Origin of the sequence: Variovorax sp. H27-G14, assembly GCF_046156345.1 — a bacterium.
Lineage (GTDB): Bacteria > Pseudomonadota > Gammaproteobacteria > Burkholderiales > Burkholderiaceae_C > Variovorax.
On the sequence record NZ_JAYLVN010000001.1, the window covers coordinates 896,148 to 1,009,471 of the forward strand.

Below are 113,324 nucleotides of genomic sequence, written 5' to 3' on the forward strand. Positions count from 1 at the left end.
GGGCGGCGCGCAGGTGCTGGGGCGCGACGACATCGGCGCGCTTGCACCGGGCATGTCGGCGGACATCGTGGCCTTCGACCTGCGTGGCGTGGCGCATGCCGGCGCGTGGCACGACCCGGTGGCGGCGCTGGTGTTCTGCACGCCGGGCACGGTGTCGCTGAGCGTGATCGACGGCGCGGTGCGCATCCGCGACGGGCGCTTCACCGGGCTGGAACTCGCGCCGCTGCTGGCGCGGCACCGCGACCTGGCGCGTGCGCTGTACGACAGCGCGCGGCACCCGCACGCGGCGTGACGCGGCGGGGGCTCAGCCGGGCCTCAGCCGGGCTTGAACGGCGCCTCAGCGGCGCATGGTGTCCAGCTGCGTGACCGGCGCGCTGTCGTTGCCCCACGAGCCGCGCACATAGGTCAGCACGGCCGCCACGTCGGCGGCGTCCAGCACCTGGCCGAACGGCGGCATGCCGTAGGGGCGCGGATTGCCGGCCGTCGTCGGCAGGAAGCCGCCATGCGACACCACCTGAACCAGGTTGGTGGGCCGCGCCATGTTGACGGCACGGTTGCCCGCCAGCGGCGGATACGCGCCGGCCGCGCCCTGCCCCTGGTCGCCGTGGCAGTAGGCGCAGCGCTGGTCGTAGATCTTCGCGCCGCGCGCCATGGTGCCGGCGTCGCGGCGGATGGGGGCCTTGGCCGCGGGCGTAGCGTCGGCGGCGTCTGCGCGTGTCTTGGGCAAGTCCTTCAGATAGCTCGCCATTGCGCCCAGGTCGGCGTCGCTCAGGTACTGCGTGCTGCGAAACACCACGTCGGCCATCGGGCCCATGACGGAGCCGTGCGGCGCCAAGCCCGTCTTCAGCAGCGCCACCACGTCGGCCTGGGGCCAGTCGGCCACGCCGGCTTCGTGCGGGTCGGTGAGCGAGGGCGCGTACCAGTTCTCCACCGCGATCAGGCCACCGGAGAGGCCGAGCCTGGTGTCGGTCGCGCCCAGCGAATTGCGCGGGCCGTGGCAGGCGATGCAATGCCCCAGCCCGTTGACCAGGTAGGCACCGCGGTTCCACTCGGCGGGCTTGCCGGCGCTGGCCAAGAAGGGCTCGGGCTTGAACGACAGCGCGCGCCACACGGCCAGCGCCGGTTGCGTGTCGTACGGAAAGCGCAGCCGGTGCGCCTTGTTGGCCTCGGTGATGGCCGGCACGCTGCGCAGGTAGGCGTAGATGGCGTCGGAGTCGTCGCGCGTCACCTGGGTGAAGTTGGGGTACGGGAACGCGGGGTACAGCAGGCGGCCGTCTTTGCCGCGGCCGTTGTGCATGGCGCGCCAGAAGTGCGCGCTGCTCCAGCTGCCGATGCCGGTGCCGTCGTCGGGCGTGAGGTTGCTCGAATAGATGGTGCCGAAGGGCGTGTCGATAGGCAGGCCGCCCGCATAGGGCCGGCCGCCGCGCGTGGTGTGGCAGCCCGCGCAGTTGCCGGCCAGCGCGAGGTAGCGCCCGCGCTCGACCTGCTGCGGCGTGGACTGGAACGCTTGCGCCTGCGCGGGCAGCGGGTCTTCGCCGCGCAGGTTCAGCGCCACGACGGTGCCGGCGGCCACGGCCAGCAGCACGAACAGGGTCAGCAGGGTCCAGAGCAGGTGTCGCAGTTTCATGAGCGCGGCCCTGTCACTTCTTCACTTCGGTGGTGCCGCCGCAGGCGATGGGCATGGGCGCGGGCAGCGATGCGGCAGGCTTGGCATTGGCCGGCACCGGCTGCGTGGCCAGCCAGCCGGCCACGGCGTTCACGTCGGAGGTCCACATGCGCCGGCCGACTTCGGCCATGCAATCGGGCGCCTGCGCATGTCGCTCGTTGGTGAGCCAGGCACCCAGCTGCGAGGCCAGGTACAGGCGCGGCAGGCCCAGCAGCCCCGGCGTGGCCGGCTGCACGCCGGTGAGCGCCGCGCCGTGGCATTGAACGCACGCGGGCAGCCGGCGCTCCGGGTCGCCCTGCAGCGCCAGCATGCGGCCGCGTGCGAGCACCTCGGGCGTGGCGTCGCTGGTGGGCGAGACCGGCGGGTACGGCAGGTCGAGCCCGGCGAAGTAGTCGGCAATTTCGTGCAGGTAGGCGTCGGACATGTGCTGAACCATGTACGCCATGTCGGTGTTGAAGCGGCGCCCGTCGCGAAAGCTCACGAGCTGGTTGAACAGGTAGCCGGCCGGCTTGCCCGCCAGCCGCGGAAAGTAGCCCGCGTTGCTGGTCGCGCCCTCGCGGCCGTGGCAGGCAATGCAGGCGGCCACGCGCTGTTCGATGGTGTCGGGCACGGTGGCCGGCGTGGCCGCGCCGGCCAGGGCCTGCCACGCGAGCAGCAGCCCGAGCGCAAGAAACCGCAGCCCGCGCTTCATGCGCCGGCGGCGTAATGCGCCAGGGCCATCAGCCCGGCGATCAGCAGCAGCACCAAAACCAGCGCCACGCCAATCAGCGGCAGGATGCCGACCTGCGCGGTGCGCTGGTCGGCGTCGGCACGGCGTCCGCCCAGCCCGATGAAACTCCAGAGAACGGCGCGCACCGCGCGCATGAGATTCGACATGGGCTCGAGTGTGGACCGAAGCGCATCAAAAAAACAGATGCAGATTCGCTCCAATTGACCAGCGCAGATAAAGTGCTGCCGAATGACGAACAACCCCCATCAGGCGACATGAAGCGATATGAAGCGATATGAATCGCTCGCCGCCGACATCGAGGCCTCGATCCGCAACGGCACGCTGAAAACCGGCGACCGCTTGCCCTCCGTGCGCCACACCGGCCAGAGCCGCGGGGTCAGCGCGTCCACCGTGTTCCAGGCGTACTACCTGCTGGAGGCCCGCGGCCTGGTGCGTGCGCGCGACCGCTCGGGCTACTACGTCGCCGGCGGCGGCCTGCGCGACGCGCCACCCGAATCCAACCTCACCTCGCGCCCCGCCAGCAGCCCGCTGTCGCTCGACGTGAGCGACCAGGTGTTCGACATCCTCGAAGCCAGCATGTCGCGCAAGGTGGTGCCTTTCGGCTCGGCCTTTCCGAGCCCGCTGCTGTTTCCGCTGGCGCGGCTGGGGCAGTTCATGGCGGCCAGCGCCAAGGCGCTCGACCCGTGGAGCACGGTGGACGACCTCACGCCCGGCAGCGCCGCGCTGCGCCGCCAGATCGCGCTGCGCTACCTGGCCGAAGGCATGCCGGTGCCGGCCGACGAAATCGTGGTGACCAACGGCGCGCTGGAGGCGCTCAACCTCTGCCTGGCGGCGGTCACGCGGCCGGGCGACGCGGTGATCGTCGAATCGCCCACCTTCTATGCGGCGCTGCAGTCGCTGGAGCGCATGGGGCTGCGCGCCATCGAGGTGCCCACGCACCCGGGCGAAGGCATCGACCTGGCCGCACTGGAGCTGGCCATTGCGGCGCACAGGCCCACCGCCTGCTGGCTCATGACCACCTTTCAGAACCCGCTGGGCAGCCTGATGCCCGACGCGAAGAAGAAGGCGCTGGTCGAACTGCTGGCGCGGCACGAACTGCCATTGATCGAAGACGACGTGTACGCGGAGCTCTACTTCGGCGAACGCCGCCCCGCGCCGGCCAAGGCCTTCGACACGCAAGGGCTGGTGCTGCACTGCTCGTCTTTTTCGAAGTGCCTGGCGCCGGGCTACCGCATCGGCTGGGCGTCGGCCGGGCGCTTCGCGCGGCAGGTCGCACGGCAAAAGCTCACGACCACGCTCAGCACCTCGGCGCCCGCGCAGCAGGCGCTCGCGGGCTACCTGGAACGGGGCGGCCTCGACAAGCACCTGCGCAAGCTGCGCCAGACACTGGCCCTGCAGCAGGCCACCTTCGCGCAGGCCGTGGGCCATTACTTTCCGCCGGGCACGCGCGCCACGCGGCCGCTGGGCGGGTACTTCATGTGGGTCGAACTGCCGGCGCGGGCCAACGCGCTGGCGCTTCACCGCAAGGCGCTGGAGCTTGGCATCAGCGTGGCGCCGGGGCCTATTTTTTCAGCGACGCGCGCCTTCGCCAACTGCCTGCGGCTGAACTACGGCCACCCCTGGGACACGGTCAGCGAGCAGGCGATGCAGACACTCGGCCGACTGGTCGCCGAAGCGTCCTGAACAGCAGAAACGCCGCGATGCTCACGTTCACCAGGTTGAACGCAATGCCGTTCAAGAACGCCGCGTGGTAACTACCCGTGAGGTCGAACACCTTGCCAGACATCCACCCGCCCAGCGCCATGCCGAACAGCGTGAACATCAGCACCGTGCCCACGCGCGCACCGGCTTCCTTCGGCGGAAAATGCTCGCGAATGATGATGGCGTAGGAGGGCACGATGCCGCCCTGGAACAGCCCGAACAGCGCTGAAATGACATACAGCGGCACCAGCCCGTCGAACGGCAGAAACAGCAGCAGCGCCACGCACTGCAGCAGCCCGCCCAGCATCAGTGTGCGCAGCCCGCCGATGCGGTCGCAGATGGCGCCCGACACCAGCCGGCTCACGATGCCGAAGCCCAGCATCAGCGACAGCATCATCGCGCCCTGTGCAGGGCCGTAGCCCAGGTCGCCGCAGTACGCCACGATGTGCACCTGCGGCATGGCCATGGCCACGCAGCAGGCCACGCCGGCCACGCACAGCAGGCCTTGCGCGGTGCCCATGCTGAGACCGAAGGGCCGCGTCATGTCGCGCGCAACACCAGTGCTCGATGCGCTGGCGGCGGGTGCCTCGGCCAGCGCGGGCGGCCGTGCGCGAAAGCACAGCGCCAGCAGCGCCATCGTCACGCCGCAGAAGATGCCCATGCCGATGTAGGTCTGGCGCCAGCCCACCGTTTCGACGAAGTGCTGCGCAATGGGCGGCCACACCGCGCCCGCCAGGTAGTTGCCGCTGGCGCACACCGCCACCGCAATGCCGCGCCGCTTGACGAACCACAGCGAGGTGTCGGCCACCAGCGGCGCAAAGGCCACCGAACTGCCGAGCAGGCCGACCAGCAAGGCCTGCGCGACGGTGAACGACACGATGCCGCCCGACAGCCCCGTGGCCACATACCCCAGGCCCAGAAAGACCGAGCCCATGAGCAGCGGCCACATCACGCCGACCCGGTCGGCCAGCTTGCCCATGAGCACCCCGCCAAAGCCGAAGCCCAGCATCAGCATCGTGTAGGGCAGCGAGGCATCGGCGCGCGCCAGGCCAAACTCGGCCTGCACCGCGGGCAGCATCACCGACACCACGTACATGCCGCTGCTGCCGACCGTCATGATCAGCAGCGTGAGGCCCAGGCGCACCATGGCGTAGCGCGAATCCGCCTGGTGGGCGGTTGTCTCTTTGTTGTTCATTGTTTGGCTCCGCGGCGAGGATACCCCGCGAGCCGCAGCGGCGCGCCCTTCAGCGGCCTCCGGCAGCGTTCAGCCGCCGGTGGCCGCGGGCCGTTCACCCGCCTGCAACCGCCGCTCGATGTCGTCCAGCACCCGCGCCAGATCGGCCACGCTGTCGATCACGTAGTGCGCGCCCGCGGCCTCCAGCGCGGCGGTTGCGCTGGCACGGCGCTCCTGCTGCTGCGCTTCGCCAAGCGCCTGCCACTCAGTCAGCGTGAGCCCGTTGGCGTTGCCGCTGATCGCCAGGCCCACGGCCCAGGTGCCGGCGTTCAGCCCCTCCTGCAGGCCCACGCCGGTGTCGTCGACCTTCACCACGGTGTGCGGCGGCCACACGCCGAGGTCGGCGAAGCAGCGGTACATCATGAGCGGCGACGGGCGGCCTTCGGCCAGGTCGCCGCCGCACACCAGGTTGTCGGGCGCATAGCCACCGGCCGCGGCAATGGGCACCACCACTTCCATGATCGGGCGGTTGTAGCCGGTGGTCGAGCCGATCTTCAGGCCGCGCGCGCGTGCCGCATTCACGGCCTCCAGCGCACCGGGAATGAACGCGGCATGGTCGCGCGCGCTGGCCGCGTTCATGGGCGTGAACACTTCGTAGAGCATGTCGACGTCGGCATCGGTGAAGGCATGGCCTTGTTTGGCCTCCCATTGCGCGGCAATGCGCGCCAGCGTGCCCAGCGCCTTGATGTGGTCCCACTTGGCCATGCCCATGGGGCCGCGCGCCTCGGCGATGGTGATGTCCACGCCGAACTGTTCGAACAGCTTCACGAACGCACCCATGGGCGCGCAGGAGCCGAAATCAAGGATAGTGCCGGCCCAGTCGAACACGACGGCCTGGAGTTGCGAATGCGAGTCGGGATGGGGGTGGGCGTTCATGGATGAAAGGATAGAAAGAATCGGTTGAAAGGCCAACGCGGCGCGCGCTCATCAGGCATCACGCATCACCAGGCATCACCACGCATCACCACGCCTCGAACACGTCGTGCGCAATGCCGAAGCCGGTGCTCGCGCCGCTGCCGCTGGTGACCAGCACCACGCGCGTGGCGTCGTCGGGCGCGTCGATCACGCAGGGCGTGGTCTTCGACGACGGGTACACGCCGGTCCAGCGCTCGGTGATTCGCGCGGTCTCCAGGTTCAGCGTGCTGCGCAGGTGCCGCAGGATGAGCTGGTCGACCGCTTCCATCGCAAAGGGCTCGGGCGCGTCGGCGTAGTGGTGCGAGTCACCCACCACCAGCGAGCCGTCGGCGCTCTGCACCACGATGAGGTGAATGCCGTGGTCGAGCGAGGCGGCCTCTTCCTGCTGCAGGCGTGCGCGCAGCGCGGCGGCCTGGGGCAAGGTGCTGTAGCCCTCGTAGCGCACCAGGCTCAGGTCCATCATCACCGAGCCCGGCAAGTGGAAGCCGGCCTCGGGCTGCACGCGCAGCATCTGCAGGCGGCACAGCGTGAGCGCGTGCGCGGCAATGCGCTCGGCGAACAAGCCGTGCAGGTCGGTGTTCGTGCACACCACCACGCGCTCGGCATGCAGCGTGCCGCGCGCGGTGCGCACGCGCGGCGTCTGCACGTCGAGCACGGCCTCGCTGAAGCGAAAGCTCACGCCGTGCGCTTCGGCCAGCCAGCGCGTGAGCAGGCCGATGGCGGTGCGCGACTCCACGCGCAGCTCGTGCGGGCTGAACAGCACGGACTGCGCATCGGCCAGGCTCAGCGCCGGCGCCCTGGCCTGCGCGTCGGCCGCGTCCAGCAGCTCGCAGGCTTCGCCCATCGGCGTGCGCATGAAGGCCTCCAGCACGTCGTGCGCCTCGGGGCGGTAGGCCGCGAGCCAGAGGTTGCGGTGCACCACGTCGATACCCGCATAAGGCGCAATCTGCTGCCACACCTCGCGCGCATGCATGGCGCGGCGCCAGGTGTCGCCGGGCGCCTGGCCGGTGACGGTGATGAAGCCGAAGTTGCGAATCGACGCGCCCACGCAGGCCGCGTCGCGCTCGACCACGCACACCTTCAGCCCGCGTTGCGCGGCGGTGTACGCATGGGCCAGGCCGACGATGCCGGCGCCGACCACGATCAGGTCGAAATGGTCGGGGTGGTGGGCTTGTGCGGTGCCGGGCATTCAGCGGTGCCTCCAGGTTTGGGTGCGCTCGAGCGCCCAGTGCCCCGCCAGCGCGAACACGCCCCGGCCGGCCGCGGCCGTGAGCATGATCAGCGAGGCCATGGCGGCGGCGGGCGCCACGTCGCCGGCGTCGTCCATGTTCAGCACGGCAACGGCGGCCAGCGAGGTCTGTGGCGAATACAGAAACACGACGGCCGACACGGTGGTCATCGCGTTGACGAAAAAGTACCCGCCCACGTTGAGCACCGTGGGCAGCGCCACCGGCAGGTGCACCAGCCACAGCGTGCGCCAGAACGGCACCCCCATCGACTCCGACACCAACTCGTACTCGCGGTCGAGCTGGCGCAGCGCGGTGAGCGAGGTGAGGTGCGCCACCGAGAAGAAGTGCGCCACGGTGCACACCACCAGAATGGTCATGCTGCCGTAGATGGCACGCAGCGGGTTCGCGGGCGAGATGAAGAAGAAGATGTAGCCCACGCCCAGCACCAGCCCCGGCACCGCCAGCGGCAGGTTGGCCAGCAGGTTGAGCAGCTCGCGCAACAGGCCGAAGTGGCGCGGCTTCTCGACCAGGTAGGCCGACACAAAGGTGGCGAGCGCGCCCGCCACCGCCGCGCACACAGCCAGCCGAAGCGAGTTGACGTAGCTGCCCCAGCCGCCGCCGTCCATGTTGCTGAAGTCGTAGTTCTTGAGCGACGGCGTGAGCTGGTAGGGCCAGTAGGTGGCCAGCGATGCGAACACGGCCATGCCGATCATCACCAGAATGGCCAGCGCCGTGAGCGCGCAGAACGCGAGCAGCGCGCGGTCGCGCACGCGCACCGGCTCAGGCTGATAAGGCGTGGCGCGCGCGGAGAGCGCCGCGGCCTGTTTGCTGCGCACGCGGCGCTCGACCAGAAACGACAGCACCGCCGGAATGAGCAGCACCAGGCCGACCACGGCGCCCATCTGAAAGTTCTGCTGCCCCACCACCTGCTTGTAGATGTCGGTGGCCAGCACGCCGGTCTGGCCGCCCACCACCTTGGGCACGCCGAAGTCGGTGATGACCAGCACGAACACGACCATGGCGGCCACGACGAGGCCGTAGCGCGAGGCGGGCAGTGTCACGGTGCGAAAGATGCGCCAGCGCGAGGCGCCCAGCGTTTGCGCGGCCTCGTAGAGCCGGCCGTCGGAGGTGGCCATGGCGGTGGTGAGAATCAGCAGCGCATGCGGCAGCGTCCAGAACACCGAGCCGAGCACGATGCCCAGCGGCCCGTAGATCGATACGTCGCCGAGCAGGCCTTTGAACAGGCCCTGGTTGCCGAAGAGGTACACGAGGCTGATGGCGGGCAGCAGCGAAGGCGCGAGCAGCGGCACGAGCGCGACGGCGCGCAGCAGGCCTTTCGCAGGCATGCAGGAGAGCGTGAGGCCGTACGCATACACGTAGGCGATGGCGGTGCAGATCACGGCGCTGAGGGCGGCCAGGCCCAGGCTGTTGAAGGCCGACTGCACGAGCGCGGGGTTGTCTAAATAGCGCGCGAAGTTCGCGAGGCCCACGAAGGCCCCTGCGCGGTCGAAGAAGCTCTGGCCGACCAATGCACCGACGGGCAACGCGACGATCACTACCAGCAGCAGCACCATCGTCACGACGGCGGCAGCTGTCAGCCAGCGCTCGCGGTCGAAGGCGCTGCTGCTTTTCGTCGTCAGCGGGATGACGGCGGTGGCTTCTTGGGGGCTGCTCATGGGGCGGACTTCTTCAGGGCGCGTGCACAGGCCACCGGGTACTCCCCTCCGCGAATGTCCCCCGGCCTGCGGCCTCCTCCTTTATTTCGCTGCGGGGAGCACCCGGTGCCCTGTTCACGTGGACACGCTGTCGGTGATCGCACGATCAACGACCGCTCCGCATAACGCTCACGCCGATGGTGGGCTTCTTTTCGCGAAATAAAGGAGGAGGCCGAAGGCCGGGGGACATTCGAGAAAAGAAGCACGCCGTCGGCGTGGGCGCGCCCTGAACGACGCGCACACGAAAAAGCACTCATCTCAATGCGCCAACACAGACAGCGCATTCAACGGCAACTGGATATGCACCATGCTGCTGGGCACCAGCGGCTCCCCGCCACCGCCACGCGCATCGGCCGGCAACTCGGCCTCGATCTCGATCCCCAGCGGCTCGCAGGCCAGCCGCGCAGACGTGCGGTTGCCGAAGAACTCGGTGTCCAGCAGACGCGCCGCAAAACTGTTGGCACCCAGCTCGGTGCCGAAGCGCTTCACCACCACGTGCTCGGGACGAATCCCCACAGTGGCTTGCGAGCCGACGCTCAAGTTGCCCGGCGCGCAGAACAGCTCGCTGTCGCGCACACGAACCTTGCCGTCGGCCAACACCGTGGCGGGCAACATGTTCATGCGGCCGACAAAGCCGGCCACAAAACGCGTGCGCGGCTGGCGGTACAGCTCGTCGGGCGTGCCGGCCTGCTCGATGCGGCCGTTGTGCATCAACACCACACGGTCGGCCATCGACAGCGCTTCTTCCTGGTCGTGCGTGACCATGATCGTGACGATGCCCAGGCGCTTCTGCAGCGCGCGAATCTCGCTGCGCAAACTGGCGCGCACCTGCGCGTCGAGCGCGGAGAGCGGCTCGTCGAGCAGCAGCAGGCGCGGGTTGGGGGCCAATGCACGCGCCAGGGCCACGCGCTGCTGCTGGCCGCCCGAGAGCTGCACCGGATACTTGTCGGCATGCGCGGTGAGGCCGACCAGGTCGAGCATCTCGCGCGAACGCTTGGCCATCTCGCGGGCCAATGCGCCCGTGGGATGCAGGCCGTAGGCAATGTTCTGCGCGGCCGTGAGGTTGGGGAACAGCGCATACGACTGAAACACCACGCCAAAGCCGCGCGCCGCGGGCGGCAGGCCCGCGATGTCCTGGCCGCCCAGCAAGATCTGGCCGCTGTCGGCACGCTCGATGCCGCACACGATGCGCAGCAGCGTGGTCTTGCCGCAGCCCGACGGGCCGAGCAGGCACACGAACTCGCCGGGCTCGATGTCCAGGTCGATGCCGTCGAGCACGCGGGTGGCGCCAAAGGACTTGCCGATGCCGCGAAGGGAGAGAAAGCTGCTGCTGCTCGTCATGGCCGGTTACCGCTTTGATTCGAACAACAGATCAGAGCGGCTTCTTCTCGGACTTCGACTCGTAGCGCTTGGACCACTCCGTCAGGATGCGCTCGCGGTTCGCGGCAGCCCAGGTGAAGTCGTTCTTGGCCAGCAGCTTCTCGACGTCGCCCGGCACGAACTCCAGCTTTTCCTGGATGCCCGGCAGCGCGAGCACCGCGAAGTTCTTCGCGTAGAGCTCGTTGGCCTGCCTGGTCACGGCCCAGTCGGCCAGCGCCTTGGCGGCTTCCTGCTTCTTGCTGGTCTTCATGATGCCGGTGGCTTCCATGTCCCAGCCCAGGCCTTCCTTGGGCAGCACGATGTCGATGGGCGCGCCGTCGCGCTTGGTCTTGTTGGCGCGGTATTCGAAGGACATGCCCAGCGCGAACTCACCCGCGCCAGCCTGGCGGCAGGGCTTGCTGCCCGACTGGCTGTAGATGCCGATGTTCTGGTGCAGCGCGTCCATGTACTTCCACGCGTTGTCTTCGCCCATCATCTGGATCCAGCCCGACACCATCAGGTAGCCCGTGCCCGAGGCGGCCGGGTTGGGCATGGTGATCTGGCCCTTGTAGACGGGGTTGGTCAGGTCGGCCCAGCTGGTGGGCTTGGGCAGGTTCTTCTTGGTCGCTTCGGTGGTGTTGAAGCAGATGGCCGACGACCACACGTCCATGCCGACCCACTTGGGCGGGTTGGCCGGGTCGCGCATGGTGGGCTTGATGGCGTCCAGCCCCTTGGGCGCGTAGGGCTGGAGCATGCCTTCCTTGTCGAGCAGCATGAGCGACGTGGCGGCCAGGCCCCACACCACGTCGGCCTGCGGGTTGGCCTTTTCGGCCAGCAGCTTGGCGGTGACGATGCCGGTGGAGTCGCGCACGAACTTCAGCTCCACGCTGGGGTTTTCTTTCTCGAAGGCGGCCTTGTAGGCCTGCACCTGGTCGGCCTCGAGCGCGGTGTAGACCAGCAGCTCGGTGCGGCCCTGGGCCGATGCGGCAAAGGCCAGCGAGAACAGGGCGGCCGGCACGAAGGCCCAGCGGAGTTGACGGTGCAGCATGGTGAGGTTTCCTCGGGAGAAAAAGGGAGAAACGGGGAGAAAAGAAAGGGCGCGATGCCGGCAAACGCACAGGCAAGCAAAAGTACACAAGCGCTGCGCGGCAACGAATGCGGGCGATGCTGGCAGTGGCATGTGACAGGCATTTGTCAGATGCCTCAAAAAACCCCAAATCCCCAAAACGGCGGCAAAGCTCGGAGGGGTGGCGGCTGTTTCGTCATGCGCATGTCACTGCGTCACGGCAAGCTGCGTGGGTTATTGCCCCGCGCTTTTCGCTTTCGCTGCGTTCCACTTCATGACCCTCGACCTCCCCGAAATCGCCCGCCTGTTCGCGGAACGCGGCGGGCTTGCGTACGCGGGCGAACCGGTGTCGCAAAGCGAACATGCGCTGCAGTGCGCGTGGCTCGCGGAACAGGCCGGCGCCAGTGACGCACTGGTCACCGCCGCGCTGCTGCACGACCTGGGCCACCTGCTGATTGCCGAGCACCAGACGCTGTCGCAGTCGCCCACCGAGCTGGGCATCGACGACCGCCACCAGTACATCGCCCTGCCCTTGCTGCGCGGCGCGTTCGACGCCGCCGTGCGCGAGCCGATTCGCCTGCATGTCGACGCCAAGCGCTACCTGTGCGCCACGCAGCCCGACTACGTGGCGAAGCTCTCGCCGGATTCGGTGCGCAGCCTCGCGCTGCAGGGCGGCGTGATGAACGACGACGCGGCGCTGCGCTTTGCCGCGCTCGCATGGGCGGCAGACGCGGTGCGCCTGCGGCTGTGGGACGAAGCAGCGAAGGTCGAAGGCCTGCGGACGCCACCGCTGGCGCATTTCCTTGCGACCGCGGCCCGGGTCATGCTGCGCTGAGCTGCATCTTTTTCGGTATCAGGCTGCATTTCAGGCAGATTTAATAAGCCTTTAAGAAACCTTTGTTTACTATGTTTTCCTCACGATGACCGGCGCGCGAGCGCCTGCGAGGAAAACCGAATGTCTTCATCCGTCACAGCGCGCGCAGGCTCTTTCGTTCAAGTGCTGCGCCGCGTCTTCAAGCTCGCGGCGCCCTACTTTCAGTCGGAAGAAAAATGGCGCGCCCGCGCCATGCTGCTGACCATCGTTGCGCTCAACCTGTTCTATGTGTACGTGGCCGTGCTGGGCAACGAGTGGTACGGGCGCTTCTACGACGCGCTGCAGACCAAGAACCAGGCCGTGTTCTGGCGCGAGGTGGGCGTGTTCGGCTGGATCGCCTTTGCCAACATCGCGGTGCAGGTGCTCAAGTTCTATGTGACGCAGCTGCTGCAGTTGCGCTGGCGCTCCTGGATGACGCGCAGCTACCTGTCGCGCTGGATGGCCGACCGCACCTTCTATCACCTGGAGCTGGCGCGTTACGGTGGCCAGGCCGGCAAGGCAGGCAACGAAGGCCAGACCCCCGACAACCCCGATCAGCGTCTGCAGGAAGACATGCAGATCTTCACCAGCGCCACCATGACGCTGTCGATGGGCCTGCTGAACGCGGTGGTCACGCTCATGAGCTTCATCGGCCTGCTGTGGGGGCTGTCGGGCAATTTCTCTTTCACCTTCAGCGGCACCACGTACCAGATCGTCGGCGCGATGGTGTGGGTGGCGCTGGTGTACTCCGTCATCGGCACGGTCATCACGCATTTCATCGGCCGCCCGCTGATCAAGCTGAACTTCACCCAGCAGCGCTACGAGGCCGACTTTCGCCACCACCTGGTGCGCGTGCGCGAGTACAGCGAGGCCATTGCGCTGGACAAGGGCGAGAAGGTGGAGCGCGAGCAGCTCGACCTGCGCTTTGGCGACGTGCTGCGCAACTACCTGCAGCTGATCAAGCAGCAGAAGAACCTGGTCACCTTCACCTCGTTCTTCGGGCAGGCGGCGGTGATCTTTCCGTTTCTGGTGGCGGGGCAGCAGTACTTTGGCGGGGCCTTTCAGCTCGGGCATCTGATGCAGATTGGCTCGGCCTTCGGCAAGGTGCAGGAGTCGCTCAGCTGGTTCGTCGACAACTACGACAGCGTGGCCGTGTGGCGCGCCACCACCGACCGCCTGACCAGCTTCGACGACGGCATGCGCGCGCATGCGCAGCGCGACCACGGCCTGCAGCGCACGCCCGCGGACGTGCTGCGCACCGACGACCTCGCGGTGGCGCTGCCCAACGGCACGCCGCTGCTGGCGGGCGCCGCACTGGCGGTGAAGGCGGGCGACAGCGTGCTGCTGCAGGGCCCCTCGGGCAGCGGCAAGTCGACGCTGTTCCGCTCGTTCGCGGGCATCTGGCCGTTCTCCAAGGGCACGCTGGACGTGCCCGACAACGTGGCCTTCATGCCGCAGCGCCCCTACGTGCCCGACGGCAAGCTGCGCGACGCGCTGACCTACCCCAACCCGGCCACCAACTTCAGCGATGACCAGCTGCGCCAGGCCCTGGCCGACGCCCTGCTGCCCGACCTGGTCGCGCGGCTGGACGACAGCGACGCCTGGAGCCAGAAGCTCTCGGGCGGCGAGCAGCAGCGCCTGGCCATTGCACGGGTGCTGTTGAAAAAGCCGGCGTGGCTCTTTGCCGACGAGATCACCAGCGCGCTGGACGCGCAGGCCGAAGGCGTGCTCTACAAGCGCCTGGCGGCCACGGTGCAGGCGGCGGGCGGCGCGATGGTGTCGATCGCGCACCGCGCGGCGGTGGGCGACTTTCACAACCAGCGCTGGACGATGGTGCCGCAGGAAGAGGGAGCGAACGGCGGTGCGCGCTACCGCCTGAACACCTCGGCGGTTCAGCCCGCCGCGGTGTAGCCGATTTAGCCGATGTAACGCTCCCAGCCCTTCTTGCGCAGCTCGCAGGCGGGGCACTCGCCACAGCCGTAGCCCCAGGCCTGGCGGTGCTCGCGGTCGCCCAGGTAGCAGGTGTGGGTTTCTTCCACGATCAGCTCGACCAGCGGCTCGCCGCCCAGGCGGTGGGCCATCTGCCAGGTCTCGGCCTTGTCGATCCACATCAGCGGCGTTTCGATGACCAGGCGGCGCTCCAGCCCGAGCGACAGCGCCAGCTGCATCGCCTTCATGGTGTCGTCGCGGCAGTCGGGGTAGCCCGAGAAGTCGGTCTCGCACACGCCGGTCACGATCACCTGCAGCCCGCGCCGGTAGGCCAGCGCGCCGGCCAGCGTGAGAAACAGCAGGTTGCGCCCCGGCACGAAGGTGTTGGGCAGGCCGTCGGCCTGCATGGCGAAGGCGACTTCTTCCGTGAGCGACGAGCCGCCCAGCTGCGCCAACGCGGCCAGCGTGAGCACATGGTCTTCGCCCAGGCGCGGCGCCCAGTCGGGGAAGCGCTCCCGCATCTTCGCGAGGATGGGGCCGCGCACGTCGAGCTCCACGCGGTGGCGCTGGCCGTAGTCGAAGCCCAGGGTTTCGACGCGCTGGTATTTGGAGAGCGCATCGGCGAGGCAGGTGGTCGAGTCCTGGCCGCCGGAGAACAGAACGAGGGCGGTGGTGTGCAGGGGCATATCCGTCAGCGGCAGCGCCGCTGTAGTCCAAAAGCGCAATTTTCGCAGGCCCTGCCAAGCGCGCGGATACGATCCCGCGCATGAGTACCAAACACCTGGCCGCATGGGCCGTCACCTTCATCGTGCTGCTGGTCATCGACATGCTCTGGCTGGGCGTGGTTGCCAAGAACCTGTACAAGAACGCCATGGGCGACCTGATGTCGCCCAACCCGCGGCTGGCCTTTGCGGCGGTGTTCTACCTGATCTACCCGATCGGCCTGCTGGTCTTTGCGATCGTGCCGGGCGTGGCGGCGCAGGGCGTGCTGCGGGCCGCGCTGATGGGCGGGCTGTTCGGCATGTTCTGCTATGCCACCTACGACCTGACCAACCTGGCCGTGATCCGCAACTGGCCGCTGTCGCTGTCGTTCATCGACATCGCCTGGGGCACGCTGGTGAGCGGCGTGGCGTCGGCGGCGGGCGCGGCCACGCTGCGGTGGCTGGCCGCGCGCTGAGCCGGTTTTCTTCCTCATTTCCATCTAATAAATCTCGCTGAACTTTTTCAGCAGGCGTGACTCGTCACGGCCGAGTCATCTGTAATCTTTAGATTGCACCCCGGATGCGGCGCGCAGCAGGCGCGCCGCTCGAAACAACCATCCGAGGGAGTTGCATGACTCAACGCTACATTGCCCCAGCGCTGCTGGGCGTCTCATTGCTGCTGTCCGCCTGCGGCGGCAGCAACAACAACAGCCCGGTGCTGCCGTTCATTCCGCCAGCGACCACGCCGACACCGCCGGCCGCCCAGGCGCAGAAGAACATCCTGTTCTTCCTGGGCGACGGCATGGGCATCACCACCATGACCGCCGCGCGCATCTACAAGGTCGGCGAAGACGGCGACCTGACGATGGACACGCTGCCCGAAACCGCCTTCGTGCACACGTACTCCAACGACGCCCAGGTGACCGACAGCGCGCCTTCGATGTCGGCCTACATGACCGGCGTGAAGATGAACAACGAGGTCATCTCGATGAGCGCGGACACCAAGGCCGCCGACGCATCGGGCAAGGCCTACCAGACCAACTTCGACAGCACCTGCCCCTCGGGCAACGGCCAGGCGGTGGAAACGCTGCTGGAGCAGAGCAAGGCCAAGGGCTACGCCACCGGCGTGGTGACCACCACGCGCATCACGCACGCCACCCCTGCCGCCACCTACTCGCACGTGTGCCACCGCGACGCGGAGAACACCATTGCAGCGGCGCTGGTGCCGGGCGGCGCGGGCTACAACGCCAAGCTGGGCGACGGCGTGGACGTGTTCTTCGGCGGCGGCACCGACTACTTCAACACCAAGGAAGACGGCGGCAAGCGCAACGACAAGCGCAACCTGATCGCCGAGCTGAAGACCGCCAAGTACAGCTACGCCGCCAACAAGAGCGAGTTCGACAAGCTCCCCGTGGACGGCACCACCAAGATTGCCGGGCTCTTCACCAAGAGCCACATGGCCTACGACCTCGACCGCGACGCCAGCAAGGAGCCGAGCCTGGCCGAGATGACCGGCAAGGCCATCGACGTGCTGGCCGCGCGCAAGAAAGGCTTTTTTCTGATGGTGGAAGGCGGGCGCATCGACCATGCGCTGCACGCCACCAACGCACGCCGCGCGCTGCAGGACACCGGCGCCTTCGACGACGCCATCAAGCTGGCGCTGGAGAAGATGCAGGCCATCGACCCGGGCCTGAAGAACACGCTGGTGGTGGTCACGGCCGACCACGACCACACGCTGCAGCTCAACGGCTATGCCGCGCGCACCGGCAAGACCGAGGCCGGCAAGCCGGGCGTGCTCGGCCTGGTGAAGGACTATGTGGACACCAGCAAGACCAGCAAGGACGTGGACGGCAACCCGTACACCATCATCGGTTTCGGCAACGGCCCGTCGCGCATGGCCACGCGTGGCGCCATCGACAGCACCGCGCTGGAAAGCAAGGACTACAAGCAGGAAGCCGTGGTGCCCATGGACCCCACCAGCGACTCCGAAACCCACGGCGGCGCCGACGTGTTCCTGGGCGCGCAAGGCCTGGGCGCGGACAACTTCTCCGGCGTGATCACCAACACCGACGTGTTCGCACTGATCAAGAAGGCGGTCGGCCTGTGAGGGGCGGCAACACCCCCCGGACGCACACAACCATGAACACGACCATGAACCGCACCCCCCGCTCGATTCGCACCACCCGCCTGGCCGCCGCGCTCGCCTGCGCCGCCGCCGGCCTGCTCTCGGCGGGCGCGCACGCCGCCGGCGAAGCCAAGAACGTCATCTTCTTTCTCGGCGACGGCATGGGCCCGGTCACCGTGACCGCCGCGCGCATCTACAAGGGCGAAAAGCAGCTGGCCGCCAAGCCCGGCTCGCTGGTGAGCCCGGAGCGCGCCAACCTCGTCATGCAGTCGTTGCCCTACGCGGCGCGCGTGAAGACCTTCTCGCTGGACGGCCAGACCACCGACAGCGCGCCCTCCATGGCCGCGTACATGACGGGCGTGAAGATGCGCAACGAGGTGATCTCGATGTCCAGCGACACCACCGCTGTCGACAGCACCGGCAAGCAGTACATCAACGGCGAGAACACCACCTGCCTGCCGACCAACGGCAAGGCCGCCGAGACGCTGCTCGAGCTTGCCAAGGCCAAGGGCCGTGCGGTGGGCGCGGTGTCGACCACGCGCGTGGGCCATGCCACCCCGGCCACCACCTATGCGCACATCTGCAACCGCAACGGCTACAACACCATTGCCGAGCAGAGCGTGCCGGGCCATGCCAACTACAACCCCAAGCTGCTCGACGGCATCGACGTGCTGATGGGTGGCGGCCAGCGCAACTACCTGACGAGCGCCGGCACCAAGCGCACCGACGGCGTCGACCTGGTGGCCGCGATGACGGCCAAGGGCTACACCTACGTGGACAACGGCACCAAGCTCAAGGCCGTGGACACCGCCGCCACGGGCAAGCTGCTGGGCCTGTTCTCGCAGAGCGAAATGGCCTACGAGCTGGACCGCGTGAAGCAGAACCTCGACCAGCCCAGCCTGTCGGACATGACCGAGAAGGCGCTTGGCGTGCTCAGCAAGAACGACAAGGGCTTCTTCCTGATGGTGGAAGGCGGGCGCATCGACCACGCGCTGCACGGCACCAATGCCAAGCGCGCGCTGGAAGACACGCTGGCCTTCGACACGGCCATCCAGACCGCGCTGACCTACATGGAAAAGAAAGACCCGGGCCTGAAGAACACGCTGGTGGTGGTCACGGCCGACCATGACCATGCGATCGCCTTCAACGGCTATCCGAAGATCGGCAACCCGATCTTGGGCCTGGTCAACGGCTACGCCGACGGCAAGCCCTCCAAGGCGATCGACGGCAAGCCGTACACCACGCTGGTGTTCGGCAACGGCGGGCGGCCCAACGCGACAGCGGGCAGCGACGTCAATGCAGAAGACGGCAACAAGAAGTGGATTGCGCCGGCACGCGCGGCCACGCGCGACGACCAGACCGCGATGGACACCACCGACGACAACTTCCTGCAGGAAGTCGGCATCAACCTCGGTTCGCCCGGCGCGGAAACGCACGGTGGCGGCGACGTGATGCTGTTTGCGGGCGGCGCGGGCTCGAAGATCTTCAAGGGCACCATGGAGAACATCAAGGTGTTCAACAAGGTCAAGGAAGCGGCCGGCCTGTGACTGCCTCCCACACCTGCAAGGCGCTTCTGAGCGCCACGGCCCTGGCGGCCTTTTCGCTGGCCGCCAGCGCCGCGGGCGATGCCGCGGCGCCCGACCAGAACCTGCGCATCAGCCACCATGTGCTGTCGATCGGCAAGGACGGCGTGCAGCGCGAGAGCCGCTACGCCGACCTGATGTTCCGCCGCGCCGGCACGGTGTGGATCGAGCGCGAGCTGCCGCCCGTGCTGCGCGCCGACCACGACCATGAGGCCAGCGAAGGCAAGGTGCACATCGGCCACTCGCACGCCGACAACACCGCCGCGCCGCTGTGGCTGCGCCGCGATGCGGCCGGCAAGGTGCAGGTGGGCATGGTGCTGCGCGCGCAGCGCAAGGTGATCGAGGTCGACCAGGCCAACTACGGCAACGTCGGCTACGGCGGCTCGTGGGCCAACGCCTACTGGCTGGTCGACCCGGCCAGCCTGCCGCGCATGAAGGCACTGGGCACGGCCAGCAAGGGCGTGCAGCGCTACGAGCTGCCGCAGGGCGAGAGCACGCTGCGCATCGACTGGGACGTGGCCGGCCGCTACGCCCGCAAGATCGAGCAGCGCAACGCGCACGGCACCTCGCTCAACACCATGACGGCCTCGGCCATCGCGGCGCCCAAGGCGCTGCCCTGGCAGACCGCCGACGCCTACGAGCGCGGCGAGTACTCCGACCTGCTCGACTGAGCCCTGGGCTGCTAGAGGAAGCGCTCGAGCAGCTTGCGCGACGCGCGGTCCAGCACCTTCACATCGGGAATCCTGAACTGCACGCCGTGCGCGCTGGCAATGAGCAGCGCGCCGCCCTCGATGCGGCGAATGTCTTCCTCGGCCTTGAGCACGAACGTGGTGTCACCACGGTCGGTGCTCACGGTCCAGGTGCTGGGCACGCCGAAGCTCGACACGCCATGCAGGCGCAGCAGGGTGGGCGCAAAGTCGCGCACCGCAAGCTCTTCTTCGAGCAGCGCCTTGGTCGACGCAGGCAGTTGCGCCACGTTGTCGACCCAGACCAGCTCGCGCCCCTCGCCGCCCACCAGCGACACACCGTGCGCAGGCGCGCTCAGCGGAAAGGCCCGCACCGGCGTGACGCCCACGTGGCGCTCGCCCTGGGCGTCGGTCAGCACAAGTCGGCCGAAGCTGTCGCGTTGGAGCTCGAAAGATGTGTTGTCGTTGTTCATGCGTCCCCCGCGGGGTGGGCTGCGTGGGTGACTGCGAGTGGTGCCTGTGCCCCGGCGCGCTCGCTGGCCGCGCCTTCGCTCGCATCGTCGTCGCCCTGGCGCAGCTGCGCCTGGTACAGCCGCCAATAAGCGCCCTGCCTGGCCATCAAGGTGTCGTGCGGTCCCACCTCGACCACCTCGCCACGGTCCATCACCACCAGCCGGTCGGCCTTGCGCAGCGTCGACAGGCGGTGCGCAATGGCGATGGTGGTGCGGCCCTGCACCAGGTTGTCCAGCGCCTTCTGAATTTCCTTCTCGGTCTCGGTGTCCACCGCCGAGGTGGCTTCGTCCAGGATCAGGATGCGCGGGTCGATCAGCAGCGCGCGTGCAATGCTGATGCGCTGGCGCTCCCCGCCCGACAGGCCCTGCCCGCGCTCGCCCACCAGCGAGTCGTAGCCGTGCGGCAGCCGCAGGATGAAGTCGTGCGCATGGGCCGCGCGGGCCGCCGCAACCACTTCGTCGCGCGTGGCGTCGGGCTTGCCGTAGGCGATGTTCTGCGCGATGGTGCCGAAGAACAAAAACGGCTCCTGCAGCACCAGCCCCACATGGCGGCGGTAGTCCGCCACGGCAAAGCGGCGAATGTCGGTGCCGTCCACCTTGATGGCGCCGTCGGTCACGTCGTAGAAGCGGCAGATCAGGTTGACCAGCGTGCTCTTGCCCGAGCCGCTGTGGCCCACCAGGCCAATCATTTCGCCGGGCTCGATCACCAGGTCGAGGTTGTGAATGACGGCGCGCGAGCCGTAGCGAAAGCCCAGCCCGCTCATCTCGATGCGCCCTTGCACCCGTTCCACCTTCACCGGGTTTGCCGGCTCGGGCACGTTGCTCACGTGGTCGAGGATGTCGAAGATGCGCTTGGCGCCGGCCGCCGCCTTCTGCGTGACCGAGACGATGCGGCTCATCGAGTCCAGCCGCGTATAGAAGCGCCCGATGTACGCAATGAACGCGGTGAGCACACCCACCGTGATGCTGCCGCGTGCCACCTGCCAGATGCCGAAGGCCCACACCACGAGCAGGCCGATTTCTGTAAGCAGCGACACGGTCGGCGTGAACAGCGACCAGGTGCGGTTGAGCTTGTCGTTCACCTGCAGGTTGTAGGCGTTGGCCACGCGAAAGCGCTCGGCTTCGCGGCGCTCCTGGGCAAAGGCCTTGACCACGCGGATGCCGGGAATGGTGTCGGCCAGCACGTTGGTCACCTCGGACCAGACGCGGTCGATCTTCTCGAAGCCGGTGCGCAGGCGGTCGCGCACCACGTGGATCATCCAGGCGATGAACGGCAGTGGCACCAGCGTGACCACGGCCAGCAGCGGGTTGATGGAGAACAGGATGGCCGCGGTCATCACGATCATCAGCACGTCGTTGGCAAAGTCCAGCGCATGCAACGACAGAAACACGTTGATGCGGTCGGTTTCGGAGCCGATGCGCGACATAAGGTCGCCGGTGCGCTTGCCGCCGAAATAGTCCAGCGGCAGGGTCAGCAAGTGCTCGTAGGTGGTGGTGCGCAGGTCGGCGCCAATGCGCTCGGACACCAGCGCCAGCAGGTAGGTGCGCGCCCAGCCCAGCCCCCAGCCGACAAGCGCCGCAATCAGCAGCCCGCCCAGGTACACGCCCACGCGCATGTTGTCGATCTTCTGGCCGTTCTGAAACGGAATCAGGATGTCGTCCATCAGCGGGATGGTCAGGTACGGCGGCACCAGCGTGGCGGCCGTGGAAATAAGGGTCAGAACAAAGCCGAGGATCAACTGCTTGCGGTACGGGCCGGCAAAACGGCCCAGGCGCAGCAGCACCCAGGTGGACGGCGGGGCCTGCGTGGCGGCGTCGATGGCGCCGTCTTCGCCGTCAGCCGCGTCAAAAATTTGCGGCGTCTCCTTGGCGACACCCTGCGTTCGCTGTCCGAACAATTTGAGCAGCCGCAGCGCAGCGGCCTGCCCGCCCAGCGTGTAGCGCCAGCGGCCCAATTGGCCCGCGGGGCCCGTCAAATCAAGGGTTCCGACGCCGGAATGGTCGGAAAGGCGCAGTTCAAGGGCTGAATCTGTTAGCGCCCACTCACGCCATTCGCCGCCCGAATCGAGCGAAATCAGCCTGTGGTCAGTCAGTGCAACCAGGCCGCGAGAGAAGCGAAGTTGGTCGTCGAGGTCAACCGTCAGTGTTACCAGAACGTTTTCCGCGACTGCGAGACGGTTTTTCAGCAGTGCTGAAGCCGCCTCGGTTTCGCCCTCCCGGGTGCCGACTGGATCGTGATGTTGCATTGTGTTTCTTTGACTCTTGCCCGTCGCGGGCCGCATGGACCGCGTAATGGCGCCCTTCGTCGGGCGCCGATTCTGACCGATCACCATGGGCGCGCTTGAAGGCGCCGTGGTGCTCGGCCAAAGCACATCGAACGTTTGCATGACCCGTTTCGACGACATCCAATTGCTGCGCATCAACTATTTGCGCGGTCCCAACCTCTGGACCTACCGTCCGGTGCTCGAAGTCTGGCTCGACCTGGGCCTGCTGGAAGACTTCCCCTCCAACAAGATCGACGGCTTCACCGACCGCCTGACCGGGCTGCTGCCGGCGCTCATCGAGCACCACTGCGGCGTGGGCGAGCGCGGCGGCTTCATCCAGCGACTGACCGAAGGCACCTGGTCGGGGCATGTGCTGGAGCACGTGGTGATCGAGCTGCTCAACCTGGCCGGCATGCCGACCGGCTTCGGGCAAACCCGCAGCACGTCGGAGCACGGCGTCTACCGCATGGTGTTCCGCGCGCGTGACGAAGAGGTGGCCCGCGTGGCGCTGGCCGAAGGCCACCGCCTGCTGATGGCGGCCATCAACAACGACCCGTTCACCCCCGCCGACGTGCACAAGGCGGTGGACGCGGTCAAGGCCAAGGTGGAAGACTGCTACCTGGGCCCGAGCACCGCGGCCATCGTGGCCGCCGCCACCGACCGCGGCATTCCGCACATGCGGCTGAACAGCGGCAACCTGGTGCAACTGGGCTACGGCGCCAACCAGCAACGCATCTGGACCGCCGAGACCGACTACACCAGCGCCATTGGCGAATCGATTGCCAGCGACAAGGAACTGACCAAGTCCCTGCTGGCCAGCTGCGGCGTGCCCGTGCCCGAAGGCCAGATCGTCGCCAGCGCCGAAGAAGCCTGGGAAGCCGCCGAAGACATCGGCCTGCCGGTGGTGGTGAAGCCCTCGGACGCCAACCACGGCCGCGGGGTGTCGCTCGAACTCACCACGCGCGAAGAAGTGATGGCCGCCTACGCGGTGGCCGAGCCCGAAGGCAGCGACGTGATGGTCGAGCGCTTCATTCGCGGCCACGAACACCGCCTGCTGGTGGTGGGCGGCGAGGTGGTGGCGGCCGCGCGCGGCGAGATCATCACCGTGACCGGCGACGGCGTGGCAACGGTGCGCGAGCTGATCGACAAGCAGCTCAACAGCGACCCGCGCCGCGGCGCCGAAGAAGAATTTCCGCTCGACGTGATCGTGCTCGACACCGACGCCAAGCTGCAGCTCGAACTCAAGCGCCAGGAGCTCGATGCCGCCGCCGTGCCGGCCGCCGGCCGCGTGGTGACGATCCAGCGCAACGGCAACATGGCCAACGACTGCACCGACCAGGTTCACCCCGAAGTGGCGCACGCCGCCGTGCTGGCCGCGCGCGTGGTCGGCCTGGACATCGCGGGCATCGACCTGGTGGCGCAGGACATCTCCAAGCCGCTGGGCCCGCAGCGCGGCGCCATCGTCGAAGTCAACGCCGGCCCCGGCCTGCTGATGCACCTGAAGCCGGCCGTCGGTTCACCCCGCCCGGTGGGCCGCGCCATCTGCGACCACCTGTTCCCCAACGACGCACCCGGGCGCATTCCGGTGATCGGCGTGGCCGGCTCGCGCAACACCGCCGTGCTGGCGCGCCTGGTGGCCTGGCTCATCAACCTGGGCGGGCGCAACACCGGCCTGGCCTGCCGCGACGGCCTGTTCCTGGAGCGCCGCCGCGTCGACGCCCGCGACAGCGCCAACTGGGACGCCGGCCACCGCCTGCTGGTCAACCGGGCCGTGCAGGCCGTGGTGATCGAGAACGGCGCCGAAACCATCCTGCGCGACGGCCTCTCCTACGACCGCTGCCAGGTCGGCATCGTCACCGACCTGGACGGCGCGCAAGCCCTGGCCGACTACGACATCACCGAGAGCGACCAGCTGGTGAAGGTGCTGCGTACGCAGGTCGACGTGGTGCTGTCCGAAGGCACCGCCGTGCTGAACGCCGACGACGCGCGCGTGGCCGGCCTGGCGCCGCTGTGCGACGGCGCGGTCATTCTGTATGCGGCCGACCCGCAGGCCGCCGCGCTCACCGCGCACCAGGCCGCCGGCGGCAAGGCCGTGCTGGTGCGGCAAGACCGCGTGGTGCTGGCCAACGGCAGCAGCGAATCGTTTTTGCCCGGCCTCGGCCGGCTGACCGTGTGGCGCGCCAGCCATGCGGGCGTGAGCCTGGAGAGCCTGCTGGCCGCCGTGGCCGCGGCCTGGGCCCTGGGCATTCCGCTGAACCTGATCGGCGCCGGCGTGGAGGCCTTCGAGGCCGACCTGCAGGCTGCGCTGGCCTCGCTGCAGCTGTCGCAGACCCAGCCTCTCCAAGCTCAATTCATCTGACTGCCGATGCTCGCCCCCAGGCTTCGCGCACTTCGTGTCGCATCTCCCTCCCCCTACCGGGGGGCAACACCATTGGCCGGCAAAGCCGGTTCCACGGTGTTTCTTGAATAGAAACCGCGCCCGCCCATGAAAGTCACCCGCACCCGAGCCCTTCGCGGGCCCAATCTCTGGAGCCGCCACACCGCCATTGAAGCGGTCGTGGCCTGCGAAGGCGATGAAAACGCCATCAGCAAGCTGGCCGGTTTCGAAGCCCGCCTGCGCGCGCGCTTCCCGACCATCGGCGAGCTGCACCCCATGGTGCTGGGCCAGCCCCTGGCACTGGCCCATGTGCTGGAAAACGCCGCCGTGGCGCTGCAGGCCCAGGCCGGCTGCGCCGTCAATTTCGGCCACACCTCGCAGACGCTGGAAGAAGGCGTGTACCAGGTCGTGTTTCAGTACAGCGAAGAGGCCGTGGGCCGCCGCGCCATCGAGCTGGCCGAGCAACTCATTGCCGCCGTGCAGGCCGACACCCCGTTCGACGCCGACGCCGCCATCACCGAGCTGCGCGACCTGGACGAGTCGGAGCGCCTGGGCCCGAGCACCGGCTCCATCGTCGATGCGGCCGTGGCACGCGGCATTCCGTACCGCCGCCTCACGCGCGGCAGCCTGGTGCAGTTTGGCTGGGGCTCCAAGCAACGCCGCATTCAGGCCGCTGAAATCGACAGCACCAGCGGCGTGGCCGAATCCATTGCGCAGGACAAGGAACTGACCAAGCAGCTGCTCAACGCCGCCGGCGTGCCCGTGCCTTTGGGCCGCCCCGTGCGCAGCGCCGAAGACGGCTGGGCCGCGGCCCACGAAATCGGCCTGCCGGTGGTGGTGAAGCCGCAGGACGGCAACCAGGGCAAGGGCGTCACGGTGAACATCACCACGCAAGAGGAGTTGTTCTCGGCTTACGCGTCTGCCGCCGTGTACGGCGAGGTGATGGTCGAAAAGTTTCTGCCCGGCTTCGACTTCCGCCTGCTGGTGGTGGGCGACCGCCTGGTGGCCGCCGCGCGGCGCGACCCGCCGCAGGTCATTGGCGACGGCAGCATGAGCGTGCGCCAGCTGGTGGACACCGTGAACCTCGACCCGCGCCGCGGCGAAGGCCATGCCACCTCGCTCACCAAGATCCGGCTGGACGACATTGCCATCGGCCGGCTCGAGTCGCAAGGCCTCACGCCCGACAGCGTGCCCGCGCGCGGCCAGCGCGTGGTGCTGCGCAACAACGCCAACCTGTCGACCGGCGGCACCGCCACCGACGTGACCGACACCGTGCACCCTGAAGTGGCGGCACGCGCCGTCGATGCGGCGCAGATGGTCGGCCTGCACATCTGCGGCGTGGACATGGTCTGCGAGAACGTGCTGCGCCCGCTGGAAGAACAGCACGGCGGCGTGGTCGAGGTCAACGCCGCGCCCGGCCTGCGCATGCACATCTCGCCCTCGTTCGGCCGCGGCCGCGCCGTGGGCGAGGCGGTGATGGACACCATGTTCGCCCACGGCGACGACGGCCGCATTCCGGTGGTTGCCGTTACCGGCACCAACGGCAAGACCACCACCGCGCGCCTGATCAACCACCTGCTCACCTCCAGCGGCCTGCGCACCGGCATGACCAACACCGACGGCGTGTACGTCGACGGCCGCCAGACCGACAGCGGCGACTGCAGCGGCCCCAAGAGCGCGCGCAACGTGCTGATGCACCCCGACGTGGACGCGGCCGTGTTCGAAGTGGCCCGCGGCGGCGTGCTGCGCGAAGGCCTGGGCTTCGACCGCTGCCAGGTGGCCGTGGTCACCAACATCGGCAGCGGCGACCACCTGGGGCTGAACTACATCACCACCGTGGAAGACCTGGCGGTGCTCAAGCGCGTGATCGTGCGCAACGTGGCCGCCGACGGCTACGCGGTGCTCAACGCCGGCGACCCGAACGTCGCCGCCATGGCCGCGGGCTGCCCCGGCCATGTGATCTTCTTCACCGCCGACCGCATGCACCCGGTCATGGCCACGCACCGCGCGCAAGGCAAGCGCACCGTGTACGTCGACCAGGACACGCTGGTGGCCGCCGAAGGCTCGTGGCGCGAGCGCATCGCGCTGCGCGACGTGCCCATCACGCGCGGCGGCACCATCGGCTTTCAGGTCGACAACGTGATGGCCTCCGTGGCCGCCGCGTGGGCCGTGGGCCTGGACTGGGACACCATCCGCAGCGGCCTTGCGAGCTTCATGAACGACGCGGCCGGCGTGCCGGGCCGCTTCAACGTGATGGACTACCGCGGCGCCACCGTCATTGCCGACTACGGCCACAACACCGACGCCATGCGCGCGCTGGTGTCGGCCGTGGACACGATGCCGGCCAAGAAGCGCTCGGTGGTCATCAGCGGCGCGGGCGACCGCCGCGACTCGGACATCCGCGACCAGACGGCCATCCTCGGCCAGGCATTCGACGACGTGATCCTGTATCAGGACGCGGCGCAACGTGGCCGCGCCGACGGCGAAGTGATGGCGCTGCTGCGCCAGGGGCTGCAGGGCGCGGCCCGCACGCGCCAGATCGACGAGATTCGCGGCGAGTTCGTGGCCATCGACACGGCGCTGGCGCGGCTGCAGCCGGGCGACCTGTCGCTCATCCTGGTCGACCAGGTCGAGGAAGCGCTCGCTCACCTCGCACAGCGCATCGCCGCTGGCTGACGGCCGCGTTGACGGACGTGTCCCACAGCGAGGGGCGCGTCCGGCTCGGCCCGCTGCGTGCGGCTGTCCCACACCGCGCACGCACGGGCCCGCACCACACTGTGGATCCGGTCGCGCACCTGCTGATTCATCAGAAGTACGTGGCCCCACCAGGAGCCCGCATGACAACAACAGTTCGTTCCCTTCTTTCCGCCACCGCCCTCTTCGCGGCCAGTGGCTTCATGGTCTTCGGCGCGCAGACCGCCAGCGCACAGGCACCGGGCTCCGACGCCCGCATGCAGAAAGAACGCGCGGTGTGCGACGGCGTGCAGCAAGACCGCGCCGCGTGCCTGCGTGAAGCCGGCGCCGCAAAGCAGGAGGCCGGCCGCAGCGGCCTGACCACGCCCAGCCCGGCACGCGGCGAGGTCAATTCGCTGGCCCGCTGCAGCGAGCAGCCCGGCGCCGACCAGGCCGACTGCGAAGCCCGCATCAAGGGCGGTGCGCGCACCACCACCGAAGGCAGCGTGATGGGCGGCGGCGTGATCCGCGAAACCGTGACGCCACTGCCGGCCCAGCCCGTGCGTTGAGCCAAGCGAACCGCGCCCGGTTCCACCGCATCCAACATTCGCCAGTTCAGGTTTTTCAGCTCACTCAGCTCACCAGAAGGAGCCTTCCATGACAAACAACACACGCTCGATGATCTTCGCCATGCTCGCCATCAGCGGCATGGCAGCCACCACCATCGCCTCGGCCGCATCGCCGCGGCGCGGTGAGTCCGACAGCACGTACCAGCGCGAGCTGGCCGTGTGCGGCCACAACCAGCAAGAGCGCTCCGCCTGCATCCGCGAAGCCGGTGCCGCACGCCAGGCGGCCGCCCAGGGCGCGCTGACCGGCGCACCCGACTACCGCGCCAACGCCCTCGCACGCTGCGGCCTGCAGCAGCCCGCCGACCGCGCCGACTGCGAAGCCCGCGTGCTCGGTGGCAGCGGCAACACCGCCGCGGCCGTGGAAGGCAGCGTGATGGGCGGCGGCGTGATCCGCGAGTCGGTCACCACCACCATACGGCCCGCCCGCCCGATGCGGCCGATGCCCCCGCGTCCCATGCCCATGGAGCGCGCGCCCGACCCGGCGATGGCGCCCATGCCGGCACCGATGCCGATGCGCTGAGCCCCGGCAATAGCGCCCACCAGCCTGCTCTTCGCGCTGCGCGCCGGGGAGCAGGCCGATGCCCTTCGTTGTCACACGACTGTCATAAAAGGTGTGGGTGTGCTAGCTATAGTTCTCGGTCCCTGCCTACCGAGGAATCCCTTCCCATGAATGCCATCAAGGTCGCTCGCCGATTCATCGAAACGGACCCGGCCAACGAATCGGCCAAGATCCTGGCCCAGCTCGTGTTGGCCCTGGAGTCCGAACGCAGCTTCGAACTGGTCACGCTGTACAGCCTCGACTACAAGAGCTTCGAGCTTGCAATGGACATCCTGAAAGAGTGGCGGCTCGACCGCTACTACGCCAGCAAGTCCAAGCTGTTCGACCTGTCGCTGCAGCTCACCGAACTCGAAAAGAACTGATCCCGTGCTGAGCACGCCCCGTGCTCACACCAGCATCCCGCCCGACACCTCGATGCGCTGGGCATTGACCCAGCGATTGCGCTCGCCCAGCAAGCTGGCGATGGCGCCACCGATGTCGTCCGGCAACCCCGCGCGGCCCAGTGCAGTGAAGCCTGAAACCATGGCGTTCACCTGCGGGTTGTCGCGCACCATGCCCCCGCTGAAGTCGGTCTCGATCGCGCCCGGCGCAACCGTGTTCACCGCAATGCCGCGTGGGCCAAGCTCCTTGGCCAGGTAGCGCGTCAGCGTTTCCACCCCACCCTTCATCGAGGCATAGGCCGAAGCGCCCGCCATGGAGAAGCGCGTCAGCCCCGAGGACAGGTTGACGATGCGCCCGCCGTCGTTGATGAGCGGCAGCAGCTTCTGCGTTAGGAAGTACGTGCCCTTGAAGTGAATGTTGAAGAGCATGTCGAACTGCGCTTCGGTCGTCTCCTCGAAGCTCGCATGCAGGCCCGTGCCGGCGTTGTTCACCAGAAAGTCGAAGCGCTCGCGCTGCCATGTGGCGGCCAGCGCTGCCTTCACCACTTGCGCGAAGGCGGGAAAGGTCTTGCTGTCGCCCACGTCGAGCTGCAACGCCACGGCGCGCTGGCCCTTGGCCTCGATTTCGGCCACCACCGCACGGGCGCTGGCTTCGTTGGACACATAGGTCAGGATCACGTCGACGCCGTCGTCGGCGAGCGCCAGCGCGGCGCTGCGGCCGAGGCCGCGGCTGCCGCCGGTGATGAGCGCGATGCGGGAGGCGGTAGGGTGGGTAGAGCGAGTGGCAGCGGTCATTTCAAAGTCCTTGGAAGTGAATCGGCAAGTCGATTCACGGACTTTAAGAATTACCTGCAGCAAGATAAACCCCGCAGAACCGTGCACACCGTTATCCAAAAAGACAACAATCCAAGGCCATGAATTCCATGAACGCCGACGAATTGCGCATCTTCTCCAGAGTCGCCGAGCTCGCGAGCTTCAGCCGCGCAGCGGACCAGCTGGGCCTGACCCGCGCGCGTGTGTCGGTGGCCGTGCAGCAGCTCGAAGTGCGACTCGGCACGCGGCTGCTGCAGCGCACGACGCGCAGCGTGCGCCTCACAGAAGACGGCCAGCGCTTCCTGGCGCGCTGCAAGGACTATCTGGCCGAAGGCGAGCAACTGGCCGCCATGTTCCGCACGCACGCCAGTGGGCTGACCGGGCGGCTGCGCATCGACCTGCCCAGCGCCGTGGCACGCGACGTCGTCATTCCGCGCCTGCCCGAGTTCCTGGCGCGGCATCCCGCGCTCGAAGTCGGCATCAGCACCACCGACCGCCGTGTGGACCTGGTGCATGAAGGCTTCGACTGCGTGCTGCGCATCGGCGTGCTCGGCGACACCGAACTTGTCGCACGGCCCATCGGCTTCATGCGCATGGCCAATGCCGCCAGCCCCGCCTACCTGCAAGCGCACGGCACGCCGCACACGCTGGCAGATCTGGCGCAGCACCGCATCGTTCACTTCGCGCAGACGCTGGCGTCGAACGACGCGGGCTGGGAATACCTCGACCCCGCCGACGGCCACTACAAGGTGCACCCGGTGCGCGCCACCGTCACGGTGAACGGCACCGACGCCTACCAGGCCGCCGCGCTGGCGGGCCTGGGCTTCATTCAGGCGCCGGCCGTGGGGCTGGAAGCCAACGCGGCCAAAGGGCGGCTGGTGCTGGTGATGCCGGAGTTCAATGCACGCCCCATGCCGGTGTCGCTGCTGTATGCCAACCGCCGACAGCTCGCGCCGCGCGTGCTGGCCATGATGGACTGGCTGACGGAAATTCTCTCGCCCTACTTCGCCGAAGACCGAACCATCAGCGCCCCCAGCGCAGCACCAGCGGATCGAGCCGCTTCGCCGTCTCGATCAGCCCGGCGCGCGTTGCCGGATGCATCGCCGGCAGCGGATGCCGCGGTGCCTCGCAAGCGATCACGCCGCCCTCCTTCATGAGCGACTTGCAGGCCAGCAGGCCCGCTTGCCGGTTCTCGTAGTTGATGAGCGGCAGCCACTGCTGGTACATCGCAAAGGCCTTGTCGCGGTCGCCCGCGCGGTGCGCCTCGATGATCGGGCGAATGCCGTCGGGGTAGCCGCCGCCGGTCATCGAACCGGTGGCGCCGGCGTCCAGGTCGGGCATCAGCGTGATGGCTTCCTCGCCGTCCCACGGGCCTTCGATGGCGTCGCCACCCAGGCGGATCAGCTCGCGCAGCTTGGCCGCCGCGCCGGCCGTCTCTATCTTGAAGTACGCAACGTGCTCGATCTCCGTGGCCATGCGCGCCAGAAACGGCGCCGACAGCACCGTGCCGCTGGCCGGTGCGTCCTGAACCATGATGGGTATGCCCACCGCGTCGGAGAGCCGCGCATAGAACTCATGGATCTGCGGCTCCGGCACGCGGAAGGTGGCGCCGTGGTACGGCGGCATCACCATCAGCATGGCCGCGCCCATGTCCTGCGCGCGGCGGCTGCGCTCGGCGCAGACCTTGGTGCTGTAGTGCGTGGTGGTCACGATCACCGGCACGCGGCCCTTCACGTGTTCGAGGATCTCGCGCGTGAGCACCTCGCGCTCGTCGTCGGACAGCACGAACTGCTCGGAAAAATTCGCCAGGATGCAAAGGCCGTCGGAGCCCGCGTCGATCATGAAGTCGACGCAGCGCTTCTGGCTCTGGATGTCGAGCGCGCCCTGTTCGGTGAAGGTGGTGGGCACCACCGGAAAGATGCCGCGGTATCTGGGGGTCATGTGGTCTTCTTGCGTTGGGTTCTTCAATGCGAATGGCGTGGCACGGCGGAGCCGCGGCAGCCCACCAGAAAGTCGAAGTCGCAGCCTTCGTCGGCCTGCAGCACGTGGTTGACGTACAGCTTCTGGTAGCCGCCGCCGCGCGTGCTCATCGGTTGCGCGTCGGTGGTGGAAAGCGATGCCAGGCGCGCGGCCAGTTCTTCGTCGCTGATGTCCAGGTGCAGCCGGCCCGCGTCGCAGTCGAGCTCGATCCAGTCGCCGTCGCGCACCGCCGCCAGCGGCCCGCCATCCGCTGCTTCGGGCGCGACGTGCAACACCACCGTGCCGTAGGCGGTGCCGCTCATGCGCGCGTCGGAGATGCGCACCATGTCCTTCACGCCCTGGCGCAGCAGCTTGGGTGGCAGGCCCATGTTGCCGACCTCGGCCATGCCGGGGTAGCCCTTGGGGCCGCAGTTCTTCAGCACCATCACGCAGCTGGCATCGATGTCGAGGTCTTCATCGACGATGCGCTCCTTGTAGTGCTCCAGGTTCTCGAACACCACCGCGCGACCGCGGTGCTTCAGCAGCTCCGGCGAGGCGGCCGAAGGCTTGAGCACCGCACCGCGCGGCGACAGGTTGCCGCGCAAAATGCGGATGCCGCCGTCGGCAATCAGCGGGTTGCTCAGCGGACGAATCACCTCGTCGTCCAGGCTCGGTGCTTCGCGCACGTTGTCCCAGAGCGAATGGCCGTTGACCGTGAGCGCATTGGGGTGCGGCAGCAGCCCGTTTTCGCCGAGCCGGCGCAGCACGGCGGGCAGGCCACCGGCGTAATAGAACTCTTCCATCAGGAAGCGGCCCGAGGGCATCAGGTCGACGATGGTGGGCGTGTGGCTGCCGATGCGCGTCCAGTCTTCCAGCTCCAGCTCGACGCCGATGCGCCCGGCAATCGCCTTCAGGTGGATCACCGCGTTGGTGGAGCCGCCGATGGCCGCGTTCACGCGAATGGCGTTCTCGAAGGCCTCGCGCGTGAGGATCTTCGACAGCGTGAGCCCTTCCTTGGCCATCTGCACCGCGCGCATGCCCGACATCTGCGCCAGCACATAGCGCCGCGCATCGACCGCCGGAATGGCCGCGTTGTGCGGCAGCGAGGTGCCCAGCGCCTCGGCCATGCAGGCCATGGTCGAGGCCGTGCCCATGGTGTTGCAGGTGCCCGCCGAACGCGACATGCCGCCTTCCGCCGACAGAAACTGGTGCAGGTTGATCTCGCCTGCCTTCAGCGATTCGTGCAGCTGCCACACGGCCGTGCCCGAGCCGATGTTCTTGCCGTCGAGCTTGCCGTTGAGCATGGGCCCACCCGTGACCACGATGGCCGGAATGTCGCAGCTGGCTGCGCCCATCAACAGCGCCGGCGTGGTCTTGTCGCAGCCCGTGAGCAGCACCACCGCATCGACCGGGTTGCCACGAATGGCTTCTTCTACGTCCATGCTTGCCAGGTTGCGCGTGAGCATGGCGGTGGGCCGCAGGTTCGACTCGCCGTTGGAGAACACCGGAAATTCGACCGGGAAGCCGCCCGCCTCCGAGATGCCGCGCTTCACATGCTCGGCAATCTTGCGAAAGTGCGCGTTGCACGGCGTGAGCTCCGACCAGGTGTTGCAGATGCCGATGATCGGGCGGCCGTCGAACTCGTGGTCTGGAATGCCCTGGTTCTTCATCCAGCTGCGGTACATGAAGCCGTTCTTGTCGGCCGAGCCGAACCATTCGGTGGAGCGCAGCTTCTTCGGGGGGTTCGTGGAGGTGGGGTCCGACATGCGCAGGTGTCCTGAGTGCGAGAGAGAAAAAAGAAAAGAAGGCGTCAGCGCTTCGGCGTGCGCGACGTGAAGAAGCGCTGCAGCAGGCAGAACACGAACAGCAGCGCGCCGACCACGATGCGGGTCCACCACGAGCTGAGCGTGCCGTCGAAGGAAATGAGGGTCTGGATGATCCCGAGCATCAGCACGCCGAACAGCGTGCCCGCCACATAGCCCACGCCGCCGGTGAGCAGCGTGCCGCCGATCACCACCGCCGCAATGGCGTCCAGCTCCAGCCCCACTGCATGCAGGCCGTAGCCAGAGAGCATGTAGAAGGTGAAGATCACGCCCGCCAGCGCCGAGCAGAAACCCGACAGCGTGTACACGCCGATGAGCGTGCGGCGCACCGGCAAGCCCATCAGCATCGCCGAATGCTCGCTGCCGCCAATGGCGTACACCGCGCGGCCAAACGGCGTGCAGTGCGCCACGAACACCGCCGCCAGCAGCACCACCACCGCAATCACCGCGCTGATCGACACCGAGGCCTCGCCCCAGACGGGAATGCGGACCTGCGAAACCTCCGAGTAGAAGGTGTTGGTGATGCTGATCGAGTCGATGCTGATCAGGTAGCACAGCCCGCGCGCCAGGAACATGCCGGCCAGCGTGACGATGAAAGGCTGCAGCCGGTAGCGTTCGATGAGCAGGCCCATGAACGCGCCAAAGGTCGTGCCCATCACCAGCACCAGCGGAATGACGATGGCCGGGCTCCAGCCGTGCTTCTCGACCAGCGAGGCCGACACCATGGTGGTGAGCGCAATGACCGAGCCCACCGACAGGTCGATGCCGCCCGACAGAATCACGAAGGTCATGCCCACGGCCACGACGATGAGGAAGGCGTTGTCGATCAGCAGGTTCAGAAACACCTGGGCCGAGAAGAAGCCGTCGTAGAAAACAGAGCCCAGCGTGGCCACCAGAACGAACAACGAAATCGTCGCCGCCAGCGGCAGGTACTTCGGGTTGAGCCCTTTCTTGCTCCCTCTCCCGCGCGCGGGAGAGGGCTGGGGTGAGGGTCTGGTCTCAATCACCGCACTCATGCCCGTCCCCCGTCATGCACCGGCCGCAGCACCAGCGACCGCACCTCCGCCCTGAACTCCGGCGACTGCATCAGCATCACCGCGAACACCACGCCCGCCTTCACCACGAGGTTGATCTCCGGCGGCACGCCCAGCGAATAGATCGCATAGGTCAGCGTCTGGATGATGAGCGCGCCGATCACGCTGCCCACCAGGCTGAAGCGCCCGCCGGTCAGCGCCGTGCCGCCCAGCGTGACGGCAAGAATCGCGTCGAGCTCGATGAGCTGCCCCGCGTTGTTGCCGTCCGCGCTCTTCACGTTGGAGCTGATCAACAGCCCCGCCACGCCGGCGCATGCCCCGCAGAACGCATAGGCCCCGACGATCAGCCGCCGCGCCTGCACACCGGCCACGCGCGCGGCCGTCGGGTTGATGCCCACGGCCTGAATGAACAGGCCCAGCGCCGTGCGCGTGATGGCCAGGTACAGCAGCACGAACACGGCCGCGACGATGAACAGCGAGAACGGCAGGCCGAGCAGGTAGCCGCTGCCGAGGAAGAAGAAGGGCTTGTAGTAGATGGTGATGATCTGGCCGTCGGCAATGAGCTGCGCAATGCCACGGCCGGCCACCATCAAGATGAGCGTGGCGATGATGGGCTGCATGCCGACCTTGGCCACCAGCAGGCCGTTCCAGAGGCCGCACAGCAGTGCGATGCCGATGGCCGCGGCAATGGCGAGTGGCATGGGGAAGCGGCTGACGTCGTTGGCCACGGAGCCGCCGATCATCCAGGCCGCGAGTGCAGCGGCAATGGCGACCACTGCGCCCACTGAAATGTCGATGCCGCGTGTGGCGATGACCAAGGTCATGCCCAGCGACACCAGCACCAGGGGGGCGGCGCGGTTGAGGATGTCGATCAGGCTGCCGTAGAGGTGGCCGTCGCGCCACTCCAGGTGAAGGAAGCTGGCGTTGAAGGCGGTGTTGACTGCGAGCAGCAGCAACAAGGTGACGATGGGCCAGGCGAGGCGATGGTGCATCGCTGTTGCCAGGGCGGTCTTGTTGTTCGTCATTTGTTTTTCTTACCGTTGCGGTTTGTTCGGTTCGGCTTGTTCGGGGCGCGTGCACAGGCCGCCGGGTACTCCCCTCCGCGAATGTCCCCCGGGGCTTCGCCCCTCCTCCTTTATTTCGCTGCGGGGAGCACCCGACGCCCTGTGCACCTGGGCACGCTGCGGGTGATCGTGCGATCGACCCCGGCTCTGTACAACGCACACGCCGATGGGGTGCCTTGCGCAGCGAAATAAAGGAGGAGCGAAGCGGGGGACATTCGCGGAGCAAGGTACCCCGTCGGCGTGGGCGAGACCTGAACGGCTCCCGCATTCGCAGCCGTGCGAAAGGGAACGCAGTCGTGCCCCCACCCCAGCCCTCCCCCGGGAGGGGAGGGAGACAGACAAGACATCGTGGGAGTTCATGCGGCTGCGATCATTTCGTAGACCTCGTCCTCGGTGGAACCGCCCGGCAGTTCGCCCACCTTCTTTCGGTCTCGCAACACCACGATGCGATGCGCCACGCGCACCACCTCGCTCATCTCCGACGAGATGAAGATCACCGCCATGCCCGCCTTCGCAAGCCGCAGGATCTCTTCCATGATCTCCTGCTTGGCCGCCACGTCGATGCCGCGCGTAGGTTCATCAAGAATCAACAGCCGCGGCTCCGTCGCAAGCCAGCGCGCGATCATCGCCTTCTGCTGGTTGCCACCCGACAGCAACCCGATCGGCGTCTCCACACTCGCCGTCTTGATGCCCAGCGACTTCACGAAACGCTCGGCCATCTCGGTCTGCTCGGCATGCGACAGAAAACGCCTGGCACCCAGACGCGCCTGCAACGCCAACGCAATGTTCTCGCGCACCGACAACTCGGCCACGATGCCGTCGGTCTTGCGCTCTTCGGGGCACAGTGCGATGCCTTCGCGAATGGCGTCGGCGGGGTTCGAGAAACTGACCGAGCGGCCATCGACCTTCAGCACACCCCGGTCCGGCATTTCAAGCCCGAACAGCAAGCGCGCCAGCTCCGTGCGGCCCGCGCCCAGCAAGCCCGCAATGCCGACCACCTCGCCAGCGCGCACACGCAAGTCGGTCGCCTGCAACTGCCCCGCCTGGCCCAACCCTTCGGTCTGCAGCAACGCGGGCGCCGCTTCGTCGAAGGCCGGCAGCGCCGCAGGCCTGGCCGACTGCGCCGCCAGCTCGCGACCCAGCATCGCGGCAATCAGCGCCTGCGGGCCCAGGTCGGCCGCGCGCCATTCACCGATCCAGCTGCCGTTGCGCAGCACCGTGATGCGGTCGGACACCGCGTACATCTGATTCAGGAAGTGGGTGACGAACACAATCGCCAGGCCCTCGCCGCGCAACCGCCGCAGCACCTCGAACAGCTTCTCGACCTCGTCGTCGTCCAGGCTGGATGTCGGCTCGTCGAGGATCAGCACCTTCGACGACACGCCCAGCGCGCGCGCAATGGCCACCATCTGCTGCACCGCCACCGAATAGCTCGACAGCAGACGCGTCACGTCGATGTCCAGGCCAATGCGCGCCAGCAGCTCTTCGGCCCGCCGGTTCACCGCCGCCCAGTCGATGCGCCAACCCTGCGCCACGCCGCAGCGCGGGTAGCGGCCCGCAAACACGTTCTCGGCCACCGACAGGTTGGGGCACAGGTTCACCTCCTGGTAGACCGTGCTGATGCCCAGCTTCTGCGCATCGAGCGGCGACGCCGGGTGAATGGGCTGGCCGTCGAGAAACATCTCGCCGCCGCTGGAGGGCAGCACGCCGGTCAGCACCTTGATGAGCGTCGACTTGCCCGCGCCGTTCTGCCCCATCAGCGCATGGATCTCGCCGGGGTAAAGGTTGAGCTGCACGTCGCGCAGCACCGGGATGCCGCCGAACTGCTTGTGGATGCCACGCAGCGCGAGCACGGGGCTGTTGGCGGTGCCTTCTGTCATGCCGCTGCTACTTGTTCTTGTTGTAAACGTCGATGAACACCGCCGCCAGCAGCACCAGGCCCTTGATGACCTGCTGGTAGTCGATGCCGATGCCCACGATCGACATGCCGTTGTTCATCACGCCCATGATGAAAGCGCCGATGACCGCGCCCATCACCCGGCCCACGCCGCCCGAGGCCGACGCACCGCCGATGAAGCAGGCGGCAATCACGTCCAGCTCGAAGCCCAGGCCCGCCTTGGGCGTGGCCGTGTTCAGCCGCGCGGCGAACACCAGGCCGGCCAGGGCCGCCAGCGCACCCATGTTCACGAAGGTGAGAAAAGCCAGGCGCTGCGTCTTCACGCCCGACAGCCGCGCCGCCTTCTCGTTGCCGCCCAGCGCATAAATGCGCCGCCCGATGGTGGTGCGGTTGGTGACGAAGTCGTACACCACGATCAGCACCGCCATCACGATCAGCACGTTGGGCAGGCCCTTGTAGGTCGAGAGCAGATAGCTGAAGAACAGGATGATGGCCGCGAAGAACAGGTTCTTCACCAGGAAGAAGGCGTACGGCTCCTGCTCCATGCCATGCGCCTTGAGCTTGGCGCGACCGCGCAGCTTGAAGAACACCAGCGCCACGGCGGCCAGCGCGCCGACCACCAGCGAGGTGGTGCGCAGAGTTTCACCGCCGAGCGGATCGGGAATGAAGCCCGAGCTCAGCCGCTGAAAGGCTTCAGGGAACGGCCCCACCGACTGCCCCGCCAGCAGCGCCAGCGTGAGCCCCTTGAACACCAGCATGCCCGCGAGCGTGACGATGAACGACGGTATCTTTCTAAATGCCACGAACCAGCCCTGCGCCGCGCCAATGAGCGCGCCCGCCAGGATGCTCACGATGGCGGTGGGCACGAAGTGCCACTCGTACTCCACCATCAGCACCGCCGCCAGCGCGCCGATGAAGCCGCACACCGAGCCCACCGACAGGTCGATGTGGCCGGCCACGATCACCAGCAGCATGCCCAGCGCCATGATGACCACGTAGCTGTTCTGCAGCAGCAGGTTGGTGAGGTTCAGCGGGCGCAGCAGCGTGCCGTCGGTCAGCACCTGAAACAGCACCATGATCGCGACCAGCGAGATCAGCATGCCGTACTCGCGCAGGTTGTTCTTCAGGAAGCCGGCATGCAGCTTCGGGCCTTCCGCCAAGGGCAGCGCGGGCTTCACCGCGTTGGCTTCAGGCTGCGACATGAACGGTGCTCCCTGCGCTCACGATGGCGTGCATGATGCGTTCCTGCGTGGCCTCGGCCGCCGTGAACTCGGCCACGAAGCGCCCCTCGTTCATCACATAGATGCGGTCGCACATGCCCAGCAACTCGGGCAGTTCGGAAGAGATCATGAGAATGCCTTTGCCCTCGCTCGCGAGCTGGTCGATGATGGTGTAGATCTCGTACTTGGCGCCCACGTCGATACCGCGCGTGGGCTCGTCGAGCATCAGCAGTTCGGGCTGGGTGAAGAGCCACTTGCTCAACACCACCTTCTGCTGGTTGCCGCCCGACAGATTGACCACCAGCTGCTCCACACCCGAGCAACGGATGTTCAGCGCCTTGCGGTAGTCGTTGGCCACCTTGAATTCGCGCCCGGTGTCGATCACCGCGCGCTCGGAAACAGCGTCCAGGTTGGCCAGGCTGATGTTCTTGCGAATGTCTTCTTCCAGCACCAGCCCCAGGCCCTTGCGGTCTTCGGTGACATAAGCAAGGCCGTGGTCGATGGCCTTGCGCACGGTGCTCACGTCCACCGGCTTGCCGTGCATAAGCACCGAGCCGCTGATGCGCTGGCCGTAGGACTTGCCGAACACGCTCATGGCCAGCTCGGTGCGGCCCGCGCCCATGAGGCCGGCAATGCCGACGATCTCGCCCTGGCGCACATGCAGGCTCACGCCTTTGATCTGCTCGCGGTCGGCATGCAGCGCGTGGTGCACGCGCCAGTCGCGCACCTCCAGCACCGTCTGGCCGATTTTCGGCGTGCGCTGCGGGTAGCGGTGTTCCATGTCGCGGCCCACCATGCCGCGAATGATGCGGTCCTCGCTGATGGGCTGGTTGCGGCAGTCGATGCTTTCCACGGTGGCGCCGTCGCGCAGCACCGTCACCGCGTCGGCCACCTTGGCAATTTCATTGAGCTTGTGCGAGATGAGGATCGACGCAATGCCCTGGCGCTTGAGCGCCAGCAGCAGCATGAGCAGCGCGTCGCTGTCCTTCTCGTTCAGGCTCGCGGTGGGCTCGTCCAGAATGAGCAGCTTCACCTGCTTGGCCAGCGCCTTGGCAATTTCCACCAGCTGCTGCTTGCCCACGCCCAGGTCGGTCACCAGCGTGGTGGGCGGCTCGTTCAGGCCCACCTTGGCCAGAAGCTCGCGCGTTTTTGCATAGGCGGCAAACCAGTCGATCACGCCGCCGTGCGCAATCTCGTTGCCCAGAAAGATGTTCTCGGCAATCGACAGCAGCGGCACCAGCGCCAGCTCCTGGTGAATGATGATGATGCCCAGCGCCTCGCTGTCGGCAATGCCCTTGAAGCGGCGCACCTCGCCCTCGAACTGAATGTCCCCGGTGTACGAGTCGCACGGGTACACGCCGCTCAGCACCTTCATCAGCGTCGACTTGCCCGCGCCGTTCTCGCCCACCACGGCATGTATCTCGCCGGCGCGCACGCTGAGGTTGACGTTGCTCAGCGCCTTCACGCCGGGAAAGGTCTTGGTGATGCCGCGCATCGCGAGGATGGCGCCGGCATCGGCGGTGCGGGCATCGCTGCTCACTTGACCTGGCTTTCCTTATAGTAGCCGCTGTCGATGAGCACCACCTTCCAGTTCGAGGCGTCCACGCTCACCGGCTTGAGCAGGTAAGACGGCACCACCTTGATGCCGTTGTTGTAGGTCTTGGTGTCGTTCACCTCGGGTGTCTTGCCCGAGAGCATGGCGTCGGCCATGGCCACCGTCACCTTGGCCAGTTCACGCGTGTCCTTGAACACGGTCGAGGTCTGCTCCTTGCGCAGGATGGACTTCACCGAAGGCACCTCGGCGTCCTGGCCGGAGACGATGGGCATCGGCTGCGAGGCCGAGCCGTAGCCCACGCCCTTGAGCGACGACAGAATGCCGATGGACAGCCCGTCGTACGGCGACAGCACCGCGTCCACCCGGTTCTTGGTGTAGTAGGCCGACAGCAGGTTGTCCATGCGCGCCTGCGCCACCGCGCCGTCCCAGCGCAGCGTGCCGACCTTGTCCATGCCCATCTGCTTGCTGCGCACCACCAGCTTGCCGCTGTCGATGTACGGCTTCAGCACCGAGAGCGCGCCGTTGTAGAAGAAGAAGGCGTTGTTGTCGTCCGGCGAGCCGCCGAACAGCTCGATGTTGAACGGCCCCTTGCCGCCCTTCAGGTCGAGCGCCTTTTCTATCGACTGCGCCTGCAGCACGCCGACCTGAAAGTTGTCGAAGGTGGCGTAGTAGTCGACGTTCTTCGAGCCCTTGATGAGCCGGTCGTACGCGATGACCTTCACGCCCTTGTCGGCGGCCTTTTGCAGCACGTCGGACAGCGTGGTGCCGTCGATGGCCGCGATCACCAGCACCTTGGAGCCCTTGGTCACCATGTTCTCGATCTGCGCGAGCTGGTTGGGAATGTCGTCGTCCGCGTACTGCAGGTCGGTCTTGTAGCCCTTGTCCTTGAAGTACTGAACCATGTTGGCGCCGTCGGCAATCCAGCGCGCCGACGACTTGGTCGGCATGGAGATGGCGATCAGGCCCTTGTCCTGTGCATTGGCCAGCGGCGTGAAGCCCACGATGGCCAGCGCGACGCCCGCGAGCGTTGCCTTGAGGAGGTTGCGTTTCATGGGTGTGCTCTCAGTACTTGCGATTGGGGAATTCCTTGGCGGCAACTTCCATCGGGAAGATGCTCTCCACGGTCACGATGCGCTTGGGCAGCGTCTTGCCGTCCTTGATGTCCTTCACCGCCTGCATCAGCTGCGGCCCGAGCAGCGGGCTGCACTCCACCGACACGTTGAGCTTGCCGGCGATCATGGCTTCGAAGGCGCCCTTCACCCCGTCGATGGAGATGATGGTGATGTCCTTGGCAGGCTTCAGGCCCGCCTCTTCAATGGCCTGGATCGCGCCGATGGCCATGTCGTCGTTGTGCGCGAACAGCACGTTGATCTTCTTGCCGTCGGCCTTCAAAAAGGCTTCCATCACTTCCTTGCCCTTGGCGCGCGTGAAGTCGCCGGTCTGCGAGCGCACGATCTTGAACTTGGGGTCGGCCTTGATGATTTCCTCGAAACCCTTCTTGCGGTCGATGGCCGGCGCGGAGCCCACGGTGCCCTGCAGTTCGACGATGTTGACGTCGCCCTTCTGGTCCTTCATCTTTTCGACCAGCCAGCGGCCCGCCTTGCGGCCTTCCTCGGTGAAGTCGGAGCCCATGAAGGTCACGTAGAGCGTGTCGTCCTTGGTGCTCACCGAGCGGTCGGTCAGCACCACCGGAATCTTGGCGGCCTTGGCCTCGCGCAGCACGGTTTCCCAGCCCGACTCGACCACCGGCGAGAAGGCGATCACGTCGACCTTCTGCGCAATGTAGGAGCGAATGGCCTTGATCTGGTTCTCCTGCTTCTGCTGCGCGTCGGAGAACTTCAGCTCGATGCCCGCGTCCTTGGCGGACGACTTGATCGACTCGGTGTTGGCGGTGCGCCATTCGCTCTCGGCGCCCACCTGGGCAAAGCCCAGCACGAGCTTCTTCTGGGCGAAGACGGACACGGGCAGCATGCTGCCCAAAGCAGCGGCGGCGAGCGCGGTATGGAGGGTGCGGCGATTCATGGTCATGGGATGTCTCCTTCTTGATGTGTTGAGGACTTGCTGGTTGGCTGTCGATGAAACCCCGTCCGGTCAGGCCAGCATGTAGCCGGTCTTGACCGTCGTGTAGAACTCCGCGGCATGGCGCCCTTGTTCGCGCGGCCCGTAGCCCGACCCCTTGCGGCCGCCGAAGGGCACATGAAAGTCCACCCCCGCGGTCGGCAGATTGACCATCGTCATGCCGACCACGGCATGGCGCCTGAAATGCATGGCGTGCTTCAGCGAGTTGGTGCAGATGCCCGCGCACAGGCCGAAGGGCGTGTCGTTGCACAGCGCCAGCGCTTCGTCGTAGTCGTCGGCGCGCAGCACGCAGGCCAGGGGGCCGAAGATTTCTTCGCGCGCAATGCGGTGCGCGGGCTTGGCCAGAAACAGCGCGGGGCTCATGTAGTGGCCGGTGGTGGCGCGCTCCAGCGCCTCGCCGCCCCACACATGCTCCGCGCCCTCGTTGCGCGCAATGCCGACCCAGGCCAGGTTCTGCGCCAGGCGCTCTTCGTCCGCCACCGGGCCAATGTCCACACCGCGCTCCAGCGCATGGCCGATGGTCAGTGCCTTGAGGCGCTGGCGCAGCTTGGCGACGAAGGCGTCGTGCACGGCGGACTCGACGATGAGCCGGCTCGACGCGGTGCAGCGCTGGCCGGCGGAAAAGTAAGCGCCCTGCACCGCGCAATCGACGGCGCGGTCGAGGTCGGCGTCGGCCAGCACCACCAGCGCGTTCTTGCCGCCCGTTTCCAGCTGCACCTTGGCGCGCCGCAGGCCGACCGCCTGCAGCACGCGCTCGCCGTTGGCGGCCGAGCCGGTGAAGCTCAGCGCATCGACCAGCGGGCTGTCGACCAGCGCCTGCCCCACTTCGCGGCCGCTGCCCATCAGCAGGTTGAAGGTGCCGGCCGGCAAGGCGGCGCGGCTGATGATTTCGGCCAGCGCCCAGCCGCAGGCCGGCACCAGCTCGGCGGGCTTGAACACCACGCTGTTGCCATGGGCCAGTGCGGGCGCGATCTTCCAGGCGGGAATGACGAAGGGCGAGTTCCACGGCGTGATGACCCCGACCACGCCCACCGGTTCGCGCGTGACATCGATCTGCACACCCGCGCGCACCGAGGCCAGGTTCTCGCCCCCACCGCTACCGGCACCGCCGCGGATGGCTTCGCCGGCAAAGAACTTGAAGACCTGGCCGGCGCGCGCCACTTCGGCCACGGCCTCGGGCAGCGTCTTGCCCTCTTCACGCGCCAGCAGCAGGCCCAGGTCGTCCTTGCGGGCGAGCAGCTCGGCGCCGATGCGGTCGAGCACGTCGGCACGGCGCTGCGGCGTGCTGTGGCTCCAGTGCGCGAAGGCCTCGGTGGCGGCGCGAATGGCAATGTCGGCCTGGCGGCGGTCGGCCCGTGCGTACTCGGCCACCACTTCGCTGGTGTCCGAGGGGTTGACGCTGACACCGGTGGTCGCGCTGGTTTCCCAGCGGCCGTTGATGTACTGCCGCACGTTCTGATGGATCTCGCCGTGAATCACCGGGCGCGGACCTTGTCTCTGTTGTTATCGAATGTGCAGCAGTCTAGAAACGAAATTGATATCGATCCAATCGTTTTTTACGCAAAATGCATATCGATCGCCGCATTCTGGAAAACCCCATCAGTCCTTCGTTTCCATAGAAATGACCAACTACAACCACTGGTTCATCCGCGCCCGCCTGAAGACCCGGCAACTGCTGTTGCTGGTCGCACTGGCGGAGGAAGGCAACATCCACCGCGCCGCGCAGGTGCTCAACATGACGCAGCCCGCCGCCTCCAAGCTGCTGAAGGACCTGGAGGACGTGCTGGAGGTGCCGCTGTTCGACCGGCTGCCGCGCGGCATGCGCCCCACCTGGTACGGCGAAACCATGATCCGCCACGCCCGCGTGGCCCTGGCCAGCCTGAACCAGGCGCACGACGAGCTCACCGCGCTGAAGGCCGGGCGCTTCGGCCAGGTGAGCGTGGGCGCCATCACCGCGCCGGGGCTCACGCTGATGCCGCCGGCCGTGGCCATGGTCAAGCGCGAGCAGCCTGACCTGCGCGTGTCACTGGAGATCGAGACCAGCCCGGTGCTGATCGAGCGGCTGGAGCAGGGCAAGCTCGACATCCTGGTGGCGCGGCTGTTCGCCGAGCACGACAAGTCGCAGCTGCGCTACGAGGCCCTTACCGAAGAGCCCGTGTGCGCGCTGGTGCGCCCCGGCCATCCGCTGCTGGGCGTGAGCAACCTCACGCTGCGCGACGTGGTGAGCGCAGGCTGGATCGTGCCGCCCTCTGGCAGCGTGCTGCGCCACCGCTTCGAGCTGATGTTCCAGGAGGTGGGCCTGGCCCCGCCGAGCAACACCATCGAAAGCTCCGCGCTGCTGTTCATCACGCGCATGCTGCAGCAGAGCGACATGGTGGCGGTGCTGGCGACCGACGTGGCGCGCTACTACGCGTCGCACGGCATCGTGTCGCTGCTGCCGCTGGACATGCCCTGCCACATGGACGCCTTCGGCATCATCACGCGCACCGACCGGCTGCTGTCGCCCGCGGCCAAGGTGATGATGAAGGCGCTGAAGACCGCGAGCATGAGCGTGTACGGACGCAAGCTCGAGATCGATTGATCAGGTCCAGCCCGCGTCCACCGTGAACTCCTGCGCAGTGCACATCTTCGCGTCGTCCGACGCCAGGAACAGCACCATGCGCGCGATGTCTTCGGGCATCAGCTTGTCGGGCAGACACTGGTTGCGCTGCAGCGACTTCTCGCCCTCCGCATCGAGCCACAGCGCCACCTGCCGTTCGGTCATCACCCAACCCGGCGACACGGTGTTGATGCGGATGCGGTCGCGGCCCAGGTCGACCGCCAGCCCGCGCGTGAGGCCGTTCACCGACGACTTGGCAATGGCGTAGCAGGGGTAGCCCGCGCCCTTGGTCTGCCAGCCGGTGGAGCCCAGGTTGACCACCGAGCCGAAGCCCAGGCGCTTCATGCCCGGCACCACCGACTGAATGGCGAACAGCGCCGGCCGCTCGTTGATGGCCATGCGGTTGTCGTAGTACGCAGGCGTGACCGATTCGAGCGTATGGCGGTCGTCGCTGGCCACGTTGTTCACCAGCACCGCGAAGTCGCCGCACTCGGCGGCTGCGTCGGCCATGGCTTGCTGCAGCGCGGCAATGTCGCGCACGTCGCAGGCGCGCCACCACGGCGCGGCATGGCCGGCGTCGGCAATCTGCTGAACGAGCGCGGCGCTCGCCTCGGCCGCGATGTCGATGAAGGCCACGCGCGCGCCCTGCGCCGCAAACGCCGCCACGATGGCCGCGCCAATGCCGCTGCCGCCCCCGGTGACGAACACCGTGCGGCCCTTGAGGCTGGGATAAACCGAAAGCTGGGGGGAATTCAAGAAAAGTCTCCAGAGTGCACATCTCATGACATTGCAAAACGCATATCAATTGATGCATTAATTTTCAATTTCCGTTATCAATATGCCTTGATACGATCCGCCGCGTCAAGGAGACAACCATGAACGAACAAGAGACAAACACACCTCCCTTGCTGCCGGCACCCACCGTGGCAGGGCCCGCCGAATGCATCTGGCCCGCCGGCGCCAACCTGGGCGAAGGCACGCTGTGGTCGGTGCGCGAACAGGCGCTTTACTGGATCGACATCCTCACGCCGCGCCTGTTCCGACTCGACCCCGCCACCGGTGCGCAACGCAGCTGGGCGTTCGATGAAGAGATCACCGCCATTGCGGAGCGCGCCAACGCACCGGGCCTGTTCATCACCTTGCGGCGCGGCTTCGCGCTGTTCGACACGACGGCGTCCGGCACGTCCGGCACGTCCGGTGACAGTGCCAAACCGCGCTACCTGCACCAGCCCGAAACCGAACGCACCGGCAACCGCTTCAACGACGGCAAGTGCGACAGCCGCGGCCGCTTCTGGGCCGGCAGCATGGACTTCGACTGCAAGGCGCCCACCGGCGCGCTGTACCGCTACGACGCCGACGGCCGCTGCACCCGGCACGACGACGGCTTCGAGGTGACCAACGGGCCGACCTGGTCGCTCGACGGGCGCACCATGTACTTCAACAACACGGTGCTCAACCGCCTGTACGCCTACGACTTCGACATGCACGCCGGCACCGTGTCCAACCGCCGCGTGTGGCACCGTTTCCCCAAGCCCGACGGACTGCCCGACGGCATGACCACCGACGCCGCCGGGCGCCTGTGGATCTGCCACTGGGGCGGCGCCTGCGTCACCTGCCACGACCCGGTGAGCGCCGTGGAGCTGTGCCGCATCGCGCTGCCCGCGAGCCATGTGACCGACTGCGCCTTCGGCGACGCCGACCTGCGCACGCTGTACATCACCACCGCGCGCAACGGCCTCACGCCCGAGCAGCAGGCCGCCGAGCCGCTGGCCGGTGGGCTCTTCAAGGTGCGCATCGACAGCCCGGGCGTGCCGGCGGCGCTGTTCGCGGGCTGAGAAAGACAGTTGCACCGGGCGGTTTTTTCGCCGCTCCGGTGCGTTGCGCGTCAGGGTAAAACCCGATGAGCAATCGTTTGCGCAAACGTTTGCTTTATTGAAATAATCTGCTCCGCCGATGTTCCAGCAGCAGCCCTCCCCCCACTCACCCCCGCCCCGCTTTCCGTCGCCCGACCCGCGCGGCGCCGAGTTCGAAGACGACACCCTGCGCGACCCCGAACCCGGGAGCGCCTTCGCGCCCGCGAACCTGGTGCGCTGCCAGGCGCACGGCGCACCCTCCGCGCACGAGCGCTGGCACTACCACGACGACTACGAGCTGCACCTGATCGTGGCGACCCACGGCAAGGCCTACATCGGCGACGACATCGCCAGCTTTGCGCCGGGCTTTCTGGTGCTCATCGGGCCGCGGGTGCCGCACAACTTCGTGTCGACCGACCTGCCCGCGCAGGGCGTGGCGCTGCGCAGCCTGGCAGTGCAGTTCAAGGAAAGCACGCTGCGCAAGGCCACCGAGCTGTTCCCCGAGCTGCAGGGCGCCATGCGTTTCCTGGAGCGCGCACGGCACGGCATCGAGTTTTTGAACACCGGCGACGACGTGCGCCAGCGCATCCACCGCATGCAGGCGCTGTCGGGCCTGGCGCGCTTCGCGGATTTCGCCGGGCTGCTGAACGATCTGGCGCACTGGCCCGCGTGCCGCCCACTGTGCGCCACCGCCACTGCGCCGAACCGCACCGCGCAGCCGCGCCAGATCGAGAAGGTGCTCGCCCACATCCACGCGCACTGCGCGCAGGAGCTGTCACTGGACAGCGTGAGCACGCTCGCGGGCATGAGCAAGGGCGCGTTCTCGCGCTTCTTCCGGCGCACCACCGGCCACACCTTCACCGAGTTCGTGACGCGCGCGCGCATCGGCGAGGCCTGTCAGCTGCTGCGCGATGGGCGCCAGCAGATCTCCAGCATCTGCTACTTGGTGGGCTTCAACAACATCTCCAACTTCAACCGCCACTTTCGCCGGCTCAAGGGCGTGACGCCCGGCGAGTACCGCAACGACACGGCCTACCGCCGGCCCGTGGCCTGAGCCATTAGGCCCGCCCGCATCAAGGAAGCACGCCGAAGCGGTGCTCCGTCGCCCGCATCAAGAAAGCACGCCGAAGCGGTGCTCCGTCGCGCTGTGAAATCGCTCCCCCGGGCGCAGCACCGTCGACGGAAAGGCCGGCTGGTTGGGCGAATCAGGAAAGTGCTGCGTTTCCAGGCACAGCCCGTCGCCCTGCCGCAGGCTGGCGCCCGCGCTGCCGAACAGGCTGCCATCGAGAAAGTTGCCCGAGTAGAACTGCACGCCCGGCTCGCTGGTGTGCACCTCCATCACGCGGCCCGTGGCCTCGTGCTCCAGCCGCGCCGCCAGCGCGAGACCATCGGCGCTGTGCGTTCGGTCGAGCGCCCAGTTGTGGTCGTAGCCGTGCGCGCGCATCAGCTGCTCATGGCCCTGGCGAATGCGCTCGCCGATGCGCGTGGCCGCCCGAAAGTCGAAGGGCGTGCCGGCCACGTCGGCCAGCCCGGTCGGAATCAGCGTGTCGTCGACCGGGCAGTACCGGCTGGCCGGCAGCGTGAGCCGGTGGTCCATCACCGAGCCGCTGCCCGCCAGGTTGAAGTAGCCGTGGTGGCTCAGGTTGACGACCGTGGGTTTGTCGGTGACGGCGCTGTAGTCGATGCGCCAGGTGTTGGCCTGCGCGGCCAGCGTATAGCGCACCGCGAGCTGCAGCTCGCCGGGGTAGCCCTCTTCGCCGTCGGCGCTGGTGTAGTGCAGCGCAATGGCCACGTCGCTGCCCGACTCGTCGGCCGACAGCGGCACCGCCTCCCAGTAGCGCCTGGCGAAACCGGTGGCGCCGCCGTGCAGCGCGTTGACGCCGTTGTTCAGCCCCAGCTGGTGCGTCACGCCGTCGAGCGTGAAGCGCCCTGCTGCAATGCGGTTGGCATGCCGCCCGACGATGGCGCCAAAGTGCGGATGCGGCTTGAGGTAGTCGGCCAGCGTGGGCAGGCCCAGCACCACGTTCGCGGCCTGCCCGTGGCGGTCGGGCACGCGCAGCGCGGTGACGATGCCCCCGAGGTTGATGACGCTCAGGCTCAGGCCGTGGCCGTTGTCCAGGGTGTGTTCGGTGACGACGCGGCCGTCCGGCATGAGGCCGAACTCGCGCGAGGTGATGGTGCTGGTCATGGCGCTCCTGCGTGTGCTTTTCGTACGGTGGGTTCTGCTTGGACTGCGGGTGTTGCGTGGTGAGCCGGCCTCAAGGCAGCATCGCCTCGCGCGCGCACTGCGACGCGGTGAGCAATGCCACGCGGTCTTTGAGGTCGTGAAATTCGGGCGGCTCGGCCGCGTGGGTGCGCAGCTCGATGCGGTGGCCCGCCTTGGCCACTGCGTCGGCAAAGCGCTGCTGCAGCGCAAAGGGCGTGTTGCGGTCGTCGCGATTGCCGATCAGCACGATGCGCCGCGCCGGGTCGCGCACGATGCCGTTCACATGGTCGAGCGGGTCGTAGAACTGCGTGCTGCCGGTGGTGTCGGTGCGCCCGTCCTGCGAGCGGCCCAGCAGGCGCGCGCGCTCCAGCAGGCCGTAGGCGCCCGAGGTCAGCACCGCGCAGGCCACGCGCGTGCGCCCCAGCGTGAGCAGCGCGGCCCCCGCGGTGGCACCGCCGCTGTGGCCCACGAGGGTCAGGCGCTGCAGCTTGTGGCGCTGCATGAGTGCGTCGAGCGCGGCGTCCAGCGCATGGAACTCGACCAGCTGGCGGCGCTTGCGGTGGTCGCCCGACGAGCCATAAGTGCCGGGCCGCGCCATGAACACCCAGGGCACGCCGGCGCGGTCGCGGCTGCGTTGCGCGTCGAGCATGCGCAGTGCCTCGGTGTTGCCCGGAATGCGCTCGGGCGCCTGGTCCATCACGCCGTCGCGGTCGCCCGAGAACTGCACGATGGCCATGCGCGCGCCCTCGATGTCGCCACTCGCAAAGTAGCGGATGCAGGCCGGCCCTTCCGCCGGTTGCACCCACAGGTAGCCGGGCCGGTCGGGGCAGTTGGCGCGCTCGGCCGGCTGGTTCCAGTGCAGCACCTCGTCGTTGCTGGCGGCGAAGGCACGCGGCACGTCGGGGCCGGTGCGTTGCGCGCACGCTGCCTGCGCCAGGGCCAGCAGCACGATGGCGCTTCGCGCCGCAGGTCGCGCCAGACACCTGCGGGCGACTGCCAGCGCGCGCGATGTGCGCACGTGCCTCGACAAAAAGGCCGCTGCGCTCACAGCTGCTCCAGCAGGCCGGGGATGTGGCCGAAGTCCGACCGGTCGCGGTCGCCCTTCACCAGCACCAGATCGCCGTCGCGCAGAAAGGCGCCCAGGTAGGCGGCCAGCTGCGCGGCGTCGTCGAAGTGCGGGCCGAGCAGGCCGGCCGGCATTTCCTCGCGCAGCCAGCGCATCTCTTCGCCATGCGTCACCAGGTGCGCGATGCCCGACGCCAGCACCGGCGCGGCCAGGCTGCGGTGCATGGCTTCGGCCTCGCTGTCGAGGTTGACGATGCGCCCCAGCACGCCGATCTTGCGCACCACCGGTCCGTGCGGCGCGCGCTGGTAGGTGCGCACGAACTCCATGGCATTGCGCATCGACATGACCTCGGCGTTCCAGCTGTCGTCGATCAGCGTGGCCTGCACGCCGGCCTGGGTGCGCAGCGCGCGCACCTGCATCACCGACGCGGGCAGGCGCACCTGCGGCATGCGCGCGCATGCGGCCTCGCCGTCGAAGCCCATGGCCAGCAGCGCCGCGAAGGCCAATGCCGAGTTGCGCACCAGCCCCGCGCTATCGACCGGAAAAAGGTATTCATGCACGCGCCCCGGCACCGCGATGCGCACGCGGCAACCGCCGCCGGGCTCGGGGCGGGTTTCAAGCACGCGCACGTTGGCGTCGGGCCCGGTGCCCACCACCCAGATGGCGCCCGCGGTGCAGGCCGCGGCCTCCACCACCTGGCGCAGGCAGGCAATGTGGTCGGGCACGACGGCCACGCCGCCCGGCTCCAGCCCTAGAAAGATGCGCGACTTGTAGCCCGCAGTGAGCGCCAGCGTGGACGCCTGGCGGGTCTGCGACAGGCCGATCTCGGTGATGAGCGCCACGTGCGGTCGCGCCATCAGCGAGATGGGGCCGCGGTCCATCCACAGGCCGCTTTGCGCCATTTCGAGGATGCACACGTCGGCGTCGGGCGCCAGGCCGGCCAGCGTGGCGGGTACGCCCACGCGCGAGTTGTAGTTGTCGACGGTGGTGTGCACGCGCGCGCGCTCGGGCAGCAGGTCGCGCAGCATGGCGATGGTGGACGACTTGCCCACCGTGCCGGTGACGCCCACCACCAGGCCCCGGAAGCGCTCGCGCGCGGCGGCGCCCATGGCGAGCATCGCGGCAATGGGGTCGGCCACCTGCAGCAGCGGGAAGGCGGCATCGAGCCCCTCCACCGGGTGCGCGACCACCGCGCCGGCCAATGCCGAATGCAGCGCGGGCAGATCGAGGTGGCGGTCCCAGTTGTCGGTGCGCGGCTTGCTGTAGTTCTCGTGCGCGGCCAGCGTGCGGAAGTCCGACGCGATGAACAGCGCGGGCTTGGGCAGCAGACCCATGTGCGTCGGCCCGCGCACCACGGCGTTGGCGAACCAGCCCGGCGGCGGCGCGACCAGCCACCGACCGCCCGTGGCCTGTTGCAGTTGCGCGGCGGTCCAGACCGGCTCAGGCCCTGCTGCGGCACCGGGGCGGTCGGCCGCGAGCACGGGCGCCGGACGCTGCGGCAGTGGCACGGGCAGCGTCGGCACGCGCAGGCCGCACCACAGCGCGAGCCGGCGTGGCGGCGGCTCGGCCACATCGGCCGCGCTGCTGCGCAGGCGCACTTCGAGCTGCAGCACGTCGCTGGTCATCAGGCCGGCGCGTGGCGGACGCAGGCCGTAGCGGTCGCGGTAGATGCGCCCCGGCTCCCACCGGCTGGTGGGCCACATCCAGTCGCAGGGGTCGTGGTCCATGCTGGCGCCCCAGGCGGGCATGCGGGTGCTGCGCATCGGCAGCGCGCGGAACTGAATGCGCAGGTCGTGCGCCACCGGCGCATCGGCGGTCCAGAACGACTCGACCCACAGCAGCTGGCGCCCCGCGATCTGACGCGGCGCACAGCGCAGGCCCACGAGCCGCAGCGAGCCCAGTTGCAGCGGAGTGATGTGCGCATCGTCTGGCACTGCGTCGACCGTCCACTCGGGCCGGGGCACACGCACGGGACCGACGACAGGGACAGGGCGCGAAGCCGGTGGCGTGACTTCCGCGCGAAGCAGTGCGCGGCCCGCGTGCAGCTCGGGCCGCTCGGGTCGCTCGGGCGGCGACAGCCGCAGCGCGCAGCGCCCGCCCGGCAGCGGCGTCATCTCGGTGCCCAGCGCGCGGCATTGCGCGGCAAAGCGCGCGCTGAGCGCCACGGCCTCATCGCCTTCGCGCTGCCGCGAGAAACCGAAGCCGATGCCGATGGGCGTGAACACCACCTGCTCGACACCGCGCGGCCCCAGCGTGAGCGAGAACACACCGGAGTCGCCCAGGTCGTCGCGCACCGAGTCGAACAGCAGGTCGCCCGCGTCGTGCAGGATAGGCCGGCCGCGGTAGACCTCGATGCCCTGCAGCACATGTGCCGAGGTGCCGAGCACCGCATCGGCGCCCGCATCGACGATGGCGTGGCCCACCGCAATCTCCGCCGCCGAGGGTTCGGTCTCCAGGTTGTCGCCCCAGTGCACGGCCACCAGCACCACGTCGGCCTCGCGGCGCGCGGCCTCGATGCGCGGCGCCAGCGTGGCGTGCCAGGCGGCGGGGTCGTTCAGCGGCAGCCATGCAGCGCCGGGGCGCTCTGCGCTCGCGGCAAAGCGCGGCTGCGTGGCGTCGAGAGAAAACAGCGCCACGCGCACGCCACCGGCGCGGCGCAACGCGGGGCGCAGCGCGGCTTCCAGCGTGCGGCCGGTGCCGGCATGGGCGATGCCCGCGGCGTCGAGCAGGCCCTGCTGCTCCATGAGCGCATCGGGGCCGTAGTCGCCGCTGTGGTTGTTGGCGGTGGCCACCATGCCGATGCCGGCCTCGGTGAGCACCGCGAGCATCTCGGGACGTGCCCGGTAGTAATACGGCGCGGTCTCGTCCTTGTCCACGCCCTGCTCGCCCGCGGTGGCCACCACGCATTCGAGGTTGACGATGCGCAGGTCGGCCTCGCGCAGCGCGGCGATGTCGCACAGCATCTTTTGCGCGCCGCCCAGTTCGTGCAACCGATAGTGCTGGCGGCGCGAGAGGTTGACGTCGCCGCCCCAGGCCACCACGCCGGTGGTGGCGAGCGGGGTGGCCGGGGTGCCCTCGGCGGTGTGCTGTACGTCGTGTGCGTCCTGCTCCTTCAGCATCCGGTGGTACGCCACATAGCCCGACAGGTAGTGCTCCACGTCGTCGATGCGCACCCTGAAGCTGTGGTGCTTGATGAAGAACGAGCCCGCGATGCGCGCCGGGTTGCGAAAGAACATCGCCAGCTCGGGCCAGAAGTGGCCGTTGGCGAGGTAGCGCGCGCGGTACTCCAGCGCGCGGTCGAACTTCTCGCGGTCGAGCCCCGCCAGCAGCGGCTGCAGCGCGGGGTCGGCCTCCATGCGCAGCACCATTTCGCGCGCGGCCATCATCAGCTCCAGCAGCGTGGGAAAGGTGGTGATGCGCTCGAGCACGAAGTCGAGGTAGCCCGCCACATTGCGCAGGCCGAACTCGTAGTAGCGCGTTTCGGGCCGATAGCGCGTGAGCTCGTTCACGCAGTAGCTCAGCCAATGGTCGTGTGCGCGCCAGTGCTCGGCGGCAATGAAGTGCTCGAAGGCTTTTTCGACCACCGCAAGCCAGCGCGCGTCGCGCGTGAGGCCGTACAGCCGCATCAGCCCGAAGGCGGCCTCGCCGTCGTAGTAGATGACGCGGAAATTGTCCTTCACGTCGAGCGCGGGCGCGTTCAGCACATGCACGAAGCTGCCGCTGTGCGCGTCCTGCATGTGGCGGATGCCCAGCGCCAGTTGCTCCATGAGCCGCAGGTGCAGGCGGTCGCCGGTGAGCTCCGTGTACTTCACCAGCGCCAGCAGGCACACGGCGTTGCCGCCCAGCTTGATCTCGCTGCCCACGTCCAGCAGGTAGGCCGCGCGGGTGCCGTCGGGCAGGTTGGCCGGGCGGATGAGGCTGCCCGTCAGCAACGCCAGCGAGCGGTCGATGGCGGCCTTGAGCTTGTCGGCACCGCTATTGCCGCGCGTGATCTCCCAGGCCTCGAGCATCGCGTAGGTCGAGCTGGCGTGGCGCAGCGTGTTGTAGGTGGGAATCGGTCGGTCGAAGCACGGAAACCAGCCGTAGTGGAACTCGCCGTTGGGCTTGACCTGCTCGGCCAAGTAGGCGCTTGCGTCGTCGACCAGCGCATGCACCTGCGGCGCGTGCCAGTCGCTCAGTTCGCGAAAGCCCGCGGCCTGCCCTTCGGCGGTGATCGGCCACGCGCCCTTTGCATCGACGGTATCGACGTACACCGCGCGCGTGGTGAAGCACCACACCGGCGCCGCGTCGTCGGTAGGAAAGTCGATGTCGCGCCCGAAGCGGCGCTGGCAGTGCAGCCGCAGGTTGCCGGTGTTGGGCTCGGCATGGTCGACGTCGCCGTTGTAGAGGATGGCGCTGCCATGCATTTCCTGCGCGAGCAGCGCCACCTCGAAGCCCGCGTCCAGCGCGATGCCCTCGTTGAAATAGTTGCGTTTGGTGCCCGCCAGCCTGGCTTTGAGTTCACCCCACGTCAGGGCCGTGACCCGATCGACCAGCTCGGCACGCAGGCGCTGCGGCGGGCTGGGTGCGCGCTTGGCCTGCACCGCCGCGGCATCGGCGGCGCGACGCCAGGCCGAGGCCATGTCGCTGCCGTGGCCCACGACCACGCGGGCGCGGCTGTCGCTGGCGCCCAGGGCCAGCAGCACGGTGCACCCTGCATCGTCGGTGGCCGCGGGCATGTCGGGCAGCGCGCCGCCCGGGTCCGACAGGGCGTGCCGGGCGCGGTTCAACAGATCGGCGAGAGGGTTCGGGTCGAGGTTCATGCAGCGGCGAATGATGACAGTGCGTACATGGCCGTGTCACCCCACAAACCCAGGGTTCACACGAACTTCGGCAGGAGACCGGACGGGGGTGCGATTTCAGCGTTGATGACTTGCGAAGCGTTGGAGGCTTGGCGTCATGGGCGGCGGGGATCGTAACCCCGCTGCAACGCTGGATGTGGCTTGTGGTTCGGTCAGCTTCGGGTCAGTTTTTGGCTGGTGTTCGTTGCTTGGATGCGGGAGTCATTCAGGGCGCGTGCACAGGCCGCCGGGTACTCCCCTCCGCGAATGTCCCCCGGCCTGCGGCCTCCTCCTTTATTTCGCTGCGGGGAGTACCCGACGCCCTGTGCACCTGGGCACGCTGCAGGTGTTCCGCCGATCAACCCCGGCCCTGAAAACGCTCACGTCGATGGGGTGCCTTGCGCAGCGAAATAAAGGAGGAGGGGCGAAGCCCCGGGGGACATTCGCGGAGCAAGGCACCCCGTCGGCGTGAGCGTCGCCCTGAACGTCGCCCTGAACAGCATCAGCCACACGAACAACAGACGCCCCCTCATACCGCTCCGAGACACAAGGCCACCCCCAAGCCCCCCGGCACATATCGCGCAGACCCCGCAGAATTCGCGCCACCACAGCACCCGCAAGGCCGCACCCCCATGAGAACCCAAAAGCCCCGCCTGTTCGAGCCCCTTCGGCTCGGTGAACTGCAAATAGACAACCGCATCGTGATCGCGCCGATGTGCCAGTACTCCGCCACAGAAGGCACCCCCGGCGACTGGCACCTGATTCACCTCGGCCACCTCGCGATCTCGGGCGCCGGGCTGCTGATCATCGAGGCCACCGCGGTGGAGGCCGAAGGGCGCATCTCGCCCGGCGACCTCGGCCTGTACTCCGACGCCAACGAACAAGGCCTGGCGCGCGTGCTGCACGCCATGCGCGCGCACTCGCCCATCAAGATCGCCATGCAACTGGGACACGCAGGGCGCAAGGCCTCCAGCCGCGCCCCGTGGGACGGCGGCACGCAGATTCGCCCCGACGAGCCCCTGGGCTGGAAAGGCTACGCGCCCTCCGCCGTGCCGCATGCGCCCCACGAAGACCCGCCCATTGCGCTCGACGCCGCCGGCATGGCGCGCGTGCGCGACGCCTTCGTGGCGGCGGCGCGGCGCGCGGCGCGGCTGGGCATCGACGGGCTGGAGATCCATGCGGCGCACGGCTACCTGCTGCACCAGTTTCTGTCGCCCATCGCCAACCACCGCACCGACGCGTACGGCGGCAGCCTGGAGAACCGCATGCGCTTTCCGCTGGAAGTGTTCGACGCGGTGCGCGCCGAGTTTCCCGCCGAGCGGCCGGTGTGGGTGCGCGTGTCGGCCAGCGACTGGGTGCCGGGCGGCTGGGACCTGGACGGCACGGTGGCGTTCTCGCAGGCGCTCAAGGCGCGTGGCTGCGCGGCCATTCACGTGTCCAGCGGCGGCGTGTCGCCGCAACAGGCCATCACGCTGGGCGCGGGCTACCAGGTGCCGTTCGCGGAGCGCGTGAAGGCCGAGGTGGGGCTGCCGACGATTGCGGTGGGCCTCATTACCGAGCCCGCGCACGCCGAAGCCATTCTGGTCAACGGACAGGCCGACGCGGTGTCGCTGGCCCGCGCGATGCTGTACGACCCGCGCTGGCCGTGGCATGCCGCGGCCGCGCTGGGCGCGCAGGTGAACGCGCCGCACCAGTACTGGCGCTCGCAGCCGCGCGAGTTCAAGGACCTGTTCGCGCACGCGCAGTTCGGCGCGCGCTGACGCCGGGCCCGGCGCCCTGCGGCCTTTCAGGTGCTCAACTGCCGGTAGAAGAACGTGGTGGCGCACGGCTCGCCGTCGGGCAGCAGCGCAAAGCCGGGGATGGTGCCCACGCGCGTCCACCCGCTGCGCGCATAGAGCCGCTCGGCTTCGGCGCTGGAGGTGTCGAGCACCAGCAGCGTCTTGCCGTGTTCGCGTGCCACGGTTTCAGCCGCCTGCATCAGCAGCGCGCCGATGCCCCTGCGCCGCGCGCGGCGGTGCACCAGCATCTTGGCGACCTCGGCGCGGTGCGGCTGGTTCTCTGGCTGCGCGAGCACGAGCTGCACGGTGCCGAGAATGCCGTCGGCGTCCTCGGCCACCAGCAATGCACGCTCGCCGCGTTCCACACCTTCGGCCACGTGGCGCCAGAAGGCCTGTGCGCGCTCGGGGCTCAGCGGCCGCATGAAGCTGACCGAAGCGCCGCCTTCGACGCAATCGGCCAGCACGTCGGCCAGCACGTCGGCCAGCGCTTGCAGCTGTGCGTCTGAAACGGATTGAAGAACGTGCACGCGCGGGGCGCCATGGCCCGGGGTGGTGACAGCGGAGGTGGGGGTGAGGGAGGGGGTGGAGGTCGTGGTGCTCATGTTCATCTCGCCGAAAAAGAAAGCCCCGTCGCAATGACGACGGCGTAGCGCGTGGTCTTGCGCGAGGGGTTGTAGTAGCTCATGGGGCGGTCGAGCACCATGGCCAGGCAGTCGCCGGTGGCCAGGCGGTGGTGCTCTTCGCCCAGCGTGATTTCGATGACGCCGTCCAGCACCCACACCTGCTGGTGAACGACGCTCTCGCGCGCAGCGGTTTCATAAGCCACGCGGGCCTTGGGCGGAAACAGCACCTCGACCACCTGAATCGGCGACGAGAAACCGCCGGGCGACACGTTGCGCCGCAGGTAGCCGGAGTGCGGGTCGCGCCACTGAAGCTGGTCGGCCGCGCGCGCCACGGGGTCGGCCACGGGCGCGGGTTCGTCGAACAACGAGGCCAGCGACACGCCCAGGCCGGTGGCCAGCTTTTCGAGCAGCACGGCGGTGGGGCTGCTTTCGCCACGCTCGATGAGCGAGATCATCGAACGGCTCACGCCGCAGTGCGTGGCCAGCGCGTCGAGCGACAGGCCGCGCGCGGCACGCAGCTCGCGCACGCGCTGCGCGATGCGGTCGTTCAGGGAGGGCGGCGCTTCTGTTTCTTTCATATTGGATTGAATATCCAATACAAAGGAAACCAAGTCAAGGCATTCAGACCATCGATGTGCTCTTCAGCGCGAAGTGCCCAGCAACGCGGCGCGCGCCGCCTCCGAAGGAAACACGCAGGCCACGTCGTGCGCGCAGCCCGGCACCAGCACCACCTCGCGGTGCTGTTCGGGTGCGAGCAAGGTGCGGTCGTACTGCGCATAGGCCAGGCCGCGCTGCATGCGGTACGGGCCCTGCGCCATGGCCGCGCACGACTTGTCCAGAATGCCGTAGTACGTGCCCTTGGCGTCGCTGCCGTCGAGCGCACCTTCGAGGTAGCGGATGTCGGCCGCGGCATAGCGCTGGCGCGCCTGCGCGGCACTGCGCCCAAGGTGCCCGGGCAGGCCCTCGGTGCCGTACTTCCAGCGGTTCACGCCGGGGCAGGCGCCTTCGGCCGGTGGCTGCGGGCGCCAGGCGTCGAAGTACAGCCAGGTGCCGGGGTCGGCGACCACGTAGCGCACGGCGAGCGAGGCGGCGCCTGCGTTTTCCTGGTCGGCAAAGCCGATGTAGTGCTGCACCATCTGCGCCCCCGCAGAGAAGCCGGCGATGGTGACGGTGCGCAGGCTGGGCCAGCGCCGCGCAAGCTCGGCCACCAGCGCGTCCATGGCCGCGAACGAGGTGATGCGCGCGCCGTTGCCGGCACGGCCGCCTTCGAGCCAGGAGCCGCAGGTCCAGAGCAGGTCGCCGGGCTGCGCGGGCGGAACGCCTGGCGCGCTGCACTTGGCGGACTGGTCGGCCGCGACCTGGAAAACCGGTGCAACGACCAGCGTGTCGGGCGGCATGTCGGCCCTCGTGTCGGCCCGCATGTCGCCCTGTGGGTCAGCACGCATCTGGGCATTGCTCACGGCCCGCAGCGCGGCGTTGAAGGTCTTCTCTGCATCGCGCGGATGGCCGTGCAGGGCGATGAGGGCCCGGGTCGGCTTTGCCGCGTCATCGGGCGCGAGCGAGGCGTAGTAGTTCAGCGTGCCCTGAGCGCCGGGCGGCTGAAAGGCGCGGTAGCACGCGGGGCCCGCTGCGGCGGTGCAAGCATCCGGCGCGGCAGCGGCCGAGGCCGACCACAGCGCCAGGCCCGCAGCCGCAAGGCATGTCCATCGATTCATGGTGTCGCTCCCTTGGGGTCTCGGTTGCGTTCCCGCTCGTGCGGACGAAACCGGATTCTCCCGCCCGCAGCGGCCTGGTTTTTTATTCTGTGATGAGCCCATTCTTCGAACACAAATTCAGCAACAAGAAGAAGACCATTCAACATCTCACCAGCCCGGGCCTTTTCATGAGCAATTCCAGCGTCGACCCCCTCCCCTCTTGCTTCTCGGACTTCGCTGACGGCGTGGCCCAGCCCTCCGCGTTGCGCGCCGCGGTCACCGCCGCGTACCGGCGCCCCGAGCCCGAGGCGCTGGCGCCGCTGCTCGCGCAGGCCCGCCTGCCGGCCGATCTGGGCCACGAGGCGCAAGCGCTCGCGCACCGCATCGCGCAGCAGCTGCGCAACCGCAAGAACGCGAGCGGGCGCGCCGGCCTGGTGCAGGGCCTGCTGCAGGAGTACGCGCTGTCGTCGCAAGAGGGCGTGGCGCTGATGTGCCTGGCGGAGGCGCTGCTGCGCATTCCCGACGCCGAGACGCGCAACGCGCTCATCCGCGACAAGATCGCGCACGGCCAATGGCAGTCGCACGCGGGGCGCAGCCCGTCGGTGTTCGTCAACGCCGCCACCTGGGGCCTGCTGCTGACCGGCAAGCTGGTCGCCACGCACAGCGAGACGGGGCTGTCGAGCGTGCTCACGCGGCTCATTGGCAAGGGCGGCGAGCCGCTCATTCGCAAGGGCGTGGACATGGCGATGCGCATGATGGGCGAGCAGTTCGTCACCGGCGAGACCATTGCGCAGGCACTGGGCAATGCGCGCGAACTGGAGGCGCAGGGCTTTCGCTATTCGTACGACATGCTCGGCGAAGCGGCGCTCACCAGCGAAGACGCCCGGCGCTACCGCGTGGCGTACGAAGACGCCATTCATGCCATCGGCAAGGCATCGGCCGGGCGCGGCGTGTACGACGGGCCGGGCATTTCCATCAAGCTCTCCGCCCTGCACCCGCGCTACAGCCGCGCCCAGCATGCGCGCGTGATGGCCGAGCTGTACCCGGTGCTGCGCGAGCTCACGCTGCTGGCGCGGCGCTACGACATCGGCCTGAACATCGACGCCGAAGAAGCCGACCGGCTGGAGCTGTCGCTCGACCTGCTGGAGCGCCTGTGCTTCGAGCCGGCGCTGGCGGGCTGGAACGGCATCGGCTTTGTGATTCAGGCGTACCAGAAGCGCTGCCCCTTCGTGATCGACTGCGTGATCGACCTCGCGCGCCGCAGCCGCCACCGTCTGATGGTGCGGCTGGTGAAGGGCGCGTACTGGGACAGCGAAATCAAGCGCGCGCAGGTCGATGGGCTCGACGGCTACCCGGTCTACACGCGCAAGGCCTACACCGACGTGTCTTACCTGGCCTGCGCGCGCCAGCTGCTGGCCGCGCCCGAGCAGGTGTACCCGCAGTTCGCCACGCACAACGCGCACACGCTGGCCGCCATCTACACCGCGGCCGACCCGTCGCGCTACAGCCCGGGGCAGTACGAGTTTCAGTGCCTGCACGGCATGGGCGAGCCGCTGTACGAGCAGGTGGTGGGGCCGCTGGGGCGGCCGTGCCGCATCTACGCGCCGGTGGGCACGCACGAGACGCTGCTGGCCTACCTGGTGCGCCGCCTGCTGGAGAACGGCGCCAACACCTCCTTCGTGAACCGCATCGCGGACCCGACGATTTCGCTCGACGTGCTGGTGGAAGACCCGGTGGCCACGGTGGAACGCATGGGCGCGCAGGAAGGCACGGTGGGCCTGCCGCATCCGGCCATTGCGCTGCCGGCGGCGCTGTACGGCGCGCAACGCGCCAACTCGCGCGGGCTCGACCTGGCCAACGACGACAGCCTGCGTGCGCTGGGCCGTGCCCTGCAAGACAGCGCGCAGACCGACTGGCGCGCCTCCCCGCTGCTGGCCGAGGCCGGCAGCGCCGAAGCGAACCCCTGGGCCGACGTGCGCAACCCGGCGGACCACCGCGACACCGTCGGCCATGTGCAGGAAGCGACGCTGGCCGAGGTCGAATCGGCCATCGCGCAGGCACAAGGCGGTGCCGCCGCCTGGGCCGCCACGCCGCCCGGCGAGCGCGCCGCGATGCTGGAACGCGCGGGCGACCTGCTCGAAGCACGCATGCCCCAACTGCTGGGCCTGCTGGCGCGCGAGGCCGGCAAGACCTACCCCAACGCGATTGCCGAAGTGCGCGAGGCCGTCGACTTTCTGCGCTTCTATGCGGCGCAGGCGCGCAACGATTTCTCGAACGCCACGCACCGCGCGCTGGGCCCGATGGTGTGCATCAGCCCGTGGAATTTTCCGCTCGCCATCTTCACCGGCCAGGTGGCCGCCGCGCTCGCGGCCGGCAACCCGGTGCTGGCCAAGCCCGCAGAACAGACGCCGCTGGTGGCGGCGGAAGCGGTGCGTGTGCTGTGGGAGGCCGGCGTGCCCCGCACGGCGGTGCAGCTGCTGCCCGGCCGTGGTGAAACCGTAGGCGCCGCGCTGGTGGCCGACACGCGCGTGCAGGGCGTGATGTTCACCGGCTCGACCGAGGTGGCGCGCCTGCTGCAGAAAACGCTGTCGCAGCGCCTGGGCGCCCACGGCGCGCCCGTGCCGCTGATTGCGGAGACCGGCGGGCAGAACGCGATGATCGTGGACTCGTCCGCGCTGGTGGAGCAGGTCGTCACCGACGTGATGGCCTCGGCCTTCGACAGCGCGGGCCAGCGCTGCTCCGCCCTGCGCGTGCTGTGCGTGCAGGAGGAAGCGGCCGACCGGCTGGTCGAGATGCTCAAGGGCGCGATGGCCGAGGCCTGCGTCGGCAACCCCGCGCGGCTGGCCGTGGACGTGGGCCCGGTGATCGACACCGAGGCACGCGACGGCATCGAGCGCCACATCGCGGCCATGCAGGCGAAGGGCCGCAAGGTGTTTCGCCAGGGCCGCGAGCATGCGCACGACATGCAGCACGGCACCTACGTGATGCCCACGCTGATCGAGCTCGACAGCATTGCCGAGCTGCAGCGCGAGGTGTTCGGCCCGGTGCTGCACCTGGTGCACTACCGCCGGCGCGACCTGGGCGCGCTCATCGGGCAGATCAACGGCACGGGCTACGGGCTCACGCTGGGCGTGCACACGCGCATCGACGAGACCATTGCGCAGGTGGTGGGGCACGCCAAGGCGGGCAACGTTTACGTGAACCGCAACATCGTGGGCGCGGTGGTGGGCGTGCAGCCGTTCGGCGGCGAAGGGCTGTCGGGCACCGGGCCGAAGGCCGGTGGGCCGCTGTACATGCTGCGCATGCTGGCGACGCGGCCGGACGATGCCGTGGCGCGCGCCATGGGGGACAACGCCGTGGCAGGCGATGTCGATGAAGGCAATGCAGCGGCACCGCGCGCCGCGCTGTCGGCACTGTCGCGCTGGGCCGAGTCCACCGACCGTACCGCGCTGGCCGCGCACTGCGCACGCTTTGCCGCGCAGTCGCGCGCGGGTGCTTCGCGCACGCTGGCCGGCCCCACGGGCGAGCGCAACGTCTACACGCTGGTGCCGCGTGAAGCGGTGCTGTGCCTGGCCGATGCCGAGGCGGACCGCCTGACGCAACTGGCCGCCGTGCTGTCGGTCGGCAGCACCGCCATCTGGCCGGCCGATGCCACGGCGCAGGCCCTTCGCGCGTCGCTGCCGGCCGAGGTGCAGCAGTGCGTGGCCATGGCGAACGACTGGGCGTCTGACACGGTGGTGTTCGACGCCGCGCTGTTCCACGGCGACGTGCAGCGCCTGTCGCGCGTGATGCAGCGCCTTGCGGCGCGGCCGGGCCCCATCGTCGGCGTGCGCGCCTTCGCGCCGGGCGACACCGACATGCCGCTCGAAAGCCTGGTGGTGGAACGCGCGCTGAGCATCAACACGGCCGCGGCCGGGGGCAACGCGAGCCTGATGACGATCGGCTGACGGACGTTGGCTGGCCGGCGGGCCGGTCGGCTCGCGCCTATTTGTCGAACGCCGGATCGATAGGCACGCGGTAGCCATTCACCAGCCGGTTGGTCTCGTTGGCCATGCCGACCACACCCATCAGCTCGGCGAACATGGCCGGCGTCATGCCGGCTTTTTCGGCGCCCGCATGGTGGCTCGCGATGCAGTAGCCGCAGTTGTTGGTGACGCTCACAGCGAGGTAGACCATTTCCTTCACCACCGGGTCGAGCGCGCCCGGTGCCATTACCTCCTTCAGGCTGGCCCAGGTGCGCTTGAGCGTGGCCGGGTCGTTGGCGAGGTACTTCCAGAAGTTGTTGACGTCAGGCACGTTGCGCGAGGTCTTGATGTCGTCGAAGACGGCCTTGACGTCGTCGGAGGCGGTGGCGTATTCGATGGGTTGGGGTTTCATGGGGTCTCCTTGAGGGTGGGCTTGCGGTGGTCTTGGGTGCGGTGCGCCGGCGCATGCGCAACGCGGCGATTTTCCAGCGCCGGGCGGCCCCGCATGTCGCCGTGCGCAACATGCCTCATCTTGAGCCTGAGTATTCTTTGGCAATAAAGTCTGAGACGCCGTAACCGCGCTCACTCAGAGAGCGCAATCGCGCTCCGCGCCGACTTGCCGGCCAATTTGCGGGCAGCGCTGCGCTCGATTTCCTTTAGGAACGCCTGGACGGCAGGGTGATCGCGCTCGCCCTTGCGGTATGCCAACAGAATGCGCCGCTGAATTTCCGGCCGCAGGCGTACTGATTTGACGCCCTTCAGCGGCTTTGTAAGGCGAAGACCGGAGGCAATTGAAATCGAGCAACCGGATGCAACCATGGCCGCCACCATTTCGAAACCCGTGCAATGTGCGTTGATCCGCGGCTCGAACCCAGCTCGTCGGCAAAGACTCGCGATGAATTCACCGAACGAACTGCTGGTTGAATCCAGCGCCCAGGCGGCGTCGCGCAAATCGGAGATTCTCAGCGAGTGTCGGTCAGCCAATGGGTGGGCGGTCGGCAGCAGGATATGCAGTACGTCTTGGGTCAAAGGAAGCAGCTCGTAGGCGTCGTGGCGCACACCCGGGTCGGCGGCCAGGTCGTCGATCACCGCAATGTCGGTACGCCACGCACCCAGTGCCGTCAGGCCTTCCTGTGGCTCCATTTCCTGCAGAACGACTCGCAGATGTGGATGCTGGGATTGCAGCAGATGCACGGTATCGGCGAGAACGGCGACCGCAATCGACGAAAAGGCTGCAACGCGCAGCTCTCCGGCGATGTCGCATCGCAGCCGGGCCAGTTCGGATCTGGCCTCGTCCAATATGCCCAGGATGCGCTCCGTGTGGCGGACAAGCGCGTCTCCGGCAGGCGTCAAGGCAACGCCGCGTCCTCGCCGTTCTGTCAGCGTTGCATCCACGTCGAGTTCAAGTTGAGCGATTTGTTGCGAGACGGCCGATGGCGTCAAGTGCAACGAAGCAGCCGCAGCGGCCATCGTCCCACAACCAGACAGTGCGCGCAGCGTCAACAGCTTGTTGATGTCCATTTTTCGTCGCCTGATCTCGGAAATAAACAGACAGTTTATCTAATTAATACCAACAAAATATATCAGTAGACGTAACGATATGGCATTCCTACCATCGCAACGATTCAGGTGTTGTCCGGAGCCGCCGGCAAACGATCCTTCAAAGAAATTCAAATATGGCACTCAGCGTTTTCGATCTCTTCAAAATTGGAATAGGTCCATCCAGCTCCCACACCGTGGGGCCCATGCGAGCCGCCGCCCTGTTCGTTCGTGGACTGCAGCAGCACGGACAGATGGCATTGATCGCACGCGTAAGCGTTGGTCTGTACGGTTCGTTGGGCGCCACTGGCAAAGGCCACGGCACCGACAAGGCCGTGCTGCTGGGCCTCGCCGGACATGAGCCGGACCAAGTCGACGTGGAACTGATCCCGGCCATTCTCGAGATGATCCGGCGCGTCGGAACCATCAACCTTGCCGGCGTTCACAGCATTGCATTCGACGAAGTGTGCGATGTCGCTTTCTTTCGGCGCGAGTCCTTGCCGTTCCATGCCAACGGGATGACGTTCGCCGCTTATGACTACGGCGGGGCGATGGTGCGTGAGGCAACTTTTTACTCCGTCGGCGGCGGCTTCGTTGTCAGTGACGCCGTCAGCTCGGACGAGGCCATGCAAAAGGTCATTGCGCCCGACAGCACCATCTTGCCTTTCGCGTTCGATCACGCTGACGATTTGCTTGCCTTGACGCAAACCCATGGCATCAGCATTGCCGAACTGATGCTCGCCAACGAGCGCGTTTGGCGAACCGATATGGAGATCGAATCGGGCCTATTGCATATCTGGCGCGTGATGCAAGCTTGCGTGGAGCGTGGGTGCCGTACCGAAGGCGTTTTGCCTGGCGGGTTCAAGGTGACGCGACGCGCAGCGGCCCTCGCACGAAGACTGGGAGAGTTTGATCCAAGGCCGGTCGATGCCATGCGCATGATGGATTGGGTCAACTTGTGGGCATTGGCTGTCAATGAAGAGAACGCCGCGGGCGGACGCGTGGTGACAGCACCGACCAACGGGGCGTCTGGAATCATTCCCGCGGTGCTGCACTACTACACGAAGGCTGTTGCAGGCGCCGACGAGAAAGGTGTCGTCGATTTTTTCCTGACCGCGGGTGCCATCGGCATTCTCTACAAGAAAAACGCGTCGATCAGTGGCGCCGAAGTGGGATGTCAGGGCGAGGTGGGTGTCGCCTGCTCGATGGCCGCAGGCGCGCTGTGCGCAGTACTGGGCGGCACACCTGCCCAAGTCGAGAACGCGGCCGAGATCGGGATGGAGCATCACCTGGGCCTGACCTGTGACCCTGTGGGTGGTCTGGTGCAGATTCCATGCATCGAGAGAAACGCAATCGCTTCAGTCAAAGCCATCAACGCCGCGCGCATGGCGTTGCATGGCGACGGCCAACACCATGTCAGCCTGGACAAAGTGATCAAGACCATGCGCGAAACAGGCGCTGACATGCTCACCAAATACAAGGAAACGTCGCGCGGCGGTCTTGCCGTGAATATCGTCGAGTGCTGACTGCGCACTGCACGCAGTGGAAGCCTTTATGTCGCCCACAGGCTCTCCGACCAGTTCGTACTTCGCCGCATCGCCAGTGCGCCATCCACCTTCCACTGCGCCGTCTTCCGATCGGCGATTTTTCTCGACCTCACCCGAAAGACTGATCACCATGCAAAACAGACGCTTCCTTCTCGCCGCAGCGTTGGCTGCCTTTGCCGCCGTTCCTGCGATCGCGCAGTCCAACTATCCGAACAAACCGATCCGTCTGATCGTGCCGTTCCCGGCTGCGGGGGCCACCGACCTCCTTTCGCGCACGCTGGGCCAGAAGATGAGCGAGAAGCTGGGCACTGTCTTCGTGATCGACAACAAGCCCGGCGCGGGCGGCGCCATCGGCTCGGGTCAAGCAGCCAACGCGGCGCCCGATGGCTACACGATTCTGTTGGCCACCACCAGCACACACTCCATAGGCCCGGCTTTCACCAAATTGCCCTACGACACCGTGCGCGACTTCACACCTATCGCGCACGTGGGCGACGCGACCAGCATCATGCTGGTGCCTGTCAATTCGCCGGCCAAGACTGTGCGCGAGTGGATCGATTACGCAAAGAAGAACCCCGACAAGCTCAACTACGCATCGAGCGGTAGCGGCACCATCGTCCAACTCACGGCCGAGTTGTTCAAGTCGGAGGCCGGCGTGTCGGTCGCGCATATTCCCTACAAGGGCACTGCGCTGGCAATTCCCGACCTCATTAGCGACAAGGTCGATGTCATGTTCGACTCGCTTCCCACCGGCATGCCGCACGTACGCAATGGCCGCCTGCGCGCGCTGGGCGTGACCTCACTCAAGCCCAGCCCGCTCGCACCTGAATTGCCAGCCATTGCCGACACCCTGCCGGGCTTCGAGTCGAACACGTGGTTCGGTTTCTACGGCCCCAAGGGGCTGCCAGCAGACATCGTGGCCAAGCTCAACAAGGCGGCCAACGAAGCGCTCGCCGATCCCGACGTGAAGGCAAAACTTGCACGCCTCGGCATTGAAACCGCGACACCCGGCACGCCAGACCAGTTCGCAAAAATGGTCGCCGTAGATGCCGCCAAGTGGAAGAAGATCGTCGTAGACCGCAAGATTACTAGCGAGTGAAGAGCAAACACCATGCACTTCACTGATCTCTGACGCGGCGAAAGCGAACCCAACGCCTGAGGGCCGTGCCCCGTTCAGCGGGTTGCAATCAGCCTCGGGGGGTTGCATCGCCTGGTTGAATCCGCCGCCGATGGCGGGCCCAGCGGGCATCCGACATTGCGGGTAGCCCGCAAGGCCGGCCCGCTATCCGACTTCGTTGTCTCAGACTTTGTGCGCTGTCTCAGACATCAATGGCAAGGAAGAGCGCCGCAGCGCCAGGCCCCCCTCACTCCACCGTGACGCTCTTGGCCAAATTCCGCGGCTTGTCCACATCGGTGCCGCGCGCGCACGCCGTGTGGTACGCCAGCAGCTGCAACGGCACCACGTGCAGGATGGGCGACAGCGCGCCGTAGTGTTCGGGCATGCGGATCACGTGCAGGCCTTCGCTGCTCTTGATCTGCGTGTCGCCGTCGGCCAGCACGTACAGCACGCCGCCGCGCGCGCGCACTTCCTGCAGGTTGCTCTTGAGCTTTTCCAGCAGCGTGTCGTTGGGGGCCACGGCCACCACGGGCATCTCGCTGGTCACCAGCGCCAGCGGGCCGTGCTTGAGCTCGCCGGCGGCGTAGGCCTCGGCGTGGATGTAGGTCACTTCCTTGAGCTTGAGCGCGCCTTCCAGCGCAATCGGGTAGTGCAGCCCGCGGCCCAGGAACAGCGCGTTGTCCTTGCGCGCGAAGTCCTCCGACCAGCCGATGATCTGCGGCTCCAGCGCCAGCACCGACTGCAGCGCCACGGGCAGGTGGCGCATTTCCTTCAGGTAGCGCGCCTCGTCTTCCGCGCTCAGGCGGCCCTTGGCCTGCGCCACGGCCAGCGTGAGCAAAAACAGGCCGGCCAGCTGCGTGGTGAAGGCCTTGGTCGACGCCACGCCAATCTCCACGCCGGCACGCGTGATGTAGGCCAGCTTGCACTCGCGCACCATGGCGCTGGTGGCCACGTTGCAGATGGTCAGCGTCTGTTCCATGCCCAGCGAGCGCGCATGCTTCAGCGCGGCCAGCGTGTCAGCGGTTTCGCCCGACTGGCTGATGGTGACGACCAGCGTCTTGGGGTCGGGCACGGAGTCGCGGTAGCGGTACTCGCTGGCAATCTCCACCTGCGTGGATATCTTGGCGATGCCTTCGAGCCAGTACTTGGCGGTGCACCCGCTGTAGTAGCTGGTGCCGCACGCGAGGATGAGGATCTTGTCGATGTCCTGGAACACGCGGTGCGCGCTCGCCCCCGTGGCACCGTCCTGGCCGATGCCGTCGAACAGCTCGGGCACGATGCCCTCCACGCCTTCGAGCGTGTCGCCGATGGCGCGCGGCTGCTCGAAGATTTCCTTCTGCATGTAGTGCCGGTACGGGCCCAGCTCGGCCGCGCCGCTGTGGGCGTGCACGGTGCGCACCTGGCGGGTCACGGGCTTGTGGTTCTTGTCGACGATCCAGTACTTGCCCGGCTGCAGGTCGACCACATCGCCTTCTTCGAGGTAGACGATCTGGTCGGTCACGCCGGCCAGGGCCATGGCGTCGCTGGCCAGGAAATTCTCAGCGCCGTCCTTGCCCGCACCCAGGATCAGCGGCGAGCCGGCGCGCGCGCCGACCACGCGCTGCGGCTCGTCGCGGCAGATTACGGCAATGGCGTAGGCACCGTGCAGTTGCAGCACGGTGGCTTTAACGGCTTCGAACAGATCGCCGTCGTACAGGCTGTCGACCAGGTGGGCGATGACCTCGGTGTCGGTCTGGCTCTCGAACACGTAGCCCTTGGCCTCGAGCGCGGCGCGCAGGGGCTCGTGGTTCTCGATGATGCCGTTGTGCACGAGCGCGATGCGCCCGGGGCGTGCGGCTTGCGCGTCGGCGCCCGGGCCGTGGCTGAAGTGAGGGTGCGCGTTGTGCACCACGGGCGCGCCGTGCGTGGCCCAGCGCGTGTGGGCGATGCCGGTGAGGCCTTCGACCTTGTCGTCGCGCACCTGCGTCATGAGGTCCGCCACGCGCGAGGTGGTGCGCGCCCGCGTCAGGCCGCCGGCATGCACCGCCACGCCGCACGAGTCATAGCCGCGGTATTCCAGCCGCTGAAGGCCCTGAACCAGAACCGGAACGATGTTGCGATGGGACGCTGCCCCGACGATGCCGCACATGGTGACTGCCTTTGAATGAAGAAGAGGCTCGATGGTAGGGAGGCGAAGAAGAAATATGTTTTCCAATTTCAATTGATTTCGGACTTTTATTTCTTCATTTCCTTCGTTTGGATTTTTATTCCATAATTTATTCAAATATGGAACCAATATCCCTGGATTCAACAGACCTGCGCCTGCTCGACGCCTTGCAGCGTGATGCCTCGCAGACCAATCAGCGCCTGGCCGCCGACATCGGGATCTCCCCGCCCACGTGCCTGCGCCGTGTGCAGCGTTTGCGCGAGCTTGGGCTGATCGAGCGCCAGGTGGCGTTGCTGTCGGCTGACCGGCTGGCCGAGGTGTTGGGTCACGGGCTGCAGGCGGTGGTGGAAATTTCGCTCGACCGGCAGGACGCCGCTTCGCTCGACGCCTTCGAGGCCCGTGTGATTGCGGACGACGCGGTGCAGCAGTGTTGGCGCGTGTCGCCCGGGCCCGACTTCGTGTTGGTCGTGGCGGCGCGCGACATGCCGGGCTATGGCGCGCTCACGCAGCGGCTGTTCACGGCCGATGCGAATGTGCGCAACGTGAAGGCCTTCTTCAGCCTCAAGCGCGCGAAGTTCGAGCCACGGGTGCCGTTGGATTGAGCTGGCGTTTCTATGGGTTGTGGCGTGTGCTAAGTGCCTTGTTCAGGGCGGCACTCACGCCGACGGGGTGCCTTGCTCCGCGAATGTCCCCCGCTTCGCTCCTCCTTTATTTCGCTGCGCAAGGCACCCCATCGACGTGAGCGTTGTTAAGAGCGGTCGTTGATCGCGCGATCACTCAGAGCGTGCCCCGGTGCACAGGGCGTCGGGTGCTCCCCGCAGCGAAATAAAGGAGGAGGCCGCAGGCCGGGGGACATTCGCGGAGGGGAGCACCCGGCGGCCTGTGCACCCGCCCTGAAAAGGACCGTCAGCCCTTGGGCTTCTTCACAGGCCTCTTCCAATTGGCAAAGCTCACCTGCTTGCCACGCGCCACGGTCAGCGCCCCCGGCTCGGTCGACTTGTTGACGGTCGAGCCCCCGCCGATGGTGCCCCCAGCACCGATCGTGATGGGCGCCACCAGCACACAGTTGCTCCCCACATGCACGTCGTCACCAATCACCGTGCGGTGCTTGTTGGCGCCGTCGTAATTGGCCGTGATGCTGCCCGCGCCGTAATTCACCCGCTCCCCTACCGTGGCGTCGCCCAGATAGGCCAGGTGGTTGGCCTTCGCACCCGCAGCCAGCGTCGAATTTTTCACCTCGACAAAGTTGCCGATGTGCACCTCCGCACCCAACTGCGCACCCGGCCGCAACCGCGCGAACGGCCCCACCAGCGCACCCATGCCCACCGTCACGCCCGCCTTCTCGCCATCGATGTGCGTGAACGGATGAATCACCGCGCCGGCCTCGATGCGTGCGTTGGCAATCACGCAGTTCGCGCCAATGCGCACGCCCTCGCCCAACGACACCGAGCCTTCGAAAATGCAGTTGACATCGATGTCCACGTCCATGCCGCAGTCCAGCGTGCCGCGCAAATCGAAGCGCGCCGGGTCGGCCAGTCGCACGCCCTGCTCCATGAGCGCATGGGCCTGGCGCAACTGCCAGGCACGCTCCAGCGCAGCAAGCTGCGCCGGGCTGTTGATGCCCGCCACCTGCAATGCATCCGTGGTGACATGCGCGACCACGGGCACACCGTCGGCCGCCGCGAACTTCACCACGTCGGTCAGGTAGTACTCGCCCTGCGCGTTCTTGTTGTCCAGCCGCGCCAGCCAGCCCTTGAGCAGGCGCGCGGGCACGGCCATCACGCCGCTGTAAATCTCGCGCACCGCGCGCTGGGCGTCGGTGGCATCCTTGTGCTCGACGATGGCGGTCACGTCGCCACCGGCGCTGGAGCGGGTGACCCGGCCGTAACCGCTCGGATCGTCGAACTCGATGGTCAGCAGCGCCAGACGCTCGCCAGCACTGGCCGCGATGAGCGCACGCAAGGTGTCCTCGCCAATCAGCGGCACGTCGCCCGACAGCACCACCACCGTGGCGTCGTCCGCCAGCAGCGGCGCGGCCTGCTGCACGGCGTGGCCGGTGCCCAGCTGCGGCTCCTGGCGTGCAAAGCGCAGGTTGGCGCCCGGTACGGCACCGGTCATCGCAGCCTCGACCTGCGCCGCGCCATGCCCGGTGACGAACACCACGTCGCGCGCGCCAATGCGCGCGGCAGTGGCGGCCACATGGCCCAGCAATGCGCGGCCGCCCAATCGATGCAACACTTTGGGCAACTTGCTTTTCATGCGCGTGCCCTTGCCGGCGGCCATGATGACGACGTCGATCGGCCCTTGGTTGTCTTGTTGCGGAGTCTGATTCATGCGTTTTTCTTCCCGATTTCGTTGCGCTGCGGTGGCGCGGATTATCGGCGTGCTGCTGATTGCGGCGGGCATCACCGGCATGCTCGGCGCCTGCAGCGCCATCAAGCTGGCCTACAACAACCTGCCCACGGTGAGCTACTGGTGGCTCGACGGTTACCTCGACTTCGACAGCGAGCAGACCCCCAAAGTGCGCGACGAGCTGGCGCAACTGCTGGCCTGGCACCGCCAGAACGAGCTGCCGCGCCTGGCCGTGCTGCTGCAGGACGCGCAGGCGCTGGCACCCGGCGAGGTGACGCCGGCGCAGGTCTGCGCCGTGGCCGACCAGATCCGCGAACGCCTGCTGGCCGTGAGCGAGCGCGCAGAGCCCGCCGGCACCGCGCTGGCGCTGAGCCTCGCCGACGCCCAGCTGCAGCAGCTGGAGCGCAAGTACGCCAGGAACAACGCCGACTACCGCAAGGACTGGCTCGACCGCACCCCCGCGCAGGTGCAAGAGAAGCGCTACGACCAGTTCCTCGACCGCGCGGAAGATTTCTACGGACGGCTGAATGCCGAGCAGCGCGACCTGCTGAAGCAACAGGTCGCGCAGTCGGTGTTCGACCCCGTGCTGGCGGGCGCCGAGCGCCGCAAGCGCCAGCAAGAGGCGCTTGTGCTGTTGCGTGGCTTTGCCGCCACCAGGCCCGCGCCGGCCGAAGCGCGCGCCGCGCTGCACGGCTACATCCAGCGCATCGCCGAGCCGCCGCCCGGGCCGTGGCACGACCAGCAGCAGACCTTGCTGCAGGAGGGTTGCCGCAACACGGCGGCGCTGCACAACGTCACCACCGCGAGCCAGCGCGCGCAGGCGGTGCGCCGGCTGCAGGCCTACCAGGACGACCTGCGGCAGCTGGTGGCAACGCGCTGACGCGGCAGGGCTGCGGCACTGCAGCCCCCGCGCGACCTCAGATCAGGGTCAGATCAGAGGTGTGGGCCGCATCGGGCGCTCGAAGTAGTCGCCCAGCGTTTCGAGCGCATGCGGCTCCAGCACGCGCAGCCAGCCGGTGTCGATCTTGTAGAGCCCCAGGCGCTGCAGGCGCCGCAGCGTCTTGTTGGTGTGCACCAGCGACAGGCCAAGCGCGTCGGCAATGTGCTGCTGGTTGAACGGAAACTCCACCCAGCCGTCGCGCACCATGCCCACCCGCTCCGCGCGGCGGTACAGGTGCATGAGCAGCATGGCCACGCGCTCGCTGGCATTACGCCGACCGGCGGTCACTAGCTGGTCGTCGACCATTTTTTCCTCGCGCGCGGCCAGCCAGGTGATGTCGTAGCCGATCTTGGGCTGCGCATGGAACAGGCCCCAGAGCCGGTCGCGCGAAAAAGCGCACAGGGTGACGTCGGTGACCGCCTCCACGCCGTGCGTCTGGCCGTCGGCAAACTCGTCCTGCAGGCCGATGAAGTCGCCGGGCAGCAGAAAGCTCAGAATTTGCCGCCGGCCGTCGCTCAGCGTCTTGTAGCGAAAGGCCCAGCCGGAATAGAGGGTGAAGAGCTGCGGGCTGGGGCGGTGCTCGTCGATGACCGAACCACCCGCTTCTATGCGCCGCGCGCCCACGCGAAACGACTGAATGGTCTTGAGTTCTTCGTCGGAGGAAGGCAAAAATGCCTCGAGCCGGCGCAGCGCACAGTCGTCGCACGGATTGGCGCCTTGGGGCGGCGCGGCTGCTGCGGGGTAGTCCTCGAATTTCACGGTGCACTATAGGCGCTGGCGCTGTGTCTTTTGACATTTCGCCACGTTCGGGGGGTACCTACACTGCGCATCGCCTTCCTTTTCAAGACGCATGACCGAAGCCAAACTGCCGCTGCCGCCGCTCTACGAAGTTCTTTACTGCAGCACGCTCGCCCCCGACCAGTCCCCGACCACCGTGGGCTCGATCACCTCCCGGGCGCGCACCCGCAACGCGCAGCGCGGCATCACGGGCTTGCTGGTGTTCGACGGCCAGCGCTTCTGCCAGCACCTGGAAGGCCCGCGCGAAGCGGTGGACACGCTGATGCAGCAGATCGGCCACGACCCGCGGCACACCGACATTCGCGTGGTGTACGAGGCGCCCCTGGTGGTGCGCCGTTACACGGGTTTTGGCATGGGCCTGGCCGAAAGCGAGGGGCCGGACCTCATGGCGGGGGTGCATGTGCTCAGCGGCGAGGTGGCACTGCGGCACTTTCTGGCGCTGCTGCCAAGCTTCGACATCAACGGCTGAACGCGCCGGCATACCCGGAAAGAAGCTTCAAAAAGAAAAAGGCGGCCGAGGCCGCCTTTTGCGCTCCGGGAGGCCGAACAATCAGGCGTTGTCCCAGCTGTAGGTGGCGCCGTAGCCGTCCCAGGCCTCCATCACGATGCGCTGGCCTGCGGCCACCGTCATCGATTCGCCGGGTGCCAGCACCAGGTCTTCGCTGGGGTTGGCCAGGGTGGCGTCGGGCGTGACCCATACCCGGCCCTGCTTCACGCGCAACACGCTGGCCGACCGCGCCTTCAGGCTCATCGCTTCGCCGGGCGCAATCTGCCAGGCACCACGGCGAACGGCCGGCGGAATTGCGGCAGCGGTGCGGGTGGTAACGGACAGGGGCGAGAGCGATTCGGTGGTGCAGATGGCGGTGGACATGGTGAAACTCCTAGGGGCTTTGCCGAAGCGCTTGCAAGGGGGCAATGGCGCAGTTCGGGAATGAATGATCGTTTTTCAGGCGCCGGAGGTCCAATGAAAACGAGGTAGGCTACTGATGCGTGTTTCGCATCAATCGACGCGAACCCGGCTTGCGCCCTCAAAGTCATACCCATGCAACATTCGCAAACCCATCTGCGCTCCCGCCCCATCTCCGCCGGCCACCTGCGCGCCTTCGAGGCGGTGGCCCGGCACCTGAACTTTCGCGCCGCGGCCGAGGAAATGGCCCTCACCCAGTCGGCCGTGAGCCGCCAGATCCAGTCGCTCGAAGAAGAAGTGGGCGTGGGGCTTTTCCTGCGCCACACGCGGGCCGTGGAGCTCACCAGCGCCGGCGCGCTGCTGCTGCTGGCGGTGCAGCAGTCGCTGCCGCGCATCGACACGGCGGTGCGGCAGATTCGCCACAGCGCGGGGCGCCAGAGCGTGTCGCTGACCACCTTTGCGTCGTTCGCGTCGATGTGGCTCATTCCGCGGCTGGAGGCGTTTCAGCGCGACAACCCCGAGATCGACATCCGCATCGACGCCAGCGACGTGGCAGTCGACCTGGAAGTGGCCGACGTCGACATTGCCCTGCGCTACGGCCCGCCAGAGTCCATGCCGGCGGGCGCGGCGCGCCTGTTCGGCGAAACGCTGACGCCAGTGGCCAGCCCCTGGCTGCTGAAGAGCAACCCGCCCATCAAGACACCCGCCGACATGGCCCGCTTCACGCTGATCGAGGCCGGCGACGCCCACCGCACCCACCTGGAATGGCTGACCTGGCGGCGCTGGTTCGAGGTGAACGGGCTGGAGCGCGCGCAACCCAAGCGCTGGCTCTACTTCAACTACGCCTACCAGATGGTGCAGGCCGCGCTCACCGGCCAGGGCGTGACGCTGGCGCGCAGCTCGCTGATTGCCGAGAGCCTGGCCAACGGCGACCTGGTCGAGGTGCTGCCGCAGCACCGCCTGGATTCGCCGATGGCCTACTGGATGATTGCCGGCCCGCGCAGCGCGTTGAGGCCTGAGATTCGGGCGTTCTGCGACTGGCTGCAATCGCAGGCCGCCACCACGCGCGCCACCATCGGCGAGGTGCCGGACCCGGACACGGTCGACAACCTGGACTGAGCGGCGGACCTGGCCCGCCGCCCGGCGAGCTCAGCTCAGCCCAGTTCAGCTCATGGGCCAGACGACGCCGTTGTCGTTCAGGATGGCGTCCAGCGGCAGGTCGTGGCCTTCGGGCTCGAAGTCTTCCAGAAAGCCGTGCGTGAACCCCAACCCCACGGTGAACGGCCGCGGCTCCAGCGCCGCCAGCGTGCGGTCGTAGAAGCCGCCGCCGTAGCCCAGCCGGTAGCCACCGGCGCTGTAGCCCACGCAGGGCACGAACAGCAGGGTCGGCACGATGAGCTCGGTGTCCTTGGGCTTGGGAATGCCGTAGGCGTCTTCTTCCATCTGGCAGCCCGGGTACCAGGCATGGAAGGTCAGCGTCTTGTGAACTTTGTCGATCACCGGCAGTCCGATGCGGCGACGCTGCGTCTCTTCCATGAGCTCGCCGTCTTCCTTCCAGCGGTGCAGTGCGGGCAACGGATCGAACTCGCCCTTGATCGGCCAATAGGCGCCGATGACGGTGTCGGGCCGCCCGACCAGCCAGATCCGCATCACGCGCTGCAGCAGGTCCGCGCGTGTCAGCCGGTCAGGCATTGCCAGGCGTTGTTCGATCAATGCCTTGCGCAGCTGATCCTTCAGAAAACTCGCCGTCGCCGAGGTGTCGGCATCCTTTGACTTGTCCATAATCCCCCGATGCAGTTCCCAAGCATTTTGGCACCCCAGCGCCCCAGCCACCGCGCCTATCGCCGCAACTCGGCACCCGCGCTGGTTTTTTCCGCAGTCCTGGCCCTCGCCGCGTTGTTCTCGCAGCAACCCGCCGCCGCCCAGGGCAATACAAACACCAACGACGACGTGCTCGTCCAGATGAAGCAGGCCTTCCAGCGCGGCGACAAGGCCCGCCTGACGGCCTTGCTGCCGCAGGCACGCGGCCATGCCCTGGAACCTTGGGCCGCCTACTGGGAACTCAAGGCGCGCCTGCAAGAGGCCGCCCCCAACGAAGTGCAGGACTTCTTCGCGCGCTACCCCGGCACCTACCAGGAAGACCGCCTGCGCAACGACTGGCTGCTGCTCACCGGCCAGCGCCGCGACTGGGACAACTTCTCCGCCGCCGTGGCCGGCTTTCGCATGAACGACGACGCGCAGGTGCGCTGCTACGCCGTGCTGGCCGACACGCTGCGCACCGGCACCGCCACGCAGGCCCAGGCCGACCAGGTGCGGCGTGACTGGCTGGGCCAGAAGGAAGCCGACGACGGCTGCCTCAACGCGGCCGACCGCCTGATCGCCGCCCGCCTGCTCTCGCCCAACGACGCCTGGAAGAAGGCACGCCTGGCCATGGAGGTGAGCCGCCCGCAGGCTGCGCGCGGCGCCGTCAACATCGCCGCGCCCGATGCGCTGCCGCTGTTCGAAGAGCTGAACGCCAGCGCGGCCAAGTTCCTCACCGGCCGCGCCTTCGTGGCCGCCAAGTCGCGCAAGGAGCTGGTGGTGCTCGCGCTGGTCAAGGTCGCCGTGGCCGACCCCGAGCAGGCCGCCTCGCAGCTCGACAGCAAGTGGGGCCCAATGCTTTCCGCCGAAGAGCGCAACTGGCTCTGGGGCACCATCGGCCGCGCCGCCGCGCTCAAGCTGTGGCCGCAGGCGGGCACGTACTTCGGCAACGTCACCAAGAACAGCGACCTGTCGGACGACATGCTCGGCTGGCGCGTGCGCGCGGCCTTGCGCGCCGGCCAGTGGAAAGAGGTGGCACCCGCCATCAACGCCATGAGCGAGACGACCCAGCTCGACCCGACCTGGGTCTACTGGAAGGCCCGCGCGCTCGCCTCCGAGCGCAGCGACGAGCGCCGTGCCCAGGCCCGCGAGCTCTACCAGAGCATTGCCGGCTCGCGCGGCTTCTACGAGATGCTGGCGCTGGAAGAGCTGGGCCAGCGCACCGTGGCCGCCACCCGCCCCGCGCCGCTCACCCCTGAAGAAAGGGCCGCCGCGCGCGCCAACCCGGCGCTGGCACGCGGCCTGTACGCCATTGCGATCGGCCTGCGCTCCGAAGGCACGCGCGAGTGGAACTACGCCACCAACCTGCACGACAAGGGCGGCATGGACGACCGCGCGCTGCTGGCCGCGGCCGACTTCGCCTGCCAGCGCGAGGTGTGGGACCGTTGCATCAACACCAGCGAGCGCACCAAGGGTGTGGTCGACGTGGAGCAGCGTTTCCCGATGCCGTTCCATGACACGGTGCTGCGCAAGGCGCAGGACATCGGCCTCGACCCGGCCTACGTGTACGGCCTGATCCGTCAGGAAAGCCGTTTCATCATGGACGCACGCTCGGGTGTGGGCGCCTCCGGCCTGATGCAGGTGATGCCTGCGACGGCGCGCTGGACGGCCCGCAAAATTGGCCTGAGCGACTTCACGCCGGGCCAGATCAACGACCGCGAGACCAACATCACGATCGGCACCAACTATCTGAAGCTGGCGCTGGACGACTTCGACGGATCGATGGCGCTGGCCGCCGCGGCCTACAACGCCGGGCCGGGGCGCCCGCGCAGTTGGCGCAACGGGCCGGTCGTGGAAGCGGCCATCTGGGCCGAGAACGTGCCATTCAACGAGACGCGCGACTACGTGAAGAAGGTGCTGGCCAACACCACCAACTACGCGGCGATCATCAGCGGGCGGCCGCAGTCGCTGAAGGAGCGATTGGGACGCGTGGGGCCGCGCGATGCGGCTGAGCCTGAGCCCAATAAAGACCTTCCTTAGGATTGCTGCTTTTCTTTGTCGGGTGGAGGCGCTGCTGTTCGGGGCGACGCGCTGCTGTTCAGGGCGGCGCCCACGCCGACGGGGTGCCTTGCTCCGCGAATGTCCCCCGCTTCGCTCCTCCTTTATTTCGCTGCGCAAGGCACCCCATCGACGTGAGCGTGTTCAGAGCTGTCGTTGATCGCGTGATCACTCAGAGCGTGCCCTGATGCACAGGGCGTCGGGTACTCCCCGCAGCGAAATAAAGGAGGAGGGGCGAAGCCCCGGGGGACATTCGCGGAGGGGAGTACCCGGCGGCCTGTGCACACGCCCTGAACAGGAGGGGCCTGAACAACAGCGCCCTGAACAGAGACACACAAACCGAAAACGAACAATGACCTGGCGCGACGAAATCCTCAACACCATCGCCTCCGAGTTCTCGGACGTGACCGACATCACCCAGCTCACCCGCATCGTGCTGCGCCTCACCCTGGCCGCACTGCTGGGCTTCGTGCTCGGCTTCGAGCGTGAACAACAAGGCAAGGCGGCCGGCGTGCGCACACACATGCTGGTGGCCATCGGCTCGGCCATGTTCGTGCTCATTCCGCAGCAGACAGGCATCGTGCCGGCCGACATGAGCCGCGTCATCCAGGGGCTGGTGGCGGGCGTGGGCTTTCTTTGCGCCGGCACCATCCTCAAACAAGGCAAGGACGAAAACCACGTGCAGGGGCTGACCACCGCCGCCGGCCTGTGGATGACCGCCGCCATCGGCATGGCCTGCGGGCTCGGGCGCGAAGCCACCGCCGTGCTGAGCGCACTGCTGGCGCTGGCCGTGCTGTCGCTCGTGCCGCGCATCGTCGGCCTGCTCGAACGCGCCGTGGGCCCGAGCCCCTCGCAAGACGAAGACAAGAACGCTCGCCACGTAATCACAGCGCCGGACGACACCCCAGGCCGCTGAACAGCGGAGCCCTGCACCGCCGCATCAATTCGCGCCGCGTCAGGCATCAATCGCCACGCGGCGCACGGCTAGCATCGACAGCTTTGTTTGAACCGCAACGGACCGGAGACCCCTCATGCGCAAACTCTACATCGGCAACAAGAATTACTCGTCGTGGTCCATGCGACCCTGGGTGCTGATGAAGCAGGCCGGCATCGACTTCGAGGAAGTCATGGTGCGCTTCGACTCCTTCGACGCCGGCTCGGCATTCAAGGGCGCCATCGCGGCCATCAACCCGGTCGCCAAGGTGCCGGTGCTGACCGACGGCGCGCTCGTGGTGTGGGACACGCTGGCCATTGCCGAATACCTCGCCGAGACCTTCCCCGAAAAGCAGCTCTGGCCCCAGGCCGCCGCCGACCGCGCACGCGCACGCAGCGTGTGCGCCGAAATGCACGCGGGCTTTGGTGGCCTGCGCGGCCACTGCGGCATGAACATCGAAGCCTCGCTGCCCGAAGTGGGCGCTCGGCTCATGAAAGAAGAACCCGCCGTCGCCAGCGACGTGGCGCGCATCGTGCAAATGTGGAGCGGCCTGCTCGACGCGCACGGCGGCCCGATGCTGTTCGGCACGTTCAGCATCGCCGACGCCTACTTCGCACCCATCGGCACGCGCATCACGACCTACGGCTTGCCCGTGCCGGCACAGATTTCGGCCTACATCGCGCGCGTGCAGGAGCTGCCGGGCGTGAAGGCCTGGCTCGACGAAGCACGGGCGGAAAAAGATTTCCTGCAGTTCGAAGAGCCTTACCGCACAGGGCGGTAAGGCGTTGAAGGCAGGCGGTGGCGCTCAGAACCGGTAGGTTGCCGCCAGGTAGGTGACGATCGGGTTCAGCTTGAGGCTGGCTTCGCTCGTGGCCACGGGCAGGCCGGTGATGGAGGTGGTGGTCAGCTTGGCCTTGGTCTTCAGCGGGATGTACGACACCGAGAACGACAGGCCCCAGTGCTTGTCGAACTGGTAGGCCACGCCCACGTTGACCACCGGCGCGAACGAGCTGTCGAGCTTGGCCGTGGTGTTGACGGCCAACGGCGACTGGCGGAACTGGCTGGCCAGCGCGCTCTGCATGTTGGAGGTCAACCTCACGTCGCTGTACCAGACATAGGTACCACCCAGGCCCACATACGGACGAAAGGCGGAGGTGCCCTCGTTGAAGTAGTACTTGGCCAGCAGGGTCGGGCTCCACTGGCGGGCCTCGCCGAGTTCGCCGACGCGGCCCAGCGTGCCGGTGCCGTTGAGCTTGAACTTGGGCGGCACGCCGAACACGCCTTCCACCGCCCAGTGGCTGTCGAGAAAGTACATGGCGTTCAGGCCGAGCGTGTCGGAGTCGCTCACGCTGGCACCCGAGCCGGGCAGCACGGCCGGAATGGGGGACGTCACGGCCAGGGGCTTGCTCGAATCCTGCGGTGACAGATGAAACCAGCCCGCGCCCACGATCCAGTCGCCGGCCTGTTGCGCCATGGCACTCCCGGACGCCAGTGCGCCCATGGCGGCCAGCGCAATCATTGTTTTCTTCATGATGTGAATTGCTCCTTGAGTTGAAAGATCCCTCTGCAAAACTGGGCGCTGGCTTGTGTCTGCCGCTGGAATCCGCTCGATGAACAAACGATTGCCCGGTTCGCGGCGGCGATTATCGAACGACCGTTCTTTTTTGTAGGTGAGGAGTATCCCTACACTGCCGCGATGAAAATTTTTCTTGTCGGCGGTGCAGTGCGCGACCGCCTGCTGGGCCGCCCGGTGTCGGACCACGACTGGCTGGTGGTGGGCGCCACACCCGAAAACATGGTGGCCCGCGGCTACCTGCCCGTGGGGCGCGACTTTCCGGTGTTTCTGCATCCGCGCACACGCGAGGAGTACGCGCTGGCCCGCACCGAGCGCAAGAGCGCGCCCGGCTACCGCGGCTTCACCGTGCATGCCGCGCCCGACGTCACCCTGGAGCAGGACCTGGCGCGCCGCGACCTGACCGTCAACGCCATTGCGCTGCCGGCCGAACGCGTGGATGCAGACGGCGGCTTCGACCCCACGCCCGACACGCTGGCCGACCCCTTCCACGGCCAGCGCGACTTGCGCGACAAGGTGCTGCGACACGTGACCGACGCCTTCCGCGAAGACCCCGTGCGCATCCTGCGCGTGGCGCGTTTCGCCGCCCGCTTCGACGACTTCAGCGTCGCGCCCGACACCATGGCACTGATGCGCGAGATGGTCGCGGCCGGCGAGGCCGATGCGCTGGTGGCCGAGCGCGTGTGGCAGGAGCTGTCGCGCGGCCTGATGGAAACGCGCCCTTCGCGGATGTTCGAGGTGCTGCGCGATTGCGGCGCACTGGCCGTGCTGCTGCCCGAGCTTGACGCTGCCGGCCCGCCGGACCACTGGATGGCGGTGGTCGACACCGGCGCGCGGCTGCAAGCCTCGCTGGCGGTGCGCTTCGCGTGCCTGGTGCGAGGCCTGGCGCCCGATCTGCAGCCCTTGCACGCGGTGTGCGACCGCTGGCGCGTGCCGCTGGACATCCGCGAACTGGCCGAGGTGGTGGCGCGCGAGCAAGGCTGCATCGACGAGAGCAGCGCCCTCGACGCAACCGGCTTGGTGCGCCTGCTGGAGCGCTGCGACGCGTTTCGCAAGCCCGCGCGCTTTGCCGAAGCCTTGCTGGCCTGCGAGTGCGCGGCACGCGGCCGGGTAGGCGCGGAGGACTCCGCGTACCCACAACGCGCGCGCCTGCTCGCCGTGCTGGCCACTGCCGCCGCCGTGCCGACCGACGTTGTGGCCCGCGCCGCCCAGCAGGCCGGTGCCACCGGGCCGAAGATCGGCGAGGCGATCCACAAGGCACGCGTAGAGGCCGTGGCCGCATCGCTGGCCTGAAGCTTTCGGGATTTGCTCCTTCCCCTCCCGGGGGAAGGCCGGGATGGGGGCAGGCCTTCGCGCAGGCGCCGCGCTCGTTCGGGCGCCGTCGTGCCCCCACCCCAGCCCTCCCCCGGGAGGGCTGGGAGCCATACCAATACGTCATGGACCCCATCGAACCCACCTTCCGGTTTTGGCCGACACGCACCGCCGGTGACGCGTGTTATTGTTTTTGCCAATGCCAAAGTCCACCAGCAGCAACGCACAGTTGCCTCCTCCGTTGGGCCGTGATGCAGCCCTTTTTCTCGACTTCGACGGCACGCTCGTCGGCCTTGCGCCCACGCCCGAAGCCATCGAGATTCCCCCTGCCCTCGTCGCCCTCCTCCGTGACCTGAGCGACCAGCTCGGCGGCGCGCTGGCCGTGGTGTCGGGCCGCCAGATCGATTCCATCGACCGCTTTCTGGCGCCGCTGCGCCTGCCCGCCGCGGGCGAGCACGGCGTGCAGCGCCGCGACGCCAAAGGCCACACGCAGGAGCAGCACGCGCCCGACCTGGTGCCCATCCTCGAGGTGGCCAACGAGCTCGCACGCGTGCACGAAGGCCTGCTGGTGGAGCGCAAGCACGCGGCCATCGCGCTGCACTACCGGCTGGCGCCGCAGCTCGAGGCGGTGTGCCGCGACGCCATGTCGCGCGCCATTGCGCACCATCCGCAGTTCGAGCTCATGCACGGCAAGTTCGTCTTCGAGGTGAAGCCCGCGGGCGTCAACAAGGGCACGGCCATCGACGCCTTCATGACCGAGGCGCCGTTCGCAGGCCGCACGCCGTTCTTTCTGGGTGACGACACCACCGACGAAAGCGGCTTTGCCGTGGTGCAGCCGCGCGGCGGCATCGCGGTGAAGGTGGGTGCCGGGCCCAGCCTGGCGCTGCACCGGCTCGAGTCGCCGCGTGCCGTCTACGAATGGCTGGTGCAGGCGCGCGACCAGCTGGCGGGCCCGAAGACAGCGCCGAGCCCCACCCCAGATTCCCCGAGGAGCCCCGAATGAGCGAACAACAACTGGCCACGGCGCCCACGGAACAAGCCTCCGCCAAAGGCGCAACGGGCACGACCGGCCCCCACGCCGCAGCCGCCCCCGGCACGCGCGGCTTCGCTCCACCCGCCGAGCCTTCGCTCAACGTCGGCGTGATCGGCAACTGCGCCTACACCGCGCTCATCGACGCGCGTGGGCGGGCCGTGTGGTGCTGCCTGCCGCGCTTCGACGGCGACCCGGTGTTCAACGCCCTGCTGCACCCCGGCGAGGAAGCCGGCGCCTGGGCCATCGAGATCGAGGACTTTGCGCAAGCCAAGCAGTGGTACGAGCCGAACACCGCCGTGCTGCGCACCCAGCTGTTCGACAGCACCGGCCAGGGCATCGAAATCACCGACTTCGCGCCGCGCTTCTACAGCCGCTCGCGCTACTTCCGCCCGCTGATGATGGTGCGCCGCGTGCGCCCCATTTCCGGCGCGCCGCGCATCCGCGTGTCGCTCGACCCGCGCTTTCAATGGGGCGCCTCGGCGCCGGTGGAAGTGACGCGCGGCAGCAACCACATTCGCTACGTCGGCCCCGACCTCACGCTGCGGCTGAACACCGACGCCTCCATCTCGCACATCCTCTCGCGCCAGCCCTTCGTGCTCTCGCGCGAGTACAACTTCATGTTCGGCGTGGACGAGACCCTGCTCGACGGCATTGCCGACACGGCTCGCAAGTTCGAGCAGGAGACCATTGCCTACTGGCGCACCTGGAGCAAGCGCCTGGCCATTCCCTTCGAGTACCAGGACGCGGTGATCCGCGCGGCCATCACGCTGAAGCTCTCGCTGTACGAGGACACCGGCGCCATCGTCGCGGCCATGACCACCAGCATCCCCGAGGCGCCGGGCAGCCAGCGCAACTGGGACTACCGCTACTGCTGGCTGCGCGACGCCTTCTTCGTGGTGCGCGCGCTCAACTCGCTGAGCGAGGTGGGCACCATGGAAGACTATTTGCGCTGGCTCGGCAACGTGGTGATCGGCTCGCACGGCGAACACATTCAGCCGCTGTACGGCATTGGCCTGGAGCGCGACCTGCCCGAGTCTTTCGTGGAAGGCCTGCCGGGCTACCGCGGCATGGGCCCGGTGCGCGTGGGCAACCAGGCGCAGGAGCATTTTCAGCACGACGTGTACGGCAACATCGTGCTCGGCGCGGCGCAGGCCTTTCATGACCACCGGCTGCTCAGCCGCGCGGGCGTGGCGGAGTTTCCGCACCTGGAGGCGGTGGGCGAGCAGGCGGTGCGCGTGTACGGCACGCCCGACGCCGGCATGTGGGAGCTGCGCACGCGCGCCCGCGTGCACACCAGCTCGGCGCTGATGAGCTGGGCCGCCTGCGACCGGCTGGCCAAGATCGCCCATGCGCTGGCGCTGCCCGATCGCGCCGCCTACTGGGGCGACCATGCCGCGCGCATGAAGGAAGAAATTCTCGAAAAGTCCTGGTGCGAGGAGCGCCAGGCCTTTGCCGAAAGCTTTGGCGGTCACGAGCTGGACGCCAGCATCCTGCTGATGGTGGAGGTGGGCCTGATCGACGCGCTCGACCCGCGCTTCATCTCCACCGTGGACGCCATGGAAAAGTCGCTGTGCGACGGACCGTACATGCGCCGCTACGAGGCCGCCGACGACTTCGGCAAGCCCGAGACGGCGTTCAACATCTGCACCTTCTGGCGCATCGACGCGCTGGCCAAGATCGGCCGCAAGGCCGAGGCCCGCCAGATCTTCGAGACCATGCTCGCGGCGCGCAACCCGCTGGGCCTGCTGTCCGAAGACACCCACCCGGTCACGGGCGAGATGTGGGGCAACTTTCCGCAGACCTATTCGATGGTCGGCATCATCAACGCGGCCGTGCGCCTGTCCGCGCCCTGGGATTCCTGCATATGAGCCGTCTTGTCGTCGTTTCCAACCGCGTGGCCGACCCACGCAAGCCCGCGGCCGGTGGCCTGGCCGTGGCACTGGGTGAATCGCTGCAGCAAAGCGGCGGCCTGTGGTTCGGCTGGAGCGGCCAGATCGTGGAAGGCGGCCCGACCGGCGAAGGCGAGCTGCACAAGCACCAGGCCGGCAAGGTGACGCTGGCCACCATCGACCTGAGCCGCGACGACCACGACAGCTACTACCTGGGCTACAGCAACGACGTGCTGTGGCCGGTGTTCCACAACCGCCTGGACCTGGCCCACTTCGAGGCTGGCTTCATCGGCGGCTACCGACGCGTGAACCAGTTGTTCGCGCGCAAGCTGATGCCGATGTTGAAAGACGACGACATCATCTGGATCCACGACTACCACCTGATGCCGTTGGCGGCCGAGCTGCGCGCCATGGGTTGCAAGCAGCGCATCGGTTTCTTCCTGCACATTCCGCTGCCGCCGCAGATCATCATCGCGGCCATTCCGCAGCACGAGTGGCTGATGCGCTCGCTGTTCGCCTACGACCTGATCGGCTTTCAGGCGCAGCAGGACGTGCAGCACTTCGAGCACTACGTGCGCAACGAGGCGCGCGGCGAGTACCTGGGCAACGACATGTACCGCGCCTACGGGCAGACGGTGCGCTGCAGCGCCTTCCCCATCGGCATCGACGTGGACGAGTTCACCGCGCTCACGCATGCCAAGGAGGCGCGCGACATGTACGAGACGATGAAGCGCGAGTACTCGAGCCGCAGGCTGTTGCTTGGCATCGACCGGCTGGATTACTCCAAGGGCATTCCGCAGCGGGTGCGCGCGTTTCGCGAGTTGCTGGCGCATTACCCGGAGAACCGGCGCAGCGCGACGCTGATTCAGATTGCCTCGCCCACGCGCGAGACGGTCGACGCGTACGGGGACATTCGGCGCGAGCTGGAGTCTCTGTGCGGTGCGATCAACGGCGACTATGGCGAGCTCGACTGGATGCCGGTGCGCTACATCCACCGGATGGTGGCGCGCAAGCGGGTGCCGGGGTTGTGTCGTGCGGCGGCGGTGGGATTGGTGACGCCGTTGCGTGACGGCATGAACCTGGTGGCCAAGGAGTACATCGCGGCACAGGATCCGGAGGACCCGGGTGTGTTGGTGTTGTCGCGCTTTGCGGGTGCGGCGGAGCAGTTGAAAGAGGCGCTGCTGGTGAACCCGTACGACACGCACGGCACGGCGGAGACGGTTCAGCAGGCATTGCAGATGCCGTTGGAAGAGCGGCGCGAGCGTCACCAGAAGCTGCTGTCGCGCATCCGCGAGCAGGACATTCATTGGTGGCGGCGGTCGTTTCTTGATGCGCTGCGTGAGGCTGCGAGCGAGCGCTGAATTTTCTTTGCGCTGCGTTGTTGTTCAAAGGGCGCTGTTCAGGGCGTCGCTCACGCCGACGGGGTACTCCCCTCCGCGAATGTCCCCCGGCCTGCGGCCTCCTCCTTTATTTCGCTGCGGGGAGCACCCCATCGACGTGAGCGAGTTCAGAGCTCTGGCTGATCGAGCGGAACCACGACGGCGCCTCTCGTGCGAAGGGCATCGGGTGTCTCCCGCAGCGAAATAAAGGAGGAGGGGCGAAGCCCCGGGGGACATTCGCGGAGGGAGACACCCGGTGGCCTTCGCACGCGCCCTGAAGCAACTCTCACCACCCAGTAAGCAGCCGCACAAAGCGCATCACAGGCCGAGGTTCAGGCAAAACCGGCACCGTCATCGGCGCATGAACCCGCAGGTGCACAGACGACAACGCCACCACCTCGATCCACCCGCCAAGGGCAAGACGATGCACATCCCCTTCGGACAGCACCGTCTGCGCGGTGAACACCGTGTCCCCGAACCAACTGGGCGGAGACACCACCCGAACGCGGCCTTCAGCCACCTGCAACCAGGCCCCCGCATCAAGGGCTACGCGCAAGGACTGCCCCGTTTCCAGAACGACGGAATCCGGTGCGCAAGTGAGAGTGGTGATCATGGCGGGCCTTCAAGAGCAGTGACTTGGACATGAATCGTAGGAATTCAGCCGCCCAAAAAACAGGCACACACCATGGCTATTGCGACCGGAACAGCCGGCCCTAAAAAGCATCTGTTATGGTCTTTTTCCCGACCAACTGCATCTGTTTTTCGATGCGCGATGCAGGGAACATCGAACCCATGGACTCGCTACCGCTCTACCGCCAGCTCTCCGCGCACTACGTGGATGCGATCCACACCGGCTCCCTCAAGCAAGGCGACAAGCTACCCTCGCTGCGCACCCTCATGCGGCTGCACAGCATCAGCCTGTCGACCGCGCTGCAGGTCTGCCGCGCCATGGAAAGCGACGGCTGGGTCGAGGCGCGCGACCGCTCGGGCTACTTCGTGCGGCGCCCCCAGCGCATGGCCATCGCGCCAATGGAAGAGCCCGTGGCCGACGTGCCGCCCGACCCGGCGCAGCTCGTCAGCATGCGCGCACGCATGGCCAACTTCATGGCGCGCGGACGGCACACGGGCGTGAAGCTCAACTTTGCGATTGCACGCGCGGCCCCCGAGCTGTACCCGGCCGAGGCGCTGCGCAACTCCATGACCCGCGCGCTGCGCCAACGGCCCGAGCTGCTGACCACCGCTTCTTCGCAACGCGGCCACCTGCAGTTTCGCGAGGCGCTGGCGCAACGTAACCTGCGCATCGGCATGACGGTGGCGCCCGACGAGGTGCTGGTCACCAACGGCTGCATCGAGGCGCTGAACCTCGCGCTGCGCGCCATCGCCAAGCCCGGCGACACGGTGGCGGTGGAGTCGCCCACGTTCTACGGCCTGCTGCAGGTGCTCGAAAGCCTGGGCTTGCGCGCGCTGGAAATACCGACCAGCCCGCAGACCGGCATGTCGCTGGAAGCGCTCGACCTGGCCATTCACACCTACGACGACATCAAGGCCGTGGTGGTGGTGCCGCACCTGCAGAACCCCATCGGCAGCGTGATGCCCGACAGCCACAAGCAGCGCCTGGTGCACCTGTGCGAGAGCCACGGCATCGCGCTGGTCGAAGACGACACCTACAGCGACCTGGTGGAAACCGACACGCCGCTGCGCGCCGCCAAGTCATGGGACCGCACGGGCAACGTCATTTATTGCGCGTCGCTGCACAAGGTGCTGGCGCCGGGGCTGCGGCTGGGCTGGATCACGGCCGGGCGCTGGCATGCGCAGGTGGAAATGCTCAAGTACGCGCAAACGCGCAACAACGAGGCGCTGGCGCAGATTGCCGCGGGCGAGTTCGTGGCCAGCGGCGCCTACGACCGCCACCTGCGCCGCCTGCGCGAGCGGCTGCATGTGCAGCGCGACCAGACGGCCGACGCCATCGCCAAATACTTTCCGCCGGGCACGCGGCTGAACCTGCCGCGCGGCGGGCTGCAGCTGTGGGTGGAACTGCCGGAGCAGCGCTCGTCGGTGGCGGTGTTCGAGGCCGCGCTGCGCGAGCACATGCTGGTGGCGCCGGGCGCGCAGTTCTCGAACTCAGGGCGCTTCGACAACTACCTGCGGCTGAACTGCGGTTGGCCGTATTCGAAGGCGGTCGACGAAGGGCTTCGGCGGCTGGGCGAAATCGTGGCAGCCGTCAGGCCGCCCGGCTGACAGCTCAGGCGATGTAGAAGACGACCGCGTCGCGCCGCTCGGCGGCACCCGCAAAAAAGCGCTTCACATCGTGCAGACAGCCTGCCAGGTCGCGCGCGCCGTCCTGCCAGACCTTGGCCCAGTAGAGGTCGGCGAACCGCTCCGGCTCGCCCGTGAAACGCCCGACCAGCGCCTGCACATCGCACTGCGCCAACCGCGCCGCCGCGCGCTCGACATGCGCGGCCGTGAGGTAGATGCAGCCCAGGCCGTCGGTGCCGTCCAGCATCTCGCCGTCCACTGCATCGGGCAGCAGCGTGCGCACCACGTCCCAGGCCTGCTCCACCGTCTGGTGCGCGTGCGGGCCGCCCTGCGTTGGCGGCGTGTTCAGGAAGCCGGACACGGTCGACGGATCGATCACCAGCGCGCGCAGCCGGTAGCGGTCCAGCGCATGAAAGGCCCCGCCAATGCTCATGTGCTGGGCTCCATGCGCGCGGCGCGCGCCACCGCCGCCAGCACCATGCTCACGTCGTCGACGTTGCGCTGCGCGCCCGCGATGTTCTTGAAGTGGTCGGGCGTGCAGATCTGGTTGAGCAACAGCGTGCGCTGAAAGTGCATCAGCGCCTGGCGCAGGTCGCCCTCGTCCTGCGCGATGAGGCCCAGGTCGTTGTGCGCGTTGGCCGCGGCGGTCGATATGCCGCGGCAGCTGCGCTGCTGAATGGCCAGCGAGCGCTCGTACAGAGGCCGCGCGCCATCGAAGTCGCGCCGCGCCATGCGCAGGCCGCCGAAGTTGTTGAGCATGTGGGCATGCAGCTCGGCATCGCCCTGCACGTTGGCTTCGCTCATCTTGTCCAGGTGCACCAGCGCGCGGGCGTAGCAGAGCTCGGCCTTGGCTTCCTGGCCCGACTCGGCATACAAGAACGCCAGGTTGTTGAAGGCGCGCACCACGCTGTCGCTGGAGCCACCCTTCGCCTCGGCGACGGCCATGGCAATGGTTTTCTTGTAAAGCGCCTCGGCCTCGTCGGCGCGGCCGGCCGCGGCATGCAGCAGCGCCAGGGTGTTGGTCGGCCCACGCCGCCAACCATCGTCAAGGCCCAGCTCGCCGATCATGGCCAGCGCCTCGTGCGCTGATGCCTCCGCCTTGTCGTTCCACTGCAGCCGGCGGCACAGCTCCGCGTAGGCGGCCAGCTGGCGCACCACGGCCTTGCCGGGGCCGCCGCACAGCTCGCGGCTGGCGGCAACCGCCTCGGCGCCCAGCTTCTCGGCGCGCTGCAGGTCGCCATGGGCCAGCGCCTCGTGGCAGCGCGTCTCGCGGTCTTCGAGCAGGTTCATCAGCACGGCGGCCTGGTCGGACGCCGCTCCGCTTGCGTTGCGCTGTGCAATGCCCGCCAGGGTGACGGCCAGCGCCTTGCGGGCGATGTCCATGTCTTCGTCGGGCATGCCGACCTTGCGGCCGATGGCCAGGCTTTCTTCGATGGCGGCCTTGGCCTTGTCGAAGGCCTTGAGCTGGTAGCAGGCTTGGCCCAGCATGCACAGCGACATCGCCAGGTTCTGGTGCGGACCCTGGAACACACCGCGCGCGGTGGCGACGATCTGCTCGCCGATGGCCACGGCCTTCGGCCAATCGTGCGCCTCCGCAGCGGCGACGAACTGCGCCTGCAACTGGTCGGCTTCGGCGAGGCCGGCGGGGTCGTAGTCCCGCGTTGGCGCGCGGGCGGAACGCTGGGCACCCTGCGGCCCCGCATGCCGGGTGCGGCGGTACACCCAGTAGATGTCGAACAGCAGCCACGGCAGCAACAGCAGCAGGCCGAAGCGCGCGCCGCGCTGGCCGCTGAGCCCGAACGACAGCAGGGCCAGCTGCCCGGCACCGCCGACATAGCTGCCCAGATAGAAGCGGTGCGCACCCAGCCAGCCGCCCACGGCAAGCAGCAGGTAGGCGAAACCGGGGCGGCGGGGCGACGCGTTCATGGGGCGCCGGGTTGTCTTGGAGAAAGTGGCGCGCCTGCTCAGTCGAGCAGCGCCAGCGCGGCGTAGTCGCCGACCTTGTCACCCAGGCCCGCGGGCACGAGCGTGACACCGCGCGTGAGCGGCAGCAGCTTGCCGTCGATCTGCGCCTGCAGCCGCGGCAACAAGAATTCCTGGTGGTGCCAGAACACGCTGCCCCCCAGGCTGATGCGCTGCAGGTCGAGCGTGATGACCAGGTTGTAGAGCATGCGGCCCATCACGCGGCACAGCGCGTCGACGGTTTCGAGCGCCTTCGGCTCGCCGGCCGCCGCGGCCGTGAAAAGTTCGGCCGGGGGCTGGCCGAAGCGCCGCGCAATCGAGTTGCCGGCAGTCAGCCCCTCGACGTCACCGACGTTGCCGCAGCCGCACAGCGCGTTGCTGTCGTCGTCCACCACGAAGCTGTGGCCCGCGTGGCCCGCGTTGCCGTTCTTGCCGCGCAGCGCCCGGCCCCCCACGCACAGGCCCACGCCCACGCCGGTGCTCCAGGTGACATAGGCGCAGTCGTCGATGCCCTTCAGCGCGCCCCAGTGGCGCTCTGCCTCCAGCGCGGCAACCGCGTCGTTCTCCACGCGCACGTGGGCAAAGCGCTTGGCCAGCGGTGCCTCGACGATGGCGGTCATCCATGCATTGGGCAGGCCGCGCGAGGGGCCGGCAATGCCGCCGCAGATGTTGGGCGTGGCCAGCTCGACCATGCCGTCGCGCAACTCGAAGGGCCCGGTGGAAGACACGCCCACGCGCTCGATGCTCGCCGCGTCCACCCCTTGTTCAGCGCAGACCTCGTCGATCATCCGCAGGATCTGCACCGCCACGGCGTCGTTGTCGCCGGTCTTGGCGGTCGGCTCGCTGCGGCGACCGACCAGCGGTGCCTCGCTGGAAGCGGAAAGGCTCACGGCCACCTTGGTGCCACCGATGTCTACGCAGGCTCTCATTGCGGTTTGTCTTTTCTACAGAAGGCGCGCGACCAGCGCGGCAATCATGCTCAGCACCATGGTGCTGGCAATCGGCAACTGCCACGCGCGGCCGAAGGCGCGGAACTCGAAGTCGCCGGGCAGCCGTCCGAAGCCGAAGCGGCGCAGCCAGGCGGTCAGGCCGCTCATGAGCACCAAAGCAAGGACAACGACGATCAGCCAGCGAAACATGCAGACAGTCTAGGCCGAGAGCACAGCCATTGCTTGTCGGTGAAGTTCGTGCGTTGCGGCCGCAATCACCCGTCCGTCGGACTTCAGGCCCAGCGGCTGGCCCTGCCAGTCGGTGATGACGCCGCCGGCCGCCTCGATCAGCCCGGCCGGGCCCAGGTAGTCGTAGGGCTGCAGGCCGGTTTCCACCACCAGGTCGATGGTGCCGCCCGCGAGCTGGGCGTAGCCGTAGCAGTCGCCGCCAAAACGGCGCATGGCGCACTGGCGGCTGAGCCGGTCGAAGGCCTGCCAGTCGGCCGGCGCAAAGATGTCCGGCGAGGTTGTCACGATGCGGGCCTGGGCCACCTCGGTGCAGCCACTCACGCGCACGGGCTGGCCGTTTCGCGTGGCGCCCTTGCCGGCCTGGCCGATCCAGCGCTCCTTGAGCACCGGCATGTCGACCATGCCCAGCACCACGCGCCCGGCCTGCAGCACGCCGATGAGCGTGCCCCACAGCGGCGAACCGGTAATAAAGCTGCGCGTGCCGTCGATCGGGTCGAGCACCCACACGCGCTCGGCCTCCAGCCGCTCCGGGCCGTGCTCTTCGCCGTAGATGCCGTCGGCGGGCACGCGCTGGCCGAGGATCTCGCGCATGGCCGTCTCGGCGGCGCGGTCGGCCAGCGTGACGGGGCTCTCGTCGGCCTTGGTGATGATGTCCAGCGGCGTGCGGAAGTAGTGCATCGACTGCGCGGCGGCGGCATCGGCAAGCGCCTGGGCAATCGACGACAGGTCGGGGGTCACGGAGGGGGAGGAGCTCATGGGAGAGAGGAGAACACGTGCCAAAACCTGCGATTAGACCCGAGCCGGCCGGGGTTTGACACGGCGGGGCCGATGCACCTAGCATGGCCCGGAAATTGCCAGCTAAAGCAACACATGGCACACCACATGGCTTCCTTGAAACACCTGCGCGCGGCGCTGCTCACGCTCCTGCTGGGCGCCTCCGCCCTGCTGGCCCACGCCACCCCCTCCGCCACGGAGGGCCAGCTGATCGACACGCTGATCCAGCGCGTGGCGAAGATGTCGTCGATGGTCTTCCTGCGCAACGGCAGCGAATACAACGCCGCCGACGCCGCCAAGCACATGCAGGCGAAGTACGACCACTTCAAAAAGGAGCTGGTCACGGCGGAAGACTTCATTGCGCGCTGCGCCTCGCACTCTGAAATGACGGGCCAGGCCTACCGGGTGAAGCTGCACGATGGCGCGGTGCGCGACGCCAGCGAGTTTCTCAACGGCGAGCTGCGCGCGCTGCGCCAGGGCACGAAGAAGTCCAGCAGCTGATCGGCCTTGACCGGCTTCAGCGCTGCTGGCCCCAGCGGCGCACCGTGAGCCGCTCGAGCGTCTTGAAGCCCAGGGTCTCCACCAGCAGGCCGATGAGCACCACCATGGCCAGGCCCGCGAACACGCGGTCGGTGTAGAGCTCGTTGCGGTTCTGAAAGATGTACCAGCCCAGCCCGCCCTTGCCCGACGACGCACCGAACACCAACTCGGCCGCAATCAGCGTGCGCCACGCAAAAGCCCAGCCGATCTTCAACCCCGAAAGAATCGACGGCAGCGCGGCCGGCACCAAGATCTGCAGCACATAGCGCAGCCCCTTCAGGCCGTAGTTGCGCCCCGCCATGCGCAGCGTTTCGGGCACGCCCTGAAAGCCCGCATAGGTGTTAAGCGCCAGCGGCCACAGCACCGAATGAATCAGCACGAACACCAAGCTGCCCCGCCCCAGGCCGAACCACAGCAGCGCCAGGGGCAGCAGCGCAATCGCGGGCAGCGGGTTGAACATGGCGGTGAGCGTGTCCAGCAGGTCGCGGCCGATCTGCGTTGACACCGCCAGCGTGGTGAGCGCAAAGGCCAGCAGCACGCCGGCGATGTAGCCCTGCAGCAGCACGGCGAGCGAAATGCGCACCTTCTCGATCAGCTCGCCGCTGGCGATGCCCTCGACCAGCGCGCGTGCGGTGGCGGTGAAGGTGGGCAGCAGCAGGTCGTTGTCTTGCCAGCGCGCGGCCAACTCCCACAGCACGGCAATGACGATGAGGATCAGGCCCTTGCGCAGCCAGGCCTGCGACCAGATGCGCGTGCCCAGGGGCAGGCTGCGTTCGACGGGCAGCTCGGTGAAGGGCTCGAGTGTGCGTTCGTATTCGGGACGGATGGGAGGCGTGAGAGTGCTCATTGGGTATTGCTCCTTCCCCTTCCGGGGGAAGGTTGGGATGGGGGCAGGCCTTCGATAAGGCGCCGCGTTGTTGCGGAGGCCGCTGTGCCCCCACCCCTGCCCTCCCCCGGGAGGGGAGGGAGGAAGACCGGGCTCATGGCACGGCCGCCGCTTCGGGTTCTTCCTCGAACAGCATGTCGTGAATGCGCTGCGCCGTGCTCTGAAACTCCGCACCCCCCAGGCTCGCCAGCGAGAAGCCGTGGCTGTTGATTTCCGCGCGCATGCGCCCCGGGTGCGGCGACAGCAGCGCGACGCGGTTGCCCACCACCAGCGCCTCTTCGATCGAGTGCGTGACGAACAGCAGCGTGAAGCGCACCTCGTCCCACAGCTCGAGCAGCTCCTGCTGCATCTTGCGGCGCGTGAGCGCGTCCAGGGCGGCAAAGGGCTCGTCCATCAGCAGCACGCGCGGCTGCATGGCCAGCGCGCGGGCAATGGCCACGCGCTGCTTCATGCCGCCGGAGAGCTGGTGCGGATGCACGTCGGCAAACCTGGCCAGGCCCACCTTGTCGAGGTAGTGCAGCGCGCGCTCGGCGGCTTCCTTGCGGCCCAGCGTGCGCGAGGCCAGCAGCGGGAACATCACGTTCTGCTTGACCGTCTTCCACGGCGGCAGCTGGTCGAACTCCTGGAACACGACGATGCGGTCGGGGCCGGGCTGCATGACGCGCGCACCGCCCAGGCGAATCTCGCCTTCGACCGGAGGAATGAAGCCGGCAATGGCCTTCAGCAGCGTCGACTTGCCGCAGCCCGAGGGGCCGAGCAGCACGAAGCGGTCGGCGGCGTGCACGTCGAAGCTCACGCGGTGCGTGGCGCGCACGACGCGCTCGGGGGTGCGGTAGTCGAGGCTGACGGCGTCGACTTGCAGCAGCGGCGGCGCCTCTTGCCCCCTCTCCCGCTCGCGGGAGAGGGTTGGGGTGAGGGTCGGCGACGATGCCAAAGGCTCCCCCCTCACCCCCGCCCTCTCCCGATGGGAGAGGGAGTCAGCCCGGGAAGGCAATACCGCTGCGGTGCCCATCAATTCCCCGACGCATTCTGCGCATCGTCAAAGAAATAATCCTTCACCGAAGCAGGCTTGTTCTTGATCGCCCCCACCCGGTGCATGAACTCCGCCAGCGGGTACGTGTTCTGAGGCGTGGTCTTGAACTGCACCTCGGGGTTCTTGATGATCTTCAGCAGCAGCTCGCGGTCGAGCTTGGCGTTGCTCACCTTCAGGTAGATGTCCGCCGCCTTCTCCGGGTTGGCCGTGACGAACCTGGCGGCTTCATCGAGCGCATCGACGAAGGCCTTGTACGTCTTCGGGTTCTCGTTGCGGAATTTCTCCGTCGCGTACAGCACGGTGGCCGACGACGGCCCGCCCAGCACCTGGTAAGAATTCAGCACGATGTGCGCATTCGAATTACCCGCAAGCTCCTGCTCCTGAAACGGCGGGTTGCCGAAGTGCCCGGTGATCTCCGTGCCGCCCTTGATGATGGCCGCGGCCGCATCCGGGTGCGGCAGTGCCACGCTGATCTTGTCGAGCCGGTTGAACTCCTTGTCGCCCCACAGCTTGGCCGAGGCGAACTGCAGCACGCGCGACTGCACCGACACGCCCACGGCGGGCAGCGCGATGCGGTCCTTCTCCGTGAAGTCGGCAATGCTCTTCACCTTGGGGTTGTTGCTCACCAGGTAGTACGGAAAGTTGCCCAGCGAGGCCACGCCCTTCACGTTCTGCTTGCCCTTGGTGCGGTCCCACAGCGTGAGCAGCGGGCCCACGCCGGCGCCCGCAATTTCGATGTTGCCGGACAGCAGCGCGTCGTTCACCGCCGAGCCGCCCGAGAGCTTGATCCACTCGACCTTGGCGTCCACACCCGCGGCCTTCGCATGCTTCTCGATGAGCTTTTGTTCCTGCGCCACGTTGAGCAGCAGGTAGACGATGCCGAACTGCTCGGCAATGCGGATCCGACCTTCGGCGTGCGCGGAAACAGAAAGAGAAAGGCTGCCGGCAAGAAGGCCGAGGCCGGTGACGAATGCGGCGGCTTTGCGCGTGAAGCGGTTCATGGAAATCGGTCCGAAAAAGAGGAAGGCGAAGGAGAAGAAATCAGAAAGGCGTGTCGCCCACGATGGTGGTGCGGTTCAGCCTGCGGCGCAGGTGGTCGGGCGTGCCGGCCGCCAGGTGCATCAGCGATCGGTTGTCCCAGAACACCAGGTCGTGCGGTGCCCACGTGTGGCGGAACACGAACTCGGGCTTCACGCTGTGCGCGAACAGCTCGGCCAGCAGCGCGTCGCTTTCGTGCTGCGGCAGGCCGACGATGCGCGTCGTGAAATGCTCGCTGACGAACAGCGCCTTGCGGCCGGTTTCAGGGTGCGTGCGCACCACGGGCTGCACGGCGGGCGCCACCTGGTCGATCTGCGCCTGCGAGAGCTTGGGGCGCCAGGGGTTCTTGGCGCGCAGTTCTTCGTACTTGGCAAGGTAGCTGTGCTCGGCCTTCAGCGGCAACACGCGCTGCTGCAGCGCGGGGCTCAGCGCGTCCCATGCAAGGTGCTGGTCGGCAAAGAGCGTGTCGCCGCCTTCGCTGGGCAGCTCTTGTGCATGCAGCAAAGAGCCGAGGCTGGGCTTCGGCTTGTACGAGATGTCCGAATGCCAGTAGACGCCGGCGTCGCCCAGCCCAATGGGTTCGCCGTTCTCCTTGATGTTGGAGACGATGAGAATCTCGGGGTGGTTCTTCAGCTGGAACTGGTGCAGCACATGAATCTCGAGCGGGCCGAAGCGGCGGCTGAAATCGATGTGGGCCTGCGGGCTGACCTGCTGGTCGCGAAACACCAGCACGTGGTGATCGAGGTGCGCGCGGTGAATGCGCCGGAAGTCTTCGGCGTTGATGGGCCGGGCGATGTCGAGGCCGACGATTTCAGCGCCCACCGGGGCGCGGAAGGGGCGCACTTCAAAATGCTGCGTGGGCGCCTCGGCCTCTGGTGCGTGGGAAAGAACGGCTGTCATGCCGCGAATGTAGGGGCCTGCCCGCCGTTCCCAAACGAACTCTTCGTTGCTAGCTTATGACTTTGTTCGGAGCCCCCGGGCCCGTCGGCTCACAGCGTGTGGCTGCGGTCGCCTTCGGCAAAACCCATCGCGTCCCACGGCTGGCCGACGGCAAAGCCCACCACCTTGAACAGCTCGCCCATCTCGTGCTCGTGAATGAGCCGCGCCGCCATCGCGCGCTCGGCGACCGACCCGGCCTCCATGTGCGCCAGCAGCCCGCAGTTCAGCAGAAACCGCGCCTGGCTCGTGTAGCCCAGCACTTCGAGCCCCGCGTCCTGCCCGGCCAGCGCGATGCCGGTGAAGTCCACATGCGCGGTGATGTCCTTGTAGCCCACGTCGGCCAGCGGATCGCCATCGGCCTGGTGCGCGCGGTGGCACATCACGGTGCCCATGTGGCGCTGCGGGTGGTAGTACTCGCCCTCGGGAAAACCGTAGTCGATGAAAAAGGCCGCGCCCTTCTTCAGCCGGTCCGCCAGCGTCGCAATGAAGGCCCTGGCCTGCGGATGAATTTCCGTAAGGTAGTCGTGTTCGCCGGCCGGCTCCACCGGCGGGCGCAATGCGGTCTCGCGGTCGGCCCAGGTCCAGCCGTTGCCTTCGGCGTTGCGCACCACCCCGCGCTCGAACCACTGGCCGCCGACGCGCGCCAGCAGCTGCACCGGCATCGCGTCGAGCACCTCGTTGCCGACCACCACGCCTTCCATCGTCTCGGGCAGTTCGTTGAGCCACTCGACGCGGCCCGCATGCCGAACCAGCGCCTGCTGCTGGCGCTCGCGCAACGTGCCCGACAGGTCGACGATGCGGTAGCGCACGTCGGTGCGGCCCATTTCATCCAGCGCATGCAGCAGCTGCACCGCCAGCGCGCCGGAGCCCGCGCCAAACTCCCACACCGTGTCGGTTCCGGTCTGCGCCAGCGCCTGCGCCACCTGCGCGGCCAGGGTGGCACCGAACATCGGCGTCAGTTCGGGCGCGGTCACGAAGTCGCTGCCCGACGAAGGCATGTGGCCGAACTTGGCCGACGTGTTGGCGTAATAGCCCAGGCCCGGCGCATACAGCGCAAGCGCCATGAAGCGGTCGAACCCGATCCAACCGCCCGCACGTTCGACGGAACGCGCAATGAGGTGGTCGAGGGCGGTGGGTAAACTGCTGGGGGTTGTCTTTGTCGTCACGGCGCCATTGTCTCTCCGTCCTCTCTCCGCTCTCTCTTTCCTCCGAGTTCTTCCGCATGAGCACCGCACGCCCCACCCCTCCCCGCCGCACCGTTCTCGTCACGGGCGCAGGCCGCAGGCTGGGCCGCGAGATTGCGCTGGCGCTGGCCGCGGGCGGCTGGCAGGTGGCGGTGCACTACCGCCATTCGCGCGCCGAGGCCGAGCAGACGGTGGCCGACTGCGCGGCGCTCTCGGGCGACTCCGCGCACTTTGCGGCTGACCTCGAAGACGAGGCCGCCACCCGTGCCCTGCTGCCCCGCGTGGTCGCGCGCTTTCGCGGCATCGACGCGGTGGTGCACAGCGCGGCGCTGTTCGAGCACGACGAGGCCGCCACCTTCAGCTACGCGCTCATGGAGCGCCATGCGCGCAGCAACACCGGCGCGGCCATCCTGCTGGCGCAGGCGCTGCACGAGCACCTGGCCGCGCGCGACGCGCACGGCGCGGTGGTGCACCTGCTCGACCAGAAGCTGTGGAACCCGAACCCCGACTTCGTGAGCTACACGCTTTCCAAGGCCGCGCTGGAAGCCGCCACCCCCATGCTGGCGCTGGCGCTGGCGCCGCGCGTGCGTGTGGTGGGCGTGGCGCCCGGCCTCACGCTGGCCAGCCACATGCTGGACGACGCCACCTTCGCGCAGCTGCACAAGCTGTCGCCGCTGGGCCGCTCTTCCACCCCCGCCGACGTGTGCGCCACGGTGAAGTTCGCGCTGGAAAACAGCTCGATCACCGGCACCACGCTGCTGGTGGACGGCGGCCAGCACCTGATGAAATTCGAGCGCGATTTCTCGCTCATGTGAGCAGCACCATGTCCACCCCCACCGCTACCGCCAACCCCACCGCCACGCAGGGCCGCCAGACCCTCACCCTGCAGGGCCTGCGCTTCGACGCCAACCTGGGCATCCTCGAGCAGGAAAAGACGGCGCCCCAGCCGATTCTGGTCGACGCCGAACTCAGCCTCGGCCCGCAGCCGCTGCTGCCGCAGGACGACGACATCTTTCACGTGCTCGACTACCGCAAGGTGCGCCGCATCATCATCGACGAGTGCACCGCCGAGCACGTCAACCTGCTCGAAAGCCTCATCGGCAAGCTGGTGCAGCGCCTGCTGCAACTGCCCGGCGTGGTGGGCGTGCGGGTGAAGATTGCCAAGCTCGAAATCTTCGACGACTGCGAAGTCGCGATCCGCATGGAAGCCGGCGACTGGTGACCGGCGCTGCACCGGTCTCACGCGGCTGAGCCGCAGGCTACGGCGGGCCTGGAACCCGCAGGCCACATCCGCACGCCGAGCGCACCCAGCGCCGACAACGCAGCCATCAGCGCCACACCCGACCAGCCCCACTGCGCCAGCACCAGCGCACCCAGCGCCGAGCCGGTCGCCATGCCGATGAACACCCCCGTGAAGAACACCGCATTGAGCCGGCTGCGCGCACCGGGGTCGATGCCGTAGACCACCGTCTGGTGCGCGATGAGCGCGGCCTGCAGGCCGAAGTCGAAGCCGATTGCACTGGCCACGATCAGCGCGAGCCGCGCGGCGGGCGCCATCAGCGGCGCGAACAGCATCGCGGCGAACGACACCACCACCAGCGCGGCGCCCATGCGAATCACCAGCTCCGGCCCGCGCCGGTCGGCCAGGCGCCCGGCAATGGGCGCGGCCAGCGCACCCGCCGCACCGGCCAGCCCGAAGGCACCGGCCGCGGCGCTGCCCAGATGGAACGGCGCGCCGTGCAGCATCACGGCCAGCGTCGACCAGAAGGCGCTGAAACCCACCGACAGAAGGGCCTGCGCCAGGGTGGCGCGGCGCAGCGCGCCATGGCGCTGCCACAGCTTGCCGAGCGAGCCCAGCAAGGCGCCGTAGCCCAGTTGCGTGGTCGCTCGCAGGTGCGGCAGGCCACGTGCCGCCGCGGCACCGACGAGCGCGATGCTCACCGCCGCCAGCGCGAACATCGCGCGCCAGCCGAAGTGCTCGGCCACGAAGCCGCTGAGCACGCGCGACAGCAGGATGCCCAGCAGCAGCCCCGTCATGACCGTGCCGACGATCTTGCCGCGGTGCGCCCCGGGCGCCAGCGCGGCGGCGGCCGGCACCACGTCCTGCGCCAGCGTGGCCGACAGGCCGATCACCAGGCTGGCCACCAGCAGCGGGCCGACCGAAGGCGAAAACGCCGCGCCAAGCAGGGCCAGCACCAGCACCGCTGCCTTCGCAAGGATGATGCGGCGCCGGTCGAAGCGGTCGCCCAGTGGCGCCAGCAACAGAATGCCCAGCGCATAGCCCAGTTGCGTGAGCGTGGGCACAAAGCCCACCGACCGCGCCGACGCGCCGATGTCGGGGCCCAGCACGCCCAACATGGGCTGGCTGTAATACAGCGCCGCCACGCCGAAACCCGCGCTGGCTGCCAACAGCAGGATCAGCGAGGCGGGCAGCTTTTCATGCGTTGATTGAATGGGAGACATGGTGTTAACCCTTGGATTCGATGACAAGGGCGGGAGTGTGCGCGTCAGCCGCTCCCCAAGGTAGTGCCTTGGCTCGAACAATAGATATACGCTTGGCGCATGGCCACTTCGCTCCCCACCTCCGCCGACCGCATCGAGCTGATGCAGACCTTCGTGCGCATCGTCGAGGCCGGCAGCCTGTCTGCCGCGGCTGCGCAGATGGGCACGACCCAGCCCACGGTGAGCCGCCGCCTGCAGGCGCTGGAGCGTTCACTGGGCGTGCGGCTGCTGCAGCGCTCCACCCACGCCATGAAGCTCACGGAAGACGGCGAGCGCTGCTTCGAGCGCGCCCGCGAACTCATCCTGAGCTGGACCGCCTTCGAGGCCGAGGTGCGCGGCGCCGGCGACCAGCCCGAGGGGCGGCTGCGCGTGGTGGCGCCGCATGTCTTTGGGCAACAGTTGCTGGTCGGCCCGCTGGCCGCCTACCTGCACCGCTATCCGCAGATGACCGTCGAGTGGCTGCTGCACGACGGCCCGCAGGACCGCACGCCCGACTTCATTGCCGAGGGCGTGGACCTGGCCATCCGCGTCGGCGAGGTGACCGACCCCGGCGTGGTCGCGATCCGGCTGTCGGAGGTACCGCGCATTGCGGTGGGCGCGCCCTCGCTCTTCACCGACGGGCCGCCGCCGGTGCACGCCCGCGACCTGGAGGCGCTGCCCTGGCTGGCCGCGCGCAACTTCTACCGCACCGAGGTCGTGCTGACCCACGAGACCACGGGCGAGGCGTACCGCGTGCAGATTCGCCCGCGCATGATCACCGACAGCCTCAATGCGCTGCGCAGCGCGGCGGTGCTGGGCGTGGGGGTGGGCGTGCTGTCGACCTGGATGCTGGCCGACGAGCTCGCGGCCGGGCGGCTGCTGCACCTGGCGCCGCAATGGCAGGCGGCGCCTGCGCCGGTGTACGTCGTGTACCCGTATGCACGCTTCTACCCGGCCAGGCTGCGGCGCTTCGTGGAGGCGATGCGCACGGCGTTTCCGGCGGCCTGAGCCTCTCAAGGCGCCGAAAAACCGTCGATAAAGGGCCTGGATGGCAGGCGCCATGGGGATCGGGGACAATCGCACCCTCCCCCGACTCCCCGAAGCAGCCTGACCATGAACGCCGTCTGGATCGACGAGGCGCCCGCCGCCGACGACGCCACCGCCAACTCCCTGAAGATCGAACGCGAAACGCACAAGCTCGAAAAGCGCCTGTGCCGCGAAGTCGGCAAGGCCATCGTCGACTACAACATGATCGAGGAGGGCGACAAGGTCATGGTGTGCGTGTCGGGTGGCAAGGACAGCTACGCGCTGCTCGACATCCTGCTCAAGCTGAAGGCGCGCGCGCCCATTCATTTCGACATCGTGGCGGTCAACCTCGACCAGAAGCAGCCCGGCTTTCCCGAAGAAGTGCTGCCCAGGTACCTGAGCGACCTGGGCGTGGACTTTCACATCGAGAACCAGGACACCTACAGCATCGTCAAGCGCGTGATTCCCGAGGGCAAGACCACCTGCGGCCTGTGCAGCCGGCTGCGCCGCGGCATCCTGTACCGCGTGGCCGACGAGCTGGGCGCCACCAAGGTCGCGCTGGGCCACCACCGTGACGACATGCTGCAGACCTTCTTTCTCAACATGTTCTTTGCCGGCAAGCTGAAGAGCATGCCGCCCAAGCTGGTGAGCGACGACGGCAAGCACGTGGTGATTCGCCCGCTGGCCTACGTGGCCGAAAAAGACACCGTGCGCTGGGCCCAGCACCGCCAGTTCCCCATCATTCCGTGCACCCTGTGCGGCAGCCAGGAAAACCTGCAGCGCAAGCAGGTCGGCGAAATGCTGCGCGAGTGGGAAAAGAAGCACCCCGGGCGCGTGGAGAACATGTTCACCGCGCTGCAGAACGTGGTGCCGTCGCACCTGCTGGACGGAACGCTGCACGACTTCAAGGGTCTGAAGGCGACGGGCGTGGCGGACGACAACGGCGACAAGGCCTTCGACACGCCCTCCTTCGACCTGCTCTCCCAGGCACCCTCGGCCCTGCGCATCGTTCAGGGCTGACCGGGCAACCCAGGGGAATTCGGGGCCTTGGTGCCCTTTGTGCCCTTTGCGTTATTTGCTCCCGGAGACCCTCATGAAACGTGCGCTTTCCGCCCTCTTTCTCATCGCAAGCCTGAGCGGCTGCGCCACCTCCTGGGTGGTCGACAGCGACGTGAAGAGCTTTGCCTCCCCGGGCGCCATTGCGCCCGGCGCCACCTACCGCTTCGACCGCCTGCCCTCGCAGCAGGCCGACGGCGCGCGCCAGGAGTCGCTTGAGGCCATGGCCGGTGCGGCCCTCGACAAGGCCGGCCTGCGGCGTGACGACGCCAAGCCCCAGTTCACCGCGCAGATTGCGGCGCGCGTGTCGGCCGGCGTGTCGCCCTGGGCCGATCCGTGGTTCTACGGTGGCTATGGTGGTTATGGTGGCTACGGCGGCTATGGCGGCCCGTGGGGCTACGGCCATGGCGGCTACGGCTACTACGGCCGGCGCTGGTACGGCGGCGGCTGGTACGGCGGCCCGGCGTTCGCGCCGCCCGCCAACCCCTGGTACGAGCGCGAGGTGAGCGTGGTGCTGCGCGAGGCGGGCTCCAACCGCGTGGTGTACGAAACGCGGGCCCGCAACGACGGGCCCTACAACCTCGACGCGGCCATCCTGCCGGTGATGTTCGAGGCCGCCCTGCAGGGCTTTCCCAATCCGCCGCAGGGCGAGCGCCGGGTCAACATCGAGCTGTCGACCGCCAAAAAGTAGCGCTTCTAGAATCCCGCGGATGGAAGAAGCCACCCGTCTGATTGCCGTGCGCCACGGCGAAACCGCCTGGAACGTCGACACCCGCATCCAGGGCCACCTGGACATCGGCCTCAACGCCACCGGTCTTTGGCAGGCGCAGCGCGCCGGCGGGGCGCTGGCGGACGAGCCCATTGGCGTGGTGTATGCCAGCGACCTGTCGCGCGCCTGGCAAACCGCCGAGGCCATCGCCAAGCCCCACGGCCTGGCCGTGCAAGCCGAGCCGCGGCTGCGTGAGCGCGCCTTCGGCCATTTCGAGGGCATGAGCTTTGCAGAGATAGAGGCCACCCTGCCGGAGCAGGCCAAGCGCTGGCGCGAGCGCGACCCCGAGTTCGAGCCCGAAGGCGGCGAAAGCCTGCTCACGTTTCGCGACCGCGTGACGGGCGTGGCGGCCGAACTGGCGGCGCGCCATCCGGGCGAGCTGGTGGTGCTGGTGGCGCACGGCGGCGTGATGGACGTGCTGTACCGCGCGGCCACCCGCCAGCCGCTGCAGGCGCCGCGCACCTGGCAACTGGGCAATGCGGCCATCAACCGCATGCTGTGGACCTCCGGGGGCTTCAGCCTGGTGGGCTGGAGCGATACGGCGCACCTGGCTGCCGGCAACACGCTCGACGAAACGACGACGTAACAGGCCTGCGCGCAGCGCCGCCGCGCAACAGAAGCAAGCGATTTGCCGAATGAAAAGAACAAATTCCGAATCCTCCGCCTATGCCAGCTGGGACGCCTCCCTGGCCCTTTCGACCCCCTGGATCGAAGCCACCCATCTGGGCAGCATCATCAGCTTGGCGACGGGCCACGTGCTGGCCCGGGAAGGCGAGCGGCACAGTTATTTCTATCTGCTGCGATCCGGGTTTGTGCATTCGACAATTCAGCGCAGCAATGGCGCGGAATTTTTGCTGGAGATATTCGGGCCGGGCGCAATCTTCGGCGAAGGCCCGGCATTTGCCAACCAGCCTCGCCCCACCACAACGCAAGTGGTGGCGCCGGCGACGCTCAGCCGCTATCTCCCCGGCGATATCAGCCAAAAATTCTCCACCATGCCGGCGCTTGCGAATTCGCTCATTCAATTGCTGGGTTTCAAGAATCAGATGATTGTTGAAAAACTTGCAGGCGTTGCGTCGGCGCCTCCCAAGGAGCGGGTGATCGACCTGCTTTTGCGCATTGCGCGATTGCAATCGAACAGCGAATTGCCATTGACGCAGGAATCACGCAATTTTCACGTCGACCTCACGCACGAGAAAATTGCCGCAATGACGGCATTGAGCCGCGTCACGGTAACCAGAACCCTGAACCTGCTGGCAAAAGAAGTGGCCATTGAAACGCGCGCCAGGCAAGTCGTCATTTTCGATGTTTCGGCATTACGCAGTTTGCATTACAAAAATAGCTGACTTTCTGTATCCCTGGATACCACCAAAACCCCGACTTGGCACCATCATCGCCCCACGATTCAGGGGAAATGATGGCAGAGGAAAAGAAATGGTTGGTTGAAGATATTCACCGTGCGGCGCCCGACCTCACGGCGATAAAGAAATTTTCAACCGGAGACCGAGCCGGACTGCGGTTCAAGAATTTTCTACAGGAGTATCAAACCGATTTGATACTCCATGCCATTTCAAAAATAGGCATTGAATATTACAACGGCGACGACAAGGCCGGCGGCGTCGTTCGCAAAGGCAAGCTAGGCCCCAATTTCTTTCGCTTCAAAGACGACCACGGCGAATATTTCCGCCGGGCGCGCATCTTTGAAAAGATATTCGAAGAGCGAATTCTCACGCTGGTCAATTTTTTTCCTCGTGTGCAAGAGGTCGCGTCGAAGGCGTTTGCCCTGGGACACGGCGTTGCCGAGCACCAGCACAGGCGAATGATGAATTTCACGGTACGCGTTTTGCCGGAAGCGCCCATTCATCGCGACTGGATGCCGGGCGAAAACACCGGCCTGTCATTCGCGCCGCACCTGAGCGATCAGTTTGCCTGGAACATCTACCTGAAGACGCCGGAGTCCGGCGGCCAGACACGCATCTACAAAGAGCAGGACCCTGCGCTGGCCAATGAACGAAGCGAATATGTCGATGTAGCCCCCCGTGTCGGGGAGTTGATCATTTTCCGCTCCACGCAGGCGCATGCCGTATTGCCAAGCAATGGCGAGCGACTGACCCTTTCGGGTTTTTTCGGAATTACGCCAGAAAAACTCCTGTTCTGGGTGTAAACGCTCCAATGGAAAAATCGCTTTCCAGGTCAATGGGAATTTCGCACGGCTGGATTGCAGCGCTGCCTTTCATTCCCAAGGTTCTTGCGTTCGGCCTTATTGTGGGCGTTGCCAGCAAAAACGCCGACTGGTCGCTGGCCGAATTGATTTTCGCCGCCTTGAGCATCAATGCCGCCACCGCGCAATTGGCCGCACTGGAATTCAACAAATCGGCCCACATGGGCGCATTGATTGCATTGACCATCGGGCTCAACGCCAAGCATCTTATTTTCACGGCCTCGCTTTGGCCCTATCTGAAGAATTCCAGCAAATGGCGCACCTGGCTGGCCGCGATGATGGTGACCGACAGCAGCTGGACTGCATGCCATATTGCGGCGCAGCGCGGCCCGATCAACGTCAATTTCATTCTGGGCAATTCTTTGGCCCTGACATTGGCTTGGACGGCGGGCTGCATATCCGGATTTCAATTCGGTGCGATATTCACCCCGCAAATGCTCTATCGCTTTGGCATGGACGCACTCGTTCCGCTTTCAATGGCGTTGTTGCTGCCCATTGGCCTTAAAAAGAACCCGCGCCATCTGATGCCTGTTGCCACCGGCGCGGCAGTCGGTTTGATTTGCTGGTGGTTGACCGATCAACAAGCCGCGGCGGTGCTGTTGGCGGGCCTGGCCGGAATGGCCGCCACGCTGTGGGCCCACCAAAGAAGGCGGCCATGACCGCCATCGTCGTCATGGCGTTGATCACCATTGCCATTCGCCTGTCGGGTCTGGGCGCTGCGCAATGGCTGTCGCGTTGGCCGGCGGCTGAAATTGCATTGTCGAACGCGGGCCCCAGCCTGATGGGCGCCTACCTCTTGATTCAGATCTGCATGGCGCCGACTCTGCTTCTGCCTGTGGCCGTCACCATGGCGGTGGTGTGGCGCTTCGGCGGACTGCAGATTGCGTTTCTCGCCGGCTGGCTCGCACTGATGGCCGCTCGGCATCTGTGAAGCAGGCAGCTGCGCAAGGCAACTTCGACCTGAGCGCGAGTGCAGAGCCGGAGTCGATCGAGAGATCACCAGCAGCGTGCCCCAGTGCTCAGGGCGTCGGGTACTCCCCGCAGCGAAATAAAGGAGGAGGCCGCAGGCCGGGGGACATTCGCGGAGGGGAGTACCCGGCGCCCTGGGCACCCGCCCTGAACAAGACCCTCCCTGAACAAGACCCGCCGTAAAGCGCTAGATGTGCGAGGCCACCGGCCGCCCCGTGTCACCGTCGGCTTCGGCTTTGGCTTGCGCCTCCCCAGGCAACTCCACCATCGGCCCCGTGCCGCTGTAGCGGTCCAGCGCCAGGTAAATGGCCGGCGTGATGTACAGCGTGATCACCTGCGAAAAGATCAGCCCGCCCACCACCGCCACGCCCAGCGGCTGCCGCAACTCGGCACCGGCTCCCAGCCCCAATGCGAGCGGCAAGGCCCCCATCAGCGCGGCCAGCGTGGTCATCAAGATCGGCCGAAAACGCAACCGGCAAGCCTCGCGGATCGCGTCCACCGGCTTCATGCCCTCGGTGCGCTGCGCGTCCAGCGCAAAGTCGATCAGCATGATCGCGTTTTTCTTCACGATGCCGATCAACAGCAGGATGCCGATGGTGGCAATCAGCGTCAGGTCGAAGCCGAAGAGCTTCAGCGACAGCAGCGCCCCCACCGCCGCCGACGGCAGCCCCGCCAGAATCGTCAGCGGGTGGATGTAGCTCTCGTACAGCACGCCCAGCAGCACATAGATGACCAGCACCGCCAGCACCAGCAACACCGCCTGGCTGGACTGCGAACTCTGGAACACCGCCGCATCGCCGCCGTAGGTGGTGATGATCGACGGCGGCATCTTCAGCTCGTCCTTGAACTGATCGATCTTGGCGGTCGCGTTGCCCAGCGGCACGTCGGGCGCCAGGTTGAACGACACCGTCACCGCCTGCAACTGCCCCTGGTGGTTGACCGAGGTCGGCCCCACCGTGCGGTTGATGGTGGAGAACGCCGACAGCGGCACCAGCCGGCCGGTGGTGCTGCGCACCGACAGGCGGGACACGTCGTCCTCGAACTGGCGGTCGCTGTCGGCGGCCGACAGAATCACCTGGTAGGTGTTGCTGGCCGCGTAGATGCTGCCGATCTGCCGGTCGCCATACGCGTTGTAGAGCGCGGTGCGCAGGTCGCCCACGGCCACGCCCAGCACGCCGGCCTTGTCGCGGTCGATGTCCAGCGTGGCCTGCAGGCCGCGGTTCTGCGAGTCGCTGGTCACGTCGCGAAAGGCCGCGTCGGCGCGCATGCGCTCCATCAGCTTGGTGGCCCACGGCACCATCTCGCCCGCGTTCACGCTTTGCAGCGTGTACTGAAAACGCGCCTTGCTCTGCCGCCCGCCCAGGCGCAGGTTCTGCACCGGCTGCATGTAGACCGCCACACCCGGAATTTCGCGGAAGCGCTGGCGCAAAGACTCCAGCACCTTGGCCATCTGCGGGCGCTCGCTGCGCGGCTTGAGCACGGCGAACAGCCGGCCTGAGTTCTGCGTGGCGGTAGGGCCGCCCACGCCCACGAACGAGCTCACGTAGTCCACGCTGGGGTCGGCCTGCAGCGCGTCGGACACGCGCGCCTGCAGCGCCTTCATGGCGGTGAAGGAGATGTCTTCGGCCGCCTCGGTGGTGATCTGGATCTGGCCGATGTCTTCCTCGGGGAAAAAGCCCTTGGGAATGGTGGCGAACAGCCAGCCGGTGACCACGAAGGTCAGGCCCGCAATCAGCAGCATCACCTTGCGGTGCCCCAGCGTCCAGTCGAGCGAGCGCATGTAGCCGCCGTGCACCGCGCGGTAGCCGCGCTCGAAGGCCCGGCCGATGGCGGTGCCGGGCTCGGGGTGCTGCTCTTCGTGGTCCGTGTCACCGTGCACGCCTTCCTTGCGCGGCACGTGCTTGAGCAGCCGGCTCGCGAGCATCGGCACCAGCGTGAGCGACACCACGGCCGACACCAGCACGGCCAGTGCCACCACGACCGCGAACTCATGGAACAAAAGGCCGATGACGCCCGGCATGAAGAAGATCGGGATGAACACCGCCACCAGCGAGATGGAGATCGACACGATGGTGAAGCCCACCTCGCGCGCCCCGCGCAGCGCCGCCGCAAAGGGCTCCATGCCCTTTTCGACGTAACGCATGATGTTTTCGAGCACCACGATGGCGTCGTCCACCACCAGGCCCACGGCCAGCGTGATGCCCAGCAGCGACACGTTGTCCAGGCTGTAGCCGAAGGCATAGAGCAGCGCCACCGCGCCAATCAGCGAAATGGGAATGGTGGCCGCCGGAATCAGCGTGGCCACCAGCCGGTGCAGAAACAAGAAGATCACCAGCACCACCAGCGCGATGGTGCCCAGCAGCGTGAGCTGCACGTCGTGCACGGCTTCGCGGATGGAGAGCGAGCGGTCGTTCACCATCTGAATTTCGACCGACTGCGGCAGCTCCGCCTTGAAGCGCGGAATGAGCGCGCGCACCGCGTCCACCACCTGCACGGTGTTGGCATTGGGCTGGCGCTGCACGGCCAGAGAAATGGAGTCCTGCCCATTGAAGCTGCTCGACGTTTTCACCGACTCGAAGCTGTCTTCGACGGTGGCCACTTCGTCGAGCCGCACCGGCGAGCCGTTGCGCTGGCCGACGATGAGCTTGGCGAAGTCGGCGGCTTTGACGAGCTGGCGGTTGGCCTGGATGGTGAGCGTCTGGCGCGGCCCGTCGAGCACACCGACCGGCGTGTTGGCGTTGGCCGAGTTCACTGCCTTGGCCAGTTCGTCGAGCGTGATGTTGCGTGCGTTCAGCAGGTCGGCATTGGCCTTGATGCGCACCGCGAAGGCCTTGCGCCCGTACACGCCCACCTGGGCCACGCCGTCGATGGTCGAGAGCGTGGGCGAAATCAGGTTCTCCGCATAGTCGTTGAGCTCGGCCGGGTTCATGGACGGCGAGATCAGCGCGATGAACAGCACCGGCGCGTCGGCCGGGTTCACCTTGCGGTACGACGGCAGCTGCGTGAGCTCCTGCGGCAGCTGGCGCTGCGCGCGCAGCAGCGCGGCCTGCACGTCGACGGCGGCGGCGTCGATGTCGCGGCTGCTCACGAACTCGAGCGTGAGCGAGGTCACGCCCTGCGTGTTCACCGAGCTGATGGTCTGCAGGCCGGGAATGGTGGAGAACTGCTTTTCCAGCGGCAGCGCCACCGAACTCGCCATGGTGTCGGGGCTGGCGCCCGGCAGCTGCGCGTTGACGTTGATGACCGGCGTGTTGTAGCTGGGCAGCGCAGCCACCGGAATGCTGAAGTACGCAAAGATGCCGATCACCACCACGGCGGCGGAGAGCAGCACCGTCATGGCGGGGCGGCGGATGCAGAGCTCGGAGATGTTCATCGGGAAACCTCCGCGCTGCGCGCTGCGGTGCTCGGCTTGGGAATGCGCCGTTGGGTCCGGCGGATTCGGCGCGTCATGCGCGTTCCTGCTGCGTTGGCTTGGCGACGGTGCCGTCCGAAGAAGCGGCGCTGCCGGGGGAGACGCTGGAGTTGCCCTTCGACGGGGAAGCTGGTGAACCTGGTGAACCTGAAGAAGCAGGCGCACCTGGCGCAATGGCCGGTGGCTTCTCGTCCACACGCACCTTGCCGCCCGGACGCACGTTCTGGTTGCCCTCTATCACCACCTGCTCGCCGGGCGCCACGCCGCTCACCGCAACCTGGGTGCCGAAGGTGTGCAACGTCTTCACCTTGCGCCGCGTGGCGGTCTTCGCCTCGTCCACCACGTAGAGCGAGGTGCCGTCGGCCAGCATCATCAGCGCCGCGGCCGGCACCACCGTGGCGCCTTCCAGCGTACGCACCGTGATGCGCGTGCCCACGAACTGCCCCGGCCACAGGCCCTGGTCGGCATTGGCGAACACCGCCTTGGCACGCACGGTGCCGATCTGCGGGTCGACCGTGTTGTCGACAAAGTCGAGCGTGCCGCTCAGCGGCTCCTTGCGCCCGGCCACCACGGCCTCGACCTTGGAGCGCGCGCGCGCGGCGCCAAGCAGGTCTTGCAGGTTGCCCTCGGGCACCGGAAAGCTCACGGCAATCGGGTCGAGCTGCGTGATGGTCACCAGCGACAGCGTCGGCTGCACCAGCGTGCCCGGGTAGATATTGACGGCGCCAATGCGCCCGGCAATGGGCGCGCGCAACGTGGCATAGCCCAGCGCCACCTGCGCCGACTGCACGGCGGCACGGTCGGCGGCCACGGCGGCGCGCTGCGCCTCCAGCTGCGACAGCGTGGCGTCGGCCGCGCTCTTGGCAATGAAGTTCTGCGCCACCAGGTCCTGGCTGCGCTGGTACTGGCGCGCCAGGTCGGCCATGGTGGCCTCGTCCTTTTGCTGCTGGGCCCGGGCGCGCGCCAGGTTGGCCTGGTCGTTGCGGTCGTCGAGCGTGAAGAGCAACTGGCCCGACTTGACGAACTGCCCCTCCTTCACGTGCACCGCGCTCACCGTGTTGGTCACCTGCGGGCGCAGGTCGACGCTGTTGAGGGACACCACGCTGCCGTTGACCTGCACGGTGACGGGCACGTCCTGCTTGCGGGCGGTGGCCAGCGTCACCAGCGCGGGGGCACCTGCGCCCGAGCCGGCGGCGGCCGGCGCCTTGGCAGTTTTTGCACCGCCCTTGCCGCCGGACATGCTCCACCATCCGCCTGCGACAGCTACGATCAACACGCCCGCAAGGGCAACGGCAACATTTTTTTTCATGGGGTTTTTTTGTGCACTTTGGGCTGACATCGGCTATTGAATCAGTGGCCGACGCGCAGTGTTCACCACTCCTGTAAAGAAATGTAAAGCAAGTCAGGTTCAAGCCTGCACACCACCCGCCGTGGACGGCCCGCAGGGGCAACACCCCCTCGTTAAAATGCCCGCTCCACAGCCTCTGGATAAACCCCATGAACCGCTGCAAGACACCCACGAACGCACTCTCTTTCATTGCCTTTTGCGCAGCAGCCGCCAGCCTGGCCGGCTTGTTCTGCCTGTCCGCCCATGCGCAGGACGAGGTGCCCCGCCCGCAGACCCAGAACGAGTCTCTGGTGGGCGGGCGCAACTTTCCCATTGGCACGCTGCGCGGCAAGTTCATGGTGGTGGACGCGCCCGATGTCGAGCTCGACGGCAAGGTCGACCGCCTGGGCGCCGGCGCGCGCATTCGCAGCCCACAGAACATGCTGGTGATGCCCGGCGCCATCATCGGCCAGAAGTATTTGGTCAACTACACGCGCGACGCGGCCGGCCTGCTGCGCGAGGTGTGGATCCTCACGCCAGATGAAGCCATGGCCCGGCGCGAGTCGCTGGACAAGCCGCTGCTCAACATCTGGCCGTTCACCTCGAACGACACCGTCAACACGCAATAAACAAAGGCGTGGCGCGCCCCGTGCGCCCGCCGCCCTCCCTCCCCGGAGGGCACAGAGAGAGTTCCCCATGAAAAAAGTATTCATCAAGACCTTCGGCTGCCAGATGAACGAGTACGACTCGGACAAGATGGCCGACGTGCTGCACGCCGCGCAGGGCTACGAGCCCACGCAGAACGTGGACGAGGCCGACCTCATCCTGTTCAACACCTGCTCGGTGCGCGAGAAGGCACAGGAGAAGGTGTTCTCCGACCTCGGCCGCGTGAAGCACCTGAAGGCCAAGGGCGTGAAGATTGGCGTGGGTGGCTGCGTGGCCAGCCAGGAGGGCCAGGCGATCATTGCGCGCGCCCCTTACGTGGACATCGTGTTCGGCCCGCAAACATTGCACCGCCTGCCCGAAATGCTGAACGACCGCGAGCGCCTGGGCCGCCCGCAGGTGGACATCAGCTTTCCCGAGATCGAGAAGTTCGACCACCTGCCGCCCGCGCGCGTCGAGGGCTCGACGGCCTTCGTGTCGATCATGGAAGGCTGCTCCAAGTACTGCAGCTACTGCGTGGTGCCCTACACCCGCGGCGAGGAAGTGAACCGCCCGCTGGACGACGTGCTGGTCGAAATTGCCGGCCTGGCCGACCAGGGCGTGCGCGAGATCACGCTGCTGGGCCAGAACGTGAACGCCTACCGCGGCACGATGGGCGACACGGCTGAAATTGCCGACTTCGCGCTGCTCATCGAATACGTGGCCGAAATCCCCGGCATCGAGCGCATCCGCTACACCACCAGCCACCCGAACGAGTTCACGCCGCGCCTGATCGAGGCCTACGCCAAGGTGCCGCAACTGGTGAGCCATTTGCACCTGCCGGTGCAGCACGGCAGCGACCGCATCCTGATGGCCATGAAGCGCGGCTACACCGCCATGGAATACAAGAGCACGGTGCGCAAGCTGCGCGCCATTCGCCCCGACCTGGCCCTGAGCAGCGACTTCATCGTCGGCTTCCCCGGCGAGACCGACGAAGACTTTGCCAAGATGATGAAGCTCATCGACGACTGCCAGTTCGACAACAGCTTCAGCTTCATCTTCAGCCCGCGTCCCGGCACGCCGGCCGCCGCGCTGCACGACGACACGCCGCACGCGGTGAAGCTCGCGCGCCTGCAGACGCTGCAGCGCGTGATCGACGGCAACGTGCACCGCTTCGGCGACGCGCTGGTGGACAGCACCCAGCGCGTGCTGGTGGAAGGCGCCTCGCGCAAGGACGCCAACGAGCTCATGGGCCGCACCGCCTGCAACCGGGTCGTCAACTTCGAGGGCGACGCGCGCCTGATCGGCCAGATGACCGACCTGCGCATCACGCGCTCGGTGGGGTACACGCTGCGCGGGGAGGTGCTGACGCGC

97 protein-coding genes and 1 pseudogene (2 of these 98 cut by a window edge) are annotated in these 113,324 nt (G+C 67.5%); 46 read left to right on the forward strand and 52 right to left on the reverse strand.

Features of this window, described 5'->3' with window-relative positions; genetic code table 11:
- Positions 1-292 carry the 3' portion of an 8-oxoguanine deaminase gene (locus VLK31_RS04195; RefSeq protein ID WP_409167100.1) on the forward strand. 1,100 nt of this gene lie to the left of the window's left edge, so only the last 292 of its 1,392 coding nucleotides appear in the window; its start codon lies off the left edge, out of view; it ends in the stop codon at positions 290-292.
- 45 nt (positions 293-337) lie between these two features.
- Here VLK31_RS04195 and VLK31_RS04200 read toward each other — a convergent pair whose 3' ends face one another.
- Genes VLK31_RS04200 through VLK31_RS04210 form a run of 3 tightly spaced genes read right to left on the reverse strand, consistent with a single transcriptional unit; the run spans position 338 to position 2,542 of the window.
- Positions 338-1,627, reverse strand: coding sequence for a c-type cytochrome (locus VLK31_RS04200; RefSeq protein ID WP_409167101.1), 1,290 nt, complete (start codon positions 1,625-1,627; stop codon positions 338-340).
- Between the two features lie 13 nt (positions 1,628-1,640).
- Positions 1,641-2,357, reverse strand: coding sequence for a c-type cytochrome (locus tag VLK31_RS04205; protein ID WP_409167102.1), 717 nt, complete (start codon positions 2,355-2,357; stop codon positions 1,641-1,643).
- Positions 2,354-2,542, reverse strand: a complete 189-nt coding sequence (locus VLK31_RS04210) for a DUF2970 domain-containing protein (protein WP_409167103.1) — start codon at positions 2,540-2,542, stop codon at positions 2,354-2,356. The genes VLK31_RS04205 and VLK31_RS04210 overlap by 4 nt, the downstream gene beginning before the upstream one ends.
- A 118-nt stretch (positions 2,543-2,660) precedes the next feature.
- Here VLK31_RS04210 and VLK31_RS04215 point away from each other — a divergent pair, with 118 nt between their 5' ends.
- Positions 2,661-4,079 carry a PLP-dependent aminotransferase family protein gene (locus VLK31_RS04215; protein WP_409167104.1) on the forward strand — a complete coding sequence of 473 codons (1,419 nt, stop codon included), beginning with the start codon at positions 2,661-2,663 and terminating at the stop codon, positions 4,077-4,079.
- Here the strand turns inward: VLK31_RS04215 and VLK31_RS04220 are convergent.
- The 6 genes from VLK31_RS04220 to VLK31_RS04245 all read right to left on the reverse strand — a co-directional run bounded on the left by VLK31_RS04220 (position 4,027) and on the right by VLK31_RS04245 (position 11,597).
- Positions 4,027-5,292: an MFS transporter gene (locus VLK31_RS04220; RefSeq protein ID WP_409167105.1), complete on the reverse strand. Its 1,266-nt coding sequence runs from the start codon at positions 5,290-5,292 to the stop codon at positions 4,027-4,029. The genes VLK31_RS04215 and VLK31_RS04220 overlap by 53 nt on opposite strands.
- A gap of 69 nt (positions 5,293-5,361) precedes the next feature.
- Entirely contained in the window at positions 5,362-6,207 is an 846-nt protein-coding gene (gene phnX, locus VLK31_RS04225) for a phosphonoacetaldehyde hydrolase (RefSeq protein ID WP_409167106.1), read from the reverse strand.
- A gap of 85 nt (positions 6,208-6,292) precedes the next feature.
- Positions 6,293-7,435 carry a TIGR03364 family FAD-dependent oxidoreductase gene (locus VLK31_RS04230; RefSeq protein ID WP_409167107.1) on the reverse strand — a complete coding sequence of 381 codons (1,143 nt, stop codon included), beginning with the start codon at positions 7,433-7,435 and terminating at the stop codon, positions 6,293-6,295.
- A complete protein-coding gene (locus tag VLK31_RS04235) occupies positions 7,436-9,151 on the reverse strand; it encodes a putative 2-aminoethylphosphonate ABC transporter permease subunit (RefSeq protein ID WP_409167108.1) in 1,716 nt (571 codons plus the stop codon).
- Positions 9,152-9,448: 297 nt separating this feature from the next.
- Positions 9,449-10,531, reverse strand: coding sequence for an ABC transporter ATP-binding protein (locus VLK31_RS04240; RefSeq protein WP_409167109.1), 1,083 nt, complete (start codon positions 10,529-10,531; stop codon positions 9,449-9,451).
- Between the two features lie 31 nt (positions 10,532-10,562).
- Positions 10,563-11,597, reverse strand: coding sequence for a putative 2-aminoethylphosphonate ABC transporter substrate-binding protein (locus VLK31_RS04245; RefSeq protein WP_409167110.1), 1,035 nt, complete (start codon positions 11,595-11,597; stop codon positions 10,563-10,565).
- A gap of 292 nt (positions 11,598-11,889) precedes the next feature.
- Here VLK31_RS04245 and VLK31_RS04250 point away from each other — a divergent pair, with 292 nt between their 5' ends.
- Positions 11,890-12,450, forward strand: a complete 561-nt coding sequence (locus VLK31_RS04250; protein ID WP_409167111.1) for a phosphonate degradation HD-domain oxygenase — start codon at positions 11,890-11,892, stop codon at positions 12,448-12,450.
- A 120-nt stretch (positions 12,451-12,570) separates the two neighbouring features.
- Positions 12,571-14,379 (forward strand): ABC transporter ATP-binding protein/permease, encoded by a 1,809-nt coding sequence (locus VLK31_RS04255; RefSeq protein ID WP_409167112.1) that lies wholly within the window; start codon positions 12,571-12,573, stop codon positions 14,377-14,379.
- 5 nt (positions 14,380-14,384) lie between these two features.
- Here the strand turns inward: VLK31_RS04255 and queC are convergent, their stop codons facing one another.
- Entirely contained in the window at positions 14,385-15,083 is a 699-nt protein-coding gene (gene queC, locus VLK31_RS04260) for a 7-cyano-7-deazaguanine synthase QueC (protein ID WP_409167113.1), read from the reverse strand.
- A gap of 80 nt (positions 15,084-15,163) precedes the next feature.
- Between queC and VLK31_RS04265 the strand changes: the two genes are divergently transcribed.
- From VLK31_RS04265 to VLK31_RS04280, 4 genes are all read left to right on the forward strand, one after another.
- Positions 15,164-15,574: a DUF2177 family protein gene (locus VLK31_RS04265; protein WP_409167114.1), complete on the forward strand. Its 411-nt coding sequence runs from the start codon at positions 15,164-15,166 to the stop codon at positions 15,572-15,574.
- 155 nt (positions 15,575-15,729) lie between these two features.
- Positions 15,730-17,205 carry an alkaline phosphatase gene (locus tag VLK31_RS04270; protein ID WP_409167115.1) on the forward strand — a complete coding sequence of 492 codons (1,476 nt, stop codon included), beginning with the start codon at positions 15,730-15,732 and terminating at the stop codon, positions 17,203-17,205.
- Between the two features lie 32 nt (positions 17,206-17,237).
- Complete coding sequence (locus tag VLK31_RS04275; protein WP_409167116.1) at positions 17,238-18,770, forward strand: alkaline phosphatase; 1,533 nt, start codon at positions 17,238-17,240, stop codon at positions 18,768-18,770.
- Positions 18,767-19,477, forward strand: a complete 711-nt coding sequence (locus tag VLK31_RS04280; RefSeq protein WP_409167117.1) for a hypothetical protein — start codon at positions 18,767-18,769, stop codon at positions 19,475-19,477. The genes VLK31_RS04275 and VLK31_RS04280 overlap by 4 nt, the downstream gene beginning before the upstream one ends.
- A gap of 11 nt (positions 19,478-19,488) precedes the next feature.
- Here VLK31_RS04280 and VLK31_RS04285 read toward each other — a convergent pair whose 3' ends face one another.
- Both VLK31_RS04285 and VLK31_RS04290 read right to left on the reverse strand, forming a co-directional pair.
- Complete coding sequence (locus VLK31_RS04285; RefSeq protein WP_409167118.1) at positions 19,489-19,965, reverse strand: DUF1854 domain-containing protein; 477 nt, start codon at positions 19,963-19,965, stop codon at positions 19,489-19,491.
- The gene (locus VLK31_RS04290) at positions 19,962-22,250 is read right to left on the reverse strand and encodes an ABC transporter ATP-binding protein (protein WP_409167119.1); all 2,289 of its coding nucleotides are present in this window, start codon (positions 22,248-22,250) and stop codon (positions 19,962-19,964) included. Before VLK31_RS04290 ends, VLK31_RS04285 begins: the two co-directional genes overlap by 4 nt.
- 139 nt (positions 22,251-22,389) lie before the next feature.
- Between VLK31_RS04290 and cphA (VLK31_RS04295) the strand changes: the two genes are divergently transcribed.
- The 5 genes from cphA (VLK31_RS04295) to VLK31_RS04315 all read left to right on the forward strand — a co-directional run bounded on the left by cphA (VLK31_RS04295) (position 22,390) and on the right by VLK31_RS04315 (position 28,868).
- Positions 22,390-24,627, forward strand: a complete 2,238-nt coding sequence (cphA, locus tag VLK31_RS04295; RefSeq protein ID WP_409167120.1) for a cyanophycin synthetase — start codon at positions 22,390-22,392, stop codon at positions 24,625-24,627.
- 126 nt (positions 24,628-24,753) lie between these two features.
- The gene (cphA, locus tag VLK31_RS04300) at positions 24,754-27,321 is read left to right on the forward strand and encodes a cyanophycin synthetase (RefSeq protein ID WP_409167121.1); all 2,568 of its coding nucleotides are present in this window, start codon (positions 24,754-24,756) and stop codon (positions 27,319-27,321) included.
- A 161-nt stretch (positions 27,322-27,482) separates the two neighbouring features.
- Entirely contained in the window at positions 27,483-27,887 is a 405-nt protein-coding gene (locus VLK31_RS04305; protein WP_409167122.1) for a hypothetical protein, read from the forward strand.
- Positions 27,888-27,975: 88 nt separating this feature from the next.
- The gene (locus VLK31_RS04310) at positions 27,976-28,467 is read left to right on the forward strand and encodes a hypothetical protein (RefSeq protein ID WP_409167123.1); all 492 of its coding nucleotides are present in this window, start codon (positions 27,976-27,978) and stop codon (positions 28,465-28,467) included.
- Between the two features lie 146 nt (positions 28,468-28,613).
- Positions 28,614-28,868 carry a hypothetical protein gene (locus tag VLK31_RS04315; RefSeq protein ID WP_409167124.1) on the forward strand — a complete coding sequence of 85 codons (255 nt, stop codon included), beginning with the start codon at positions 28,614-28,616 and terminating at the stop codon, positions 28,866-28,868.
- Between the two features lie 24 nt (positions 28,869-28,892).
- Here VLK31_RS04315 and VLK31_RS04320 read toward each other — a convergent pair whose 3' ends face one another.
- Positions 28,893-29,681 carry an SDR family NAD(P)-dependent oxidoreductase gene (locus VLK31_RS04320; protein WP_409167125.1) on the reverse strand — a complete coding sequence of 263 codons (789 nt, stop codon included), beginning with the start codon at positions 29,679-29,681 and terminating at the stop codon, positions 28,893-28,895.
- Positions 29,682-29,809: 128 nt separating this feature from the next.
- Here VLK31_RS04320 and VLK31_RS04325 point away from each other — a divergent pair.
- Positions 29,810-30,676, forward strand: a pseudogene (locus tag VLK31_RS04325) (LysR family transcriptional regulator); the annotation flags it as partial.
- Positions 30,677-30,722: 46 nt separating this feature from the next.
- Here the strand turns inward: VLK31_RS04325 and VLK31_RS04330 are convergent.
- From VLK31_RS04330 to VLK31_RS04375, 10 genes are all read right to left on the reverse strand, one after another.
- Complete coding sequence (locus VLK31_RS04330; protein WP_409167126.1) at positions 30,723-31,640, reverse strand: dihydrodipicolinate synthase family protein; 918 nt, start codon at positions 31,638-31,640, stop codon at positions 30,723-30,725.
- Positions 31,641-31,663: 23 nt separating this feature from the next.
- Positions 31,664-33,424, reverse strand: coding sequence for an IlvD/Edd family dehydratase (locus VLK31_RS04335; protein WP_409167127.1), 1,761 nt, complete (start codon positions 33,422-33,424; stop codon positions 31,664-31,666).
- Between the two features lie 44 nt (positions 33,425-33,468).
- Positions 33,469-34,497: a galactofuranose ABC transporter, permease protein YjfF gene (gene yjfF, locus VLK31_RS04340; RefSeq protein ID WP_409167128.1), complete on the reverse strand. Its 1,029-nt coding sequence runs from the start codon at positions 34,495-34,497 to the stop codon at positions 33,469-33,471.
- A complete protein-coding gene (locus tag VLK31_RS04345; RefSeq protein ID WP_409167129.1) occupies positions 34,494-35,540 on the reverse strand; it encodes an ABC transporter permease in 1,047 nt (348 codons plus the stop codon). Before VLK31_RS04345 ends, yjfF begins: the two co-directional genes overlap by 4 nt.
- A 395-nt stretch (positions 35,541-35,935) precedes the next feature.
- Positions 35,936-37,459, reverse strand: a complete 1,524-nt coding sequence (locus VLK31_RS04350; protein WP_409167130.1) for a sugar ABC transporter ATP-binding protein — start codon at positions 37,457-37,459, stop codon at positions 35,936-35,938.
- Positions 37,460-37,466: 7 nt separating this feature from the next.
- Positions 37,467-38,678 carry a multiple monosaccharide ABC transporter permease gene (gene mmsB / locus VLK31_RS04355; protein WP_409167131.1) on the reverse strand — a complete coding sequence of 404 codons (1,212 nt, stop codon included), beginning with the start codon at positions 38,676-38,678 and terminating at the stop codon, positions 37,467-37,469.
- The gene (gene mmsA, locus VLK31_RS04360; protein ID WP_409167364.1) at positions 38,665-40,191 is read right to left on the reverse strand and encodes a multiple monosaccharide ABC transporter ATP-binding protein; all 1,527 of its coding nucleotides are present in this window, start codon (positions 40,189-40,191) and stop codon (positions 38,665-38,667) included. The genes mmsB and mmsA overlap by 14 nt, the downstream gene beginning before the upstream one ends.
- Before the next feature lie 41 nt (positions 40,192-40,232).
- The gene (chvE, locus tag VLK31_RS04365; RefSeq protein WP_409167132.1) at positions 40,233-41,303 is read right to left on the reverse strand and encodes a multiple monosaccharide ABC transporter substrate-binding protein; all 1,071 of its coding nucleotides are present in this window, start codon (positions 41,301-41,303) and stop codon (positions 40,233-40,235) included.
- A 10-nt stretch (positions 41,304-41,313) separates the two neighbouring features.
- Positions 41,314-42,279 carry an ABC transporter substrate-binding protein gene (locus VLK31_RS04370; protein WP_409167133.1) on the reverse strand — a complete coding sequence of 322 codons (966 nt, stop codon included), beginning with the start codon at positions 42,277-42,279 and terminating at the stop codon, positions 41,314-41,316.
- A gap of 63 nt (positions 42,280-42,342) precedes the next feature.
- The gene (locus VLK31_RS04375; RefSeq protein ID WP_409167134.1) at positions 42,343-43,809 is read right to left on the reverse strand and encodes an aldehyde dehydrogenase family protein; all 1,467 of its coding nucleotides are present in this window, start codon (positions 43,807-43,809) and stop codon (positions 42,343-42,345) included.
- A gap of 142 nt (positions 43,810-43,951) precedes the next feature.
- Here VLK31_RS04375 and VLK31_RS04380 point away from each other — a divergent pair, with 142 nt between their 5' ends.
- Entirely contained in the window at positions 43,952-44,911 is a 960-nt protein-coding gene (locus tag VLK31_RS04380; RefSeq protein ID WP_409167135.1) for a LysR family transcriptional regulator, read from the forward strand.
- Here the strand turns inward: VLK31_RS04380 and VLK31_RS04385 are convergent, their stop codons facing one another.
- Positions 44,912-45,685: an SDR family NAD(P)-dependent oxidoreductase gene (locus VLK31_RS04385; protein ID WP_409167136.1), complete on the reverse strand. Its 774-nt coding sequence runs from the start codon at positions 45,683-45,685 to the stop codon at positions 44,912-44,914.
- A gap of 119 nt (positions 45,686-45,804) precedes the next feature.
- Here VLK31_RS04385 and VLK31_RS04390 point away from each other — a divergent pair, with 119 nt between their 5' ends.
- Positions 45,805-46,764, forward strand: a complete 960-nt coding sequence (locus tag VLK31_RS04390) for an SMP-30/gluconolactonase/LRE family protein (protein WP_409167137.1) — start codon at positions 45,805-45,807, stop codon at positions 46,762-46,764.
- A 118-nt stretch (positions 46,765-46,882) separates the two neighbouring features.
- The gene (locus VLK31_RS04395; RefSeq protein ID WP_409167138.1) at positions 46,883-47,836 is read left to right on the forward strand and encodes an AraC family transcriptional regulator; all 954 of its coding nucleotides are present in this window, start codon (positions 46,883-46,885) and stop codon (positions 47,834-47,836) included.
- 57 nt (positions 47,837-47,893) lie between these two features.
- On the opposite strand, the gene VLK31_RS04400 is transcribed toward VLK31_RS04395, so the two are convergent.
- The 3 genes from VLK31_RS04400 to VLK31_RS04410 all read right to left on the reverse strand — a co-directional run bounded on the left by VLK31_RS04400 (position 47,894) and on the right by VLK31_RS04410 (position 54,856).
- The gene (locus VLK31_RS04400; protein WP_409167139.1) at positions 47,894-48,970 is read right to left on the reverse strand and encodes an aldose epimerase family protein; all 1,077 of its coding nucleotides are present in this window, start codon (positions 48,968-48,970) and stop codon (positions 47,894-47,896) included.
- A 70-nt stretch (positions 48,971-49,040) separates the two neighbouring features.
- Complete coding sequence (locus VLK31_RS04405) at positions 49,041-49,937, reverse strand: alpha/beta hydrolase family protein (RefSeq protein ID WP_409167140.1); 897 nt, start codon at positions 49,935-49,937, stop codon at positions 49,041-49,043.
- A gap of 95 nt (positions 49,938-50,032) precedes the next feature.
- A complete protein-coding gene (locus VLK31_RS04410) occupies positions 50,033-54,856 on the reverse strand; it encodes a CapA family protein (protein WP_409167141.1) in 4,824 nt (1,607 codons plus the stop codon).
- 650 nt (positions 54,857-55,506) lie between these two features.
- Between VLK31_RS04410 and VLK31_RS04415 the strand changes: the two genes are divergently transcribed.
- Positions 55,507-56,634 carry an NADH:flavin oxidoreductase/NADH oxidase gene (locus VLK31_RS04415; protein ID WP_409167142.1) on the forward strand — a complete coding sequence of 376 codons (1,128 nt, stop codon included), beginning with the start codon at positions 55,507-55,509 and terminating at the stop codon, positions 56,632-56,634.
- A gap of 26 nt (positions 56,635-56,660) precedes the next feature.
- On the opposite strand, the gene VLK31_RS04420 is transcribed toward VLK31_RS04415, so the two are convergent.
- The 3 genes from VLK31_RS04420 to VLK31_RS04430 all read right to left on the reverse strand — a co-directional run bounded on the left by VLK31_RS04420 (position 56,661) and on the right by VLK31_RS04430 (position 58,990).
- The gene (locus tag VLK31_RS04420; protein ID WP_409167143.1) at positions 56,661-57,254 is read right to left on the reverse strand and encodes a GNAT family N-acetyltransferase; all 594 of its coding nucleotides are present in this window, start codon (positions 57,252-57,254) and stop codon (positions 56,661-56,663) included.
- Positions 57,255-57,256: 2 nt separating this feature from the next.
- Positions 57,257-57,853, reverse strand: coding sequence for a helix-turn-helix domain-containing protein (locus VLK31_RS04425; RefSeq protein WP_409167144.1), 597 nt, complete (start codon positions 57,851-57,853; stop codon positions 57,257-57,259).
- A gap of 63 nt (positions 57,854-57,916) precedes the next feature.
- Positions 57,917-58,990: a hypothetical protein gene (locus VLK31_RS04430; protein ID WP_409167145.1), complete on the reverse strand. Its 1,074-nt coding sequence runs from the start codon at positions 58,988-58,990 to the stop codon at positions 57,917-57,919.
- 167 nt (positions 58,991-59,157) lie between these two features.
- Between VLK31_RS04430 and putA the strand changes: the two genes are divergently transcribed.
- Entirely contained in the window at positions 59,158-62,916 is a 3,759-nt protein-coding gene (gene putA / locus VLK31_RS04435; protein WP_409167146.1) for a trifunctional transcriptional regulator/proline dehydrogenase/L-glutamate gamma-semialdehyde dehydrogenase, read from the forward strand.
- A 37-nt stretch (positions 62,917-62,953) separates the two neighbouring features.
- Here the strand turns inward: putA and VLK31_RS04440 are convergent, their stop codons facing one another.
- Positions 62,954-63,346 carry a carboxymuconolactone decarboxylase family protein gene (locus VLK31_RS04440; RefSeq protein WP_409167147.1) on the reverse strand — a complete coding sequence of 131 codons (393 nt, stop codon included), beginning with the start codon at positions 63,344-63,346 and terminating at the stop codon, positions 62,954-62,956.
- A 170-nt stretch (positions 63,347-63,516) separates the two neighbouring features.
- On the reverse strand, positions 63,517-64,455 hold the full coding sequence (locus VLK31_RS04445) for a LysR family transcriptional regulator (RefSeq protein WP_409167148.1): 939 nt from the start codon (positions 64,453-64,455) through the stop codon (positions 63,517-63,519).
- A gap of 155 nt (positions 64,456-64,610) precedes the next feature.
- Here VLK31_RS04445 and VLK31_RS04450 point away from each other — a divergent pair, with 155 nt between their 5' ends.
- Positions 64,611-65,999: an L-serine ammonia-lyase gene (locus tag VLK31_RS04450; protein ID WP_409167149.1), complete on the forward strand. Its 1,389-nt coding sequence runs from the start codon at positions 64,611-64,613 to the stop codon at positions 65,997-65,999.
- Between the two features lie 151 nt (positions 66,000-66,150).
- Complete coding sequence (locus VLK31_RS04455) at positions 66,151-67,119, forward strand: Bug family tripartite tricarboxylate transporter substrate binding protein (RefSeq protein WP_409167150.1); 969 nt, start codon at positions 66,151-66,153, stop codon at positions 67,117-67,119.
- Between the two features lie 265 nt (positions 67,120-67,384).
- Here VLK31_RS04455 and glmS read toward each other — a convergent pair whose 3' ends face one another.
- A complete protein-coding gene (gene glmS, locus VLK31_RS04460; RefSeq protein ID WP_409167151.1) occupies positions 67,385-69,265 on the reverse strand; it encodes a glutamine--fructose-6-phosphate transaminase (isomerizing) in 1,881 nt (626 codons plus the stop codon).
- A 137-nt stretch (positions 69,266-69,402) separates the two neighbouring features.
- Between glmS and VLK31_RS04465 the strand changes: the two genes are divergently transcribed.
- Complete coding sequence (locus VLK31_RS04465; RefSeq protein WP_409167152.1) at positions 69,403-69,885, forward strand: Lrp/AsnC family transcriptional regulator; 483 nt, start codon at positions 69,403-69,405, stop codon at positions 69,883-69,885.
- A 304-nt stretch (positions 69,886-70,189) separates the two neighbouring features.
- On the opposite strand, the gene glmU is transcribed toward VLK31_RS04465, so the two are convergent.
- A complete protein-coding gene (glmU, locus tag VLK31_RS04470; RefSeq protein WP_409167153.1) occupies positions 70,190-71,617 on the reverse strand; it encodes a bifunctional UDP-N-acetylglucosamine diphosphorylase/glucosamine-1-phosphate N-acetyltransferase GlmU in 1,428 nt (475 codons plus the stop codon).
- Here glmU and VLK31_RS04475 point away from each other — a divergent pair.
- Positions 71,616-72,515 (forward strand): DUF6279 family lipoprotein, encoded by a 900-nt coding sequence (locus VLK31_RS04475; RefSeq protein WP_409167154.1) that lies wholly within the window; start codon positions 71,616-71,618, stop codon positions 72,513-72,515. The genes glmU and VLK31_RS04475 overlap by 2 nt on opposite strands.
- A gap of 48 nt (positions 72,516-72,563) precedes the next feature.
- Here VLK31_RS04475 and VLK31_RS04480 read toward each other — a convergent pair whose 3' ends face one another.
- A complete protein-coding gene (locus VLK31_RS04480; RefSeq protein WP_409167155.1) occupies positions 72,564-73,334 on the reverse strand; it encodes a Crp/Fnr family transcriptional regulator in 771 nt (256 codons plus the stop codon).
- Positions 73,335-73,425: 91 nt separating this feature from the next.
- Between VLK31_RS04480 and VLK31_RS04485 the strand changes: the two genes are divergently transcribed.
- Complete coding sequence (locus VLK31_RS04485; protein ID WP_409167156.1) at positions 73,426-73,842, forward strand: BLUF domain-containing protein; 417 nt, start codon at positions 73,426-73,428, stop codon at positions 73,840-73,842.
- Positions 73,843-73,923: 81 nt separating this feature from the next.
- Here VLK31_RS04485 and VLK31_RS04490 read toward each other — a convergent pair whose 3' ends face one another.
- A complete protein-coding gene (locus tag VLK31_RS04490) occupies positions 73,924-74,244 on the reverse strand; it encodes a DUF2917 domain-containing protein (protein ID WP_409167157.1) in 321 nt (106 codons plus the stop codon).
- 171 nt (positions 74,245-74,415) lie between these two features.
- Between VLK31_RS04490 and VLK31_RS04495 the strand changes: the two genes are divergently transcribed.
- On the forward strand, positions 74,416-75,399 hold the full coding sequence (locus VLK31_RS04495) for a LysR substrate-binding domain-containing protein (RefSeq protein WP_409167158.1): 984 nt from the start codon (positions 74,416-74,418) through the stop codon (positions 75,397-75,399).
- Between the two features lie 45 nt (positions 75,400-75,444).
- Here VLK31_RS04495 and VLK31_RS04500 read toward each other — a convergent pair whose 3' ends face one another.
- Positions 75,445-76,062 (reverse strand): 5-formyltetrahydrofolate cyclo-ligase, encoded by a 618-nt coding sequence (locus tag VLK31_RS04500; RefSeq protein WP_409167159.1) that lies wholly within the window; start codon positions 76,060-76,062, stop codon positions 75,445-75,447.
- A 9-nt stretch (positions 76,063-76,071) separates the two neighbouring features.
- Between VLK31_RS04500 and VLK31_RS04505 the strand changes: the two genes are divergently transcribed.
- From VLK31_RS04505 to VLK31_RS04515, 3 genes are all read left to right on the forward strand, one after another.
- Positions 76,072-78,120, forward strand: coding sequence for a transglycosylase SLT domain-containing protein (locus tag VLK31_RS04505; protein ID WP_409167160.1), 2,049 nt, complete (start codon positions 76,072-76,074; stop codon positions 78,118-78,120).
- A 370-nt stretch (positions 78,121-78,490) separates the two neighbouring features.
- Positions 78,491-79,054: an MgtC/SapB family protein gene (locus VLK31_RS04510; protein ID WP_409167161.1), complete on the forward strand. Its 564-nt coding sequence runs from the start codon at positions 78,491-78,493 to the stop codon at positions 79,052-79,054.
- 115 nt (positions 79,055-79,169) lie between these two features.
- Positions 79,170-79,853, forward strand: coding sequence for a glutathione S-transferase family protein (locus VLK31_RS04515; RefSeq protein WP_409167162.1), 684 nt, complete (start codon positions 79,170-79,172; stop codon positions 79,851-79,853).
- 24 nt (positions 79,854-79,877) lie between these two features.
- Here VLK31_RS04515 and VLK31_RS04520 read toward each other — a convergent pair whose 3' ends face one another.
- On the reverse strand, positions 79,878-80,603 hold the full coding sequence (locus VLK31_RS04520) for an OmpW/AlkL family protein (RefSeq protein WP_409167163.1): 726 nt from the start codon (positions 80,601-80,603) through the stop codon (positions 79,878-79,880).
- Between the two features lie 165 nt (positions 80,604-80,768).
- Here VLK31_RS04520 and VLK31_RS04525 point away from each other — a divergent pair, with 165 nt between their 5' ends.
- The 4 genes from VLK31_RS04525 to otsA all read left to right on the forward strand — a co-directional run bounded on the left by VLK31_RS04525 (position 80,769) and on the right by otsA (position 86,239).
- Positions 80,769-81,938: a multifunctional CCA addition/repair protein gene (locus VLK31_RS04525; RefSeq protein WP_409167164.1), complete on the forward strand. Its 1,170-nt coding sequence runs from the start codon at positions 80,769-80,771 to the stop codon at positions 81,936-81,938.
- Between the two features lie 217 nt (positions 81,939-82,155).
- Positions 82,156-82,959, forward strand: coding sequence for a trehalose-phosphatase (gene otsB / locus VLK31_RS04530; protein ID WP_409167165.1), 804 nt, complete (start codon positions 82,156-82,158; stop codon positions 82,957-82,959).
- Positions 82,956-84,857, forward strand: coding sequence for a glycoside hydrolase family 15 protein (locus VLK31_RS04535; RefSeq protein WP_409167166.1), 1,902 nt, complete (start codon positions 82,956-82,958; stop codon positions 84,855-84,857). Before otsB ends, VLK31_RS04535 begins: the two co-directional genes overlap by 4 nt.
- Positions 84,854-86,239, forward strand: a complete 1,386-nt coding sequence (otsA, locus tag VLK31_RS04540) for an alpha,alpha-trehalose-phosphate synthase (UDP-forming) (protein ID WP_409167167.1) — start codon at positions 84,854-84,856, stop codon at positions 86,237-86,239. The genes VLK31_RS04535 and otsA overlap by 4 nt, the downstream gene beginning before the upstream one ends.
- A gap of 304 nt (positions 86,240-86,543) precedes the next feature.
- Here the strand turns inward: otsA and VLK31_RS04545 are convergent, their stop codons facing one another.
- Complete coding sequence (locus tag VLK31_RS04545; RefSeq protein ID WP_409167168.1) at positions 86,544-86,870, reverse strand: hypothetical protein; 327 nt, start codon at positions 86,868-86,870, stop codon at positions 86,544-86,546.
- A 179-nt stretch (positions 86,871-87,049) separates the two neighbouring features.
- On the opposite strand from VLK31_RS04545, the gene VLK31_RS04550 reads away from it, so the two are divergent.
- Positions 87,050-88,495, forward strand: a complete 1,446-nt coding sequence (locus tag VLK31_RS04550) for a PLP-dependent aminotransferase family protein (protein WP_409167169.1) — start codon at positions 87,050-87,052, stop codon at positions 88,493-88,495.
- 4 nt (positions 88,496-88,499) lie between these two features.
- On the opposite strand, the gene VLK31_RS04555 is transcribed toward VLK31_RS04550, so the two are convergent.
- Genes VLK31_RS04555 through hisN form a run of 5 tightly spaced genes read right to left on the reverse strand, consistent with a single transcriptional unit; the run spans position 88,500 to position 92,409 of the window.
- A complete protein-coding gene (locus tag VLK31_RS04555) occupies positions 88,500-88,946 on the reverse strand; it encodes a DUF1877 family protein (RefSeq protein ID WP_409167170.1) in 447 nt (148 codons plus the stop codon).
- A complete protein-coding gene (locus VLK31_RS04560; RefSeq protein ID WP_409167171.1) occupies positions 88,943-90,439 on the reverse strand; it encodes a tetratricopeptide repeat protein in 1,497 nt (498 codons plus the stop codon). The genes VLK31_RS04555 and VLK31_RS04560 overlap by 4 nt, the downstream gene beginning before the upstream one ends.
- 38 nt (positions 90,440-90,477) lie before the next feature.
- Positions 90,478-91,404 (reverse strand): ROK family protein, encoded by a 927-nt coding sequence (locus VLK31_RS04565; protein ID WP_409167172.1) that lies wholly within the window; start codon positions 91,402-91,404, stop codon positions 90,478-90,480.
- A gap of 15 nt (positions 91,405-91,419) precedes the next feature.
- Entirely contained in the window at positions 91,420-91,614 is a 195-nt protein-coding gene (locus VLK31_RS04570) for a DUF2905 domain-containing protein (RefSeq protein ID WP_409167173.1), read from the reverse strand.
- 9 nt (positions 91,615-91,623) lie between these two features.
- Complete coding sequence (hisN, locus tag VLK31_RS04575; RefSeq protein WP_409167174.1) at positions 91,624-92,409, reverse strand: histidinol-phosphatase; 786 nt, start codon at positions 92,407-92,409, stop codon at positions 91,624-91,626.
- A gap of 126 nt (positions 92,410-92,535) precedes the next feature.
- On the opposite strand from hisN, the gene VLK31_RS04580 reads away from it, so the two are divergent.
- Complete coding sequence (locus VLK31_RS04580) at positions 92,536-92,928, forward strand: DUF5329 family protein (protein WP_409167175.1); 393 nt, start codon at positions 92,536-92,538, stop codon at positions 92,926-92,928.
- A 16-nt stretch (positions 92,929-92,944) separates the two neighbouring features.
- Here VLK31_RS04580 and VLK31_RS04585 read toward each other — a convergent pair whose 3' ends face one another.
- The 5 genes from VLK31_RS04585 to VLK31_RS04605 form a co-directional block, all read right to left on the reverse strand.
- Complete coding sequence (locus VLK31_RS04585; RefSeq protein WP_409167176.1) at positions 92,945-93,814, reverse strand: ABC transporter permease; 870 nt, start codon at positions 93,812-93,814, stop codon at positions 92,945-92,947.
- A gap of 133 nt (positions 93,815-93,947) precedes the next feature.
- Complete coding sequence (locus VLK31_RS04590; RefSeq protein ID WP_409167177.1) at positions 93,948-94,865, reverse strand: ABC transporter ATP-binding protein; 918 nt, start codon at positions 94,863-94,865, stop codon at positions 93,948-93,950.
- Complete coding sequence (locus tag VLK31_RS04595; protein ID WP_409167178.1) at positions 94,865-95,887, reverse strand: ABC transporter substrate-binding protein; 1,023 nt, start codon at positions 95,885-95,887, stop codon at positions 94,865-94,867. Before VLK31_RS04595 ends, VLK31_RS04590 begins: the two co-directional genes overlap by 1 nt.
- A gap of 40 nt (positions 95,888-95,927) precedes the next feature.
- Positions 95,928-96,824 (reverse strand): TauD/TfdA dioxygenase family protein, encoded by an 897-nt coding sequence (locus tag VLK31_RS04600; protein WP_409167179.1) that lies wholly within the window; start codon positions 96,822-96,824, stop codon positions 95,928-95,930.
- Between the two features lie 89 nt (positions 96,825-96,913).
- Complete coding sequence (locus VLK31_RS04605) at positions 96,914-98,029, reverse strand: class I SAM-dependent methyltransferase (protein WP_409167180.1); 1,116 nt, start codon at positions 98,027-98,029, stop codon at positions 96,914-96,916.
- 56 nt (positions 98,030-98,085) lie between these two features.
- Between VLK31_RS04605 and VLK31_RS04610 the strand changes: the two genes are divergently transcribed.
- Positions 98,086-98,862 (forward strand): SDR family oxidoreductase, encoded by a 777-nt coding sequence (locus tag VLK31_RS04610; RefSeq protein WP_409167181.1) that lies wholly within the window; start codon positions 98,086-98,088, stop codon positions 98,860-98,862.
- A gap of 8 nt (positions 98,863-98,870) precedes the next feature.
- The gene (locus VLK31_RS04615) at positions 98,871-99,269 is read left to right on the forward strand and encodes a dihydroneopterin aldolase (RefSeq protein WP_409167182.1); all 399 of its coding nucleotides are present in this window, start codon (positions 98,871-98,873) and stop codon (positions 99,267-99,269) included.
- Positions 99,270-99,286: 17 nt separating this feature from the next.
- Here the strand turns inward: VLK31_RS04615 and VLK31_RS04620 are convergent, their stop codons facing one another.
- On the reverse strand, positions 99,287-100,510 hold the full coding sequence (locus tag VLK31_RS04620; protein ID WP_409167183.1) for an MFS transporter: 1,224 nt from the start codon (positions 100,508-100,510) through the stop codon (positions 99,287-99,289).
- Positions 100,511-100,609: 99 nt separating this feature from the next.
- Here VLK31_RS04620 and VLK31_RS04625 point away from each other — a divergent pair, with 99 nt between their 5' ends.
- From VLK31_RS04625 to VLK31_RS04660, 8 genes are all read left to right on the forward strand, one after another.
- Positions 100,610-101,536 carry a LysR family transcriptional regulator gene (locus VLK31_RS04625; protein WP_409167184.1) on the forward strand — a complete coding sequence of 309 codons (927 nt, stop codon included), beginning with the start codon at positions 100,610-100,612 and terminating at the stop codon, positions 101,534-101,536.
- 105 nt (positions 101,537-101,641) lie between these two features.
- Complete coding sequence (gene ttcA / locus VLK31_RS04630) at positions 101,642-102,574, forward strand: tRNA 2-thiocytidine(32) synthetase TtcA (RefSeq protein WP_409167185.1); 933 nt, start codon at positions 101,642-101,644, stop codon at positions 102,572-102,574.
- 73 nt (positions 102,575-102,647) lie between these two features.
- Positions 102,648-103,301, forward strand: a complete 654-nt coding sequence (locus tag VLK31_RS04635; protein WP_409167186.1) for a DUF4136 domain-containing protein — start codon at positions 102,648-102,650, stop codon at positions 103,299-103,301.
- A 19-nt stretch (positions 103,302-103,320) separates the two neighbouring features.
- The gene (locus VLK31_RS04640; RefSeq protein ID WP_409167187.1) at positions 103,321-103,965 is read left to right on the forward strand and encodes a histidine phosphatase family protein; all 645 of its coding nucleotides are present in this window, start codon (positions 103,321-103,323) and stop codon (positions 103,963-103,965) included.
- A gap of 49 nt (positions 103,966-104,014) precedes the next feature.
- Entirely contained in the window at positions 104,015-104,725 is a 711-nt protein-coding gene (locus tag VLK31_RS04645) for a Crp/Fnr family transcriptional regulator (RefSeq protein ID WP_409167188.1), read from the forward strand.
- 35 nt (positions 104,726-104,760) lie between these two features.
- Positions 104,761-105,543 carry a 2OG-Fe(II) oxygenase gene (locus VLK31_RS04650; RefSeq protein WP_409167189.1) on the forward strand — a complete coding sequence of 261 codons (783 nt, stop codon included), beginning with the start codon at positions 104,761-104,763 and terminating at the stop codon, positions 105,541-105,543.
- 8 nt (positions 105,544-105,551) lie between these two features.
- Positions 105,552-106,259 carry an AzlC family ABC transporter permease gene (locus VLK31_RS04655; RefSeq protein WP_409167190.1) on the forward strand — a complete coding sequence of 236 codons (708 nt, stop codon included), beginning with the start codon at positions 105,552-105,554 and terminating at the stop codon, positions 106,257-106,259.
- Positions 106,256-106,531, forward strand: a complete 276-nt coding sequence (locus tag VLK31_RS04660) for a hypothetical protein (protein ID WP_409167191.1) — start codon at positions 106,256-106,258, stop codon at positions 106,529-106,531. The genes VLK31_RS04655 and VLK31_RS04660 overlap by 4 nt, the downstream gene beginning before the upstream one ends.
- Positions 106,532-106,756: 225 nt before the next feature.
- On the opposite strand, the gene VLK31_RS04665 is transcribed toward VLK31_RS04660, so the two are convergent.
- Together VLK31_RS04665 and VLK31_RS04670 are read right to left on the reverse strand one after the other, a co-directional pair.
- Entirely contained in the window at positions 106,757-109,942 is a 3,186-nt protein-coding gene (locus VLK31_RS04665) for an efflux RND transporter permease subunit (protein WP_409167192.1), read from the reverse strand.
- A gap of 73 nt (positions 109,943-110,015) precedes the next feature.
- Positions 110,016-111,221, reverse strand: coding sequence for an efflux RND transporter periplasmic adaptor subunit (locus tag VLK31_RS04670; RefSeq protein WP_409167365.1), 1,206 nt, complete (start codon positions 111,219-111,221; stop codon positions 110,016-110,018).
- A 257-nt stretch (positions 111,222-111,478) separates the two neighbouring features.
- Here VLK31_RS04670 and VLK31_RS04675 point away from each other — a divergent pair, with 257 nt between their 5' ends.
- Both VLK31_RS04675 and miaB read left to right on the forward strand, forming a co-directional pair.
- Positions 111,479-111,937 carry a hypothetical protein gene (locus tag VLK31_RS04675; protein WP_409167193.1) on the forward strand — a complete coding sequence of 153 codons (459 nt, stop codon included), beginning with the start codon at positions 111,479-111,481 and terminating at the stop codon, positions 111,935-111,937.
- A 67-nt stretch (positions 111,938-112,004) separates the two neighbouring features.
- Positions 112,005-113,324, forward strand: partial view of a tRNA (N6-isopentenyl adenosine(37)-C2)-methylthiotransferase MiaB gene (gene miaB, locus VLK31_RS04680; protein WP_409167194.1) — the 5' portion only. 66 nt of this gene lie beyond the right edge of the window; only the first 1,320 of its 1,386 coding nucleotides appear in the window; its start codon is at positions 112,005-112,007; the stop codon falls past the right edge of the window.

What these genes read in the sequence shown, in the direction of transcription:
- VLK31_RS04200 (WP_409167101.1), bottom strand. Translation starts at nt 1,627, where the DNA reads ATGAAACTGCGACACCTGCTCTGGACCCTGCTGACCCTGTTCGTGCTG.
- VLK31_RS04205 (WP_409167102.1), bottom strand. Translation starts at nt 2,357, where the DNA reads ATGAAGCGCGGGCTGCGGTTTCTTGCGCTCGGGCTGCTGCTCGCGTGG.
- VLK31_RS04210 (WP_409167103.1), bottom strand. Translation starts at nt 2,542, where the DNA reads ATGTCGAATCTCATGCGCGCGGTGCGCGCCGTTCTCTGGAGTTTCATC.
- VLK31_RS04215 (WP_409167104.1), top strand. Translation starts at nt 2,661, where the DNA reads ATGAAGCGATATGAATCGCTCGCCGCCGACATCGAGGCCTCGATCCGC.
- VLK31_RS04220 (WP_409167105.1), bottom strand. Translation starts at nt 5,292, where the DNA reads ATGAACAACAAAGAGACAACCGCCCACCAGGCGGATTCGCGCTACGCC.
- phnX (WP_409167106.1), bottom strand. Translation starts at nt 6,207, where the DNA reads ATGAACGCCCACCCCCATCCCGACTCGCATTCGCAACTCCAGGCCGTC.
- VLK31_RS04230 (WP_409167107.1), bottom strand. Translation starts at nt 7,435, where the DNA reads ATGCCCGGCACCGCACAAGCCCACCACCCCGACCATTTCGACCTGATC.
- VLK31_RS04235 (WP_409167108.1), bottom strand. Translation starts at nt 9,151, where the DNA reads ATGAGCAGCCCCCAAGAAGCCACCGCCGTCATCCCGCTGACGACGAAA.
- VLK31_RS04240 (WP_409167109.1), bottom strand. Translation starts at nt 10,531, where the DNA reads ATGACGAGCAGCAGCAGCTTTCTCTCCCTTCGCGGCATCGGCAAGTCC.
- VLK31_RS04245 (WP_409167110.1), bottom strand. Translation starts at nt 11,597, where the DNA reads ATGCTGCACCGTCAACTCCGCTGGGCCTTCGTGCCGGCCGCCCTGTTC.
- VLK31_RS04250 (WP_409167111.1), top strand. Translation starts at nt 11,890, where the DNA reads ATGACCCTCGACCTCCCCGAAATCGCCCGCCTGTTCGCGGAACGCGGC.
- VLK31_RS04255 (WP_409167112.1), top strand. Translation starts at nt 12,571, where the DNA reads ATGTCTTCATCCGTCACAGCGCGCGCAGGCTCTTTCGTTCAAGTGCTG.
- queC (WP_409167113.1), bottom strand. Translation starts at nt 15,083, where the DNA reads ATGCCCCTGCACACCACCGCCCTCGTTCTGTTCTCCGGCGGCCAGGAC.
- VLK31_RS04265 (WP_409167114.1), top strand. Translation starts at nt 15,164, where the DNA reads ATGAGTACCAAACACCTGGCCGCATGGGCCGTCACCTTCATCGTGCTG.
- VLK31_RS04270 (WP_409167115.1), top strand. Translation starts at nt 15,730, where the DNA reads ATGACTCAACGCTACATTGCCCCAGCGCTGCTGGGCGTCTCATTGCTG.
- VLK31_RS04275 (WP_409167116.1), top strand. Translation starts at nt 17,238, where the DNA reads ATGAACACGACCATGAACCGCACCCCCCGCTCGATTCGCACCACCCGC.
- VLK31_RS04285 (WP_409167118.1), bottom strand. Translation starts at nt 19,965, where the DNA reads ATGAACAACGACAACACATCTTTCGAGCTCCAACGCGACAGCTTCGGC.
- VLK31_RS04290 (WP_409167119.1), bottom strand. Translation starts at nt 22,250, where the DNA reads ATGCAACATCACGATCCAGTCGGCACCCGGGAGGGCGAAACCGAGGCG.
- cphA (WP_409167120.1), top strand. Translation starts at nt 22,390, where the DNA reads ATGACCCGTTTCGACGACATCCAATTGCTGCGCATCAACTATTTGCGC.
- cphA (WP_409167121.1), top strand. Translation starts at nt 24,754, where the DNA reads ATGAAAGTCACCCGCACCCGAGCCCTTCGCGGGCCCAATCTCTGGAGC.
- VLK31_RS04305 (WP_409167122.1), top strand. Translation starts at nt 27,483, where the DNA reads ATGACAACAACAGTTCGTTCCCTTCTTTCCGCCACCGCCCTCTTCGCG.
- VLK31_RS04310 (WP_409167123.1), top strand. Translation starts at nt 27,976, where the DNA reads ATGACAAACAACACACGCTCGATGATCTTCGCCATGCTCGCCATCAGC.
- VLK31_RS04315 (WP_409167124.1), top strand. Translation starts at nt 28,614, where the DNA reads ATGAATGCCATCAAGGTCGCTCGCCGATTCATCGAAACGGACCCGGCC.
- VLK31_RS04320 (WP_409167125.1), bottom strand. Translation starts at nt 29,681, where the DNA reads ATGACCGCTGCCACTCGCTCTACCCACCCTACCGCCTCCCGCATCGCG.
- VLK31_RS04330 (WP_409167126.1), bottom strand. Translation starts at nt 31,640, where the DNA reads ATGACCCCCAGATACCGCGGCATCTTTCCGGTGGTGCCCACCACCTTC.
- VLK31_RS04335 (WP_409167127.1), bottom strand. Translation starts at nt 33,424, where the DNA reads ATGTCGGACCCCACCTCCACGAACCCCCCGAAGAAGCTGCGCTCCACC.
- yjfF (WP_409167128.1), bottom strand. Translation starts at nt 34,497, where the DNA reads ATGAGTGCGGTGATTGAGACCAGACCCTCACCCCAGCCCTCTCCCGCG.
- VLK31_RS04345 (WP_409167129.1), bottom strand. Translation starts at nt 35,540, where the DNA reads ATGACGAACAACAAGACCGCCCTGGCAACAGCGATGCACCATCGCCTC.
- VLK31_RS04350 (WP_409167130.1), bottom strand. Translation starts at nt 37,459, where the DNA reads ATGACAGAAGGCACCGCCAACAGCCCCGTGCTCGCGCTGCGTGGCATC.
- mmsB (WP_409167131.1), bottom strand. Translation starts at nt 38,678, where the DNA reads ATGTCGCAGCCTGAAGCCAACGCGGTGAAGCCCGCGCTGCCCTTGGCG.
- mmsA (WP_409167364.1), bottom strand. Translation starts at nt 40,191, where the DNA reads ATGCGCGGCATCACCAAGACCTTTCCCGGCGTGAAGGCGCTGAGCAAC.
- chvE (WP_409167132.1), bottom strand. Translation starts at nt 41,303, where the DNA reads ATGAAACGCAACCTCCTCAAGGCAACGCTCGCGGGCGTCGCGCTGGCC.
- VLK31_RS04370 (WP_409167133.1), bottom strand. Translation starts at nt 42,279, where the DNA reads ATGACCATGAATCGCCGCACCCTCCATACCGCGCTCGCCGCCGCTGCT.
- VLK31_RS04380 (WP_409167135.1), top strand. Translation starts at nt 43,952, where the DNA reads ATGACCAACTACAACCACTGGTTCATCCGCGCCCGCCTGAAGACCCGG.
- VLK31_RS04390 (WP_409167137.1), top strand. Translation starts at nt 45,805, where the DNA reads ATGAACGAACAAGAGACAAACACACCTCCCTTGCTGCCGGCACCCACC.
- VLK31_RS04395 (WP_409167138.1), top strand. Translation starts at nt 46,883, where the DNA reads ATGTTCCAGCAGCAGCCCTCCCCCCACTCACCCCCGCCCCGCTTTCCG.
- VLK31_RS04400 (WP_409167139.1), bottom strand. Translation starts at nt 48,970, where the DNA reads ATGACCAGCACCATCACCTCGCGCGAGTTCGGCCTCATGCCGGACGGC.
- VLK31_RS04410 (WP_409167141.1), bottom strand. Translation starts at nt 54,856, where the DNA reads ATGAACCTCGACCCGAACCCTCTCGCCGATCTGTTGAACCGCGCCCGG.
- VLK31_RS04415 (WP_409167142.1), top strand. Translation starts at nt 55,507, where the DNA reads ATGAGAACCCAAAAGCCCCGCCTGTTCGAGCCCCTTCGGCTCGGTGAA.
- VLK31_RS04420 (WP_409167143.1), bottom strand. Translation starts at nt 57,254, where the DNA reads ATGAGCACCACGACCTCCACCCCCTCCCTCACCCCCACCTCCGCTGTC.
- VLK31_RS04425 (WP_409167144.1), bottom strand. Translation starts at nt 57,853, where the DNA reads ATGAAAGAAACAGAAGCGCCGCCCTCCCTGAACGACCGCATCGCGCAG.
- VLK31_RS04430 (WP_409167145.1), bottom strand. Translation starts at nt 58,990, where the DNA reads ATGAATCGATGGACATGCCTTGCGGCTGCGGGCCTGGCGCTGTGGTCG.
- putA (WP_409167146.1), top strand. Translation starts at nt 59,158, where the DNA reads ATGAGCAATTCCAGCGTCGACCCCCTCCCCTCTTGCTTCTCGGACTTC.
- VLK31_RS04440 (WP_409167147.1), bottom strand. Translation starts at nt 63,346, where the DNA reads ATGAAACCCCAACCCATCGAATACGCCACCGCCTCCGACGACGTCAAG.
- VLK31_RS04445 (WP_409167148.1), bottom strand. Translation starts at nt 64,455, where the DNA reads ATGGACATCAACAAGCTGTTGACGCTGCGCGCACTGTCTGGTTGTGGG.
- VLK31_RS04450 (WP_409167149.1), top strand. Translation starts at nt 64,611, where the DNA reads ATGGCACTCAGCGTTTTCGATCTCTTCAAAATTGGAATAGGTCCATCC.
- VLK31_RS04455 (WP_409167150.1), top strand. Translation starts at nt 66,151, where the DNA reads ATGCAAAACAGACGCTTCCTTCTCGCCGCAGCGTTGGCTGCCTTTGCC.
- glmS (WP_409167151.1), bottom strand. Translation starts at nt 69,265, where the DNA reads ATGTGCGGCATCGTCGGGGCAGCGTCCCATCGCAACATCGTTCCGGTT.
- VLK31_RS04465 (WP_409167152.1), top strand. Translation starts at nt 69,403, where the DNA reads ATGGAACCAATATCCCTGGATTCAACAGACCTGCGCCTGCTCGACGCC.
- VLK31_RS04475 (WP_409167154.1), top strand. Translation starts at nt 71,616, where the DNA reads ATGCGTTTTTCTTCCCGATTTCGTTGCGCTGCGGTGGCGCGGATTATC.
- glmU (WP_409167153.1), bottom strand. Translation starts at nt 71,617, where the DNA reads ATGAATCAGACTCCGCAACAAGACAACCAAGGGCCGATCGACGTCGTC.
- VLK31_RS04485 (WP_409167156.1), top strand. Translation starts at nt 73,426, where the DNA reads ATGACCGAAGCCAAACTGCCGCTGCCGCCGCTCTACGAAGTTCTTTAC.
- VLK31_RS04490 (WP_409167157.1), bottom strand. Translation starts at nt 74,244, where the DNA reads ATGTCCACCGCCATCTGCACCACCGAATCGCTCTCGCCCCTGTCCGTT.
- VLK31_RS04495 (WP_409167158.1), top strand. Translation starts at nt 74,416, where the DNA reads ATGCAACATTCGCAAACCCATCTGCGCTCCCGCCCCATCTCCGCCGGC.
- VLK31_RS04500 (WP_409167159.1), bottom strand. Translation starts at nt 76,062, where the DNA reads ATGGACAAGTCAAAGGATGCCGACACCTCGGCGACGGCGAGTTTTCTG.
- VLK31_RS04505 (WP_409167160.1), top strand. Translation starts at nt 76,072, where the DNA reads ATGCAGTTCCCAAGCATTTTGGCACCCCAGCGCCCCAGCCACCGCGCC.
- VLK31_RS04510 (WP_409167161.1), top strand. Translation starts at nt 78,491, where the DNA reads ATGACCTGGCGCGACGAAATCCTCAACACCATCGCCTCCGAGTTCTCG.
- VLK31_RS04515 (WP_409167162.1), top strand. Translation starts at nt 79,170, where the DNA reads ATGCGCAAACTCTACATCGGCAACAAGAATTACTCGTCGTGGTCCATG.
- VLK31_RS04520 (WP_409167163.1), bottom strand. Translation starts at nt 80,603, where the DNA reads ATGAAGAAAACAATGATTGCGCTGGCCGCCATGGGCGCACTGGCGTCC.
- VLK31_RS04525 (WP_409167164.1), top strand. Translation starts at nt 80,769, where the DNA reads ATGAAAATTTTTCTTGTCGGCGGTGCAGTGCGCGACCGCCTGCTGGGC.
- otsB (WP_409167165.1), top strand. Translation starts at nt 82,156, where the DNA reads ATGCCAAAGTCCACCAGCAGCAACGCACAGTTGCCTCCTCCGTTGGGC.
- VLK31_RS04535 (WP_409167166.1), top strand. Translation starts at nt 82,956, where the DNA reads ATGAGCGAACAACAACTGGCCACGGCGCCCACGGAACAAGCCTCCGCC.
- otsA (WP_409167167.1), top strand. Translation starts at nt 84,854, where the DNA reads ATGAGCCGTCTTGTCGTCGTTTCCAACCGCGTGGCCGACCCACGCAAG.
- VLK31_RS04545 (WP_409167168.1), bottom strand. Translation starts at nt 86,870, where the DNA reads ATGATCACCACTCTCACTTGCGCACCGGATTCCGTCGTTCTGGAAACG.
- VLK31_RS04550 (WP_409167169.1), top strand. Translation starts at nt 87,050, where the DNA reads ATGGACTCGCTACCGCTCTACCGCCAGCTCTCCGCGCACTACGTGGAT.
- VLK31_RS04555 (WP_409167170.1), bottom strand. Translation starts at nt 88,946, where the DNA reads ATGAGCATTGGCGGGGCCTTTCATGCGCTGGACCGCTACCGGCTGCGC.
- VLK31_RS04560 (WP_409167171.1), bottom strand. Translation starts at nt 90,439, where the DNA reads ATGAACGCGTCGCCCCGCCGCCCCGGTTTCGCCTACCTGCTGCTTGCC.
- VLK31_RS04565 (WP_409167172.1), bottom strand. Translation starts at nt 91,404, where the DNA reads ATGAGAGCCTGCGTAGACATCGGTGGCACCAAGGTGGCCGTGAGCCTT.
- VLK31_RS04570 (WP_409167173.1), bottom strand. Translation starts at nt 91,614, where the DNA reads ATGTTTCGCTGGCTGATCGTCGTTGTCCTTGCTTTGGTGCTCATGAGC.
- hisN (WP_409167174.1), bottom strand. Translation starts at nt 92,409, where the DNA reads ATGAGCTCCTCCCCCTCCGTGACCCCCGACCTGTCGTCGATTGCCCAG.
- VLK31_RS04580 (WP_409167175.1), top strand. Translation starts at nt 92,536, where the DNA reads ATGGCTTCCTTGAAACACCTGCGCGCGGCGCTGCTCACGCTCCTGCTG.
- VLK31_RS04585 (WP_409167176.1), bottom strand. Translation starts at nt 93,814, where the DNA reads ATGAGCACTCTCACGCCTCCCATCCGTCCCGAATACGAACGCACACTC.
- VLK31_RS04590 (WP_409167177.1), bottom strand. Translation starts at nt 94,865, where the DNA reads ATGGGCACCGCAGCGGTATTGCCTTCCCGGGCTGACTCCCTCTCCCAT.
- VLK31_RS04595 (WP_409167178.1), bottom strand. Translation starts at nt 95,887, where the DNA reads ATGAACCGCTTCACGCGCAAAGCCGCCGCATTCGTCACCGGCCTCGGC.
- VLK31_RS04600 (WP_409167179.1), bottom strand. Translation starts at nt 96,824, where the DNA reads ATGACAGCCGTTCTTTCCCACGCACCAGAGGCCGAGGCGCCCACGCAG.
- VLK31_RS04610 (WP_409167181.1), top strand. Translation starts at nt 98,086, where the DNA reads ATGAGCACCGCACGCCCCACCCCTCCCCGCCGCACCGTTCTCGTCACG.
- VLK31_RS04615 (WP_409167182.1), top strand. Translation starts at nt 98,871, where the DNA reads ATGTCCACCCCCACCGCTACCGCCAACCCCACCGCCACGCAGGGCCGC.
- VLK31_RS04620 (WP_409167183.1), bottom strand. Translation starts at nt 100,510, where the DNA reads ATGTCTCCCATTCAATCAACGCATGAAAAGCTGCCCGCCTCGCTGATC.
- VLK31_RS04625 (WP_409167184.1), top strand. Translation starts at nt 100,610, where the DNA reads ATGGCCACTTCGCTCCCCACCTCCGCCGACCGCATCGAGCTGATGCAG.
- ttcA (WP_409167185.1), top strand. Translation starts at nt 101,642, where the DNA reads ATGAACGCCGTCTGGATCGACGAGGCGCCCGCCGCCGACGACGCCACC.
- VLK31_RS04635 (WP_409167186.1), top strand. Translation starts at nt 102,648, where the DNA reads ATGAAACGTGCGCTTTCCGCCCTCTTTCTCATCGCAAGCCTGAGCGGC.
- VLK31_RS04640 (WP_409167187.1), top strand. Translation starts at nt 103,321, where the DNA reads ATGGAAGAAGCCACCCGTCTGATTGCCGTGCGCCACGGCGAAACCGCC.
- VLK31_RS04645 (WP_409167188.1), top strand. Translation starts at nt 104,015, where the DNA reads ATGAAAAGAACAAATTCCGAATCCTCCGCCTATGCCAGCTGGGACGCC.
- VLK31_RS04655 (WP_409167190.1), top strand. Translation starts at nt 105,552, where the DNA reads ATGGAAAAATCGCTTTCCAGGTCAATGGGAATTTCGCACGGCTGGATT.
- VLK31_RS04660 (WP_409167191.1), top strand. Translation starts at nt 106,256, where the DNA reads ATGACCGCCATCGTCGTCATGGCGTTGATCACCATTGCCATTCGCCTG.
- VLK31_RS04665 (WP_409167192.1), bottom strand. Translation starts at nt 109,942, where the DNA reads ATGAACATCTCCGAGCTCTGCATCCGCCGCCCCGCCATGACGGTGCTG.
- VLK31_RS04670 (WP_409167365.1), bottom strand. Translation starts at nt 111,221, where the DNA reads ATGTCCGGCGGCAAGGGCGGTGCAAAAACTGCCAAGGCGCCGGCCGCC.
- VLK31_RS04675 (WP_409167193.1), top strand. Translation starts at nt 111,479, where the DNA reads ATGAACCGCTGCAAGACACCCACGAACGCACTCTCTTTCATTGCCTTT.